The 115,343-nt window shown below is 56.0% G+C and carries 95 protein-coding genes, 1 tRNA gene and 1 pseudogene (2 of these 97 only partly in view); 57 read left to right on the top strand and 40 right to left on the bottom strand.

Going from position 1 to position 115,343, the window contains the following annotated elements:
- Both RVY89_RS16650 and ppa read right to left on the bottom strand, forming a co-directional pair.
- Positions 1 to 68, bottom strand: partial view of a hypothetical protein gene (locus RVY89_RS16650; protein ID WP_484825920.1) — the 5' end (the start) only. It extends 244 nt beyond the left edge of the window; the window shows 68 of its 312 coding nt (coding positions 1–68); it begins with the start codon at positions 66 to 68; its stop codon lies off the left edge, out of view.
- 222 nt (positions 69 to 290) lie between these two features.
- Positions 291 to 821, bottom strand: coding sequence for an inorganic diphosphatase (ppa, locus tag RVY89_RS16645; RefSeq protein ID WP_010427397.1), 531 nt, complete (start codon positions 819 to 821; stop codon positions 291 to 293).
- A gap of 309 nt (positions 822 to 1,130) precedes the next feature.
- Between ppa and ytfQ the strand changes: the two genes are divergently transcribed.
- The 5 genes from ytfQ (at position 1,131) to RVY89_RS16620 (ending at position 7,408) form a co-directional block, all read left to right on the top strand.
- Positions 1,131 to 2,087: a galactofuranose ABC transporter substrate-binding protein YtfQ gene (ytfQ, locus tag RVY89_RS16640; RefSeq protein ID WP_014882271.1), complete on the top strand. Its 957-nt coding sequence runs from the start codon at positions 1,131 to 1,133 to the stop codon at positions 2,085 to 2,087.
- Between the two features lie 129 nt (positions 2,088 to 2,216).
- Positions 2,217 to 3,719 (top strand): galactofuranose ABC transporter, ATP-binding protein YtfR, encoded by a 1,503-nt coding sequence (gene ytfR, locus RVY89_RS16635; RefSeq protein WP_484825919.1) that lies wholly within the window; start codon positions 2,217 to 2,219, stop codon positions 3,717 to 3,719.
- Between the two features lie 10 nt (positions 3,720 to 3,729).
- Entirely contained in the window at positions 3,730 to 4,755 is a 1,026-nt protein-coding gene (ytfT, locus tag RVY89_RS16630) for a galactofuranose ABC transporter, ATP-binding protein YtfT (protein WP_484825918.1), read from the top strand.
- Positions 4,742 to 5,743 carry a galactofuranose ABC transporter, permease protein YjfF gene (gene yjfF / locus RVY89_RS16625; protein ID WP_484825917.1) on the top strand — a complete coding sequence of 334 codons (1,002 nt, stop codon included), beginning with the start codon at positions 4,742 to 4,744 and terminating at the stop codon, positions 5,741 to 5,743. Before ytfT ends, yjfF begins: the two co-directional genes overlap by 14 nt.
- A gap of 93 nt (positions 5,744 to 5,836) precedes the next feature.
- Positions 5,837 to 7,408, top strand: a complete 1,572-nt coding sequence (locus RVY89_RS16620; protein WP_371899587.1) for a methyl-accepting chemotaxis protein — start codon at positions 5,837 to 5,839, stop codon at positions 7,406 to 7,408.
- On the opposite strand, the gene RVY89_RS16615 is transcribed toward RVY89_RS16620, so the two are convergent.
- A complete protein-coding gene (locus RVY89_RS16615; RefSeq protein WP_484825916.1) occupies positions 7,380 to 7,736 on the bottom strand; it encodes a helix-turn-helix domain-containing protein in 357 nt (118 codons plus the stop codon). The genes RVY89_RS16620 and RVY89_RS16615 overlap by 29 nt on opposite strands.
- Positions 7,737 to 7,886: 150 nt before the next feature.
- The gene (fbp, locus tag RVY89_RS16610; protein WP_023310178.1) at positions 7,887 to 8,885 is read right to left on the bottom strand and encodes a class 1 fructose-bisphosphatase; all 999 of its coding nucleotides are present in this window, start codon (positions 8,883 to 8,885) and stop codon (positions 7,887 to 7,889) included.
- 197 nt (positions 8,886 to 9,082) lie between these two features.
- On the opposite strand from fbp, the gene mpl reads away from it, so the two are divergent.
- Positions 9,083 to 10,462 carry a UDP-N-acetylmuramate:L-alanyl-gamma-D-glutamyl-meso-diaminopimelate ligase gene (gene mpl / locus RVY89_RS16605; protein ID WP_371899585.1) on the top strand — a complete coding sequence of 460 codons (1,380 nt, stop codon included), beginning with the start codon at positions 9,083 to 9,085 and terminating at the stop codon, positions 10,460 to 10,462.
- Positions 10,463 to 10,538: 76 nt separating this feature from the next.
- Here the strand turns inward: mpl and yjgA are convergent, their stop codons facing one another.
- Entirely contained in the window at positions 10,539 to 11,090 is a 552-nt protein-coding gene (gene yjgA / locus RVY89_RS16600) for a ribosome biogenesis factor YjgA (RefSeq protein WP_042713463.1), read from the bottom strand.
- A 95-nt stretch (positions 11,091 to 11,185) separates the two neighbouring features.
- Between yjgA and pmbA the strand changes: the two genes are divergently transcribed.
- The 12 genes from pmbA (at position 11,186) to RVY89_RS16540 (ending at position 21,955) form a co-directional block, all read left to right on the top strand.
- On the top strand, positions 11,186 to 12,538 hold the full coding sequence (gene pmbA / locus RVY89_RS16595; protein WP_045402321.1) for a metalloprotease PmbA: 1,353 nt from the start codon (positions 11,186 to 11,188) through the stop codon (positions 12,536 to 12,538).
- A gap of 41 nt (positions 12,539 to 12,579) precedes the next feature.
- Positions 12,580 to 12,966 carry a cytochrome b562 gene (gene cybC / locus RVY89_RS16590; RefSeq protein ID WP_023334302.1) on the top strand — a complete coding sequence of 129 codons (387 nt, stop codon included), beginning with the start codon at positions 12,580 to 12,582 and terminating at the stop codon, positions 12,964 to 12,966.
- A 315-nt stretch (positions 12,967 to 13,281) separates the two neighbouring features.
- A complete protein-coding gene (locus RVY89_RS16585) occupies positions 13,282 to 13,620 on the top strand; it encodes a glycine dehydrogenase (protein ID WP_025911967.1) in 339 nt (112 codons plus the stop codon).
- A 10-nt stretch (positions 13,621 to 13,630) separates the two neighbouring features.
- Complete coding sequence (locus tag RVY89_RS16580) at positions 13,631 to 13,993, top strand: SFCGS family glycine-rich protein (RefSeq protein WP_023293430.1); 363 nt, start codon at positions 13,631 to 13,633, stop codon at positions 13,991 to 13,993.
- A gap of 2 nt (positions 13,994 to 13,995) precedes the next feature.
- Entirely contained in the window at positions 13,996 to 14,295 is a 300-nt protein-coding gene (locus tag RVY89_RS16575; protein ID WP_006810338.1) for a DUF4312 family protein, read from the top strand.
- Between the two features lie 22 nt (positions 14,296 to 14,317).
- Positions 14,318 to 15,094 carry a DUF4311 domain-containing protein gene (locus RVY89_RS16570; RefSeq protein ID WP_024907277.1) on the top strand — a complete coding sequence of 259 codons (777 nt, stop codon included), beginning with the start codon at positions 14,318 to 14,320 and terminating at the stop codon, positions 15,092 to 15,094.
- Positions 15,095 to 15,107: 13 nt separating this feature from the next.
- The gene (locus RVY89_RS16565) at positions 15,108 to 15,749 is read left to right on the top strand and encodes a DUF4310 family protein (RefSeq protein ID WP_024907276.1); all 642 of its coding nucleotides are present in this window, start codon (positions 15,108 to 15,110) and stop codon (positions 15,747 to 15,749) included.
- 42 nt (positions 15,750 to 15,791) lie between these two features.
- A complete protein-coding gene (locus tag RVY89_RS16560) occupies positions 15,792 to 16,925 on the top strand; it encodes an amidohydrolase/deacetylase family metallohydrolase (RefSeq protein ID WP_484825915.1) in 1,134 nt (377 codons plus the stop codon).
- Positions 16,909 to 18,027, top strand: a complete 1,119-nt coding sequence (locus RVY89_RS16555) for a DgaE family pyridoxal phosphate-dependent ammonia lyase (protein ID WP_484825914.1) — start codon at positions 16,909 to 16,911, stop codon at positions 18,025 to 18,027. The genes RVY89_RS16560 and RVY89_RS16555 overlap by 17 nt, the downstream gene beginning before the upstream one ends.
- Positions 18,024 to 18,764: a 2-dehydro-3-deoxy-phosphogluconate aldolase gene (dagF, locus tag RVY89_RS16550; RefSeq protein WP_484825913.1), complete on the top strand. Its 741-nt coding sequence runs from the start codon at positions 18,024 to 18,026 to the stop codon at positions 18,762 to 18,764. Before RVY89_RS16555 ends, dagF begins: the two co-directional genes overlap by 4 nt.
- A gap of 124 nt (positions 18,765 to 18,888) precedes the next feature.
- Positions 18,889 to 20,025 (top strand): lactonase family protein, encoded by a 1,137-nt coding sequence (locus RVY89_RS16545; protein ID WP_484825912.1) that lies wholly within the window; start codon positions 18,889 to 18,891, stop codon positions 20,023 to 20,025.
- A gap of 19 nt (positions 20,026 to 20,044) precedes the next feature.
- On the top strand, positions 20,045 to 21,955 hold the full coding sequence (locus RVY89_RS16540; protein WP_484825911.1) for a BglG family transcription antiterminator: 1,911 nt from the start codon (positions 20,045 to 20,047) through the stop codon (positions 21,953 to 21,955).
- A 32-nt stretch (positions 21,956 to 21,987) separates the two neighbouring features.
- On the opposite strand, the gene nrdG is transcribed toward RVY89_RS16540, so the two are convergent.
- From nrdG to RVY89_RS16515, 5 genes are all read right to left on the bottom strand, one after another.
- On the bottom strand, positions 21,988 to 22,452 hold the full coding sequence (gene nrdG / locus RVY89_RS16535) for an anaerobic ribonucleoside-triphosphate reductase-activating protein (RefSeq protein WP_484825910.1): 465 nt from the start codon (positions 22,450 to 22,452) through the stop codon (positions 21,988 to 21,990).
- Positions 22,453 to 22,556: 104 nt separating this feature from the next.
- The gene (nrdD, locus tag RVY89_RS16530) at positions 22,557 to 24,695 is read right to left on the bottom strand and encodes an anaerobic ribonucleoside-triphosphate reductase (RefSeq protein WP_484825909.1); all 2,139 of its coding nucleotides are present in this window, start codon (positions 24,693 to 24,695) and stop codon (positions 22,557 to 22,559) included.
- A gap of 371 nt (positions 24,696 to 25,066) precedes the next feature.
- The gene (locus tag RVY89_RS16525) at positions 25,067 to 25,639 is read right to left on the bottom strand and encodes a PTS sugar transporter subunit IIA (RefSeq protein ID WP_484825908.1); all 573 of its coding nucleotides are present in this window, start codon (positions 25,637 to 25,639) and stop codon (positions 25,067 to 25,069) included.
- Between the two features lies 1 nt (position 25,640).
- Positions 25,641 to 28,238: a glycoside hydrolase family 38 N-terminal domain-containing protein gene (locus tag RVY89_RS16520; protein ID WP_484825907.1), complete on the bottom strand. Its 2,598-nt coding sequence runs from the start codon at positions 28,236 to 28,238 to the stop codon at positions 25,641 to 25,643.
- A gap of 10 nt (positions 28,239 to 28,248) precedes the next feature.
- Positions 28,249 to 29,652, bottom strand: a complete 1,404-nt coding sequence (locus RVY89_RS16515; RefSeq protein ID WP_484825906.1) for a PTS fructose transporter subunit IIC — start codon at positions 29,650 to 29,652, stop codon at positions 28,249 to 28,251.
- 179 nt (positions 29,653 to 29,831) lie between these two features.
- On the opposite strand from RVY89_RS16515, the gene RVY89_RS16510 reads away from it, so the two are divergent.
- A complete protein-coding gene (locus RVY89_RS16510) occupies positions 29,832 to 30,491 on the top strand; it encodes a MurR/RpiR family transcriptional regulator (protein WP_484825905.1) in 660 nt (219 codons plus the stop codon).
- 8 nt (positions 30,492 to 30,499) lie between these two features.
- Here RVY89_RS16510 and RVY89_RS16505 read toward each other — a convergent pair whose 3' ends face one another.
- From RVY89_RS16505 to treR, 4 genes are all read right to left on the bottom strand, one after another.
- Entirely contained in the window at positions 30,500 to 31,246 is a 747-nt protein-coding gene (locus RVY89_RS16505) for an oligogalacturonate-specific porin KdgM family protein (protein WP_484825904.1), read from the bottom strand.
- A gap of 135 nt (positions 31,247 to 31,381) precedes the next feature.
- Positions 31,382 to 33,037, bottom strand: coding sequence for an alpha,alpha-phosphotrehalase (gene treC, locus RVY89_RS16500; RefSeq protein ID WP_484825903.1), 1,656 nt, complete (start codon positions 33,035 to 33,037; stop codon positions 31,382 to 31,384).
- Positions 33,038 to 33,088: 51 nt separating this feature from the next.
- Positions 33,089 to 34,507, bottom strand: a complete 1,419-nt coding sequence (treB, locus tag RVY89_RS16495; protein WP_484827947.1) for a PTS trehalose transporter subunit IIBC — start codon at positions 34,505 to 34,507, stop codon at positions 33,089 to 33,091.
- Between the two features lie 128 nt (positions 34,508 to 34,635).
- Entirely contained in the window at positions 34,636 to 35,583 is a 948-nt protein-coding gene (gene treR / locus RVY89_RS16490; RefSeq protein WP_032651468.1) for a trehalose operon repressor TreR, read from the bottom strand.
- 391 nt (positions 35,584 to 35,974) lie between these two features.
- On the opposite strand from treR, the gene mgtA reads away from it, so the two are divergent.
- Positions 35,975 to 38,683 (top strand): magnesium-translocating P-type ATPase, encoded by a 2,709-nt coding sequence (gene mgtA, locus RVY89_RS16485; RefSeq protein ID WP_484825902.1) that lies wholly within the window; start codon positions 35,975 to 35,977, stop codon positions 38,681 to 38,683.
- 199 nt (positions 38,684 to 38,882) lie between these two features.
- Positions 38,883 to 41,267 carry a beta-N-acetylhexosaminidase gene (locus tag RVY89_RS16480; protein WP_484825901.1) on the top strand — a complete coding sequence of 795 codons (2,385 nt, stop codon included), beginning with the start codon at positions 38,883 to 38,885 and terminating at the stop codon, positions 41,265 to 41,267.
- 51 nt (positions 41,268 to 41,318) lie between these two features.
- On the opposite strand, the gene ridA is transcribed toward RVY89_RS16480, so the two are convergent.
- From ridA to RVY89_RS16460, 4 genes are all read right to left on the bottom strand, one after another.
- Positions 41,319 to 41,705, bottom strand: a complete 387-nt coding sequence (gene ridA, locus RVY89_RS16475) for a 2-iminobutanoate/2-iminopropanoate deaminase (RefSeq protein WP_008501391.1) — start codon at positions 41,703 to 41,705, stop codon at positions 41,319 to 41,321.
- A gap of 73 nt (positions 41,706 to 41,778) precedes the next feature.
- Positions 41,779 to 42,240: an aspartate carbamoyltransferase regulatory subunit gene (pyrI, locus tag RVY89_RS16470; RefSeq protein WP_368543572.1), complete on the bottom strand. Its 462-nt coding sequence runs from the start codon at positions 42,238 to 42,240 to the stop codon at positions 41,779 to 41,781.
- A gap of 12 nt (positions 42,241 to 42,252) precedes the next feature.
- Positions 42,253 to 43,185, bottom strand: coding sequence for an aspartate carbamoyltransferase (pyrB, locus tag RVY89_RS16465; protein ID WP_032651472.1), 933 nt, complete (start codon positions 43,183 to 43,185; stop codon positions 42,253 to 42,255).
- A 34-nt stretch (positions 43,186 to 43,219) separates the two neighbouring features.
- Positions 43,220 to 43,324, bottom strand: a complete 105-nt coding sequence (locus tag RVY89_RS16460) for a pyrBI operon leader peptide (RefSeq protein WP_022646880.1) — start codon at positions 43,322 to 43,324, stop codon at positions 43,220 to 43,222.
- Between RVY89_RS16460 and RVY89_RS16455 the strand changes: the two are divergent.
- Positions 43,304 to 43,421, top strand: a pseudogene (locus RVY89_RS16455) (hypothetical protein). The gene RVY89_RS16460 and the pseudogene RVY89_RS16455 sit on opposite strands and share 21 nt — an antisense overlap.
- A 3-nt stretch (positions 43,422 to 43,424) precedes the next feature.
- Here RVY89_RS16455 and RVY89_RS16450 read toward each other — a convergent pair.
- From RVY89_RS16450 to arcA, 5 genes are all read right to left on the bottom strand, one after another.
- A complete protein-coding gene (locus RVY89_RS16450; RefSeq protein WP_025912003.1) occupies positions 43,425 to 43,904 on the bottom strand; it encodes an arginine repressor in 480 nt (159 codons plus the stop codon).
- A gap of 80 nt (positions 43,905 to 43,984) precedes the next feature.
- Positions 43,985 to 45,388, bottom strand: coding sequence for a YfcC family protein (locus tag RVY89_RS16445; protein ID WP_484825900.1), 1,404 nt, complete (start codon positions 45,386 to 45,388; stop codon positions 43,985 to 43,987).
- A 46-nt stretch (positions 45,389 to 45,434) separates the two neighbouring features.
- Positions 45,435 to 46,439, bottom strand: coding sequence for an ornithine carbamoyltransferase (argF, locus tag RVY89_RS16440; RefSeq protein ID WP_219280501.1), 1,005 nt, complete (start codon positions 46,437 to 46,439; stop codon positions 45,435 to 45,437).
- Positions 46,440 to 46,465: 26 nt separating this feature from the next.
- Positions 46,466 to 47,377 carry a carbamate kinase gene (gene arcC / locus RVY89_RS16435; RefSeq protein WP_484825899.1) on the bottom strand — a complete coding sequence of 304 codons (912 nt, stop codon included), beginning with the start codon at positions 47,375 to 47,377 and terminating at the stop codon, positions 46,466 to 46,468.
- A gap of 10 nt (positions 47,378 to 47,387) precedes the next feature.
- Positions 47,388 to 48,608 (bottom strand): arginine deiminase, encoded by a 1,221-nt coding sequence (arcA, locus tag RVY89_RS16430; protein WP_029739276.1) that lies wholly within the window; start codon positions 48,606 to 48,608, stop codon positions 47,388 to 47,390.
- Positions 48,609 to 49,283: 675 nt separating this feature from the next.
- On the opposite strand from arcA, the gene RVY89_RS16425 reads away from it, so the two are divergent.
- From RVY89_RS16425 to RVY89_RS16405, 5 genes are all read left to right on the top strand, one after another.
- The gene (locus RVY89_RS16425; RefSeq protein ID WP_484825898.1) at positions 49,284 to 49,739 is read left to right on the top strand and encodes a YhcH/YjgK/YiaL family protein; all 456 of its coding nucleotides are present in this window, start codon (positions 49,284 to 49,286) and stop codon (positions 49,737 to 49,739) included.
- A 234-nt stretch (positions 49,740 to 49,973) separates the two neighbouring features.
- On the top strand, positions 49,974 to 50,882 hold the full coding sequence (gene yagE, locus RVY89_RS16420) for a 2-keto-3-deoxygluconate aldolase (RefSeq protein ID WP_484825897.1): 909 nt from the start codon (positions 49,974 to 49,976) through the stop codon (positions 50,880 to 50,882).
- 14 nt (positions 50,883 to 50,896) lie between these two features.
- Positions 50,897 to 52,864: a xylonate dehydratase YagF gene (yagF, locus tag RVY89_RS16415; protein WP_484825896.1), complete on the top strand. Its 1,968-nt coding sequence runs from the start codon at positions 50,897 to 50,899 to the stop codon at positions 52,862 to 52,864.
- A gap of 226 nt (positions 52,865 to 53,090) precedes the next feature.
- On the top strand, positions 53,091 to 54,473 hold the full coding sequence (locus RVY89_RS16410; protein WP_049120387.1) for an MFS transporter: 1,383 nt from the start codon (positions 53,091 to 53,093) through the stop codon (positions 54,471 to 54,473).
- Between the two features lie 11 nt (positions 54,474 to 54,484).
- On the top strand, positions 54,485 to 56,095 hold the full coding sequence (locus tag RVY89_RS16405) for a glycoside hydrolase family 43 protein (RefSeq protein ID WP_484825895.1): 1,611 nt from the start codon (positions 54,485 to 54,487) through the stop codon (positions 56,093 to 56,095).
- Between the two features lie 4 nt (positions 56,096 to 56,099).
- Here the strand turns inward: RVY89_RS16405 and xynR are convergent, their stop codons facing one another.
- The 3 genes from xynR to argL form a co-directional block, all read right to left on the bottom strand.
- On the bottom strand, positions 56,100 to 56,858 hold the full coding sequence (gene xynR, locus RVY89_RS16400; protein ID WP_484825894.1) for a DNA-binding transcriptional repressor XynR: 759 nt from the start codon (positions 56,856 to 56,858) through the stop codon (positions 56,100 to 56,102).
- 137 nt (positions 56,859 to 56,995) lie between these two features.
- Positions 56,996 to 58,000, bottom strand: coding sequence for an ornithine carbamoyltransferase (gene argF, locus RVY89_RS16395; RefSeq protein ID WP_010427327.1), 1,005 nt, complete (start codon positions 57,998 to 58,000; stop codon positions 56,996 to 56,998).
- The gene (gene argL, locus RVY89_RS16390) at positions 57,970 to 58,065 is read right to left on the bottom strand and encodes a putative translational regulatory protein ArgL (protein WP_213014347.1); all 96 of its coding nucleotides are present in this window, start codon (positions 58,063 to 58,065) and stop codon (positions 57,970 to 57,972) included. Before argL ends, argF (RVY89_RS16395) begins: the two co-directional genes overlap by 31 nt.
- Positions 58,066 to 58,164: 99 nt before the next feature.
- Here argL and rraB point away from each other — a divergent pair, with 99 nt between their 5' ends.
- From rraB to RVY89_RS16370, 4 genes are all read left to right on the top strand, one after another.
- Positions 58,165 to 58,590, top strand: coding sequence for a ribonuclease E inhibitor RraB (gene rraB / locus RVY89_RS16385; protein WP_025759886.1), 426 nt, complete (start codon positions 58,165 to 58,167; stop codon positions 58,588 to 58,590).
- A 46-nt stretch (positions 58,591 to 58,636) separates the two neighbouring features.
- Complete coding sequence (miaE, locus tag RVY89_RS16380) at positions 58,637 to 59,395, top strand: tRNA isopentenyl-2-thiomethyl-A-37 hydroxylase MiaE (protein ID WP_484825893.1); 759 nt, start codon at positions 58,637 to 58,639, stop codon at positions 59,393 to 59,395.
- Between the two features lie 30 nt (positions 59,396 to 59,425).
- Positions 59,426 to 60,148, top strand: a complete 723-nt coding sequence (locus RVY89_RS16375) for a topoisomerase II (protein ID WP_484825892.1) — start codon at positions 59,426 to 59,428, stop codon at positions 60,146 to 60,148.
- A gap of 106 nt (positions 60,149 to 60,254) precedes the next feature.
- Positions 60,255 to 60,339 (top strand) — tRNA-Leu (locus RVY89_RS16370).
- Positions 60,340 to 60,553: 214 nt separating this feature from the next.
- On the opposite strand, the gene RVY89_RS16365 is transcribed toward RVY89_RS16370, so the two are convergent.
- Positions 60,554 to 60,955 carry a hypothetical protein gene (locus tag RVY89_RS16365; RefSeq protein ID WP_131775249.1) on the bottom strand — a complete coding sequence of 134 codons (402 nt, stop codon included), beginning with the start codon at positions 60,953 to 60,955 and terminating at the stop codon, positions 60,554 to 60,556.
- Positions 60,956 to 61,171: 216 nt separating this feature from the next.
- Between RVY89_RS16365 and RVY89_RS16360 the strand changes: the two genes are divergently transcribed.
- The 9 genes from RVY89_RS16360 (at position 61,172) to brxL (ending at position 80,008) form a co-directional block, all read left to right on the top strand.
- Positions 61,172 to 61,789 carry a DUF1819 family protein gene (locus RVY89_RS16360; protein WP_058675378.1) on the top strand — a complete coding sequence of 206 codons (618 nt, stop codon included), beginning with the start codon at positions 61,172 to 61,174 and terminating at the stop codon, positions 61,787 to 61,789.
- The gene (locus RVY89_RS16355; protein WP_058675377.1) at positions 61,786 to 62,388 is read left to right on the top strand and encodes a DUF1788 domain-containing protein; all 603 of its coding nucleotides are present in this window, start codon (positions 61,786 to 61,788) and stop codon (positions 62,386 to 62,388) included. The genes RVY89_RS16360 and RVY89_RS16355 overlap by 4 nt, the downstream gene beginning before the upstream one ends.
- Positions 62,389 to 62,400: 12 nt before the next feature.
- The gene (gene brxC, locus RVY89_RS16350) at positions 62,401 to 66,015 is read left to right on the top strand and encodes a BREX system P-loop protein BrxC (protein ID WP_248241159.1); all 3,615 of its coding nucleotides are present in this window, start codon (positions 62,401 to 62,403) and stop codon (positions 66,013 to 66,015) included.
- 49 nt (positions 66,016 to 66,064) lie between these two features.
- Positions 66,065 to 69,727: a BREX-1 system adenine-specific DNA-methyltransferase PglX gene (gene pglX, locus RVY89_RS16345; protein ID WP_484825891.1), complete on the top strand. Its 3,663-nt coding sequence runs from the start codon at positions 66,065 to 66,067 to the stop codon at positions 69,725 to 69,727.
- A 110-nt stretch (positions 69,728 to 69,837) separates the two neighbouring features.
- Entirely contained in the window at positions 69,838 to 73,449 is a 3,612-nt protein-coding gene (gene pglX, locus RVY89_RS16340) for a BREX-1 system adenine-specific DNA-methyltransferase PglX (protein WP_484825890.1), read from the top strand.
- Positions 73,449 to 74,489, top strand: a complete 1,041-nt coding sequence (locus RVY89_RS16335) for an AAA family ATPase (protein ID WP_100165589.1) — start codon at positions 73,449 to 73,451, stop codon at positions 74,487 to 74,489. The genes pglX (RVY89_RS16340) and RVY89_RS16335 overlap by 1 nt, the downstream gene beginning before the upstream one ends.
- Positions 74,489 to 75,322, top strand: a complete 834-nt coding sequence (locus RVY89_RS16330; protein WP_100165588.1) for a DUF4435 domain-containing protein — start codon at positions 74,489 to 74,491, stop codon at positions 75,320 to 75,322. The genes RVY89_RS16335 and RVY89_RS16330 overlap by 1 nt, the downstream gene beginning before the upstream one ends.
- A gap of 2 nt (positions 75,323 to 75,324) precedes the next feature.
- Positions 75,325 to 77,922: a BREX-1 system phosphatase PglZ type A gene (pglZ, locus tag RVY89_RS16325; RefSeq protein WP_484825889.1), complete on the top strand. Its 2,598-nt coding sequence runs from the start codon at positions 75,325 to 75,327 to the stop codon at positions 77,920 to 77,922.
- Positions 77,923 to 77,932: 10 nt separating this feature from the next.
- Positions 77,933 to 80,008: a protease Lon-related BREX system protein BrxL gene (brxL, locus tag RVY89_RS16320; protein WP_079814453.1), complete on the top strand. Its 2,076-nt coding sequence runs from the start codon at positions 77,933 to 77,935 to the stop codon at positions 80,006 to 80,008.
- Between the two features lie 135 nt (positions 80,009 to 80,143).
- On the opposite strand, the gene mcrC is transcribed toward brxL, so the two are convergent.
- Positions 80,144 to 81,190 carry a 5-methylcytosine-specific restriction endonuclease system specificity protein McrC gene (gene mcrC / locus RVY89_RS16315; RefSeq protein WP_420289468.1) on the bottom strand — a complete coding sequence of 349 codons (1,047 nt, stop codon included), beginning with the start codon at positions 81,188 to 81,190 and terminating at the stop codon, positions 80,144 to 80,146.
- On the bottom strand, positions 81,190 to 82,584 hold the full coding sequence (locus RVY89_RS16310) for an MrcB family domain-containing protein (protein ID WP_484825888.1): 1,395 nt from the start codon (positions 82,582 to 82,584) through the stop codon (positions 81,190 to 81,192). The genes mcrC and RVY89_RS16310 overlap by 1 nt, the downstream gene beginning before the upstream one ends.
- Positions 82,585 to 82,818: 234 nt before the next feature.
- Between RVY89_RS16310 and RVY89_RS16305 the strand changes: the two genes are divergently transcribed.
- Positions 82,819 to 86,337 (top strand): AAA domain-containing protein, encoded by a 3,519-nt coding sequence (locus RVY89_RS16305; RefSeq protein ID WP_484825887.1) that lies wholly within the window; start codon positions 82,819 to 82,821, stop codon positions 86,335 to 86,337.
- Positions 86,338 to 86,407: 70 nt separating this feature from the next.
- On the opposite strand, the gene RVY89_RS16300 is transcribed toward RVY89_RS16305, so the two are convergent.
- Complete coding sequence (locus RVY89_RS16300) at positions 86,408 to 87,358, bottom strand: HNH endonuclease (RefSeq protein ID WP_484825886.1); 951 nt, start codon at positions 87,356 to 87,358, stop codon at positions 86,408 to 86,410.
- A gap of 301 nt (positions 87,359 to 87,659) precedes the next feature.
- On the opposite strand from RVY89_RS16300, the gene RVY89_RS16295 reads away from it, so the two are divergent.
- A complete protein-coding gene (locus tag RVY89_RS16295) occupies positions 87,660 to 88,115 on the top strand; it encodes a SymE family type I addiction module toxin (RefSeq protein WP_484825885.1) in 456 nt (151 codons plus the stop codon).
- Positions 88,116 to 88,158: 43 nt separating this feature from the next.
- Here the strand turns inward: RVY89_RS16295 and trpS are convergent, their stop codons facing one another.
- Positions 88,159 to 89,160, bottom strand: coding sequence for a tryptophan--tRNA ligase (trpS, locus tag RVY89_RS16290; RefSeq protein ID WP_484825884.1), 1,002 nt, complete (start codon positions 89,158 to 89,160; stop codon positions 88,159 to 88,161).
- A 199-nt stretch (positions 89,161 to 89,359) separates the two neighbouring features.
- Here trpS and fosA point away from each other — a divergent pair, with 199 nt between their 5' ends.
- Positions 89,360 to 89,785, top strand: coding sequence for a FosA/FosA2 family fosfomycin resistance glutathione transferase (gene fosA / locus RVY89_RS16285; RefSeq protein WP_367071696.1), 426 nt, complete (start codon positions 89,360 to 89,362; stop codon positions 89,783 to 89,785).
- On the opposite strand, the gene RVY89_RS16280 is transcribed toward fosA, so the two are convergent.
- Entirely contained in the window at positions 89,771 to 90,778 is a 1,008-nt protein-coding gene (locus RVY89_RS16280) for a LacI family DNA-binding transcriptional regulator (protein WP_484825883.1), read from the bottom strand. The genes fosA and RVY89_RS16280 overlap by 15 nt on opposite strands.
- Positions 90,779 to 90,963: 185 nt before the next feature.
- Between RVY89_RS16280 and RVY89_RS16275 the strand changes: the two genes are divergently transcribed.
- Positions 90,964 to 92,052, top strand: a complete 1,089-nt coding sequence (locus RVY89_RS16275; RefSeq protein ID WP_484825882.1) for a cellulase family glycosylhydrolase — start codon at positions 90,964 to 90,966, stop codon at positions 92,050 to 92,052.
- 50 nt (positions 92,053 to 92,102) lie between these two features.
- Positions 92,103 to 93,497 (top strand): MFS transporter, encoded by a 1,395-nt coding sequence (locus tag RVY89_RS16270; protein WP_063944590.1) that lies wholly within the window; start codon positions 92,103 to 92,105, stop codon positions 93,495 to 93,497.
- A gap of 39 nt (positions 93,498 to 93,536) precedes the next feature.
- Here RVY89_RS16270 and RVY89_RS16265 read toward each other — a convergent pair whose 3' ends face one another.
- Genes RVY89_RS16265 through RVY89_RS16250 form a run of 4 tightly spaced genes read right to left on the bottom strand, consistent with a single transcriptional unit; the run spans position 93,537 to position 98,289 of the window.
- The gene (locus RVY89_RS16265; protein WP_484825881.1) at positions 93,537 to 94,358 is read right to left on the bottom strand and encodes an alpha/beta fold hydrolase; all 822 of its coding nucleotides are present in this window, start codon (positions 94,356 to 94,358) and stop codon (positions 93,537 to 93,539) included.
- A 36-nt stretch (positions 94,359 to 94,394) separates the two neighbouring features.
- Complete coding sequence (locus tag RVY89_RS16260) at positions 94,395 to 96,014, bottom strand: MFS transporter (protein WP_484825880.1); 1,620 nt, start codon at positions 96,012 to 96,014, stop codon at positions 94,395 to 94,397.
- On the bottom strand, positions 96,011 to 96,418 hold the full coding sequence (locus tag RVY89_RS16255) for a DoxX family protein (protein ID WP_484825879.1): 408 nt from the start codon (positions 96,416 to 96,418) through the stop codon (positions 96,011 to 96,013). Before RVY89_RS16255 ends, RVY89_RS16260 begins: the two co-directional genes overlap by 4 nt.
- Positions 96,418 to 98,289, bottom strand: a complete 1,872-nt coding sequence (locus tag RVY89_RS16250) for an amidohydrolase (protein WP_484825878.1) — start codon at positions 98,287 to 98,289, stop codon at positions 96,418 to 96,420. Before RVY89_RS16250 ends, RVY89_RS16255 begins: the two co-directional genes overlap by 1 nt.
- Before the next feature lie 219 nt (positions 98,290 to 98,508).
- On the opposite strand from RVY89_RS16250, the gene RVY89_RS16245 reads away from it, so the two are divergent.
- The 5 genes from RVY89_RS16245 to RVY89_RS16225 all read left to right on the top strand — a co-directional run bounded on the left by RVY89_RS16245 (position 98,509) and on the right by RVY89_RS16225 (position 105,731).
- Positions 98,509 to 99,195 carry a hydrolase gene (locus tag RVY89_RS16245; RefSeq protein ID WP_008501349.1) on the top strand — a complete coding sequence of 229 codons (687 nt, stop codon included), beginning with the start codon at positions 98,509 to 98,511 and terminating at the stop codon, positions 99,193 to 99,195.
- A gap of 61 nt (positions 99,196 to 99,256) precedes the next feature.
- Positions 99,257 to 99,478: a DUF1427 family protein gene (locus RVY89_RS16240; RefSeq protein WP_024909508.1), complete on the top strand. Its 222-nt coding sequence runs from the start codon at positions 99,257 to 99,259 to the stop codon at positions 99,476 to 99,478.
- Entirely contained in the window at positions 99,475 to 99,738 is a 264-nt protein-coding gene (locus RVY89_RS16235; protein ID WP_484825877.1) for a XapX domain-containing protein, read from the top strand. The genes RVY89_RS16240 and RVY89_RS16235 overlap by 4 nt, the downstream gene beginning before the upstream one ends.
- Positions 99,739 to 99,758: 20 nt before the next feature.
- A complete protein-coding gene (locus tag RVY89_RS16230; protein ID WP_008501346.1) occupies positions 99,759 to 100,139 on the top strand; it encodes a response regulator transcription factor in 381 nt (126 codons plus the stop codon).
- Between the two features lie 9 nt (positions 100,140 to 100,148).
- Entirely contained in the window at positions 100,149 to 105,731 is a 5,583-nt protein-coding gene (locus tag RVY89_RS16225) for an ATP-binding sensor histidine kinase (RefSeq protein ID WP_484825876.1), read from the top strand.
- A 3-nt stretch (positions 105,732 to 105,734) separates the two neighbouring features.
- Here RVY89_RS16225 and RVY89_RS16220 read toward each other — a convergent pair whose 3' ends face one another.
- Complete coding sequence (locus RVY89_RS16220; protein ID WP_484825875.1) at positions 105,735 to 106,352, bottom strand: response regulator transcription factor; 618 nt, start codon at positions 106,350 to 106,352, stop codon at positions 105,735 to 105,737.
- A gap of 298 nt (positions 106,353 to 106,650) precedes the next feature.
- Here RVY89_RS16220 and RVY89_RS16215 point away from each other — a divergent pair, with 298 nt between their 5' ends.
- Both RVY89_RS16215 and RVY89_RS16210 read left to right on the top strand, forming a co-directional pair.
- Positions 106,651 to 107,253 (top strand): ATP-dependent Clp protease proteolytic subunit, encoded by a 603-nt coding sequence (locus RVY89_RS16215; RefSeq protein ID WP_024909504.1) that lies wholly within the window; start codon positions 106,651 to 106,653, stop codon positions 107,251 to 107,253.
- Positions 107,254 to 107,388: 135 nt separating this feature from the next.
- Positions 107,389 to 108,510, top strand: a complete 1,122-nt coding sequence (locus RVY89_RS16210; RefSeq protein ID WP_484825874.1) for a ribosomal protein uL16 3-hydroxylase — start codon at positions 107,389 to 107,391, stop codon at positions 108,508 to 108,510.
- A 61-nt stretch (positions 108,511 to 108,571) separates the two neighbouring features.
- Here the strand turns inward: RVY89_RS16210 and RVY89_RS16205 are convergent, their stop codons facing one another.
- Positions 108,572 to 109,990: an aminotransferase-like domain-containing protein gene (locus RVY89_RS16205; RefSeq protein WP_484825873.1), complete on the bottom strand. Its 1,419-nt coding sequence runs from the start codon at positions 109,988 to 109,990 to the stop codon at positions 108,572 to 108,574.
- A 176-nt stretch (positions 109,991 to 110,166) separates the two neighbouring features.
- Between RVY89_RS16205 and RVY89_RS16200 the strand changes: the two genes are divergently transcribed.
- Complete coding sequence (locus tag RVY89_RS16200; protein ID WP_063154866.1) at positions 110,167 to 110,328, top strand: DUF1127 domain-containing protein; 162 nt, start codon at positions 110,167 to 110,169, stop codon at positions 110,326 to 110,328.
- Between the two features lie 40 nt (positions 110,329 to 110,368).
- On the opposite strand, the gene pdxR is transcribed toward RVY89_RS16200, so the two are convergent.
- Positions 110,369 to 111,757: a MocR-like pyridoxine biosynthesis transcription factor PdxR gene (gene pdxR, locus RVY89_RS16195; RefSeq protein WP_484825872.1), complete on the bottom strand. Its 1,389-nt coding sequence runs from the start codon at positions 111,755 to 111,757 to the stop codon at positions 110,369 to 110,371.
- A 101-nt stretch (positions 111,758 to 111,858) separates the two neighbouring features.
- Here pdxR and RVY89_RS16190 point away from each other — a divergent pair, with 101 nt between their 5' ends.
- A complete protein-coding gene (locus RVY89_RS16190; RefSeq protein WP_023310248.1) occupies positions 111,859 to 112,338 on the top strand; it encodes a carboxymuconolactone decarboxylase family protein in 480 nt (159 codons plus the stop codon).
- Here RVY89_RS16190 and RVY89_RS16185 read toward each other — a convergent pair.
- Positions 112,325 to 113,227, bottom strand: a complete 903-nt coding sequence (locus RVY89_RS16185) for a LysR family transcriptional regulator (protein WP_484825871.1) — start codon at positions 113,225 to 113,227, stop codon at positions 112,325 to 112,327. The genes RVY89_RS16190 and RVY89_RS16185 overlap by 14 nt on opposite strands.
- 100 nt (positions 113,228 to 113,327) lie before the next feature.
- On the opposite strand from RVY89_RS16185, the gene RVY89_RS16180 reads away from it, so the two are divergent.
- From RVY89_RS16180 to RVY89_RS16170, 3 genes are all read left to right on the top strand, one after another.
- Positions 113,328 to 114,743 carry an aldehyde dehydrogenase family protein gene (locus RVY89_RS16180; RefSeq protein ID WP_484825870.1) on the top strand — a complete coding sequence of 472 codons (1,416 nt, stop codon included), beginning with the start codon at positions 113,328 to 113,330 and terminating at the stop codon, positions 114,741 to 114,743.
- A 152-nt stretch (positions 114,744 to 114,895) separates the two neighbouring features.
- Complete coding sequence (locus RVY89_RS16175) at positions 114,896 to 115,219, top strand: antibiotic biosynthesis monooxygenase family protein (protein WP_484825869.1); 324 nt, start codon at positions 114,896 to 114,898, stop codon at positions 115,217 to 115,219.
- Positions 115,212 to 115,343, top strand: partial view of an amino acid-binding protein gene (locus RVY89_RS16170; RefSeq protein ID WP_484825868.1) — the beginning only. It continues 246 nt past the right edge of the window; the window shows 132 of its 378 coding nt (coding positions 1–132); its start codon is at positions 115,212 to 115,214; the stop codon falls past the right edge of the window. The genes RVY89_RS16175 and RVY89_RS16170 overlap by 8 nt, the downstream gene beginning before the upstream one ends.

The raw sequence follows: 115,343 nt of genomic DNA, 5'->3' as shown, positions 1-115,343 counted from the left end.
GAATATAGCCTTTCAATAATAAAGTAAATTCCAGTTGGGCGGGCAACATCAATGTTAATGGATGACATATGAATCCTGTAATGAATGTGGATTAATGCTCATCATGACAGTATGTGATTAATTGCCAGCCTATTCAACCACTCCCACCATAAATGAGAGGGTGCTTTTGTTGTATCAACATGAAAGCCAATGAGAATGGGATTTATCTTAAAAGTCGGTGTATGCTGCTTTTAACAAAGATATAAAAAAAGCCCCAGTATGCGGGGCTTTCATTAATCGGCCAGTAAGAATTACTTCTTAGCAGCGCGTTCGAAAGAGGCGATGATTTCTGCTTTCGCCGCTTCTGCGTTGTCCCAGCCGTCAACTTTAACCCACTTGCCTTTTTCGAGGTCTTTGTAATGCTCGAAGAAGTGAGTGATCTGCGCTTTCAGCAGCTCTGGCAGGTCGTTCACATCTTTGATGTGATCGTATTCTTTGCTCAGCTTGGTGTGCGGTACCGCAACCAGCTTCGCATCTTCACCGGATTCGTCGGTCATTTTCAGCACGCCAACTGGACGGCAGCGAATGACGGAGCCTGGCTCCAGCGGGTATGGCGTTGGGACCAGCACGTCAACCGGGTCACCGTCCAGAGACAGGGTGTGGTTGATGTAACCGTAGTTGCATGGGTAGAACATCGCGGTAGACATGAAACGGTCTACGAACAGGGCGCCGCTCTCTTTGTCCACTTCGTATTTGATCGGATCTGCGTTAGCCGGGATTTCGATAACTACGTAGATGTCTTCTGGCAGTTCTTTACCCGCTGGGACGTTGAGTAAGCTCATGTCGGTGTCCTTTAAAATGGATGGTAAACAAGTGGCAGGTATTATAGCCAACTCGCGCTGAATGTCTCCGCCTGTTTTCGCCTTCTCTCCACGTTCTTCCCACTTTTCAGACCGTTTCCATGACAGAAAAATCCATAAACTCAGCCGCATTTTTCATGGAGAAATGAAAGCGATTACAAACTTGTGATTAACGTTTTATTCACTTTTCTGAAGTGTGATGTAACGCAATTCGTTACATATTTCATGGGCTATAGTCATTCCGCAGAACATCTTTTAACCAACAATAACTCACCCTACGAGGACGTTCATATGTGGAAGCGCTTACTCCTGGTCACAGCAGTTTCGGCAGCCATGTCGTCTATGGCGATGGCCGCTCCCTTAACCGTAGGTTTTTCGCAGGTCGGCTCTGAATCTGGCTGGCGAGCGGCAGAAACCAACGTGGCGAAAAGCGAAGCTCAGAAACGCGGCATTACCCTGAAAATCGCCGATGGTCAGCAAAAACAAGAGAATCAGATCAAAGCCGTGCGCTCCTTTATCGCCCAGGGCGTGGATGCCATCTTTATTGCACCCGTCGTGGCGACCGGCTGGGAACCCGTCCTGAAGGAAGCGAAAGACGCTGAGATCCCGGTCTTCCTGCTCGACCGTTCCATCGACGTCAAAGACAAATCTCTCTATATGACCACCGTCACCGCCAACAACGTGCTGGAAGGGCAATTGATTGGCGACTGGCTGGTGAAACAGGTCGACGGCAAGCCGTGTAACGTCGTTGAGCTGCAGGGCACCGTTGGGGCGAGCGTGGCCATCGACCGTAAAAAAGGCTTTGCTGAAGCCATCGCGAAAGCGCCAAACATCAAGATTATCCGCTCTCAGTCCGGCGACTTTACCCGTAGTAAAGGTAAAGAGGTCATGGAGAGCTTTATTAAGGCTGAAAATAACGGCAAGAACATCTGTATGGTTTATGCCCACAACGATGACATGGTGATCGGTGCGATTCAGGCAATTAAAGAAGCGGGCCTGAAGCCGGGCAAAGATATCCTCACCGGCTCTATCGACGGCGTGCCTGACATCTACAAAGCGATGATCGACGGCGAAGCCAACGCCAGCGTGGAGCTGACGCCAAACATGGCGGGTCCGGCATTCGACGCGCTGGAGAAATTCAAGAAAGACGGCACGATGCCGGAGAAAGTGACGGTCACCAAATCCACGCTCTACCTGCCTGACACGGCGAAAGAAGAGTTAGAGAAGAAGAAAAATATGGGCTACTAAGCACGCCCCTCACCCCAGCCCTCTCCCCGGAGGGGAGAGGGAGAAAGGCAGGGCGGAGTTGGATATTAACAATTGGCACGATCAATCCCCTCTCCCTTCCGGGGAGAGGGTCAGGGTGAGGGGGAAACCATGACCACTGAACAACACCAGGAAATCCTCCGCACAGAGGGCTTGAGCAAATTCTTCCCCGGCGTAAAGGCGCTGGATAACGTTGATTTCAGCCTGCGGCGTGGGGAGATCATGGCGCTGCTGGGCGAGAACGGCGCGGGAAAATCGACGCTGATTAAAACCCTGACCGGCGTTTATCACGCCGACCACGGCACCATCTGGCTGGAAGGCAACGCCATTTCGCCAAAAAACACCGCCCATGCCCAGCAGCTGGGGATCGGGACGGTCTATCAGGAAGTGAACCTGCTGCCGAATATGTCGGTGGCGGATAACCTGTTTATTGGCCGTGAGCCTCGGCGCTTTGGCCTGCTGCGGCGCAAAGAGATGGAGGCGCGGGCGACAAAGCTGATGGAATCGTACGGCTTCTCCCTCGACGTCCGCGAGCCGCTGAACCGCTTTTCCGTAGCGATGCAGCAGATTGTCGCCATTTGTCGCGCGATCGATCTCTCCGCGAAGGTTCTCATCCTCGACGAACCCACCGCCAGCCTCGATACCCAGGAAGTGGAGATGCTCTTTACCCTGATGCGCCAGCTGCGCGATCAGGGCGTCAGCCTGATCTTCGTTACCCACTTCCTCGATCAGGTGTATGAGGTAAGCGATCGCATTACGGTGCTGCGCAACGGCAGCTTTGTCGGCTGCCGCGAAACCCGCGAGCTGCCGCAGATCGAGCTGGTCAAAATGATGCTGGGTCGCGAGCTGGAAACCAACGCCCTCCAGCGTGCAGGGCGCACGCTGCTGAGCGAGAAACCGGTCGCTGCGTTCAGCGATTACGGCAAGAAAGGGGTGATCTCGCCGTTTAACCTCGAGGTACGCCCGGGCGAAATTGTCGGGCTGGCGGGCCTGCTAGGCTCCGGTCGAACCGAGACCGCCGAGGTGATCTTCGGGATCAAACCGGCGGACAGCGGCAGCGCGCTGATCAAGGGCAAACCGCAAACCCTGCGATCGCCGCATCAGGCGTCGTGTCTGGGCGTCGGCTTCTGCCCGGAAGACCGGAAAACGGACGGCATCATTGCTGCCGCCTCGGTGCGGGAAAATATCATTCTGGCGCTGCAGGCGCAGCGCGGGTGGCTGCGTCCCATTCCGCGTAAAGAACAAAACGCCATTGCCGAGCGCTTTATCCGCCAGCTCGGCATTCGTACCCCGAGCGCGGAACAGCCCATTGAATTTCTCTCCGGCGGTAACCAGCAGAAGGTGCTACTGTCGCGCTGGCTGCTGACCAAACCGCAGTTCCTGATCCTCGACGAACCAACGCGCGGCATTGATGTAGGTGCGCACGCCGAAATTATCCGGCTTATCGAAACCCTGTGTGCGGACGGTCTGGCGCTGCTGGTCATTTCGTCAGAGCTGGAAGAGCTGGTGGGCTATGCCGATCGCGTCATCATCATGCGCGATCGCAAACAGGTGGCAGAGATCCCGCTGGATAAGCTGTCCGTTCCGGCGATCATGAATGCCATCGCGGCATAAGGAGTGAATCGTGATGCCCCGTTCGCTTTCGCAAACCGGTGAGTCAAAGCGCCGCTTCAGCTGGCCAACCGGCACGCCGCAAATCGCGGCGCTGCTGGTGGTACTGCTGGTGGATAGCCTGGTCGCGCCGCATTTCTTCCAGATTATCGTGCAGGATGGCCGCCTGTTTGGCAGCCCGATTGATATTTTAAACCGCGCCGCGCCCGTAGCGCTGCTGGCCATCGGGATGACGCTGGTGATTGCCACCGGCGGGATTGACCTCTCCGTCGGCGCGGTGATGGCTATCGCCGGGGCCACGGCCGCCTCCATGACCGTGGCCGGGCATAGCCTGCCGGTGGTACTGCTGGCGGCCTTAGGCACCGGCGTGCTGGCCGGATTATGGAACGGCATTCTGGTGGCGGTGCTGAAAATCCAGCCCTTTGTCGCCACCCTTATCTTAATGGTGGCCGGGCGCGGCGTCGCGCAGCTGATTACCTCCGGCCAGATTGTTACCTTCAACTCACCGAGCCTGGCGTGGCTCGGTAGCGGCAACCTTCTGTTCTTCCCAACGCCGGTGATTATTGCCCTGGTGACGTTAGTGGTGTTCTGGCTCTTTACCCGCAAAACGGCGCTGGGCATGTTCATTGAGGCCGTCGGGATCAACATCCGCGCCGCGCGTAACGCTGGCGTCAACACCCGGCTGATGGTGATGCTGACCTACGTGCTGAGCGGCGTTTGCGCCGCCATTGCCGGGGTCATCGTTGCGGCGGATATTCGCGGAGCCGACGCCAACAACGCGGGACTCTGGCTGGAGCTGGACGCCATCCTGGCGGTGGTCATCGGCGGTGGATCGCTAATGGGCGGGCGCTTTAACCTGCTGCTCTCGGTGATAGGCGCGCTGATCATTCAGGGCATGAACACCGGGATCCTGCTTTCGGGATTCCAGCCGGAACTCAATCAGGTGGTGAAAGCGGTGGTCGTGCTCTGCGTGCTGATCGTCCAGTCGCCGCGCTTTGTCAGCATCATTAAGGGGATCCGTGGCCATGATAAAACGTAATTTGCCGTTGATGATCACGCTGGGCGTGTTTGTGCTGGGGTATCTCTACTGCCTCACCCAGTTTCCCGGTTTCGCCTCCACGCGAGTGATCTGCAATATACTGACCGATAACGCTTTTTTAGGCATTATCGCCGTCGGAATGACCTTTGTGATCCTCTCCGGCGGGATCGATCTCTCCGTCGGCTCGGTGATCGCGTTTACGGGCGTGTTCCTCGCGAAGGCGATCGGCTTCTGGGGGATCTCTCCGCTGGTGGCGTTTCCGCTGGTGCTGGTGATGGGCTGTGCGTTTGGCGCCTTTATGGGGCTGCTGATCGACGCGTTAAAAATTCCGGCGTTTATCATTACCCTCGCGGGAATGTTCTTCCTCCGTGGGGTGAGCTATCTGGTGTCGGAAGAGTCGATCCCGATTAACCATCCGGTGTACGACACGCTCTCCAGCCTGGCGTGGAAAATTCCCGGCGGCGGTCGTCTGAGCGCGATGGGGCTGCTGATGCTGGGGGTGGTGGTGATTGGCATCTTTCTCGCCCATCGTACCCGGTTTGGTAATCAGGTTTACGCCATCGGCGGTAACGCCACGTCGGCAAACCTGATGGGGATCTCCACCCGCAGCACCACCATCCGCATCTATATGCTCTCGACAGGCCTGGCGACGCTGGCGGGTATCGTCTTCTCGGTGTATACCCAGGCGGGCTATGCCCTTGCAGGCGTGGGCGTAGAGCTGGATGCGATTGCTTCTGTGGTTATCGGCGGCACGCTGCTCAGCGGCGGGGTGGGTACGGTGCTGGGGACGCTGTTCGGCGTGGCGATACAGGGGCTGATACAAACCTATATCAACTTTGACGGTACGCTCAGCTCGTGGTGGACAAAGATCGCCATCGGCATTCTGCTGTTTATTTTTATTGCCCTGCAGCGTGGTCTGACGGTGCTGTGGGAGAACCGTCAAAACTCGCCTGTTACCCGCGTAAACACATCGGTAACAGAGCGATAACACGCTGAATTTGCTTAAAGTCTAAACATTTTCCGGTAGCGGCCGATACTCTTTTTTTATGCCCAGAAATATCTCGCTACCGGAAATAATATCATGCTTAAAACGCTATCGATTCGTACCGGCTTGCTCTCTTTACTGGCCGTTATGACCCTTCTGCTGCTGATTGTCAGCGGCATTGGCATTTATGCCCTCACACAGAGTTCTTCTTCGCTGCAGCGCATTAATCACCTTCAGGGTGAGCAGATGGTGCAGCTTAATTCAGGCTATACGCTGATCCTGCGCGCGCGCAATGAGGCGGGCCAGGCGGTCCGCATGATGGAAATCGGCATGCTGGACGATGCGGCCAGGGCGGTAAAAAACATCAATCAGGAAGTTGCCCTGGCTCAGAAAACGCTGAAAGGCGTGATCGACGGCGGCGTGGCTGACGAGCAGGGGCAACAGCTGCTCGACAAAGTGTCAGCCAGCCTGGCGACGTATAACCAGCAGGGGATCAACCCGATGCTGAAAACCCTCAATGACCAGAGCGCCGACGGGTATTACGATCTGCTGGAGAAGACGCTGATCCCGGTGGCGAAACAGTTTGATAACGATATGCAGGCGTTTCAGAAATGGAGCGAAGCGCGTGGTCAGGCGGAAGTGAGCGCCGTGCAGGCGAGCAAAACCCGCGTCCTGATCCTGATTATCGTCGCCGCGCTGCTGACGGCGGGCATTATCGTACTCGCCTGGCTGGTGCTGCGCCATATGCTGCTCAAGCCGCTCTCGGCCTCCATTGCTCAACTGGAGAACGTGGCGGCCGGGGATTTAACCCACACGCCTAATGCCCCCGCGAGCCAGGAGTTTAATCGACTTAACGCGGTGATAGAGGAGATGCGACAGTCGCTGATGAACTCGGTTGTGCGGGTACGCGATGCCAGCGCGCAGATTGACACCGGCAGCCGCGAGCTGACGCTGGGAAACCGCGATCTTGCCGAGCGTACGGAATCCACCGCCACGTCGCTTGAGCAGACGGCGGCCAGCATGGAACAGATCACCGCGACGGTGAAGCTCAATGCCGATAACGCCGAGCAGGCGCACCAGCTGGCGAAGTCGGTGTCCGACACGGCCGATCACGGCAGCGAAATGGTTTGCTACGTGATTGAAAAAATGCGCGATATCTCCGGCAGCTCGGCGCGCATCGCCGACATCCTGAGCGTGATCGACGGCATTGCCTTCCAGACCAATATTCTGGCACTAAACGCCTCCGTGGAAGCGGCGCGCGCGGGCGAGCAGGGGCGCGGGTTTGCCGTCGTTGCGGGCGAGGTGCGAAACCTTGCTAGCCGCAGCGCCGACGCGGCGAAAGAGATCCGCTCGCTTATCAGTGATTCGCAAACCCACGTTAACGAGGGCAGCGAGCTGGCCCAGCAGGCTGGCGAAACGATGGATGAGATCGCAACAGAAGTGCTGCGCATGACCAAACTGATGCGAGAGATTGCGACCGCGTCTCAGGAGCAGAGCCGCGGCATTGAGCAGGTGAATATTGCGGTGAATCAAATGGACGAAACCGCCCAGCAGAATGCGGCACTGGTGCAGCAATCCTCCGCCGCGACCCGCTCCCTTGAGGAGCAGTCGCGTCAGCTGATGGAAGCCATGTCATCATTCAAAGTGACGACTCAGACCGCTGCATAATATTACCCAGCCCCGGTACGTTCTGTGCCGGGGTATTATTTTTCCCGGAATTAACTTCCGCAATATTATCGTGAATTTCACCCATTAATATTTCCAGTGAGCTGGTTAAGGCTAACGCTTTTTCCGTCGGTTCAAGATATAAACCTTTACGGAAAAATAACGGCTCATCAAACAGTTGGTTAAAACGCTTTAAGGCCAGACTCACCGCCGGACGTGACATATCAAGACGCAAAGAGGCTTTTGCCATGCTGCCGCAGCGGACGATTTCAATAAATACAGGGATAAGATTTAAATCAATGCCGGTATTAGCACGGGAATAATTTTTCATTGCGATTCTGCTCCACGAAATATCTGTCAAACTGTTATGGAAATAATGCAGGAGCAGTGGTGAATATTAAAGCATGTTTTTTATAAACACTTATACGGTAAAATATATAAATGACCAGGGGAGCGAGAACGGCCCCCCTGTAGAGAGGTATTACGCGTCCGGATACTCACGGATAAAACGTTCAACGTCTTCAACCATGTGGTTGTTGCCGACGAAGAATGAACGACGCTGGTGAAGGCTTTCCGGCACGATGTCCAGAATACGCTCTTTACCGTCGCTCGCCTTGCCGCCCGCCTGTTCGGCCAGGAACGCCATCGGGTTGCACTCGTACAGCAGACGCAGTTTTCCGTCCGGGTGGCTGGCGGTGCTTGGGTAGAGGTAGATACCGCCTTTCAGCAGGTTACGGTGGAAATCCGCCACCAGAGAGCCAATATAGCGGGACGTGTACGGGCGCTGGGTCGCTTTATCTTCTTCCTGGCAGAATTTAATGTACTTCTTCACGCCGTTCGGGAATCGGATGTAGTTGCCTTCGTTGATGGAGTAGGTATTGCCCTTCTCAGGGAAGCGCATGCGTTCCTGGCTCAGACAGAAAACGCCCAGTGAAGGATCGTACGTAAAGGCGTGAACCCCGCATCCGGTGGTATACACCAGCATGGTGGAGGAGCCATAAACGACGTAACCGGCAGCAACCTGGTTAATGCCCGGCTGCAGGAAATCTTCTTCGGTTACCGGCGTGCCAACGGGCGTGACGCGGCGGTAGATGGAGAAAATGGTACCGACAGAAACGTTAACGTCGATGTTGGAGGAGCCGTCGAGCGGATCCATCAGAACAACGTATTTAGCGTGTTCACACCCTTCGAAAACAACAATTTCATCTTCTTCTTCAGAGGCGATACCCGCAACGATGTCGCGCGCGCGCAGTGCAGCTTTCAATTTTTCATTTGCGAACAGATCGAGCTTCTGTTGAACCTCGCCCTGAACGTTCTCGGCACCGCTGGCACCCAGGATATCGACCAGACCGGCCTTGTTGATATCACGGTGGATGATCTTAGCGCCCAGCTTTATTGCCGACAGCAAAGCAGTGAGTTCACCGGTAGCATGAGAGAACTCGTGCTGCTTTTCGACAATAAATTCACCTAACGTTTTCATAACACTTTCCCTGCATCTTTGTGAGTAGAGCGATTGTATGTTCACTAAAACGACTAAAGCCCAACAATCTTAACAAATATTCAAATAGTAGCGCAGAGGTGAATCGCGCCAGCAGGATACGGATTTTCCTGAAATGCGTTTCACACCCGCTGACATGTGAGTAAAATGTGCGCCACATTGAAGAAGGATAGTGACGTATGCGCATTCATATATTGGGGATTTGTGGCACTTTCATGGGCGGACTGGCAATGCTGGCGCGCTCGCTGGGCCATGAAGTGACAGGTTCGGACGCCAATGTGTATCCGCCAATGAGCACACTTCTGGAGAAACAGGGCATCGCATTAATTCAGGGCTACGATGCCAGCCAGCTGGATCCCGAACCGGACCTGGTGATCATTGGTAACGCCATGACCCGCGGCAATCCGTGCGTCGAGGCGGTACTGGAACGCAATATTCCGTTCATGTCCGGCCCGCAGTGGCTGCATGATTTCGTCCTGCGCGACCGCTGGGTGGTTGCCGTTGCCGGCACCCATGGCAAAACCACCACCGCCGGAATGGCAACCTGGATCCTCGAAGCCTGCGGCTATAAGCCGGGCTTCGTGATTGGCGGCGTTCCGGGCAACTTCGACGTCTCTGCGCGTCTCGGTGACAGCCCGTTCTTTGTGATCGAAGCCGACGAATACGACTGTGCGTTCTTCGACAAGCGTTCTAAGTTCGTGCATTACTGCCCGCGCACGCTGATTCTCAACAACCTTGAGTTCGACCACGCGGATATCTTTGACGACCTGAAAGCGATCCAGAAACAGTTCCACCACCTGGTGCGCATTGTTCCGGGCCAGGGCCGTATCATCCTGCCGGAAAACGACATCAACCTGAAACAGACGATGGCGATGGGCTGCTGGAGCGAGCAGGAGCTGGTAGGCGAGCAGGGGCACTGGCAGGCGAAGAAACTCAACGCCGATGCCTCCGAGTGGGAAGTGCTGCTCGACGGTGAAAAAGTGGGTGAGGTGAAGTGGGGCCTGGTGGGCGAGCACAACATGCACAACGGCCTGATGGCTATTGCTGCGGCGCGTCACGTGGGCGTTCTGCCTGCGGATGCGGCCAATGCGCTGGGCTCGTTTATCAATGCCCGTCGCCGTCTGGAACTGCGCGGTGAAGCCCACGGCGTTACCGTGTATGACGATTTCGCGCACCACCCAACGGCCATTCTGGCGACGCTTGCCGCCCTGCGTGGCAAAGTCGGCGGTACCGCGCGCATACTGGCGGTGCTGGAACCGCGCTCGAACACCATGAAGATGGGCATCTGCAAAGACGATCTCGCGCCGTCATTAGGACGCGCCGATGAGGTCTTCCTGCTGCAGCCGCAGCATATTCCGTGGCAGGTGGCGGAAGTGGCCGATGCCTGCATTCAGCCAGCACACTGGAGTGCTGATGTGGATGCGCTCGCGGATATGGTGGTGAAAGCGGCTCAGCCTGGCGACCACATTCTGGTGATGAGCAACGGCGGGTTCGGTGGGATCCATCAGAAGCTGCTTGACGGTCTGGCGAAGAAAGCGGAAGCGGCCGCCGACGCGTAAAAAAAAGCCCGGTGGCGCTAGCGCTTACCGGGCCTACGTTCTTTTTCCCTCGCCCCTTCGGGGTGAGGGGAACAGATTACTCGTCGTTCTCAGACAGCTCGCGCAGATACTGGAAAATCAAGCGCGCAGACTTCGGCGGCTTATTCCCTTCTTTCTCTTTCTTCGCGTTGCGGATCAAGGAACGCAGCTGCTGGCGGTCGGCATCCGGCCACAGGTTCAGCACTTCCGGTACGGCATCATCACCCTGTTCAATCAGGCGATCGCGGATCTGCTCAAGCTTATGGAAAAACGCAACCTGCTGGTTGTGGCGGTTTTTCAGCTTGTCCAGCGCCTGGCGGATCGGATCGACATCGCGCTGACGCAGCATTTTCCCGATAAGCTGAAGCTGGCGACGACGGCCTTCTTTTTTGATTTTCTGTGCCAGTTCAATGGCATCACGCAGATCCTGGTCGAGCGGGATCTTGTCCAGCGCGTTTTTACCCAGTTCTACCATTTCCGCGCCAAGCTGTTTTAACTCTTCGGCGTCACGTTTAATTTCACTTTTACTGACCCAGATGATCTCATCATCTTCGTCTTCGATGTCATCACCGGGAACGTCGTCGAGCCAGTCTTCGGGCTGCTTAGTCATGTCAGGCTCCTTAAAAAAAGAGGCTAATGTTACCAGTTAAGACGCGCACTGAAAAACGGTTCTCTGTTAGACTTCAGATAACTCTCTCTTACAGTATGGCATTTGCGATGAAAGTAACCTCACAAGTTGAAGCGCAGCGTAAGATTCTTGAAGAAGCCGTCTCCACCGCGCTGATGCTTGCTTCAGAAAAATCAGATGGCGCCGAAGTGGCGGTCAGCAAAACCACCGGCATCAGCGTGAGTACCCGCTATGGCGAAGTGGAGAATGTCGAATTCAACAGCGATGGCGCGCTTGGGATCACGGTGTATCACCAGAATCGCAAAGGCAGCGCTTCATCCACCGATCTCAGCCCGGATGCCATTGCCCGTACGGTGCAGGCGGCGCTGGATATCGCCCGTTATACCTCTCCGGATCCTTACGCAGGCGTGGCGGATAAAGACCTGCTGGCGTTTGATGCGCCGGATCTCGATCTTTTCCACCCGGCGGAAGTGAGCCCGGACGAAGCGATCGAGCTGGCCGCACGCGCCGAGCAGGCTTCCCTGCAGGCCGACAAGCGCATCACCAATACCGAAGGCGGCAGCTTCAACAGCCATTATGGCATCAAAGTTTTCGGCAACAGCCACGGCATGCTGCAGGGCTACTGCTCAACCCGTCATTCGCTCTCCAGCTGCGTGATCGCCGAAGAGAACGGTGACATGGAGCGTGACTACGCCTACACCATTGGCCGCGCGCTGGGGGATTTGCAGTCACCTGAGTGGGTGGGTAAAGAGTGTGCCGAACGCACGCTGTCTCGCCTGTCGCCGCGCAAGCTCTCCACCATGAAGGCACCGGTCATTTTTGCCAACGAAGTGGCGACCGGTCTGTTTGGTCATCTGGTGGGCGCTATCGCGGGCGGCTCCGTTTACCGTAAGTCGACCTTCCTGCTCGACTCGCTGGGCAAGCAGATACTGCCGGAATGGCTCACCATTGAAGAACATCCGCACCTGCTGAAAGGGCTGGCCTCCACGCCGTTCGACAGCGAAGGCGTGCGCACCGAACGTCGCGATATCATCAAAGACGGTATTCTGACCCAGTGGCTGCTGACCAACTACTCCGCGCGCAAGCTGGGGCTGAAAAGCACCGGACACGCTGGCGGCATCCACAACTGGCGCATTGCCGGGCAGGGCCTGAACTTTGAGCAGATGCTGAAAGAGATGGGCACCGGTCTGGTCGTAACGGAGCTGATGGGTCAGGGCGTAAGCGGCATCACCGGAGACTACTCTCGCGGCGCGGCGGGCTTCTGGGTGGAAAACGGCGAAATCCAGTATCCGGTAAGCGAGATTACGATTGCCGGCAACCTGAAGGACATGTGGCGCAATATCGTTACGGTCGGTAACGATATTGAAACACGTAGCAATATACAGTGTGGTTCTGTACTTCTGCCGGAAATGAAAATCGCCGGCCAGTAATACCCGTAAAGGCGTTTTAATAATAAAAAAGGAAGTGAGCAATGCGTAAACACCTGTTAGCGATCGTCGCAGCTTCAACGCTGGTTCTTGGATCTTCTGCGTTTGCTGCCGATCTTGAAGACGACATGGGCATCCTCGGTCAAAACCTGAAGGTGGTGCAGAAGACGGACAATGCGGCTGAAATGAAAGACGCGCTGACCAAAATGCGTGAAGCGGCGCTGGACGCACAAAAAGCGACGCCTCCAAAGCTGGAAAGCAAAGCGGCAGACAGCGCAGAGATGAAAGACTACCGTCACGGTTTTGACGTGCTGGTCGGCCAGATCGACGGCGCGCTGAAGCTGGCTAACGAAGGCAAAGTGAAGGAAGCCCAGGCGGCTGCCGAGCAGTTTGTGACGACGCGTAACACGTATCACCAGAAATACCGTTAACCGATCGCACATCTGACAAACAACCAGCGGGGGCCAGTGGCCCCCGTTTTTTTACGCGGTAATAAGTAAACCCTATCGCTATCACATTTTTGCGTCACCACGCCTGAACGTTTTCGTTTCCCCGACGCGCGTTTTGCCGCTGGAATACGTGATATTCATCACGCAAATACCGCTAATAATCCAGATTCACCGTATTTATGTGGCACAGATCACTGCTGCGGCTCGCCTTTCCACTTCGAAGTGGAAAACAACTCGCTACAAACAATTCCCCCCCAACGTTAGTTTTATTCCAGAGCCATTAACGGGGTAAGACCAGTGATTAACGGAGCGGTAATGAACGACGTTGGGGAACAGGCGGAGCAAACAGAACAGCTCGCGAACACCATGCTGCAGCAGGTTTATGCCCTGCTGGCCCGGAACAACATCATCCCCAATGCGGTACAGGAGCAGATGCTCACCTCCCACGTGCGCGCCATGGCGCACCGGTCCGTGACCGGCGAGCCGCTGCCGGAGGTTGAAGCAGAGCTGTTTGACGAAATTTCACCGGATTCAATGCGGCTCGCCCGTGAAGTGGTCGCGCAGTTTGGCAATCTTCCTGATGAAGAAGCCTGGCTGCTCTCCGTTCACTTTGAAGTCGCGAAAGACAACCTTTAAGGAGCAACACATGGAACAGATTACAGTCGTGATTGGCGATCGCCTGGGCAAAGGTCAGAAAGTGGCTGCCGGTGTGGAAAAAGCAGGTGGGCGCGCGGTTGTCGTGCCGGGCATGGCGGCGGACATGAAGCTCGGCGACGTGATGAAAGCGGAAAACGCCACCTTCGGCATCTCCTTCTGCGGCAGCGGCGGCGCGGGTGCCATTACCGCCCAGACCAAGTATGGCTACAAGGCCAAATACGGCATGCGTTCCGTGGAAGAGGGCGTGACCGCCATCAACGAAGGCTGCAACGTGCTGGGCTTTGGCTTTATGGATAAAGAAGAGCTGGGCGAGCGTCTGGTACAGGCGTGGCAGAAGAAATACGGCGCATAAGCATGAAAGAACAGTTCACAACCACGGTGAGAGTGAAGGGGAAGGGCGACGCCAAAGCGCGCGCCTTTGCCGACGCGCTCAACCACGTTCAGGCCGCGGTGATGAAAGCCTCACCGCATATCTTACTGCGTATTGAGCCACAGGATGTGCAGGTCGTTCAGGCGCAAGAAGCGGTGCGTAAAGAAGCGTTTCTGTTCTTCTTTCTGCGCCGGGAAAGACGCACCTACAGCGTGGAGCTGGATGTGACCGTCAACGTGACAGCCATCAATCTTGACCAGGTGGATTTCGTCACGCAACGCTGATTATTCATAAAAGGGCAGACTGATGTTCTTAATTATATTAATAAAATCGCTCATCATTGGCGGCCTGGTTGGCGTCGGTGTCGGAGCCGGGGCTGCACGCATGTTTCATGCGCCTACCACTCAGGGTATGGGCGCGTTTCGTACGTTGGGGGAACTGAACTCCTGTGAAGGGGATCCGGCGTCCCACTTCTCCTTTGGGTTAGGTTTCTTCTTTAACGCCTGGGCCTCTTCCGTGGCCGCAGGTGCCTTCACACAGGACGTCGACCACCGCATCATCCCGAACTGGGGTGCTGCTGCACTGATGATCAAAAACCGTAACGTCGGCGAAACGCTGCACGACCCGCGCAAAATGGCGATTGCCTGCGGCCTGATCGGCATGATTGTCGTGACTTTCCTTAACCTTACCGCCTCCTCCGTGCCGGCTGCCCTTCAGGTCACCGCCGTGAAGGTGCTGGTGCCTGCGGCGAACCTGCTGGTGAACACCGTGATGCCGGTAATCTTCTGGCTGGCGGCCATCGACGCGGGTAAAAAATCGGGCTTCTGGGCCACCATTTTTGGCGGCGCGGCGCAGCTGATCATGGGCAACGCCGTACCGGGCCTGGTGCTGGGGATCCTGATCGGTAAAGGCGTGGAAGAGAGCGGCTGGAACCACGTCACCAAAGTGATGATGGCGGCGATCGTCCTGCTCTTCGTGCTGAGCGGCTTCTTCCGCGGCTTCGACATGAAGATGATCGAATCCTTCCATCTGACCGTGCCGAACTGGCTCGACATGATCCACAACTCGCTCAGCGGTAAATAACAGGAGCCTCTAAATGGAACAGAATAAAGGTTTTTGGTATGCCGACTGGTCGTTCCCGATCTTCGTTGGCCTGCTCTCCTCCGGCGTCTTCGCCGGGACGCACATGTACTACCTCTACGGCATCGGCGCGTTTAACGAAGTGGCCTTCGTGGCGATGCTGAAGGCGGGGATTGATACCGGCGTTTACGGCGCGGTGGCGGCGTTTGGCGCGAGCTTCCTGTTCGCCCGTATTATCGAAGGGTCGCTGGTGGGTATTCTCGACATCGGCGGTGCGATCCAGACCGGCGTGGGCCTCGGCGTTCCGGCGCTGCTGCTGGGCGCGGGCATCATGTTCCCGGTGACCAACTTTATTGCCTCGCTGATCACCGGCCTGGTGATTGGCCTGGCGATTGGCTACGTCATCATCCTGGCGCGTAAGTTCACCATCAACCAGAGCAACTCTACCTACGGCGCAGACGTGATGATGGGCGCGGGTAACGCCTCCGGCCGCTTCCTCGGGCCGTTGATTATCCTCAGCGCCATGACCGCTTCCATTCCAATCGGCGTCGGTTCCCTGCTGGGTGCGCTGGTGTTCTACATCTGGCAGAAGCCGATCACCGGTGGCGCCATTCTCGGCGCAATGCTGTTGGGCTGGCTGTTCCCGGTCGCCCTTTAATACCCGCGGGCGCTCAGGCGCCCGCCTTATCAGGAGATCCTCATGTTTGATTTACTCCTGCGCCGTGCGCGCCTTGCCGACGATACCCTGACCGATATCGCCATTCAGTACGGGAAGATCGCGGCGCTGGGCGACATTGACGCCCCTGCGCATAAAACGGTTGAGCTGAACGGCGACGTGTTCGTCAGCGCAGGCTGGATTGACTCCCACGTTCACTGCTACCCGAACTCCCCGATTTACCACGACGAGCCGGACAGCGTGGGCATTGCCACCGGCGTCACCTCCGTGGTGGACGCGGGCAGTACCGGCGCCGACGACGTGGACGATTTCTACGAAATCACCCGCAGGGCCTCCACTGAGGTCTTTGCCCTGCTGAACATCTCCCGCGTGGGGCTGATCGCCCAAAACGAACTGGCCAATATGGCGAATATTGACGCCGACGCGGTGAAGCAGGCGGTGAAGCGCCACCCTGATTTTATCGTCGGCCTGAAGGCGCGCATGAGCAGCAGCGTGGTCGGTGAAAACGGCATCACGCCGCTGGAGCGCGCGAAAGCGATTCAGAAAGAGAACGGCGATCTGCCGCTGATGGTGCACATTGGCAACAACCCGCCGAACCTCGACGAAATTGCCGAGCTGCTGAGCTCCGGCGACATTATCACCCACTGCTATAACGGCAAGCCTAACCGGATTCTGACGCCCTCGGGCGAGCTGCGCGCCTCCATTTCCTCCGCCCTGAAGCGCGGCGTGCGCCTGGACGTCGGTCACGGTACGGCGAGCTTTAGCTTTGAGGTGGCAAAACGCGCCATCGCGATGGGCATTTTGCCGCACACCATCAGCTCGGATATCTACTGCCGCAACCGCATCAACGGCCCGGTGGGCTCGCTGGCAAGCGTGATGTCGAAGTTTCTCGCCATCGGCATGTCGCTGCCGCAGGTGATTGACTGCGTGACCGCGAACGCCGCCGACGGCCTGCGCCTGACGCGTAAAGGCCGCATCCAGCCGGGTCTCGACGCCGATCTGACGCTATTCACCCTCAAACGTCAGCCGACGGTGCTGACGGATGCCGAAAACGACAGCCTGCAGGCTGAACACATTCTGGTGCCGCTTGCCGCGATCCGCGCGGGCAAGGGCTACATGACCGAACAAGGGAGCACGGAACATGCCTTCGATTTATGAGAAGTACAACTTAAAGCAGGTTATCAACACCTCTGGCCGCATGACGGCGCTGGGCGTCTCCACCCCGCGCCCGGAGGTGGTGCAGGCGGCGATGGACGGCATGAATCACTATTTCGAGATGAAGGATCTGGTTAACAAAACCGGGGAATACATCGCGAAGCTGCTGGACGTGGAAGGCGCGACGGTGGTTTCCTGCGCGTCGGCGGGCATTGCCCAGTCCGTGGCGGCCGTGCTGGTCAAAGACAGCGACTGGCTGCTGGAAAACCTGCACGTGACCCCGATTGAGAACAACGAAATCGTCCTGCCGAAAGGCCACAACGTGAACTTTGGCGCGCCGGTGGGCACCATGGTGGCCCTGGGCGGCGGCAGGCTGGTGGAGGCGGGCTACGCCAACGAATGTTCCGCCGATCAGCTGGCGGCGGCAATCACGCCTCGCACGGCGGCGATCCTCTACATCAAATCTCACCACTGCGTGCAGAAAAGCATGCTCAGCGTCGAGCAGGCGGCGGTTGTCGCGCGCAAGCACGATCTCCCGCTGATCGTCGATGCGGCGGCAGAAGAAGATCTGCACGCGTACTATCGATCCGGTGCCGATCTGGTGATCTACAGCGGCGCGAAGGCGATCGAAGGGCCAACCAGCGGGCTGGTGATCGGCAAAACCCAGTACGTTGAGTGGGTGAAACGTCAGACCGCGGGCATTGGCCGTGCGATGAAAGTGGGTAAAGAAGGCATTCTTGGCCTGACCTGCGCCATCGAACACTACCTGACCGCGACCAAAGAGAGCGGCGCCGAGATGGTGGCGAAAATGACGCCGTTTATCGAGGCGCTCAATACCCTGAACGGCGTGACCGCGCGCGTGGTCTGGGACAGCGCCGGTCGCGATATCGCCCGCACCGAGATTAAGTTCGACGAAGCCACGACCGGCGTCGGCACGGGCGATCTGGTGGCGAAGCTCAAGCAGGGCGAATACGCCATTTACTTCCGTGGCTACAAGGCCAACGAAGGGATTATCGAAGCGGACGTGCGCAGCGTGAATGCTGACCAGCTGAATATCGTGTACCGCCGCATTAGCGAAGTATTAGGACAGGAGAAAAACGCATGAAACTGACCCCCAACTTTTATCGTGACCGCGTCTGTCTGAACGTGCTGGCAGGATCGAAAGCCAACGCCAGCGCCATTTACGAGGCGGCGGAAGGTCACGTGCTGGTGGGCGTGCTCTCCAAAAATTACCCTGACGTGACGAGCGCCGTTGCCGATATGCGCGAGTACGCGGCGCTGATTGATAACGCGCTCTCCGTAGGCCTCGGCGCGGGGGATCCGAACCAGTCGGCGATGGTGAGCGAGATCTCCCGTCAGGTGCAGCCTCAGCACGTTAACCAGGTCTTTACCGGCGTCGCCACCAGCCGCGCGCTGCTGGGGCAGAACGACTCCGTGGTCAACGGTCTGGTCTCCCCGACCGGCACCGTCGGGATGGTCAAAATCTCCACCGGCCCGCTGAGCAGCAACGCGCCTGACGGCATCGTACCGGTTGAAACCGCGATTGCCCTGCTGAAAGATTTCGGCGGCAGCTCTATCAAATACTTCCCGATGGGCGGCCTGAAGTGCCGTGACGAGTACAACGCGGTGGCGGAAGCCTGCGCGCGTCACGACTTCTGGCTGGAGCCGACCGGAGGTATCGATCTGGAAAACTATGAGGAGATCCTGCAGATCGCCCTCGACGCGGGCGTGAGCAAAATCATCCCGCATATCTACAGCTCAATTATCGACAAAGCCAGCGGCGATACGCGTCCGGAAGATGTGCGTACGCTGCTGGCGATGACGAAAAAGCTGGTTAAATAGCAAAAACAATACCCCTCACCCCAGCCCTCTCCCCAAAGGGGAGAGGGTGTAATCGTACCCTCTCCCCTTTGGGGAGAGGGTTAGGGTGAGGGGAAACAAACCGCACACACCTGAAGGAGCCACCATGCACACCCGTACCCTGCTTGTTGCTTCACTCTCAATGTTCGCTACCACCGCCATCGCCCAGACGCAATACGCCTGGGTGGGTACCTATAATCCGAACGGTGAAGGGCTGTACCGTTTTACTGTTAACCCGCAAACCGGCACGCTTAACGATAAAACGCTGGTGAGCAAACTGCCGAATGCGGCGCAGTTGACCCTTTCACAAGACGGCAAAACGCTGTATCTGGCAAGCGAAGTGGAGCAGGGCGTGGTGCAGGCGCTACGCGTCGGCGATAACGGTGAGCTGAGCGAGCTCAATCAGGTGGCCTCCGGCGGTGCCGGGCCGGTGTATCTCTCTCTGACGCCGAACGGCAAGCATCTGCTGGTGGCGAACTATGTCAGCGGCTCAATTGCCGTTTTACCCGTCAACGCAGACGGCAGCCTGGGTGAAGCCACGGATAAACATCAGGATCAAGGCGAACCGGGCGCGGCGAAGCCGGCAGCCGCTGCGGAGGGCAGTTTCGCGATCAGCGATCATAACGGCCCGCATGCGCACATGATCGCCGCCGATCCGAGCGGAAAATACGTGTTTTCCACCGATCTGGGGCTGGATCGCATCTATCAGTACCGTTTTGACGATCGAACAGGGAAGCTGACGCCGAACGATCCGCCGTTTATCAGCGCCTCCTCGAAAGGCGCCGGGCCGCGCCACTTTGTCTTTACGCCAAAAGGCGATGCCCTGTGGCTGATTAACGAAGAGGCGTCTACGCTCACCCATTATACCGTGAGCGCCAACGGCACCCTGAAAGAGGGCAAGACGCTTTCTGCCCTGCCGGAAGGTTACAAAGGCACCAGCTTTGCTGCCGGGCTCGCATTAAGCGCCGACGGTAAACAGCTGTATGTGGCTAACCGTTTGCATAACAGCATCGGGCACTTTACCGTAACAGCGGAGGGCACGCTGACGCATCAGGATGACGTGTGGACGCGTGGTGATTACCCGCGCACCCTGACGCTCGATAAGCAGGGACGCTGGCTGTACGTCATGAACCAGCGCAGCGACAACATTACCCGTTTCCGCGTGGCGCAGGACGGCAAGCTTAGCTTTGAACCGGACTATACCCCGGTCGGCAGCCCATCTCAGATGGTCATTTCACCTTAAGCTGTTAGAGGACAACGACGTGCGATTTCCGAACCAACGTTTAGCGCAACTTTTCGATCTGTTGCAAAACGAGACGCTGCCGCAGGACGAGCTGGCGCAGCGTCTGTCGGTCTCCACGCGAACCGTCCGTGCCGATATCACCGCCCTGAACGCGCTACTGGCAAGCCACGGCGCGCAGTTTATATTGAGCCGGGGCAACGGCTATCAGCTCAAAATTGATGATGCCCAGCGCTACCAGCAGCTTCAGGCATCCCACCCGCGCGCGCTGCGCATTCCCCGGACCGGTCTGGAGCGCGTGCATTATCTGGTGGTGCGTTTTCTGACCTCGGCATTTTCTCTCAAGCTCGAAGATCTGGCAGACGAGTGGTTTGTCAGCCGCGCCACGCTGCAAAGCGACATGGCGGAGGTGCGCGAATGGTTCCATCGTTACAACCTGACGCTGGAAACCCGTCCGCGCCACGGGATGAAGCTGTTTGGCAGCGAGATGTCGACCCGCGCGTGCCTGACCGATCTGCTCTGGGAGCTGGCGCAGCAGGACAGCCTGAACCCGCTGGTGACAGACGTGGCGCTAAATGCGGGCGTGGCGGAGCAGATGGTACCCGTGCTGCACGACGCCCTGACGCGTCACCACATTCGCCTGACCGATGAAGGCGAGCTTTTCCTGCGCCTGTACTGCGCGGTGTCGGTACGTCGCATCAGCGAAGGTTACCCGCTGCCGGAATTCCATGCCGAAGACGTGGAAGAGAACGTGCGCGAGGCGGCGAAGGATATCGCGGTGACCATCCAGCAGCTGGCGGGCAAAACGCTTTCGCCGTCGGAGGAGAGCTGGCTGTGCGTCCACATCGCCGCACGTCAGATCCAGGAGATCGCCCCGAGCGCGATTAATGCCGATGACGATGAAGCGCTGGTCAACTACATCCTGCGCTACATCAATACCCACTATAACTACAACCTGCTTAGCGACGCACAGCTGCACGCGGATCTGCTTACGCATATTAAAACCATGATCACCCGCGTGCGGTATCAAATCATGATCCCCAATCCGCTGCTGGATAACATCAAGCAGCACTACCCGATGGCGTGGGACATGACGCTGGCCGCGGTGTCGAGCTGGGGCAAATACACGCCGTATGTGATCAGCGAAAACGAGATTGGTTTCCTGGTGCTGCATATTGGCGTCGGGCTGGAGCGTCACTACAACATCGGCTACCAGCGTCAGCCGCGCGTGCTGCTGGTATGCGACGCCGGTAACGCGATGGTCCGCATGATTGAAGCAGTGCTGCAGCGTAAATACCCGCAGATTGAGGTGACGCGCACGCTCACCCTGCGCGAGTACGAGCTGGCGGAAACGATTGGTGAAGACTTCGTGATTTCCACCGCCCGCGTCAGCGAAAAGTCGAAACCGGTGGTGACGATCGCCCCGTTTCCTACCGACTATCAGTTAGAACAGATTGGCAAACTGGTGCTGGTGGACCGCACCCGCCCGTGGATGCTGGATAAATACTTCGACGCGGCCCATTTCCGCATTATCGACAAGCCGATCGATCAGCAGACGCTGTTCCGCGAGCTGTGCGTACAGCTTGAAGAAGAGGGATTTGTCGGCGCGGAGTTCCTGGATTCGGTCATCGAACGTGAAGCTATCGTCAGCACCATGCTCGGTGACGGCATCGCGCTGCCGCACTCCCTCGGCCTTTTAGCGCAGAAAACGGTGGTCTACACCGTGCTCGCCCCGCACGGCGTTCAGTGGGGAGACGAAACCGCGCACGTCATCTTCCTGCTCGCCATCAGCAAAAGCGAATACGAAGAGGCAATGGCGATTTACGACATCTTCGTCACTTTCCTGCGTGAACGAGCGATGTCGCGGCTCTGTAGCTGCGAGGATTTTGCCGGGTTTAAGGCGGTGGCGATGGAGAGTTTGAGTCGTTTTTGAGATAAGGGCGGATGGATAACATCCGCCTTTGATCAACGTAAATGATGCACAACCTGGTTGCTGCTGCCGCGCCAGATGAGCGCCGGGTCTTTTAAATCCTGCACGAACTTGCCGTCGACCAGCACGTTAATCAGATTCACCACTTCCATCTGTTGCGCGTTCAGCTCATCCAGCCTGTAACCTGTCCAAATCCAGATATCTTTTCCCGGACACTCTGCCCGAATGCGCTTCACCAGCTTCAGGATATCCGACACGTTTTGCGGGTGCAGGGGGTCGCCGCCGGAGAGGGAAATCCCCTGACGGTGAATGCGCGTGTCGTTCAGGTCGTTGATGATCTTGTCTTCCATCTCGGCGGTAAACGGCATGCCGGAATTGAGGCGCCAGGTGCTTTTGTTGTAGCAGCCGGGGCATTCGTGCACGCACCCGGAGACGAACAGGGTGCAGCGGGTGCCGGGACCGTTAACGATGTCGACGGGGTAGTACTGGTGATAGTTCATCGCGAATAACCACGCCGGGTGGCGCTGCGCTTACCCGGCCTACAAAGAGAGCGGTCCGTAGGCCCGGTAAGCGCAGCGCCACCGGGCATTAACGCGGCAGTGGATTACCCGATCTGCCCATTCCCCAAATGCTTCACGCGGCGCTTCACCTCTTCCTGCTTGCCGGCGTTAAACGGACGCGCGTCCGGGCTGCCGAGATAGCCGCACACGCGACGGGTCACGGAGACGCGAGCCGCATCGTGGTTGCCGCATTTCGGGCAGGTAAAGCCTTTGCTCGTACACTCAAACTCACCGGTAAAGCCGCACTCGTAGCACTCGTCGATTGGCGTGTTGGTCCCGTAATACGGCACGTGCTGATAGCTATAATCCCACACGTCTTCCAGCGCCCTCAGGTTGTGCTGAATGTTCGGGTACTCGCCGTAGCAGATGAACCCGCCGCTGGCGATCGGCGGATACGCCGCTTCGAAGTCGATCTTGTCGTACGGGTTCACCTTTTTCTCCACGTCGAGGTGGAAGCTGTTGGTGTAATACCCTTTGTCGGTTACGCCTTCCACAATCCCGAACTCAGCGGTGTCCAGACGGCAGAAGCGGTCGCACAGGTTCTCGCTTGGGGTACTGTAGAGGCTAAAGCCGTAGCCGGTTTCCTCTTTCCACTGGTCAACCGCATCGCGCAGGCGCTGAACGATGGCGATGCCTTTCTCACGCAGGGCCTCGCTGTCGTACATATGCGTGTCGCCAAACAGCGCGTTGATGGTTTCGTGAATGCCGATATAGCCCAGCGAAATCGACGCGCGACCGTTTTTGAAGATCTCAGACACGTCATCGTCCGCCTTCAGGCGCACGCCGCATGCCCCTTCCATATAGAGGATCGGCGCCACTCGGGCTTTGACCCCTTCAAGACGCGCAATACGGGTCATCAGCGCTTTGCGCGCCAGCTGCAGACGCTCATCCAGCAGTTTCCAGAATTCGGCTTCATTGCCTTTCGCCTCCAGCGCGATGCGCGGCAGGTTAAGGCTGATGACGCCCAGGTTGTTACGTCCGTCGTGGATCTGCTCGCCGTTTTCATCTTCGTAGACGCCGAGGAAGCTGCGGCAGCCCATTGGCGTTTTAAACGAGCCGGTCACTTTCACAACCTGGTCGTAGTTCAGGATGTCCGGGTACATGCGTTTGCTCGCGCACTCCAGCGCCAGCTGTTTGATGTCGTAGTTCGGATCGCCAAACTTGTGGTTCAGGCCGTCGCGAATCGCGAACACCAGTTTTGGGAACACCGCGGTTTTGCGATTTTTACCGAGGCCAGAAATGCGGTTGCGCAGGATGGACTGCTGAATCAGGCGCGATTCCCAGCTGGTGCCCAGGCCAAAACCGAAGGTCACAAACGGCGTCTGGCCGTTGGCGGTGTGCAGCGTGTTCACCTCATATTCCAGCGACTGGAAGGCGTCGTAGCACTCCTTCTCGGTGCGGGAATGGGCGTAGCCGTCAGCGTCCGGGATCTGCCACTCTTCTGCCGTTTTTCGGTGCTTTTTGAAGCTTGCCGTGACGAACGGAGCCAGCACTTCATCAATACGGTTAATGGTGGTGCCGCCATAAATGTGGCTGGCGACCTGGGCGATAATCTGCGCCGTGACCGCGGTGGCCGTGGAGATCGACTTAGGCGGTTCAATCTCGGCGTTGCCCATTTTAAAACCGTGGGTCAGCATGCCTTTCAGGTCGATTAGCATGCAGTTGAACATCGGGAAGAACGGCGAATAGTCGAGATCGTGGTAGTGAATTTCGCCGCGCTCGTGCGCCGATACCACGTCGCGCGGCAGCAGATGCTGGCGGGCATAGTGTTTGGCAACGATACCGGCCAGCAGATCGCGCTGGGTAGGGATCACTTTACTGTCTTTGTTGGCGTTTTCATTGAGCAGGGCGGAGTTGGTCTGCTCTACCAGACCACGGATCTCCTGGTTAAGACGACCGCGCTTCTCACGCTGCACGTCACGATCGTGACGGTACTCAATGTAGGCGCGCGCCAGCTGCTTGTATGGCCCCGCCATCAGCTGGTTTTCAACCGCGGTCTGGATCTCATTGATATCGACCTGGCTGCGTTCGTTCATCTGGCTGCTAACGACTTCTGCGACGGTGGCGCAGTAATCTGCGTCATCGACTCCCGCTGCTTTAGCTGCACGCAGAATGGCTTCCTGGATGCGCTCTGATTTAAACGGCACTTTACAGCCATCACGTTTCATCACATGCGGTGTCATGATCACTCCATTTTTTTGAAAACAGGTTATCCACAGAGGGGGAGAAGTCTTCTCCGGGCGTATTCCCCGCCAGGCCAAAGACTTCCCGCGTTCCCAGCTCGTGTTATCCACAATTCCGGCCAGCGTAAGCGCCGTCTTGTTGTTGGAATAGTAGACGATAAATACAAGATGTTGGGTTGGCGTGCATTTTAAGTGCTACATATAGTGATTTGCATCAAACATGTTTGCGATTTATTTGATGCAGAACAAAGTAAAAAAACGAGAGTACAAACCACGGGCACTTCAGCGATTGTAAAGGCATGAGAGAAAAATCTGATTAATTTTTTAACAAAAACAAGCGCTCAGCACGGGGTATGCCGAGCGCTATTCGTTTAACTCACCCCGCCGGCCCAACTCAATCCTGCCTGCAGAAAGGCTGCGGTAGCGATACTGCCTAGTATGAGCGGAATGAGGAAGGTATTTTCGGAAGCCTTATCCTCGTTCGGCAGCTCTTCCGTATTCAGTGCGGACATTACCTCTTCCCGTGTGCGCGCCGCCAGAAGCTGCTCACGCACCCGGTCTTCCGTTAATAAAGAGGTCAGCGTCGTCAGCAATTGCATATGGGTACTGCCTGCTTCCGCTGGTGGAATGGCGAGCAGAAAGACCATTCTCACCTCTTCATCACCTTCCAGACCTGGCCAGCGTATCGGGTCGTCGAAGAGCGCCAGACAAAACGCGGCCTGCTGCACCGTCAGGGATTTTCCGTGTGGGACAGCGAGCGCCTCACCCAGCGCGGTAGGACCTTCACTTTCGCGTTGTAATACGCTCTGGATAAACGTCTCTTGATCGCTGATGATTTTTCGCTTTGCGAGCGACTCGGTAAGCCAGCGTATCAGCGCTTCAGGCGTACGGTATGGCAGGTTGATAAAAACCAGATCGGGATGCGTCAATGCAAGCAAGTTCATATTAAGCCTCAATTAAAAAATCGCAGGTCGCGGAGGGGAGGATCGCCGTTACCGGTTGTACGGGCTCTTCCAGATAGTTGATCTGACGAAGCCCCGCCAGACTTGCCGGGACTGGAACGGGCTTCTTGCCGGCGTTAAATACGCGGACGACCGTACCTTGCGACTGCTGTGCATGGGGCAGGGCAGAGAGAATGAGTGGCTCCGGCAGGCTCAATAATGAGAATTCTGCCGGAAGCCTTCGCTCGGGCAGACGCAACGAAAAGCGCTCAAGACGGTGATCGAGCGTGTGCAGCGTCTGACGTTGATAGGTGAAGGGCTGTCCGGCCGTCTGATTTTCCAGTTGGCGAAGCGTAAGATGCCCGGCGTTGTCGGCCAGCGCGACGGTGAATGAAAAGCACAGCGGTTTCAGCAGTTGGGCATCGGGGGTCTCAACCACCGTATTATTAATGCCGGACGCCCGGCCCGGTCGCCATTGGAGATCGCTGCGTCCCAGCACGCCCGTTGATTTAAACAAGGTCAGGGCGATCGCCGCTGATTCACTGCCGATAACTTGAAATTCCTTCATACCGCGGCTGTTCACTACCAGCGCTTTGCCCGCTTCCGCGACAGCAATAATGCCCTCGGTGGTTTCGATATCCACGGGCATCTCGCGATAGCGCTCCTGCCACTTTTCACCGGCACACCCTGCGTCGCGCTGAATTATCGCGAAAGGCTGTGAGGCGATCGCGTGACGGGTATGAATATCGCTGCCGATCAGTAAACGAAGTCGGTGATCGCAGTGGCTGTTTTCCAGAGAAGCCTCGACATACAGGTTCGGATCGTCATGGCGTAATTCGCAGACAAAACGAATGGATAACGGCGTTCGGGCCGCATCCTGACGGCTGGCGAGATCCTGCGGAAGAAGCATTGTGGCTTTGAAGGTCAGCTTTTCGACAAGCGGCGTTTTCACGCCGCTGAGGAGCGTAAAATGCGAACAGCACGTCGGCGTGTCGCCCGCAAGCGGTGAAAAATCGTAGCTGTCGCCCGCGTCCGCACAATCTTCGAGAGTAAAGAAAGAGGGGATGCGTCTGCCGCTGCGTTTGTCTTCCAGGATAAGCGATCCGGCGTCAAGCGTCAGTCGATAATGCGCATTCTCTATCTCGCTGCTCTTTGTCTGTTCAGGCTCCCGTAGAGGCGCACGGTTATCTTCAACATTAACGCTGAGATAGCCGACTGGTGGCAGAAGCGGTGTCTTTACCGCCACGCGCCAGCGGTAATAAGGGGGAAGGGGTGTCTCACGCTCGCCTTCGGCGGTAAGAGAGATCGCCGTTCCGCCGGGCAGAATGTCCCTTTTCAGAACGTCGAAGGGGATGGGCTGCCCCTGATACGTCAGGGCGATATTATCAGCCCGGCTATACAGGGTGGTTATCACCACGCGCTGTGTTGGGATGGCCAGCGGGTTGAAAATCAGCAGGTCGCTTTCCCGAGCGCAGGCGGCGGACAGGGTTTTCACCACCAGATTCCACAGGCTGTGGCACAGCTGTTCGGTTTGCTCCAGCCGATGCAGTACGTCGCGGTTTGTGGCATCGCTATTACAACCGCCGATGGAGTCGTGGGCATGGCTTCGCAACAGCTTTTTCCAGAGCGTATCGACGAGTGAGAGATTGACCGGGATCCCCTGATGACGCGCCATTGCGATTGTCGGCTCCAGCTGCCGCAGGATGAACTGCTCAACCTCATCATTTTTCTTTTTGATGTCGTAGCGCACGGAGCCGATCGTTTTATGGATGCGGGTGTAGCGCGGCGATTTCAGCTCCCCTTCCCAGCGTTCAAACTGCTCACGCTGCGCACGCAGAATGTCGACGTAGCGCTCCAGCGAGCTGATGACGTAGCGGTCCTGATCCGGGGCGTTTGCGCTGGCGACCTGCAGGATTTTCGGCAATGCCGGGTCGATGCTGACCTGATCGCCGCCGCAGGGCAGGAGCAGGTCGTTGATACCGGCGCGTGAACGCAGAAGATTCACCATCGGGTAGATTTTGCCCTGCAGATGGCTCGCTTCGGAATCCATGTTTTTGGCCGCACCATAACCAAACGCCATCGTGCAGGCGATAACGGTCGCCCCTGACGGTGCGCGCCAGAGGAACTGGCTGCTTTTAGCTTGTTTATCGTGATCGATACCGCGCCAGAAGACGATGTTGTCGATATTGCAGCCCTGCAAAATCGTGGGCATCTGCGCATTGTGGCCGAAGGTATCGGGAAGGTACCCGACCTGCATGGCGTGCCCCAGCTTCCGGGCGGCGAAGATGCCGTACTTAAGATTGCGGATAATGGATTCGCCATGCACGTTGTAAGTGTCCGTCTGGGTATACCATGGTCCCACAAAGACCCTTTTTTCTCTGACCAGCGTTTCCAGCCTGACGCGATAATCGGGATTGATGGCGAGAAAGTCCTCCACTACCGCCATCTGTCCGTCAAGGTGATAGCAGCTGTAAGCTGGATCCTGCTCCAGCGTGTCGATGACCTCCGCAAAGTTATATGACGCCAGCACCATGCTGTCCTGATGGGTGAAATACCACTCCTGATCCCAGTGCGTGTGGGCAATGACGTGGATCTGATTCATGACGCTCCCCTTATCTGGCGTTCTTTGGGCTGACATAAAGCACGCCCAGGGCGCAAATCAGTGCGCCAACAAAGACGCTCGCCAGATAGCCCACCACATTAGTTGCCAGCGGCCAGCCCCAGATTGCCGGCAGAGGCAGCGTCTGCTTCACGTCGAGTGCAATGGCGACCAGCGCGCCGGCAACGGCACCGGTCATGAACACCGGGATCAGGCGTGGGTTTTTCAGGATAAACGGGATGGCGCCTTCGGAGATCCCAATCACGCCCAGCAGCAACGAGGTACTCCCGACGGTTTTCTCTTCCCGGCTAAAGACATTCGGTAATCCAAAGCGGCCGTTGAGGAACGCGGCAAAGCCGACGCCAATAGAGGGGATCACAATAGAGAGTTCGCGGGCGGTTAAATCAAACGTTTCGCTCATGCCGTTCAGGCCGAGCGCGACCGAGCCTGCCGCCTTGTTGACCGGGCCGCCCAGGTCGAACGCGGTGCCTGCGGCGATCATCGCGGAATAGAATCCGCGCCCGGTGTCACCAGCCGAAGTAAAAAAGACCACCATCAGCTGATTAAGCGAGCCAAAAATCGGATTAATTAGATATTCCATGACCATCACCAGCGTAATGCCGGCGATCAGCGGGACGACCAGCATGGTCTTGATGGTGGTGAGCTGCTGGCGGACGTGAATGGAGTCATTTAGCCAGCGCACCAGATAGCCTACGAAAAAGCCGATGCCTATGGCGCCGAAAAAGCCGGACGGCATAAAGCCTTCGATATCAAAGAAGCGCTTGTAGACGTCGTCTGACATGATGCCGCCGATAAGTCCGGGGATCAGCGCCGGTTTACCGGCAATGGAAAATGCCAGGTACATGGCGAAAACCGGATACATGAACTTAATGGTCATAAAGCCGATTTTATCCAGCACGCTGAACGGCGAGTGGTCGATATTTATAAACTGTCCGGTAATTTTAGCCGTTGCCATCATCAGCCCGCCCATAACCACCACCGGCAGCATATAGCTGATGGCCGCCATAATATGGCCAATAAAGACCTGGTAAGCCGAACGCGGGAGATCGTCTTCTTCTGCTACGGAAGTGGAGGTGACGTTTTTTTCCATGGCCAGCGCCTGACGCAGATAGCGATCGGTATGCTTGATCAGCTCTTGTGTACGAGTCTGAAGATGGGGAATGTTTTCAAAACGCTCGGCATCCTGAATGGGGACGTCGGTTGCCAGAATAATGGCCGTGGCGGAAGCGATATCTTGCTTCGTTAAGCGGTTTTTAACACCGTCGCTGCCCTGCGTTTCGACTTTTACCTCAATATTGTGTTCTTTAGCCCATGCAATAATTTTATTCGCCGCCATAAAGGTATGTGCAATGCCTGTCGGGCAGGCCGTTACCGCGACAACTTTTTGTTTAGTCATTGTCATAATTCCCTGGATGTGAAAACAGGAGAAGTATAAAGAGAACCTAAAGCAGTTTTTAACGTTTGCTAATACTAATTACGTATCGTGATACGTGTAAATGCAATGTGTGAAGCGCCTTCCAGAGACTATTTTTCTGCTGTGCTAATATCATGCCGGGATTAAACAGGGCGTAATTTATGAATTCATTTCAGGGAAGTGAACGTTTAATATTTGAATACATCCAGCATCATGCGGGTAATATTTCTAATATATCGGCAAAAGAGATTGCCCGTGACACCTTTACAACGACAACATCCGTTAATCGTGTGTGTAAAAAAATGGGGTATAAAAGTTATACCGAACTTCGGTATCGTTTTTTGCGCGATCATTTTAACCCCGCGCCAGCACCCCCCGACGCAGGGCCATGGGCGGACGAGATTGTAGCGGAGGTGTCAAGGCTGCTCACCCATTCCAGTCATATCTATCTGTACGCTCGAGGAGCCTCGCTCACCAGCCTCAACTACCTGTCGCGCTTTTTATCGCTGGCGAGCCTGCCGCACCTTATTTTGAATGACATGCACCAACTGACACGAGTATCGAAGGGGACACTGGTGCTGATCAGTAAATCCGGGGAGACGCAGTCGCTGATTGAAATGGCGCGTAACGCGCTGCGCAAAGGGTTAAAGATTATTGCGATTACCCGCGAAGGCTCGACGCTTGCTGCAATCTCAACGTTATGCTGGCCGTTACCGATCGATATTAACGCGGTATCGCTGTATCAGCGGGAAGGGCAGCTTGAACTGTTAAGCGCCGTGGACCGTATCGGCTGCAGACTGCTGCAGCACGATACGGTGTAGTCAGGCTGTCAGAGCTGCTTCACTATCCCCAGACGTACGGCATAGTCATTTTCATGATTGCCATCAGCAGTGATGTACGTTTTATCCAGAGAAACCAGCTCGACGTAAGGCGTCCAGCCCTCGTCGAGCTTGTAATTGAATGCGATAGTGTGCTCCCAGTAGGTGTCATCCCCGGTTCCCTGATCGACGTTATCCTGCCAGCGGAAGCGCGGATTGTAGGACATACCGAATTTGCCGATGTTATACGCGAACCAAATGTCGAACTGGTGTGACTCGCGGCGGGTATAGCCATTGCCGTCTAGTTTTCTGTCACTGTGTGCATCGTTTACGGTGTTATAACGGTAGCGGGCAGAAAGGTTTAGCCCATTATCGAATGCTTTCCAGCCCTGAATGAAAGGGCGGTAATGCGTGTTGCTGGTAGTGAAAACCGTCACCAAACCCGGCGCAACGGCGAAGCCATTTCCGAGATCGAAGCGCCAGCGCGTTTCGATCTCCTGTGCTGCCTCTGTTACCCCTTTGTCGTTGGGATTATATCTGTCATTATCACCAAAAAAGGTATCGTTGTGGTTTTGTGCAGCTTCAACGGAGAAGTAAAAACCGTTATTCGCCTGATGCATGACCTTAATACGTGAATCATTTACGTCTGAGCGCGTATTATGACCAAAACGAAGATCGACGGACGTATTTCCGCACCATCCCTGTGAGCTTAATAATAATGCGCTAATACACGTTGCTTTAATAATTGTCTTTTTCATAATATCCTGCCGAGGTTATTTGATTGGCAGGACTATTTTTATTTTGTGGACGTCGCGATGTAAAAGTTATCGTCGTACATTTAGCGTATCGCTAAACATAAAAAAGGAGATACAGCATGCTGTATCTCCTGACGTTTATTCCTGCACCCACCAGATGGCTTCAAACGGACGCAATTGCAGCGCATCGGGACGGGAGGGGGCTTCCTCATAGTTGCTGAGCGAGGCCCGCCACACTCCTGTCACCGGGTCTGGTTGCCACTGCTGGCGCTCGTGACTCAGGTTTGCCGCAACAATCAGCGTCTGCCCCTGCCAGTGACGGCGGTAACACCAAAGAGAAGGATGTTCCGGGAGGAGATCTTCATAATCCCCCCACGTCAGCATCGGCAGGGTTTTGCGCAGGCTAATCAGCGACTGGTAGGTATAGAAGACGGAATCCGCATCGTCGAGCGCCGAGCGGGCGTTCACGGTTTCGTAGTTATCGCAGACGCCAATCCACGGCTCGCCCTCGCTAAAGCCCGCATTGTGCGACGCGTCCCACTGCATTGGCGTGCGGCCATTATCGCGAGACTTACTCGCCAGAATCGCCAGTAATTCATCCGGATCGCGGCCGTTGGCGCGCAGTTCGGCGAACATATTCAGGCTTTCCACGTCGCGATAGTCGGTGATGCGGCTGAAGTGCGGGTTCGTCATCCCCAGCTCTTCGCCCTGATAGATATACGGCGTGCCCTGCATGCCGTGCAGCACCATGCCGAGCATCTTCGCGGCGTGAACGCGGTTTTCTCCTTCGTCACCGAAGCGCGACACGATGCGCGGCTGGTCGTGGTTACACCAGAACAGCGCGTTCCAGGCTTTGTTATGCATCCCCTGCTGCCAGTGGCGGAAGAGGGTTTTCAGCGCCACGAAGTCCGGCTTCGCCTTCGTCCACTTTTCGCCGCCGGGGTAGTCCACCTTCAGATGGTGGAAGTTAAAGGTCATCGATAGCTCGCTTCCGTCAAGCGACGCGTACTGCTGGCAATTCTCCAGCGAGGTCGAGGACATCTCGCCCACCGTCATCAGATTGCGCGGGGTGAAGACGTCGCGGCTCATTTCCTGCAGATATTCGTGTACGCGCGGCCCGTCTGTGTAGAAGCGACGGCCGTCGCCAATGTTGTCGTCCGGGAACTCCTGATCTTTCGAAATCAGGTTAATTACGTCAAGGCGCAAGCCGTCCACGCCGCGATCGGCCCAGAACTCGCACACCTTTTTCAGCTCGGCGCGCACTTCAGGGTTCTCCCAGTTGAGGTCCGCCTGCTCCGGGGCGAAAAGGTGCAGGTAATACTGCTCGCTCTCCGCGTGCCAGCGCCAGGCGTTGCCGCCAAACTTGGAGCGCCAGTTGTTGGGCAACTGCTCAGGCGTGCCGTCGCGCCAGATGTAGAACTGGCGGTACGGGCTCTCTTTGTTCAGCGATTCCCGGAACCAGGGGTGCTGGGTTGAGGTGTGGTTGAACACCATATCCAGCACGATGCGGATGCCGCGCTCGTGCGCCCGAGCAACCAGTTCGTCGAAATCATCCAGCGTGCCGTAGGCCGGGTCGATGGCGGTGTAATTCGCCACGTCGTAGCCGTTATCCACCTGCGGGGAGATATAAAACGGCGTCAGCCAGATGGCGTCGATGCCGAGGGTTTTCAGGTAGTCCAGGCGCTGCGTCACGCCGCGCAGATCGCCGGTACCGCTGCCGGTAGTGTCCTGGAAACTCTTGGGGTAAATCTGATAGATGACGCCGTTCTGCCACCAGTGAGGGAGAGTATTCATAGTGCGTTCCTGCAAATGCGAAGGGGCGCAACTGCGCCCCGAAAGAAGAAGTTAAACAATCTGCAGCGTGCCCTGACGGAACTTACGCTGGTAAACCACGGTGGTGAGCGCCATTGGGACGATAATCGCGATGGCCATAGCCAGGGCAAACACCTGCCAGTAAGCGGGCTGGATGGAGAGGATGCCCGGCAGGCCGCCGACGCCAATCCCGTTTGCCATTACGCCGTTCAGTCCGCACACCAGGCCTGCCAGACCGGAACCGATCATCGCGCAGAGCATCGGGAAGCGGTATTTCAGGTTGATACCGTACATCGCCGGTTCGGTGACGCCGAGGTAGGCGGAGATGGCCGCCGGAACGGAGATCTCGCGTTCGTTGTGCTTGCGGCTGACGATAATGATGCCGGTGACCGCCGACGCCTGTGCAATGTTAGACAGGGCGATAATCGGCCAGACCGGCGTGCCGCCGAGGCTCTGGATCATCTGCATATCAATCGCCAGCGTGGTCTGGTGCACGCCGGTGATCACCAGCGGGGCGTACAGGAAGCCAAACAGCGCGGCGCCAATCGGGGCGAAGCTGCCTGTCATCAGGTGACGCACCGCGAAGGCCACGCCGTCGCCAATCATGCGGCCAAACGGACCGATAAAGGCATGCGCCAGGAACACCGCCAGAATCAGCGAGCACACCGGCACCACCACCAGATAGAGGTAATCCGGCACGATGCGCTTCAGTCGGGTTTCAATAAAGCCCAGCGCCAGGCCCGCCAGCAGGGCCGGAATAACCTGCGCCTGATAGCCCACTTTGGCGATGGTAAACAGGCCGAAGTTCCACACCTCAGGCACCTGCTGACCAAGTAAGTAAGCATTCATTAACTGCGGAGAGACCAGCGTGACGCCGAGTACGATACCGAGGATCGGCGTACCGCCCATCTTGCGCACCGCGGACCAGCAGATCCCGACCGGCAGATAGAAGAAGATCGCTTCGCCAATCAGCCACAGGAAGTCGTAGATGCTTTGCAGCGCCGGGTACATCTGCGCCAGGGTTTTGCCGTCGCTCATCGGCACATCGCCGATGACGTTACGGAAGCCTAAAATTAAGCCTCCGCTGATCAGCGCCGGCAGCAGCGGGAAGAAGATCTCCGCGAAGTGGGAAATCAGCTGCTCGTGCCACTTCATATTCTGGCGCGCGGCCTTCTTCGCCTGCTCTTTATCGGCGGAGGAGTGCCCGGTTGTCGCCAGCAGAGCCTGATAGTAATCGCCCACTTCGGTACCAATAACGACCTGGAACTGTCCGGCGTTGGTGAAGCAGCCTTTAACCATGGAAAGTTCTTCAATGGCCTTCGGGTTGGCTTTGGCCGGATCGTTCAGCACGAAGCGCAGGCGGGTAATACAATGGCTGACGGTAGCGATGTTCTCGCGTCCGCCGACCAGGACGATCAGCCGATCGATATCTGCTTGTTTGACTTTACTCATCATGAAACCTCATGACAGATGGTGAGGGGGGTAATGACCTGAGCGCAAGCCTACTCCTTCAGCGTGACGGCGAAAATGGGAACGTTCCCGAAATCGGGCGAAGATCACAATAAACCGTCGAGTGGGGGTTAAGAAAGGTGGGCCGGAATAACGATCTGACGCGGCTCTGCGCGCCCGTTGATCTGCTCGATCAGCTGCGCGGCGGCCTGCCTGCCGGACTCGGCATAACCCGGGTCGACGGTAATAATTTCCGGGTGCAAAAACTTCATCAGCGGCGTGCTGCCGACGCTCGCCACCTGCAGGTTATCGATGCGCTGCTCCTGCAGATATTTGCTGGCACCCAGCGCAAGGGTATCCGTGGCGCACACCAGCGCGGTGGTCTGCGGCGTCAGGACGCTGGCGACCTGCTCGTAGCCCTGCTTCATGCCCAGACCCGGCAGGGAGGCCACGGCGGAGAGGTTGTGCTTTTTGCAAAAGGCCAGATAGGCCTCATGACGGCGCTTGCCGGTGGTGACGTCCGCGTGCGGGACTCCGAGGAAGCTGATGTGGCGATGGCCTTCGTCAAAAAGGCGCTGCATCAGGGTGATAATCGCGCCCTCGTCGTCATAGCAGACGGAGGCAAAACCGTGGGCATCGCGCGCCAGCAGCACCAGCGACGGCTGCCAGGGTTTCAGCATCTCGTCTTTGATGCCGGTAAAGCCGAACAGCACCACGCCGTCAATGTTGCGCCGCTGGAGCATACCCAGATGCTCTTCCACCAGCTGTGGCGAGAACTGGCTCTCCATCATGATCGGATCATATCCTTGCTCATAGAAGGCGGGCAGCATGGTCTGTACGGCGAGGTTTTCAGACAGAGAATCCAGACGCGAGACAATAATGGCGACGACTTTGTCACTCTGCCCGCGCATGGCGCGCGCGGAGCGGGAAGGGGAAAAGCCGTGCTGATTCATGACCGCCTCAACGCGCTCGCGGGTGCGTTCGCTGACGCCGCTTTCGTTGTTCAGCACGCGTGAGACGGTTGATTTCCCCACGCCGCTTAAACGCGCGATGTCTTTAATCGTAAGGCGGTTCTGCATGCTGTATTCCCTGTAACAACGACAAAATGGTCAATTGAGCCTAATGCTATAGCGCGATTTCGCTATGGGCAAAGTCTGGTTTACGTTCGGTTTATTTGCAGGGGGGTATAATACCGCCCGAATCGTCACAAAGGGTACGCTTAAATCCTTATACTGCGCGGCGACACCCTACTTTTTACTTACCGGAGGCTTCATGGATCCCGATCCCACACCTCTCCTGAACGGGAGAATGCGTTCTTTCCGGTAAGCCAGCCTGTTGCTGACTCACCGGTGATGTGAGGCAGCAACGTCCCAAACGTTCCTGCTTGAAAAATTGAGTGCCTCTCAGGTACGGCTTTGCCATGCCTGAAGGAAAAGCTGCGTCCGCGATTGCGGATGCGGAGGAATGACTATGTTTAAAAATATCACCCGGCAGCTGCAGGCCCTGCTGAGCCGCCACCTGCCACACCGTCTTGTTCAGCGCGACCCGCTGCCAAACGCCAAAAACATGGCGGGCACCGCGATCCCCGCCTCGCTGACCGAACGCTGCCTTAACGTGGCGGCGATGGATGAAAATGAAGTCTGGCGCGCCTTTGGCGGGCACCCGGAAGGGCTGAACGCGGCAGAAGTGGAAAAAATCCGCGCCGTGCATGGCGATAACCTCATTCCGGCGCAAAAGCCGTCTCCGTGGTGGGTGCATCTGTGGCTCTGCTACCGCAACCCGTTCAACCTGCTGCTGACCGTGCTCGGCCTCATCTCCTACGCGACGGAAGATCTGTTTGCCGCAGGGGTGATTGCCCTGATGGTGGGCATCTCCACGCTGCTGAACTTTATTCAGGAGGCCCGCTCCACCAAAGCGGCGGACGCCCTGAAGGCGATGGTCAGCAACACCGCGACCGTCTCGCGCGTGATCAACGATCTCGGCGAAAACGCCTGGGTGGAATTGCCTATCGACCAGCTGGTGCCGGGCGATCTGGTGAAGCTGGCCGCGGGGGACATGATCCCGGCGGATTTACGCATCATCCAGGCACGCGATCTCTTCGTCGCGCAGGCCTCCTTGACCGGGGAATCCCTGCCCGTTGAAAAGGTGGCGCGCAGCCGCGACCCGCAGCAGATGAACCCGCTCGAGTGTGACACCCTGTGCTTTATGGGCACCACGGTCGTCAGCGGCACCGCGCAGGCGATTGTCACCGCCACCGGGGGCAACACCTGGTTTGGTCAGCTTGCCGGGCGCGTCAGCGAGCAGGAGAGCGAGCCGAATGCCTTCCAGAAAGGAATTGGCCGCGTCAGCATGCTGCTGATCCGCTTTATGATGGTGATGACGCCGATCGTGCTGCTAATCAACGGCTACACCAAGGGCGACTGGTGGGAAGCGGCGCTGTTTGCGCTCTCCGTGGCCGTTGGCCTGACGCCGGAAATGCTGCCGATGATTGTCACCTCTACGCTGGCGCGCGGGGCGGTGAAGCTCTCTAAACAGAAGGTGATCGTCAAACACCTCGACGCCATTCAAAACTTTGGCGCGATGGACATTCTCTGCACCGATAAAACCGGCACCCTGACGCAGGATAAAATCGTGCTGGAGAACCACACCGATATCTCCGGCAAAACCAGCGAGCGCGTGCTGCACAGCGCGTGGCTGAATAGCCATTATCAGACCGGGCTGAAAAACCTGCTCGACGTCGCCGTGCTGGAAGGGGTGGATGAAGAGTCCGCCCGCACGCTCTCCGGCCGCTGGCAGAAGGTGGATGAGATCCCGTTCGACTTCGAGCGCCGCCGCATGTCGGTGGTGGTGAGCGAGCAGACGGAGGTGCATCAGCTGATCTGCAAAGGCGCGCTGCAGGAGATCCTCAACGTGTCCACGCAGGTGCGCTATAACGGCGACATCGTGCCGCTGGACGACACCATGCTGCGCCGCATCAAGCGCGTCACCGACAACCTGAACCGTCAGGGGTTGCGCGTGGTGGCGGTGGCGAGCAAGTTCCTGCCGGCGCGCGAGGGGGACTATCAGCGTATCGACGAATCCGATCTGATCCTTGAGGGTTACATCGCCTTCCTCGATCCGCCGAAAGAGACCACAGCACCGGCGCTAAAAGCGCTGAAGGCGAGCGGTATTACCGTGAAAATCCTCACCGGCGACAGCGAGCTGGTGGCGGCGAAAGTGTGCCATGAAGTGGGGCTGGACGCGGGCGACGTGGTGGTGGGTAGCGATATTGAACATCTCTCTGATGACGAGCTGGCGAAGCTTGCCCAGCGTACCACGCTGTTTGCCCGCCTGACGCCGATGCACAAAGAGCGCATCGTCACCCTGCTTAAGCGCGAAGGGCACGTGGTGGGCTTTATGGGCGACGGCATCAACGATGCGCCCGCCCTGCGTGCGGCGGATATCGGTATATCCGTGGACGGCGCGGTGGATATCGCCCGCGAAGCGGCGGATATTATTCTGCTGGAAAAGAGCCTGATGGTGCTGGAAGAGGGCGTAATCGAAGGACGCCGTACCTTTGCCAATATGCTCAAGTACATCAAGATGACCGCCAGCTCCAACTTCGGTAACGTCTTCAGCGTGCTGGTGGCGAGCGCTTTTCTGCCGTTCCTGCCGATGCTGCCGCTGCACCTGCTGATCCAGAACCTGATGTACGACGTGTCTCAGGTGGCTATCCCGTTTGATAACGTGGACGACGAGCAGATCCAGAAGCCGCAGCACTGGAACCCGGCAGATCTCGGGCGCTTCATGCTGTTCTTTGGCCCGATCAGCTCCATCTTCGACATTCTGACTTTCTGCCTGATGTGGTTTGTGTTCCACGCCAACACCCCGGAACACCAGACGCTGTTCCAGTCCGGCTGGTTCGTGGTCGGGCTGCTGTCGCAGACGCTGATTGTGCATATGATCCGCACGCGCCGCATTCCGTTCATCCAGAGCCGTGCCGCATGGCCGCTGATTGTGATGACGGGGATTGTGATGGCGCTCGGCATCGCGCTGCCGTTCTCACCGCTGGCGAGCTACCTGCAGCTGCAGGCGCTGCCGCTGAGCTACTTCCCGTGGCTGGTGGCGATCCTCGCGGGGTATATGGTGCTGACGCAGATGGTGAAAGGGTTCTATGCGCGTCGGTATGGGTGGCAGTAACGGCAAGCCCGGTGGCGCTGCGCTTACCGGGCCTACGATCCGAACGTAGGCCGGGTAAGGCGAAGCCGCCACCCGGCAATAGCTTTCCTCTCAAATTCAACAACCTGTGATCTCCGTCGGCGCATTCGCTTGACGACAAATTGAGCGCATGTTAACAGAATGTTTTGCCTTTATTTGGCCCGTCAGATAAGGAACATTCATGTTACGGTACAGTCTCTTAACCGCCGGGCTGATGCTCGGCGCCTCTGCCTTTGCCGCCCCGGCAGGGGATCTCCCTTTGATGCCCTGGCCTGCCAAGGTCGAACGCCCGACGACCCAGGGCGCACTGGTGCTCAGCAACAACGTATCCATTGGCGTCAGCGGGGACGATCTCGGTGACGCCGTCAACCGCCTGCGCCAGCGCATCGCCCTGCAAACCGGCTGGACGCTGCAGCCTCAGGCTGAAAAGCCAGACAAACCGACTATCCGCATCGCCATCGCTAAAAAGGTGAAGCCGCAGCCGCTGCCGGACAGCGATGAAAGCTATAAGCTCACGGTGGATGCCAACGGCGTCGATATCTCAGCAAATACCCGCTTCGGCGCGCTGCGCGCCATGGAAACCCTGCTCCAGCTGATGCAGAACGGCGCGGAAAACACCTCTCTGCCGTGGGTTACCATTGAAGATTCGCCGCGCTTCCCGTGGCGCGGGCTGCTGCTCGATTCGGCACGTCACTTTATCCCGCTGCCGGATATCAAACGTCAGATCGACGGCATGGCCGCGGCGAAGCTCAACGTTCTGCACTGGCACCTGACCGACGACCAGGGCTGGCGCTTCAGCTCGAAGCGCTATCCTAAGCTGACGCAGCTTGCCAGCGACGGGCTGTTCTACACGCCTGAACAGATGCGTGAGGTGGTGCGTTACGCTACCGAGCGCGGCATTCGCGTGGTGCCGGAAATCGACATGCCGGGCCACGCCTCGGCGATTGCCGTGGCCTATCCGGAGCTGATGAGCGCGCCGGGGCCGTACGCCATGGAGCGCCACTGGGGCGTGCTGAAGCCGGTTCTCGATCCCTCCAAAGACGCAACCTACGCGTTTGCCGACGCGATGGTCAGCGAACTGGCGGCGATCTTCCCCGATCCGTATCTGCACATCGGCGGAGATGAGGTGGACGACAGCCAGTGGAAAGCGAACCCGGCCATCCAGCAGTTTATGCGCGACAACAGGCTGGCCGACAGCCACGCGCTGCAGGCGTACTTCAACCGCAGGCTGGAAACGATCCTCGAAAAGCATCACCGCCAGATGGTGGGCTGGGACGAGATCTACCATCCTGACTTACCGAAAAGCATTCTGATCCAGTCCTGGCAAGGGCAGGACGCGCTGGGGCAGGTGGCGCAGAACGGCTACAAGGGCATTCTGTCGACCGGCTTTTATCTCGACCAGCCCCAGTCCACCGCCTATCACTACCGCAACGAGATCGTCCCGCAGGGGTTAAACGGCGTTGATGTGATAGCGGATACCGACAGCGCCCAGAGCTGGGCCTTTTCCATGCCGCGCCTGAAGGGCAAGCCGGTGGAGGGGAGCTTCACGCTGGTGAAAGGGGATGCCGGGTGGCGCGGGTTTATTGATTTTGCCGGGAAATCCCGCCGCGCGGTGCAGAACATCGAATGGCGCGATGACAGCCAGGCCACGTTTACCGTCGATACATGGATGGGCGAAACGCGCCCGGTGGTCACCGTCGATAACGATAAACTCTCCGGCTATTTCCTTGTCGGAAATACGCGCTACCCGATTAGCGGCACGCGTCTGGACGACGTGCCGAAAGGCGTTCCGCCCGTCGTGCCGGACGTGGCGAATCAGGCCAACCTGCTCGGCGGCGAAGCGGCGCTGTGGGCGGAAAACGTGGTGGCGCCGGTGCTGGATATCCGCCTGTGGCCGCGCACCTTTGCGGTGGCGGAGCGGCTGTGGTCCGCGCAGGACGTCAACGACGTCGACAACATGTACACCCGACTGCAGGCTATGGACAGCTGGTCGACGGTGTCGGTCGGGCTGCAGCAGCATACCCAGCAGCAGGTGCAGTTCACGCGCCTTGCCGGTAATGCCGACACCCTGCCGCTGCAGATCCTCGCTCAGGCGATTGAACCGGCTCAGTATTACACCCGCCAGCACCTGAAGTTCCAGGCCGGAAACTATCATCAGTTCGAGCCGCTCAACCGCTTCGCCGATGCGCTAAACGCCGAAAGCGCCACCGTGCGCCAGATGCACAAATGGGCGGACCGTCTGGTAAGCGATGCGGAAGACACGGAAAGCGCTGACGCCCTGCGCCACGTCTTTAACCGCTGGCAGAGCAATACCAGCGACGCGCTGGCCTTAAGCGAAAACAGCTATCAGCTGAAGGCGATGAAGCCGGTGATCCAGGAGGTGGATAAGCTCGCCTCCATTGGCCTTCGGCTGACGGATCTGGTGGCGCGTCAGGGCACGCTGGATGACAAGGAGATCGCCTCGATTCAGAGCGAGCTGGATAACGCGGCGAAGGTGCAGGACGAAGTGGTGATTGCTGCGGTTTATCCGCTGGAGACGCTTCTTCGCGCCACGCGAAATCAGTAGCGGGCCATAAAAAAAGGCAGCCCCAGGCTGCCTTATTGTCGACAAAGCGAATTAGCGACGAACGGCAATCGCTTCGATTTCAATTTTCACGTCTTTTGGCAGACGCGCCACTTCCACGCAGGAGCGCGCCGGGAAGGTGGCGTTGTGCTCGGTGAAGAACGCTTCGTAGGTGGCGTTCACGGTCGCGAAATCGTTCAGATCTTTCACGAACACGGTAGTTTTCACGATATCGCCCACTTTCAGGCCGGCAGATTCAACGATAGCCTGCACGTTTTCCAGCGACTGACGCGCCTGCGCCGCGACATCTTCCGGCACCGCACCGGTTTTTGGGTTTACGGGGATCTGACCTGAAGTGATGATCATGCTGCCCAGATCAACGCCCTGAACGTAAGGGCCGATAGCGGCTGGTGCATTTTCCGTCGCGAGTACTTTGCTCATGTTTTCTCCAGAATTACAGCGTTAAGAATGTTCCCGGCCATTATAACAGCCGGGATTTCATTACCAACCTCAATTAGTTGGCCAGCACCACATAATGAGAAAACTCTTTTTCACAGTATTTGCATTTGAGCGCGATGTCATCGGCGCGTTTTTTCACTGCAAAACTGGATGAAACCGGCTCAGCGTGGCTGATGCAGTTGCTGTTCGGGCAGACCAGCACGCTTTCAATACGATCCGGCAGGTTCGGGCGCGATTTCCCGACCACTTCGTACTCGTCGATGCGGTTGACGGTGGCGTCCGGCGCGTACAGCGACAGCTGGTTAACCTGCTCGTCGGTCAGGAAGGTGTTCTCGATTTTAATCAGATCCTTGCGGCCCATCTCGCCCGACGGCAGGTTCAGGCCGATGGTGATGCGCTGGTCGGTTTCGGTCAGTTTGAACAGCGTCAGCAGCTTAAAGCCCACCTGCGCAGGGATGTGGTCAATCACGGTGCCACGCTTGATGGCTTCAACCTGGAGTTTGTTATCGTGTGTCATTGTCATTTCCCCTTACAGAGCCAATTCGCGATTCAGAACCAGTGCCAGTAACGCCTGGCGGGCGAAGATACCGTTTCCGGCCTGCTGGAAGTACCAGGCGTGCGGCGTTTTGTCCACGTCTGTGGTGATCTCATCGATGCGCGGCAGCGGATGAAGCACCTTCATGTTGTCGCGTGCGCCTTCCAGGTCGCTGGCGCGCAGCACGAACTGCGCCTTCACGTTGGCGTATTCGGACGGGTCCAGACGCTCTTTCTGCACGCGGGTCATGTACAGAATATCCACGTGGCTCATCACCTCTTCGATGCTGGCATGCAGGCTCCACGCAATGCCTTTCTCATCCAGCATGTCGAGAATGTACTGCGGCATCGCCAGCGCGTCAGGCGCGATGAAGTAGAAGCGGTTGCCGTTAAATTTCGCCAGCGCCTGGGTCAGGGAGTGAACGGTGCGGCCGTATTTCAGGTCGCCAACCATGGCAATATTCAGGTTCTCAAGCTTGCCCTGGGTCTCCTGAATGGTGAACAGATCCAGCAGAGTCTGCGTCGGGTGCTGGTTGGCACCGTCACCGGCGTTCAGCACCGGAATGCCGCCGGAAAACTCGGTTGCCAGGCGCGCCGCGCCCTCCTGCGGATGACGCATCACAATCGCGTCGACGTAGGTGCTGATTACTGAAATGGTATCCGCCAGGGTCTCGCCTTTTTTACCCAGCGACGTGTTGCTGCTGTCCGAGAAGCCCACCACGCTCGCGCCCAGGCGGTGCATGGAGGTTTCAAAGGAGAGGCGGGTGCGGGTCGAGGCTTCAAAGAAGCAGCTCGCAATCACCTTGTGCTTCAGCAGCTCCGGTTGCGGATTGGCCTTCAGTTTTGCCGCGGTTTCCAGAACCAGTTCCAGCTCTTCGCGGCTGAGGTCGTTTATGGAAATGATGTGTTTTTGATAAAGCGGATTCATGTTTATCTCCTGACGCCGGGCAAAAAAAAGCCCCTCAAATGAGGGGCTCTGGGAATAGGTTTAGCAACGGGAAGAAAAACGGCAGGCCAGCGTCTGATTTCAGACGCGGTAAGACGTTATGTCGTACACGCTTGACCATGCTTCCTCCCGGCAAATTGTCGGGCATTATACGCAGCTCGCTTTTCGGATCAAGCGATTTAATGCACGCTTTACTCAATGCAAACGGTTCTTTATGAATATTAATGCGTTCTTAGTAAATAATTAATTTGCTTATGCACCAGCGCGGTGCGCTTCACGACCCGGGGAGCGACCCAGACGATACTGCTGCCGGCCACCACGCCTAATATTTCCGGAAGCTGATGATAATCCAGAATACGCGCCACCGCGCGGCCATATCCGGCGACGGTATGGACAAGGATAAACTCGCTATTATGCTCGACGCTCACCACCATTTCCGAAACGGTACGTGCAGCATCGGGGGCAGGGCGCAGCTGGGGATTCAACGAATAAATCTTTAGCCCTTTGGCATTTCGAATTTTTATGACTCCGAGCAACTTCAGCAATCGCGAAACGGTCGACTGGCTGATGCTGTCAAACCCTCTCTCCTGCAGGTCGCGGCGAATTTCTTCCTGCGAAAGATAACTCTTTTCGGCGATCAAACGCTGGCACACCGTGAGCTGCAGTTGTTCTTTGGGAGAGTACTCTTCGTAATCCATCATGTTTCCCATATCAGTTCCCGAAATAACCGGTGACACCGCACCGATCCGTAGGCCGGATAAGCGCAGCGCCATCCGGCAAATTACAACAACGCCCCCAGACTTAACGCCACCATAATCACTATCGTCAGGATCGCCAGCAGCGGCGCCACCCATTTCAGATAGCGCACGTAAGGTACCCGGGCGATAGCCAGCCCGCCCATCACGACGGCAGAGGTGGGAGTGACCAGGTTAACGATGCCGGAGGCCGACTGGTAAGCCGTAACCATCAGGTCGCGGTTGACGTTAGCGAAATCGGCAAGCGGTGCCATGATCGGCATCGTCAGAACGGCCAGGCCGGATGAAGAAGGCACAAGAAACGACAGAACGACCTCCAGCCAGTACATCACGTTGATAAACGCCACCGTGGACAACCCGCTGACCAGCCCTTCCGCGCTGTGCAAAATGGTGTGGGTAATCATGCCCTTATCCATGATGACTACGATACCGCGCGCGATGCCGATAATCAGCGCGACGCCCAGCAAATCTCGCGCGCCGTTGATAAACGTCGACGTCAACTCCTCTTCGCTCATGCGGGCGATCAGGCCGACGAGAATCGCGCTGGCGAGAAACACCGCCGAAATCTCCGCCATCCACCAGCCCAGCACCGCCACGCCGTAAATCATCACCGCGAAGGCGAGGGCAAAAATCACCAGGATGATTTTGCGCACCGGGGTAAATTCCAGCGACTGTTCGCCCTTGTCGCCGAGGAAATGGGCGCGGTTCTCTTCCTGTTTGTCTGCGACGATAGAGAGGGAAGGATCCTGGCGCACCTTGCGGGCATAGCGCATCACCCACGCCACGCAGATGATCCAGCCGATGATCAGCAGCGCTACGCGCAGGGCGATGCCGTTGGTAAAGGGGATCCCGGCGGCGTTGGCGGCGATGACCGTGGCAAACGGGTTAATGGTGGAGCCCAGCGTGCCGATCCCCGCGCCGAGCAGCACGGTGGAGGCGGCGACCACCGGATCGAACCGGGCAGCCAGCATCACCGGTACCAGCAGGGTGTAGAACGGCAGCGACTCTTCGGCCATGCCGTAAATGGTGCCGCCCGCGGCAAAGAGCGCCATCAGGATCGGGATCATCCACTCCTCGCGTCCGCGCAGCCGGGTGGTGACGCGCTCGATCCCGGCGTCAATCGCCCCGGTTTTGGTTACGATCCCGAGAAATCCTCCGATGATCAGAATAAACAGCGCCACGTCGATCGCCCCGGCCTGGCCGGAAACCGGATCGTACAGCCCGGCGATGGGCGCCATCAGGACGGAAACCAGCCCCTGCGGATGTGCCGCCACGTGCGCGTACGTTCCGGCAATCGGGACTTCTTTACCGAGGGTGTCGTTCATCGCCATCTGGTACTGACCGGCCGGAACGACCCAGCTCAGCGCCGCCACAACGGCAATCAGAAAAAAGAGAATGGTGTAAGCGGAGGGAAACTTAAACTTGCCCATGATGTTCTCCTTAAACCCGGCGCACCCGCGGCGCGCCGGGCGGTGATTAGTCGCCGAGTGTCGCCACCATGACCGCTTTAATGGTGTGCATGCGGTTCTCTGCTTCGTCGAAGACGATGGAGTTTGGTGATTCGAAGACCTCTTCCGTCACCTCCAGCCCCTTCAGCCCGTACGCCATCTCGATCTCGCGACCCACTTTGGTGTGCTCGTTGTGGAACGCCGGCAGGCAGTGCATGAACTTGACGTTCGGGTTGCCGGTGGCCTTCATCACCTGGGCGTTAATCTGATACGGCTTCATCAGGCTGACGCGCTCGGCCCAGGCTTCCTTCGGCTCGCCCATGGAGACCCACACGTCGGTGTAGAGGAAGTCGGTCCCCTGCACGCCTTCTTCCACGTCGTCGGTGAGGGTGATGCGCGCGCCCGTCTCTTTCGCGATGGCGCGGCACTGCTCAACCAGCCCCGCTTCCGGCCAGAAGGATTTCGGCGCGACGAGGCGGATATCCATCCCCATCTTGGCCGCGCCAACCATCAGCGAGTTGCCCATGTTGTTGCGCGCGTCCCCGAGGTAGGCAAAGCTCAGCTCCGGCAGGGTTTTGCCCGGGGAGTGCTCCAGCATGGTCATCAGGTCGGCGAGGATTTGGGTTGGGTGGAACTCGTCGGTCAGGCCGTTCCACACCGGCACGCCCGCGTACTCGCCCAGCTCTTCAACGATGGTCTGGCCGTAGCCGCGGTATTCGATGCCGTCGTACATGCGGCCCAGCACGCGGGCGGTGTCTTTCATCGACTCTTTATGACCGATCTGCGATCCGCTTGGGCCGAGATAGGTCACCTGCGCGCCCTGATCGAACGCGCCCACTTCGAAGGCGCAGCGGGTGCGGGTGGAGGTTTTTTCAAAGATCAGGGCGATGTTTTTCCCGACCAGGGTTTGCTTCTCGCGCCCGGCTTTTTTGGCGGCCTTCAGCTCAATGGCGAGGTCGATCAGGTACTGGATCTCCGCCGGGGTGTAGTCCAGCAGTTTCAGGAAGTTGCGGTTTTTCAGGTTGATGGTCATGGCTAAATCCTTTTTAAAATGAGTGTTCAGTTACGAATCAACGTGCCTTTCTCGCCCGCGAGGATCTCCGCGCCGTCGGCCAGCGCGCCGATCCCGGCAATGCCGTTACAGGCTTCAACGAACTCGCGGCAGGCGGCCACTTTCGGCCCCATCGATCCGGCGTCGAACTGCATGCCTCTGAGCAGCTCCGGCGTGACCTGTGCCAGCGGGCACTGGGTCGGCTTGCCCCAGTCGAGGTACACCGCGTCGGCATCGGTCAGGATCAGCAGGGCATCGGCCTCGATCTGGCGCGCCAGCAGGGCGGCGGAGAGGTCTTTGTCGATTACCGCCTCAATCCCGCGATAGCCGTTGGCGTTTTCCACCACCGGTACGCCGCCGCCGCCGTTGCAGATCACCAGGTGGTCGCGCTGAATAAGCGCCGTGATGGCGTCGCTCTCGACGATGCGCTTCGGCTGCGGTGACGGCACCACGCGGCGGAAGTACTTCCCGTCGGCCTTAAACACCCAGCCTTTCTCCGCCGCCAGCGTTTTTGCCTGGGCTTCGCTGTAGACCGGGCCGATGTACTTGGTCGGGTTGCTGAAGGCCGGGTCGGCGGCATCCACTTCTACCTGCGTGAGCAGGACGCTTACCTCGCGCTGTGGAAGATTGTTTTTCAGCGCCTGCTGGAGCATGTAGCCGATCATTCCCTGGCTTTCTGCGCCGAGAACGTCCAGCGGGTAGGGCGTGACTTTGTCGTAGGCGCTGTTCTGCAGCGCCAGCAGCCCGACCTGCGGGCCGTTGCCGTGTACCAGCACCACGCGCCACTGTTCTGTTAATCCGGCGATGGTGCGGGCGGCCTGCTCGATGTTCTGGCGCTGGATCTCCGCTTCCAGCGGCTCGCCGCGCTTGAGCAGCGCGTTGCCGCCGAGGGCCACAACCAGAGTGGGTTTTCGTTCCATGATGGCTCCTTTAAATTCCGTCGCGTTCCAGAGGGCAGCTCATGCAGCGCGCGCCGCCGCGGCCGCGTCCGAGCTCGTCGCCAGGGATGGGCAGCACGGTGATGCCCGCTTTGTCGTACTTCTCGTTGGTCCAGACGTTGCGCTCGTAGCCGATCACCACGCCGGGGCGAATGGTCAGCACGTTGTTGGCGTCGTTCCACTGCTCGCGCTCGGCCTCAAAGGCGTCGCCGCCGGTGGTGATCAGGCGCACCTGGTTAATGCCGAGCGCCTTCTCGATGGCGTGCAGCAGATCGGTTTCCTGCGTGCGCAGCAGGCCGCCGCGTCCGTCCGGGGTGAGCGTCCAGCACTGGGCGTCTTTGCGCACCACTTCCGGGTAGACGGAGAAGGTATCTACGTCGATGTGGGTCATCACGGTGTCGAGGTGCATGCAGGAGCGGTGTTTGGGCAGCTCAACGGCGATCACGCGCTCGGCCTGGCGGTGTTTGAACAGGCTGTTGGCGAGGAACTCCACGCCCTGCGGCGTCGTGCGTTCGGACATGCCGATCAGTACCGCCCCGCGGCCAATAACCAATACGTCGCCGCCTTCTAACGTGGCGTGGTCGTAATTAATATTCTCGTCACCGAAATACTTAATAAAATCGCCGTCGGCGAACGCCGGGTGCCAGCGATATATTGCCCGCAGGTTATTCGTTTCACGCTGACGGGCCGGTTTGGCCATTGGGTTAATAGATACGCCGTTATAGATCCAGCAGGAGGTATCGCGGGTAAATAAATGGTTCGGCAGCGGCTTCATAATAAAATCATTTGCCGTGTGGGTATCGACCACCATATTTTTAATGGCCGCCGGTATTTCACCGTAGGTTAATCCGCCGCTCAGCCTGCGTGCCAGTTCACGGTGTGGCATATCCGCCAGCCAGCCGCGCACGTCGCCGGCAAAGGTTGGGCCGAGGCGATAGTCGGAGATTTGCGTATCCAGCAGCCAGGCTTTCGCTTCTGCAATATCAAGGGTTTGTGTAAGAAGGTCGGTCAACAGCAGGACTTCCACACCCTGCTCGCGCAGCGTGTTTGCGAAGATGTCATGCTCCTCACCCGCCCGCTCAACCGAGAGCACGTCATCGAAAAGCAGCTCCTGACAATTCGATGGCGTTAAACGTTTCAGACTTAAATTTGGGCGGTGCAGCATAACGCTACGCAATTGACCAATTTCAGAACCGACGTAATGCTTTTCCATAATTATTCCTTTAACTGTTTTTCAGAATAAAAAGGGCATGCGCCATGTGATGTATTTAACTTCATGGCGGCTAAGCTCAATTGATTTCGTGATTCATACTAGGCAGTTAAATAATCCGTATTGTGATGTTGCTCACGCGAAAATGGATATTAAGGGGGTTGTTTTCATTTGCATGATTCGCATCAGATAATGATTAATTGGTTATTTAGAAGAGGTGAATAGCTAAGCATGATCCGCTGGCATTATTTGAAGTTGTTATTATTTTGTAGATTTTAACGTTTTGAAATATGCTGTTATGTGGATGATTTTAAACGATAAAAACCATGCATAAGAATGGCTATGCAATTAACGTAATTAACTATTTTTGACTTAAGAAGAATCAATAAATAATTATGGTTTTTTAGAGCAAATTATCAAAACAGTAAAGTGTGAGGCAGCAATGGGTTTTGTTAATAAGATAGAACGATCAAGAGGTTAGAACAGTCGTGTGTTAAGCGCGGATCGAGGTTATGCATAACCCCTGCATAAATGCCTGGGCAGGATTAACAGAGAATTAACACCTTTTCCGATAAACATGCCCTCGCGCAAACCTCTATGAAAAAGGACTGGTATGGCAGTCAGGTTTCTCGTATAAAAGGTAACAATGAAACATTGTTTTATATTGAGGGTTGAATCATGATTATCGGCAACATCCACCATCTGCAATCCTGGCTGCCTGACGATCTGCGCCAGGCGATTGAACACGTTAAAGCCCACGTCACCGACGCCACGCCGCTCGGCAAGCACGACATCAACGGCAACAGCCTGTTTTATCTGGTCTCCGAAGACACGACCCAGCCGTTCGCCGAGCGCCGCGCCGAGTATCACGCGCGCTATCTGGATATCCAGATCGTGATGAAGGGTCAGGAAGGGATGACCTTCAGCACCCTGCCGCCCGGCACGCCGGACACCGACTGGCTGGCGGACAAAGACATCGCGTTCCTGCCGGAAGGCGGGCAGGAGAAAACCGTGGTGCTGAGCGAAGGGGATTTTGTGGTGTTCTGGCCGGGCGAGGTGCATAAGCCGCTGTGCGCGGTAGGGGCACCTGCTAAGGTCAGGAAAGTGGTTGTTAAGATGCTTGTGGCAAGGTAAAAGCAAAAACGACAACAAGGTTGTCGTTTTTCAGTGTTTGCACCCTCTCCCTGTGGGAGAGGGCCGGGGTGAGGGCACCAGACCGCACCCACGCAATATGTGATCCAGCTTAAATTTCCCGCACTCCCTCTTCAACTCTCATTTACCTGCGCTTTTCCTGCGTCATAGTATGAACGTTAAATTAATGAACGCTGTTCTATAATGTAGAACAAAATGAGTCAGCAAGGAGATCTCATGCCGCAGTCCGCGTTGTTTACGGGAATCATTCCCCCTGTCTCCACCATCTTTACCGCCGATGGCCAGCTCGATAAGCACGGCACTGCCGCGCTGATCGACGATCTGATCGCGGCAGGCGTTGACGGCCTGTTCTTCCTGGGCAGCGGCGGCGAGTTCTCCCAGCTCAGCGCCGAAGAGCGTAAAACCATTGCCCAATTTGCGATCGATTGTGTCGATCGTCGCGTACCGGTGCTGATCGGCACCGGCGGCACCAACGCCCGGGAAACCATTGAGCTAAGCCAGCACGCCCAGCAGGCGGGCGCGGACGGCATCGTGGTGATTAACCCCTACTACTGGAAAGTATCGGAAGCGAATCTGATCCGCTATTTCGAGCAGGTGGCCGACAGCGTCACGCTGCCGGTGATGCTCTATAACTTCCCGGCGCTGACCGGGCAGGATCTGACCCCGGCGCTGGTGAAAACCCTGGCCGATTCGCGCAGCAACATCGTCGGCATCAAAGACACCATCGACTCCGTTGCCCACCTGCGCAGCATGATCCATACCGTCAAAGCCGCTCACCCGCACTTCACCGTGCTCTGTGGCTACGACGATCATCTGTTTAATACCCTGCTGCTCGGCGGCGACGGGGCGATTTCGGCGAGCGTAAACTTTGCTCCGCAGGTGTCGGTGAATCTTCTGAAAGCCTGGCGGGATAAAGACGTGGCGAAAGCGGCTGAGTATCATCAGACCCTGCTGCAAATCCCGCAGGTATATCAGCTGGATACGCCGTTTGTGAACGTCATTAAAGAGGCGATTGTGCTCTGCGGCCGCCCGATTTCTACGCACGTGCTGCCGCCCGCGTCACCGCTGGACGCGCCGCGCAAGGTGCAGCTGAAAACCCTGCTGCAACAGCTCAAGCTCTGCTGAGCCGGACGATAACCATGACAATCGAGAAGATTTTCACCCCTCAGGACGATGCGTTTTATGCGGTGATCACCCACGCGGCTGGGCCGCAGGGCGCGCTGCCGCTGACTCCGCAGATGCTGATGGAATCCCCCAGCGGCAATCTGTTCGGCATGACGCAGAACGCCGGGATGGGCTGGGACGCCAACAAGCTGACCGGGAAAGAGGTGCTGATTATCGGCACCCAGGGCGGCATCCGCGCCGGAGACGGACGCCCGGTCGCGCTGGGCTACCACACCGGCCACTGGGAGATCGGCATGCAGATGCAGGCGGCGGCGAAGGAGATTACCCGCAACGGTGGGATCCCGTTTGCGGCCTTCGTCAGCGATCCGTGCGACGGGCGTTCTCAGGGCACGCACGGCATGTTCGACTCCCTGCCGTATCGCAACGACGCGGCGATCGTGTTTCGCCGCCTGATCCGCTCCCTGCCGACGCGCCGGGCGGTGATCGGCGTGGCTACCTGTGATAAAGGGCTGCCCGCCACAATGATCGCCCTGGCTTCGATGCACGACCTGCCGACCATTCTGGTGCCGGGCGGGGCGACGCTGCCGCCGACCGTGGGAGAAGACGCGGGCAAGGTGCAGACTATCGGCGCGCGCTTTGCCAACCACGAGCTGTCATTGCAGGAGGCCGCCGAGCTGGGCTGTCGAGCCTGCGCGTCGCCGGGCGGCGGGTGTCAGTTCCTCGGCACGGCGGGCACCTCGCAGGTGGTCGCGGAGGCGCTGGGTCTGGCGCTGCCGCACTCCGCGCTGGCCCCGTCCGGACAGGCGGTGTGGCTTGAGATCGCCCGCCAGTCGGCACGGGCGGTCAGCGAGCTGGATAACCGCGGCATCACCACGCGCGATATCCTCACCGACAAAGCCATCGAAAACGCGATGGTGATCCACGCGGCGTTCGGCGGCTCGACGAATTTACTGCTGCACATTCCGGCCATCGCCCACGCGGCGGGCTGCACGATTCCGGACGTAGAGCACTGGACGCGCGTCAACCGTAAGGTGCCGCGCCTGGTGAGCGTGCTGCCCAACGGCCCGGACTATCATCCGACAGTGCGTGCTTTCCTGGCCGGCGGCGTGCCGGAGGTGATGCTCCACCTGCGCGATCTCGGCCTGCTGCATCTGGACGCCATGACCGTCACCGGCCAGACGGTGGGCGAAAACCTCGACTGGTGGCAGGCGTCCGAGCGACGTAAGCGCTTCCGCCAGTGCCTGCGCGCGCAGGACGGCGTGGATCCGGATGACGTGATCCTGCCGCCGGAGAAGGCAAAAGCGAGAGGGCTAACCTCGACGGTTTGCTTCCCGACGGGCAACATCGCGCCGGAAGGATCGGTGATTAAGGCCACGGCGATCGACCCGTCGGTCGTCGGTGAAGATGGCGTGTACCGCCACACCGGCCGGGCGAGGGTGTTTGTCTCGGAAGCGCAGGCAATCAAGGCCATCAAGCGGGAAGAAATTAAGCAGGGCGATATCATGGTGGTGATCGGCGGCGGGCCGTCCGGCACCGGCATGGAAGAGACCTACCAGCTCACCTCCGCGCTCAAACACATCTCATGGGGCAAGACGGTATCGTTAATCACCGATGCGCGCTTCTCGGGCGTGTCGACGGGCGCCTGCTTCGGCCACGTGTCGCCGGAGGCGCTGGCGGGCGGGCCGATTGGCAAGCTGCGCGACAACGACATCATCGAGATTGCCGTGGACCGTCTGACATTAACAGGCAGCGTGAACTTTATCGGCACGGCAGAAAACCCGCTGACGCCGGAAGAGGGGGCGCGCGAGCTGGCGGTCAGGCAGACGCACCCGGACCTGCACGCCCACGACTTTTTGCCGGACGACACCCGGCTGTGGGCGGCGCTGCAGTCGGTGAGCGGCGGCACCTGGAAAGGCTGTATTTATGACACCGATAAAATTATCGAGGTAATTAACGCCGGTAAAAAATCGCTCGGTATTTAATTATTTTTCACGCGATTGTCGTCTACGGAATATATTCCGTGGGCGGCTTTTGCTTGTCTGTGTTTTATCAATTTAAACAATAAGTTGTGATATATCGTTGGCGTCACAAAAGCAAAATAACGTAATTCAGAAATAAGATATGACCATTGCTGGTTAATTGAGCAGCTCATTACACTCCATTAACACGATGTTGTAATTCAGCACACTACATAAGGGTGTAATTCTGATGACGCAATTAACCATGAAAGACAAAATTGGCTATGGGCTGGGTGACACCGCCTGCGGTTTCGTCTGGCAGGCCACGATGTTTCTGCTGGCCTATTTCTACACCGACGTCTTCGGCCTGTCGGCGGGCATAATGGGCACGCTGTTTTTGGTCTCACGCGTGCTCGACGCCGTAACCGATCCGCTGATGGGGCTGCTGGTTGACCGCACCCGCACGCGGCACGGCCAGTTCCGCCCGTTCCTGCTGTGGGGCGCCATCCCGTTTGGCATCGTCTGCGTGCTGACCTTCTACACGCCGGACTTTTCCGCGCAGGGCAAAATCATCTACGCCTGCGTGACCTACATTCTCCTTACCCTGGTCTACACCTTCGTTAACGTGCCCTACTGCGCCATGCCCGGCGTCATCACCGCCGACCCGAAAGAGCGTCACGCCCTGCAGTCCTGGCGCTTCTTCCTGGCAGCGGCGGGATCGCTCGCCATCAGCGGCATCGCGCTGCCGCTGGTGAGCATCATCGGTAAGGGGAACGAGCAGGTGGGCTATTTCGGCGCCATGTGCGTGCTGGGCCTGACCGGCGTGGTGCTGCTCTACGTCTGCTTCTTCACCACCAAAGAGCGCTACACCTTTGAGGTGCAGCCGGGCTCTTCGGTGGCGAAAGATCTCAAGCTGCTGCTCGGCAACGGCCAGTGGCGCATCATGTGCGCGTTCAAGATGATGGCGACCTGTTCCAACGTGGTGCGCGGCGGGGCGACGCTCTACTTCGTCAAATACGTGATGGATCACCCGGAGATGGCGACCCAGTTTTTACTTTACGGCAGCCTTGCCACCATGTTTGGCTCGCTCTGCTCCTCCCGACTGCTGGGGCGCTTCGACCGCGTCACCGCCTTCAAGTGGATCATCGTTGCCTACTCGCTCATCAGCCTGCTGATTTTCGTCACCCCGGCGGAGCATATCGCCCTGATTTTCGCCCTCAACATCCTGTTCCTGTTCGTCTTTAACACCACCACGCCGCTGCAGTGGCTGATGGCCTCTGACGTGGTGGACTACGAGGAGAGCCGCAGCGGGCGCCGCCTCGACGGGCTGGTGTTCTCCACCTACCTGTTCAGCCTGAAGATTGGCCTGGCGATTGGCGGAGCGGTGGTGGGCTGGATCCTGGCGTACGTCAACTACTCCGCCAGCAGCAGCGTGCAGCCGGTTGAGGTGCTCACCACCATCAAAATTCTGTTCTGCGTGGTGCCGGTGGTGCTCTACGCGGGCATGTTCATCATGCTGTCGTTCTACAAGCTCACCGACGCCCGCGTGGAGGCCATCAGCCAGCAGCTGATCAAGCACCGCGCGGCGCAGGGCGAGGCCGTTCCCGACGCCGCGACAGCCGCATCCCATTAACCGGAGGCAATATGGAAATCACTAACCCGATACTCACCGGCTTCAACCCGGACCCGTCCCTGTGCCGTCAGGGCGAGGACTACTACATCGCCACCTCGACCTTTGAGTGGTTCCCCGGCGTGCGCATCTACCACTCCAGCGACCTGAAAAACTGGTCGCTGGTCAGCACGCCGCTGGACCGCGTGGCGATGCTGGACATGAAGGGCAACCCGGACTCCGGCGGCATCTGGGCGCCGTGCCTGAGCTACGCCGACGGCAGGTTCTGGCTGCTCTACACCGACGTGAAGATTGTCGACTCGCCGTGGAAAAATGGCCGCAACTTCCTCGTCACCGCGCCGTCCATTGAGGGGCCGTGGAGCGAGCCGATCCCGATGGGCAACGGCGGGTTCGATCCGTCCCTGTTCCACGACGACGATGGCCGCAAATATTACCTCTACCGCCCGTGGGGGCCGCGCCACCACAGCAACCCGCACAATACCATCGTGATGCAGGAATTTGACCCGCAGACCGGCACGCTCTCGCCCGAGCGCAAAACCCTGTTTACCGGCACGCCGCTCTGCTACACCGAGGGGGCGCACCTGTATCGCCACGCGGGATGGTACTACCTGATGGTGGCCGAAGGCGGCACCAGCTACGAGCACGCCGTCGTGGTGCTGCGTTCAAAAAACATCGACGGGCCGTACGAGCTGCACCCGGACGTGACGATGATGACCAGCTGGCACCTGCCGGAGAACCCGCTGCAGAAGAGCGGCCACGGCTCGCTGCTGCAGACCCACACGGGGGAGTGGTTCATGGCCTACCTCACCAGCCGCCCGCTACGCCTGCCAGGCGTGCCGCTGCTGGCCTCCGGCGGGCGCGGCTACTGTCCGCTGGGCCGCGAGACCGGCATCGCCCGCATGGAGTGGCGCGACGGCTGGCCGTATGTGGAAGGCGGTAAGCACGCGCAGCTGACCGTGAAAGGCCCGCAGGTGGTGGAACAGCCCGCAGCCGTTCAGGGCAGCTGGCGGGACGATTTCGACGCCAGTTTGCTCGACCCGGAACTGCAGACCCTTCGCATTCCCTTCGACGACACCCTCGGCTCGCTCACCGCGCGCCCGGGCTACTTACGGCTCTACGGCAATGACTCGCTCAACTCGACCTTTATCCAGTCGACCGTGGCGCGCCGCTGGCAACACTTTGCCTTCCGCTCAGAAACGCGGATGCAGTTCTCGCCGGTCCACTTCCAGCAGAGCGCGGGGCTGACCTGCTACTACAACAGCAAAAACTGGAGCTACTGCTTTGTTGACTACGAGGAGGGGCAGGGCAGAACGATTAAGGTGATCCAGCTCGACCACAACGTGCCGTCATGGCCGCTTCACGAGCAGCCGATTCGGGTGCCGGAACATGCGGAGAGCGTCTGGCTACGCGTGGACGTGGATACGCTGGTCTACCGCTACAGCTACTCGTTTGACGGCGAGACGTGGCACGCCGTGCCGGTCACGTATGAGGCGTGGAAGCTGTCGGACGACTACATCGGCGGGCGCGGCTTCTTCACCGGCGCGTTCGTGGGGCTGCACTGCGAGGACATCAGCGGCGACGGCTGCCACGCGGACTTCGACTACTTCACCTACGAGCCGGCATAACGGCTCAGGCCGGGTAGCCCAGCGCGCGTGACAGTGCGAGCCCGGCCTGCTGAAGCTGCTCGCGGAAATTAGCCAGCTCGGCGTCGTCCACGCGGGAGGTCAGCGTCGACAGGCTCAGGGCGGCAATCACGCGGGATTCGTGGTTCCACACCGGCACCGCCACGCAGCGCACGCCCTGCTCGTTCTCTTCGCGGTCCAGGGCGTAACCCTGCTCGCGGGTCTGCGTCAGGGCGGTCATTAACGCTTCGCGGGAGGCGAGGGTTGCGGGCGTAAAGGTGGTGTACTGATAGCCCTCCAGCAGGGCGTTCAGCTCGGCCTCGCCCAGCCAGGCAATCAACACCTTGCCGATGGCAGTGGCGTGAACCGGCAGGCGGCGGCCGATGCGTGAATAGGCGATGGCGGCCAGCTTGCCTTCAATCTTCTCGATATAGACCCCTTCACGCCCGTCCAGGATCCCCAGATGGGTGGTCTGCCCGGTCCGCTGGGACAGCTCCGTCAGCCAGCCTTTCGCCTTCTGACGAATATCGATGGAACCCACGACAAAATGACCGCGCTCGACCAGCTTCATGCCGAGGCGATATTTACCGTTCTCCGGGTTCTGATCGATATAGCCGTGAAGCTGCAGGGTTTTCAGCAGCGAGTGGAGGGTACTCTTGCTCAGCCCCATCAGTTTGCTGATGTCGGTGATCTTAAGCTCGGTGGCCTGCTCGTTGAACAGGTCGAGGATCTGCAACGCACGTTCAACAGACTGAATAATCGGCATAATGCTGGCATGTCCACGCTGGAATTAAGGCGAAAACGTACCTTTTTCGGGGTGAAAAATCAATGAAATGGAGCCGGTGTTCTCCCTCTCCCCGTGGGAGATGGGCGGGGGAGGGCACCAGACCGCAGAGGAGTCAATCATTCCCCAAGCGTCGCCACCATCACCGCTTTAATCGTATGCATCCGGTTTTCCGCCTGGTCGAACACGATGCTCGCCGCCGACTCAAACACCTCGTCCGTCACTTCCATCCCGCCGTGCAGATCGAACTCCTTCGCCATCTGCTTGCCGAGCGTGGTCTGGTCGTCATGGAACGCCGGCAGACAGTGCAGGAACTTCACGTCCGGGTTGCCTGTCAGCGCCATCATCTGCGCGTTCACCTGATACCCGCGCAGCAGCGCGATACGCTCCGCCCACTTCTCTTTGGCTTCGCCCATCGACACCCACACGTCGGTATAGATAAAGTCCGCGCCCTTCACGCCCGCGGCTACGTCTTCCGTCAGGGTAATTTTCCCACCGTGTTTTTCCGCCAGCGCGCTGCACTCCGCCACCAGGCTCTCTTCCGGCCAGCAGGCCTTCGGAGCCACCAGGCGCAGATCCAGCCCGGTCAGCGCCGCCGCTTCCAGCATTGAGTTGCCCATGTTGTTGCGCGCGTCGCCCGCGTAGACCAGCGTCATCTCGTTAAACGCCTTGCCCGGCAGGTGCTCCTGCATGGTCAGCAGGTCCGCCAGCAGCTGGGTCGGGTGGAACTCGTTGGTCAGCCCGTTCCACACCGGCACGCCCGCATACTGCGCCAGCGTTTCGACGACTTCCTGCCCGTGACCGCGATACTGAATGCCGTCGTACATCCGCCCGAGAACCCGTGCGGTGTCCTTAATTGACTCTTTATGCCCAATCTGGCTGCCGCTCGGCCCTAAATAGGTGACGCGCGCGCCCTGGTCAAATGCGGCAACTTCGAAAGAGCAACGGGTACGGGTCGAGTCTTTTTCGAAGATGAGCGCGATGTTTTTACCGGTAAGCTTCTGTACTTCCTTGCCATTTTTTTTATCGGCTTTGAGCTGTGCGGCAAGAGTCAGCAGAGAAGTGAACTGTGCAGGGGTAAAGTCGAGCAATTTCAGAAAGTGTTTCTTGTACAGATCAGACATTTTATCCTCACATGGCGAACGCCACTTATTGAATTAAAATTCACTTTATATGTGTAATTATTCATTTGCAACCCCGTTTCACAAATCTTTCCAACAAAGGTGGAGGCAAACCCGTCCGTGTGTGAAAATAGAAGTATCTGCCGCACTTTAAAGAGGATTGAGCCATGGCAAACCCGGAACACCTGGAAGAGCAACGCGAAGAGACGCGTCTGATTATTGAAGAGCTGCTGGAAGACGGTAGCGATCCGGACGCGCTGTACACCATCGAGCACCATTTCTCTGCGGATGATTTCGACGCGCTGGAAAAAATGGCCGTGGAAGCCTTCAAGCTGGGTTACGAAGTGACCGAGCCGGAAGAGCTGGAAGTGGAAGAGGGCGACACCGTCATCTGCTGCGACATCCTGAGCGAAGGCGCGCTGAAGGCGGAGCTTATCGACGCGCAGGTCGAACAGCTGATGAACCTGGCCGAGAAGTTTGATGTGGAATACGACGGCTGGGGAACCTACTTCGAAGATCCGAACGGTGAAGACGGCGAAGAAGGTGACGACGAAGATTACATCGACGAAGACGACGACGGCGTGCGTCACTAAGTGATTCAGGCGGTGGCACGCGCCACCGCTTTTTCAAGGCAGAACCATGGATTACCCGCAGATACTCGCCCCCGTACTCAACTTCCTCCAGTGCCCGACCCCGCAAGCATGGATTGATAAAGCCCGCGACCCGGCAAACCTGCCGCTGCTGCTCACCGACCACATGGTGTGCGAGCTCAAGGCCGCCCAGACCGCGCTGCTGCTGGTGCGTAAATACGTCGCCGACGAAAGCGGTGCCGACGCGCTGCTCGACTGGCTCAAACCCTACGAACAGTTCACCTTCCGCGACGGCCCGGAGCCGGACTTCATCGCCCTGCACAGGCAGATTGGCAAAAGCGTAATGCCCAAAACCGACGACCCGTGGGGCCAGGCGCTCATCGACAGCATGGTGCTGCTGATTAAAGAAGAGCTGCACCACTTCTGGCAGGTGCGCGAGGCGATGCTGGCCCGCGATATTCCATACGTCAAAATCACCGCCAGCCGCTACGCCAAAGGGATGCTGAAAGAAGTGCGCACCCACGAACCGCTGACGCTGATCGACAAGCTCATCTGCGGTGCCTACATCGAAGCCCGCTCCTGCGAACGCTTCGCCGCGCTGGCCCCGTACCTCGACGACGACCTGCAGAAGTTCTATCTCTCGCTGCTGCGCTCGGAAGCGCGCCACTATCAGGACTACCTGACGCTGGCCCAGCAGGTGAGCGACGAAGATATCTCACCGCGCATAAAGCTTTTTGGCGAAATTGAAGCCACACTTATCTCGACACCGGACAACGAGTTTCGCTTCCACAGCGGCGTGCCGGTGTAAACCGGCATAGCGAAAGGATAAGGATGCGAGATGAATAAAACGTGGACCCGTATTGTGATTGTCGTCGTCGCGGCCGCCGCCGTGGCGTTCTGGGTATTCTTCGATAAGCAGCGTGCCCCCGAACACCAGATTGATACCACCCTCAACGCGATGCCCGCCTGGCAGGTGATTAAGGAGCAGGAGCCCGCGCTGCATCAGCGCATCCTCGACCAGATGGCCGCCCTGCAAAAAGCGGGCGAGCCGGAGCAGCAGATTATCGACACCATCCAGCCGCAGATCCTGCATTTGCAGATGTCGCGCCTGCAAAACGCCCCGGACGCCAACGTGGTGAACTACATGACCATCAACATGGAGCAGACTGCCGCCATCCAGAAGGTGAGCGACGACGCCTGCTTCCGCTTCCTCTACCCGATGGTGAAGGGCGGCGTGAACCCGATGCGCATGCTGGATAAAGACCTGATGACGCGGCGCATGCAGGCCGACGCCGACATGATGCGTGCGGCCTACGGCAAAAACCGCCACACCGTGACCCCGGCCGAACGCGAGGCGGCTGTCGAGGACGTGCGGCCGATTATGAAGCAACTTGCCGATAAGTACGGCGAGGACATCCAGCTGCTGCAGATGCCGGAGAAGGCGGCGGGCAAAGAGAAGCTCTCCTGCGATATAGTGCAGGAGATGTGGGCGAAGGTGCTGGCGCTGCCGGAGCAGAAGGCGGCGAGGGTGATTCGGCTTGCGGTGTCTGAGCTGGAGTGACAAAGGGCGCTGGTTTTTTGGGCACTTAGCGCGGGTTTAGCGCGTCGTCGCTTGCATGGCGGCGCGCGACAGGTATAATCCACAACGTTTCCGCATCCCCTTCAGTGCCGAAGTGGCGAAATCGGTAGACGCAGTTGATTCAAAATCAACCGTAGAAATACGTGCCGGTTCGAGTCCGGCCTTCGGCACCAAAAGATGCAAATCAAAGTCGCTTAAGGGCGGCTTTTTTTGTGTCTATATTCATCTAAATTTACTCATCACCAAACGTAATAAAATCGAATTTATTGGTGATAAATAACAATCGATATTGCTTGAACATTCTGCATATAACTGGTTCTTTCCCTGCTGAGTTTGAAAAGCAGAATGTTAAACAGGACGCTTAACAATTCCCTGGCAATATTATCGTTACCACTTTCCCCTATGTGCATGAGCATGGTCCAGCTTGAGCGGCATAGCATCCGCGTGTCCAAAGCTACGGTTGAACGCTGCAAGATGGCAAGGTGTACAAAGATGCACTTTCCCATAGTTGCTGTCGGCATATGCCCTGATTGGGCTGATGTAGCTGTGGCATTCGGCACAGTAATGTTTTTCTGTAACGATTTTCCCCCTTCTGACCTTCAGGATCAGCGGACCGTGCTCACCGCTGACAAGATTATCATAATCGCTGGTTGCAATATTATAGCGGGTCGGTTTTCCATGCCGTTTAGCTGTAGCGTCCGTCTTTTCTTGGCGACTTCCTAGTGCCTTGAGGATTTTCTTCTGCGAGTAAGGTGACAAGACAAATCCCGGATTATTTACTTTCGACATTGTAGTTTACCTCTGGTTACGATCCATAAACTCACTCAATACGAGACTTTCGTGAAGGCATCAAACCGGAAATTACGCTCTAAATCTATGATCAGGATCAGTCGATAATCTGCATCAATAAATCACATCATTGTTCGGGTCTTAACCATGGCATATCACCTGCGGGCCGATTACAATCATTACTTGATTTTTTGCGAGCAGCATTCCGGATTTTTGATGACAAACACCATGAAAAAAAATGACAAACGCTGGATTGGCGATCTGCTGGGCGGTTCGTTGATGGTCCGAGAGAGCCGAACCATTGCTGAGCTGTTGCTATCTGAGCCAGATGAAACGACCTGGCAGCAGCAAATAATCAATGAAAATATTCTTCAGGCATCCTCCACCAGTACCGCAAATCGTTATGCCAGAACCTTAAGGCTGCGATTAATGACCCTGGATCGTGAGTGTTGGCAACTGATTGCTAATGGCAGTGAAAGCGAACGTCTGCAGATGCTGTTGGTTGCATTGATGATACAGTCGCCAGTTGTTGCGGAGTTTATTGCTGATGTCGTAAATCCGGCTCGCCAACAGTTTAAAGAAAAGCTTGGTTTAAATTGCTGGGGTGATTTTGTGGATGAGAATCTTCGTTTGCACCCGGAGCTGGCTGCATTCTCTGATTCATCTATCCAAAAAATGGGTAACAATCTGATTAAGGCGCTTGCAGAAGCAGGTTACCTGGATAGCCCACGCCGCCGGAACTTACAAAACGTTTTCCTTCTACCAGATGTTGCAACGGCCTTGCATCGTTTAAACAAAGCCGAATTGCTTCCTGTTCTGGAGGGTAAAGCATGAATGATCCGATCCTTGAATATCGTTTAAAACAGTTAGAAGAACGTATCGGCGACGACCGTTTTTTGAAAAACCAAGGCTCCGGCAACGAGATTGGCTTCTGGATCTTTGACTATCCGGCGAAGCAGGAGCTTCAGGTCCGCGAGTATTTACACTTTTTATTCAAAAAACTGGATAAAAAATATACCTATAAAACACTCAATATCTTCCAGGTTATCATCGATATGCTTGAAGAACGTAAGCTCTTTGACCGTATCTGCCAGCGAGAGCCTGAGCTTGGCCTTGAGACACTGAAAAAGCATCTGGCAGCCCCGCTGAGCCAAAAAAAAATCGCGGAATATATTGCGCGTACGGTCGATCTTCCGGCACAGCAATTTGTCATTCTGACGGGCCTCGGTAACGCCTGGCCATTGGTTCGCGGTCATGAGCTTATGAGCGCACTTCAGGACGTGATGGGGTTTACACCACTGCTGATGTTCTATCCTGGCACCTACAGTGGATATGATCTTTCTCCACTCTCAGGCATTAACTCGCGTAACTATTACCGCGCCTTCAGACTGGTACCAGAAACCGGACCTGCGGCGACTTTGACTCCTCGTTAAAAGACGACAGCAATGAACATAGAAAAAATTTTTGAGAAACCGCTAAAACGTAATATTAACGGCGTAGTTAAAGCCGAGCAGACCGACGACGAAAGCGCCTGGATAGAACTGGATGAGTACGTCATCACTCGGGAGCTCGATGGCCACCTGCGTCAGTTCTTTGAAGTCTATGCCCCAGCTACTGGACCCGGCAGATTACAGCTTGCCGATAAAATGGGCGTCTGGGTTTCAGGCTTCTTTGGGTCCGGTAAATCACACTTCATTAAGATCCTTTCCTATCTGCTGGCGAACCGCGAAGTTAGCCACAATGGCGTCACGCGTAATGCGCTCTCCTTCTTTGAAGAGAAAATTGATGATGCACTGCTGTTGGCCGATATTCGGAAATCGGTTCAGCATCCGACTGATGTCGTACTATTCAATATTGACTCACGCGCTAATGTCGAAGATGGCGTTGATGCCATTCTCAAAGTATTTCTGAAAGTCTTTAACGAACTGGCCGGTTATTGTGGGGACTTCCCGCATATTGCACACCTGGAACGTGAGCTCGATAAGCGTGGACAGTTTGATACCTTTAAAGCCGCTTTTGCGGACATCACCGGCTCTCGTTGGGAAGATGAGCGTGATGTTTATCTGATGATAAACGATCAGATGGCGCAGGCGCTGAGTGTTGCTACAGGCCAGAGTGAAGAGTCTTCTCGCCAGTGGATCGAGCAACTTGATAAGAACTTCCCTCTGGATATCAAAAATTTCTGTACGTGGGTTAAAGATTGGCTGGATAGTCAAGGCAACCGCAACATCCTGTTTATGGTCGATGAAGTAGGTCAATTCATTGGCAAAGATGGGCAGATGATGCTGAAGTTGCAAACCATCACAGAAGATCTGGGCGTTATTTGCGGTGGCCGCGCGTGGGTAATTGTTACATCCCAGGCAGACATTAATGCTGCAATCGGCGGTATGAGCAGTGGAGATGGTCGTGACTTCTCCAAGATCCAGGGGCGTTTCTCAACGCGTTTACAACTCTCCAGCTCGAATACTTCAGAAGTTATCCAGAAACGTCTGCTGGTGAAAACAGAAGCGGCAATACCGGCGCTGGAAGCTGTCTGGCAGGAAAAAGGCGATATTCTGCGCAACCAGTTGGCGTTTGACACGACAACCACGGCTACGCTGCGTGCCTACACCAACAGTCGCGAGTTCGTGGATAACTATCCGTTTGTACCGTGGCATTACCAGATACTGCAAAAGGTCTTTGAATCAATCCGAACCAAAGGGGCCGCAGGTAAGCAGCTGGCAATGGGGGAGCGTTCTCTGCTGGATGCCTTCCAGTCGGCAGCTGTACAAATCTCTGCAGAGGGTCTGGATAGTCTGGTCCCGTTCTGGCGCTTTTACTCCGCGATCGAAAGCTTCCTGGAACCTGCGGTTAGCCGCACTATCATTCAGGCCTGCCAGTCTCCGTCACTGACTGAATTTGACGGCAAACTGCTAAAGACGCTGTTCCTGATCCGCTACGTTGATGTGCTGAAAAGTACGCTAGACAATCTCGTCACGCTCTCTATTGAGCGTATTGATACTGACAAAGTGGAACTCCGTCGACAGATTGAAGCCAGCCTTAATCGTCTGCAGGCTGAGATGCTGATCTCGCGTATTGATGACAAATTCGTTTTCCTCACTAACGAAGAAAAAGAGATCGAAAATGAAATCCGTAATATTGATGTGGAATTCACCACCATCAATAAGCAACTCTCAACCATCATTTTCGAAGAGATCCTGAAGAACAAAAGATATCGCTATCCGGCCAATAAGCAGGATTTTGATATTAGTCGTTTTTGTAACGGACACCCACTAGATGGCGCAAATCTTAACGATCTGGTGGTTAAGGTGCTCACGCCACTGGACTCGAACTACGAGAGCTATAAGGGTGCGCATTCTAATAGTCTGCTGATGACGGACAGTAAAGATTGCATCTTAATTTGCCTGCCTGATGAGGCTCGTACCTGGCAAGACCTGACCATGTACGCACAGACCAAAGCCTTCCTTAGTAAGCAAAGCGGCCAGCGCCCGGAACAGGCAACACTGTTGGCTGAAAAAGGCCGTGAAAATGGCATGCGCGAAAAAACGCTGAAGGCGCAGATTGAAGGCTTGTTGGCTCAGGCTGATGTCTGGGCGTTGGGCGAGCGGTTGGATAAGAAATCCTCTTCGCCGTTAGCTATCGTAGATGCAGCCTGCGGTTACGTTATCGAGAACAGTTTCTCCAAACTAAAATTGCTGCGCCTGAGTACCGGAGACGTAAATCGTGAAACTCACGCGCTGTTGACAGTAGAAAATGATACCCAGCTCGACCTCGGTGATATGGAAGAATCCAACCCAGAGGCGATGCGTGAAGTGGACAACTGGATCAGTATGAGTATTGAGACTCATAAGCCAGTTTACCTGCGGGATATTCTTACCACTTTTGGCCGTCGCCCATTTGGCTGGCCGGAGGATGAGGTCAAATTGCTGGTGGCCCGTCTGGCACGCAGCGGTAAATACAGCTTCACTCTGCAAGGCAGTGAAATCGCACTGAAGCAGGCGTGGGATGCGTTTAATAATTCACGTCGTTACAGCGATTTGCGTCTGCATAAAGTTCGTCGCCATGACGAAGCGCAGTTGACTAAAGCTGCGCAGCTGATGGCTGAGATTGCCGGAGAACCGTTTAACGAGCGTGAAGAACAGCCTCTAGTCTCTCATATTCGCGAACTCTTTGGCCGCTGGAAGAGCGAACTGACCGTTTTTAAAACTCGTGCAGAGAATGGACAAAACCCTGGCCGTAAAGAGATAGAAGAAGGCCTGGTATTGCTGAACGGGATCCTCAACGAGAAAGAAGAATACGCGGTGATTGAAAAAATCACCGCAGCGGCTGACGATCTTAAAGATTTCTCGGAAGACTGGGACGATTTGGTCAGTTTCTACAAAAACCAGTACGCCACCTGGCAGCGCTTGAGTATGGCGTTGAATGGCAGTTTCAAAGCTAACCGTAACGCGCTGGATAAAGACGAAACGGCCCATAAGGCTTTGCAGGAGCTGGAAGGGATCTACAGTAAGGCACGACCTTACGGAGAGCTGCACCGGATTATCCCGCTGATTGAAACCGTTGAAACCATCAACCAGCGTCTGGTGGAAGAATACCGAAGCCATGCGCTGCTACAGATCGATGGTCATATCAATGAGCTGAAGCAAAGCATGCTGGAGATGCACGTCCCTGCTGACTTGCAGCACTCGCTTTTACACCCGATGCAGCAATCGCGTAAGAAAGTAGAGCAGAACGGTCTGATTCCGCAAATCATGGAAGAACAGGCTGAGGTTAGGGCGCTTCAATTTAAAGCGAACGAACGGCTGAACAGCTGGGTTGAGGAACAGCGTAAGAAAGTGCCTGACCCGAAAAAACCGCCTCAGCCAGGAATTATCGACCCCATCGATAAGCCTGAACCCAAACTGAAAAAGACCATCTACGTGAACACGCGTAAAACAATGGAACGAGCTGCGGGTGTGACAACGCTGGATAACGCCGAACAGGTAGACAAAGCCCTGGAGCAACTCCGTAAAACGCTCATGGATGCCATTAACGCAGGCGAACGCGTACAGCTTCAGTAATATTCCCCATTTTCAGGGCAGGCGTTGTCTGCCCTTTTCAGGACTTCACATGAATACGTCAAATATCAAAAAATACGCCCCAGTGGCACGTAAACAGTTCCGCGATGCGGTCATGCAAAAACTGACCACGCTGGGTATTGAGGCCGATAAAAAAGGCAACCTGCAAATTGCGCAAGCAACCGATCTTGGCGACCAGGTGCGTTATGGTCAGTTCTCGCTGGATAAATCACTGGCGTCACGTCGTGAGCGTCTGGTCAAACGTGCAGAAAATCAGGGTTACGAAGTGCTGGTTGAGCATATCGCTTACACCTGGTTTAACCGCTTCTGCGCCATACGCTATATGGAGCTGCATGGCTATCTTGAGCACGGTTTCCGTATGCTGTCTCACCCGACGCTGGAAGGTGGTTTTGAGGTTCTGGATCATGTGCCGGAAGTGGCTGAAGCTCTGGATCTGGACAAAGCGCGCCTGGTGGAGATGAAGCTGGCGGGCGATCGTGACGAAGAGCTGTACCGTGAACTATTGCTGGCCCAGTGCCATGCGCTGCACGGCGCGATGCCTTTCCTGTTCGAAGCAGTTAATGATGAAATTGAGCTAGTGCTGCCGGATAACCTGACTCGCACCGACTCCATTCTGCGTGGGCTGGTAGATATTACTCCTGAGGAAGACTGGGAGCAGGTCGAAGTGATTGGCTGGCTGTATCAGTTCTACATCTCCGATAAGAAAGACGATGTGATCGGCAAGGTGGTGAAGAGCGAAGATATTCCCGCCGCCACTCAGCTGTTTACCCCTAACTGGATTGTACAGTACCTGGTGCAGAACTCAGTGGGCCGCCAGTGGCTGCAAACCTACCCGGACTCGAGCCTGAAAGGCAAAATGCCGTACTACATTGAGCCAGCGGAGCAAACGCCGGAAGTGCGGGCACAGCTGGCAGCTATCACCCCATCCAGCATTGAGCCTGAAAGCATTAAAGTGCTGGATCCGGCCTGCGGCTCCGGGCATATCCTGACTGAAGCCTATAACGTACTGAAGGCCATTTACGAAGAGCGCGGCTATCGTACCCGTGATATTCCGCAGCTGATTCTGGAAAACAATATCTTCGGCCTCGATATCGACGACCGTGCCGCACAGCTATCTGGTTTTGCAATGCTGATGCTGGCCCGCCAGGATGATCGCCGCATTCTGAGTCCAGGCCGTGGCGTTCGTCTGAATATTGTTTCCCTGCAGGAAAGTAAGCTGGATATCACTGAGCTGTGGACCAGACTGAACTACCACCAGCAAGTGCAGCGCGGCAGCATGGGAGATATGTTTGCTGAAGGGACTGCACTGGTCAATACCGACAGCGCGGAATATAAGCTGCTGGTGCGCACGTTAGCACTGTTCACCAGCGCAAAAACGCTGGGCTCGCTGATTCAGGTACCGCAGGAAGATGAAACGGCGCTGAAGACGTTCTTGGATGGGTTGCGTCGTCTTGTTGAAGAAGGAGATATTCAGCAGAAAGAAGCAGCGGCGGAGCTGATCCCGCATATCCAGCAGGCATGGATCATGGCGCAGCGCTATGATGCTGTAGTAGCTAACCCTCCGTATATGGGGAGCAAATTTTATGCTCCTCAGTTAAAAGATTTTATCAATGAGTATTATTGCAATACAAAGAGCGATCTATATTCCGCTTTTATTGAGCAAAACCTAAGGTTAGCTAAAAAGAATAAATTCGTTGGGATGATTACTATACCAAACTGGATGTTCTTATCTTCATTTGAACTAGCTAGAGAAAAAATAATATCTGAATGCTCAATTGACTCATTAATCCATAATGGCAGAGGTATATGGGGCTCTGATTTTGGTAGTTGTTCATTTATTCTCTCAAAGAGAAGTGTTGTGAATGCAAAGGGGGTATTCAAAAAGCTATTCGAGAAGCAAGGTTCTGTAACTAGCCCTGAAGAACTTGAAAAACGTTTTTTTTCGAATAAAAAACACACAGCAAGTGCATTGGATTTTAAAAAAATCCCCGGTTCTCCTCTGGTTTTTTGGTTATCGACTCAGTACTTATCCAATTTTGTCCAAGGCTCGCCATTGGGTTCAATTGCAAAGCCAGTTGTAGGACTTCAAACTGGTGATAATGATTTATTTATTCGGTTTTGGCATGAAGTTAGTTTCGATAAAGTCGGGATGGGTTTTACTAATAGAGAATCAGCTAAAGAGTCGGGTTTAAGGTGGTTTCCTTATACAAAGGGCGGCGACTTCAGAAAATGGTATGGCAATAACTATTGGGTTGTAGACTGGCAGAATGATGGTGAAAGAATATGTCAACATCGAAGTGCGTACCCTAGAAACAAAGATAAATATTTTTCTAGTGGTCTTACTTATACGAATATTAGTATAAGTAGTTTTGCTGCTCGCTACACGGATGCTGGGTTTATTTTCGACCAAAAGGGCTCTATGTTTTTTGATAAGGTTGAGAATGGCATCCACTATGTTGGGTGCCTTTTGCATAGTGTCTGTGGTTCGTCTTTGCTGCAAGCTATGTGCCCAACTCTTGATTTCAATCCAGGTACTCTTATTAATCTTCCTGTCATTAATATCAATTATAAGAAAATTAATGACATTTTCAAAGACGCTGTAGATATTACTCGTAGTGACTGGAATAGCTATGAGCACTCGTGGGACTTCACCAGATTACCTCTTGCATATCCTTTTAATTATCAATCTTCATTAAGCTCAATTTATCAACAGCTTTGTGAAAAATGGCATGATAATGTATTAAAGATGAAATCTATTGAAGAACATAACAACCAAGTGTTCATTCATGCGTACGGTCTGCAAGAAGAGCTAAAACCAGAGGTATCGATTAATAGCATAACGCTTACCTGTAATCCTCATTATCGCTATAGTGGCAACAGATCAAATGACGAACTTGATAAGTTGCAGCAAAGCGAAAGCATAGCCGAATGCTTATCTTATTCTATTGGCTGTATGATGGGGCGTTACTCCCTCGATCGAGAAGGTCTCGTCTATGCTCACGAAGGCAACAAAGGTTTCGTGAAGCTAGTCGCCGAAGGTGCCTACAAAACCTTCCCTGCCGATGAAGACGGTATCCTGCCATTAATGGATTCTGACTGGTTCGATGACGATGTTACCTCCCGCGTTAAAGAGTTCGTTCGCACAGTCTGGGGCGAAGAACATTTACAAGAAAACCTCGATTTCATCGCCGAAAGCCTCTGCTTGTACGCAATCAAGCCGAAAAAAGGTGAGTCTTCACTCGATACCATCCGCCGCTATCTTTCCACCCAGTTCTGGAAAGACCATATGAAGATGTACAAAAAACGCCCGATTTACTGGCTGTTCAGTTCTGGTAAAGAGAAAGCGTTTGAGTGCCTGGTGTACCTGCACCGTTATAATGAAGGCACACTGTCGCGTATGCGTACCGAATACGTAGTTCCGCTGCTGGCGCGCTACCAGGGCAATATCGATTTGATTAACGATCAGCTTAAAAATGCTGAATCCGGTGCAGCCACTACGCGCCTGAAAAAAGAGCTGGATGGGTTGACCAAAAAATTCAACGAGCTGCGTAGCTTCGATGACCGCTTGCGCCATTATGCTGATAGACGTATCACTATTGATCTGGATGACGGCGTTAAGGTTAACTACGGCAAATTTGGCGATCTGCTGGCGGATGTGAAAGCCATTACCGGCAGTGCACCTGAAGAAATTTGAATTTAAATTAGTCAACAAGCCAGTTTTCCAATAGTTCTGGCTTTTAATCATTTTAAAATATGCCCGTTATTTGAACGTCAGCATGTTTTTTAAATTTATTGGGATTGAATATGAATACGTCCAACATCAAAAAATATGCCCCGGTGGCACGTAAACAGTTCCGCGATGCGGTCATGCAAAAACTGACTACGCTGGGCATTGAAGCCGATAAAAAAGGCAACCTGCAAATTGCACAAGCAACCGATCTTGGCGACCAGGTGCGTTATGGTCAGTTCTCGCTGGATAAATCACTGGCGTCACGCCGTGAGCGTCTGGTCAAGCGAGCAGAAAAGCAGGGCTACGACGTGCTGGTGGAGCACATCGCTTACACCTGGTTTAACCGCTTCTGCGCTATTCGCTATATGGAGCTGCACGGCTATCTTGAGCACGGTTTCCGTATGCTGTCTCACCCGACGCTGGAAGGTGGTTTTGAGGTGCTGGAGCATGTGCCGGAAGTGGCTGATGCTCTGGGTCTGGACAAATCACGCCTGGTGGAGATGAAGCTGGCGGGCGATCGCGATGAAGAGCTGTACCGTGAACTGTTGCTTGCGCAGTGCCATGCACTTCATGGCGCGATGCCTTTCCTGTTCGAAGCAGTTAATGATGAAATTGAGCTAGTGCTGCCGGATAACCTGACCCGCACCGACTCTATTCTGCGTGGGCTGGTGGACGAGAAAGCGATACCGAAAGTGGACTGGGACCAGATCGAAGTGATCGGCTGGCTGTATCAGTTCTACATCTCCGAGAAAAAAGACGATGTGATCGGTAAGGTGGTGAAGAGCGAAGATATTCCTGCTGCTACCCAGCTGTTTACTCCGAACTGGATTGTGCAGTACTTGGTGCAGAACTCGGTGGGTCGCCAGTGGCTGCAAACCTATCCGGACTCCAGCCTTAAAGGCAAAATGCCGTACTACATTGAGCCAGCAGCACAAATTCCGGAAGTGCAGGCACAGCTGGCAGCTATCACCCCATCCAGCATTGAACCCGAAAGTATTAAGGTGCTGGATCCTGCTTGCGGCTCCGGCCATATCCTGACTGAAGCTTATAACGTGCTGAAGGCCATTTACGAAGAGCGTGGCTACCGTACACGGGATATCCCGCAGCTGATACTGGAAAACAATATTTTCGGCCTGGACATCGATGACCGTGCCGCACAGCTCTCCGGTTTTGCGATGCTGATGCTGGCGCGTCAGGATGACCGGCGTATTCTGGGCCGTGATGTGCGTCTGAATATTGTATCCCTGCAGGAAAGTAAGCTGGATATCGCTGAGCTGTGGACCAAGCTTAACTTTCATCAGCAGTTGCAGCGCGGTGGTATGGGAGATATGTTTGCTGAAGGGCCGGCACTGGCTAACACCGATAGCGCAGAATATAAGCTACTGATGCGTACGCTGGCGTTGTTCACCCGTGCAAAAACGCTGGGGTCGTTAATTCAGGTGCCGCAGGAAGATGAAACGGCGTTAAAAGTGTTTCTGGATGGATTGTATCGTCTGGTGGTTGAAGGTGATATTCAGCAGAAAGAGGCGGCGGGAGAACTGATCCCGTATATCCAGCAGGCGTGGATCTTGGCGCAGCGTTATGATGCGGTGGTGGCAAACCCGCCGTATATGGGTGGGAAAGGAATGAACGGTGAACTAAAAGAGTTCGCTAAGAAACAATTCCCGGACAGTAAATCGGATTTGTTTGCGATGTTTATGCAGCATGCGTTTTCTTTGCTCAAAGAAAATGGTTTTAATGCACAAGTAAATATGCAGTCGTGGATGTTTTTATCGAGCTATGAAGAGCTTCGAGGCTGGCTTTTGGATAATAAAACATTTATCACTATGGCACATTTAGGTGCACGGGCATTTGGGCAGATCTCAGGCGAAGTTGTTCAAACTGCAGCATGGGTAATTAGTAACAACCAGAGTAAAATTTACCAGCCTGCATTTTTCTATTTAACTAATGGTAATGAAGCACAGAAAAAAAACGCCTTACTAAAACGTACTAATAGGTTTGATCATGTTTTTCAGCATGATTTTAAAAAAATACCCAGCTCACCAATTATCTATTGGTTAAAGGGTTTGGATAATTTCAAAAGAGAGAAACTGTCAGCTTATTTTGTCTCCGGAGGTAGAAATAAAACCCATAATAATGATAAGTTCGTGAGATATTTTTGGGAGGTTTCGCTAAGCGAAAAAAAATGGATTGGTTATGCTAATGGTGGTGAGTCTAGGAAATACAATGGAAATGATGAGTATGTCATTGACTGGAGCGATGAGGCAAAAGCAGTTTATGATTCACATGGTGGGCTTTCAAATAAAAAGTTCTGGGATCAAACAGGAATAACTTGGTCCCTTATTGGAACTAAGGGTTGTGCATTCCGGTTAAAACCCGATGAACTTCAATATAGTTCGGGTTCACCGGTTATTTTTTGTGAAGATGAAATCACAACCTACGTCACACTTGCTTTTTTAAATTCGGTTGTCGGTCAATACTATTTGACAGCGATTAGCCCAACAATAAATACAACTGTAAGCAATGTTCTTTCATTGCCAATGCCTACGCTAAGTCATGATGATAAAATTAATGTTGTATTAAACATAAAAAAATGCCTTGACGTCGCCAATAAAGATTGGAGTAACTCAGAGAATTCCCCATCCTTTGATAGTAATATTCTTGTTAAATTTGGTGGGAAGAACTCACTTATACGAGATGTATATTGCTCTCATATTGAGATAGCGAAGAATGAATTGCTTATCTATAATCAGTGTGAGAGAAAAATTGAAGAGGTCATGTGTGGCGATTATGATTTGAATTTAGATGATGAGGTGCAAGGGAATGGTTATGACACCACGCTAAATTTAAATTTAATGTATAGATATGGTAGTGATGATGATGAAAATAAACATAGATATCAGTCTGATGTAATATCTGAGTTGATATCATTTAATATTGGATGCCAAATAGGTCGCTACTCCTTAGATCGCGAAGGTTTAGTTTATGCTCACGAAGGCAATAAAGGTTTTTCTAACCTCGTAGATGAACGTGCCTACAAAAGCTTCCCTGCCGACGAAGACGGCATTCTGCCGCTGATGGATTCTGACTGGTTCGACGACGATGTCTCCGCCCGTGTAAAAGAATTCGTCCGCACTGTCTGGGGTGAAGAGCATCTGCAGGAAAACCTCGACTTCATAGCTGAAAGCCTCTGTTTGTACGCAATCAAGCCGAAAAAAGGCGAATCTTCGCTTGATACTATCCGCCGCTATCTTTCCACGCAGTTCTGGAAAGATCATATAAAAATGTACAAGAAACGCCCGATTTACTGGTTGTTCAGCTCCGGTAAAGAGAAAGCGTTTGAGTGCCTGGTGTACCTGCACCGTTATAATGAAGGCACATTGTCGCGTATGCGTACCGAATACGTAGTTCCGCTACTGGCGCGCTACCAGGGCAATATCGACCTGGTAAACGATCAGCTTAAGAGTGCTGAATCGGGAGCTGCTACCACGCGTCTGAAAAAAGAACTGGATGGGCTGACCAAAAAATTCAACGAGCTGCGTAGCTTCGATGACCGCTTGCGTCACTATGCTGATAGACGTATCACTATTGATCTGGATGACGGCGTTAAGGTTAACTACGGCAAGTTTGGCGATCTGCTGGCGGATGTAAAAGCCATTACAGGTAGCGCACCTGAGGAGATTTGATGAAAATAGCGGCGATTTATACGCAGAGTGTTGGCCCATTGGGCGATGCGAAAATTAGCTTCAAAAACGACTGGACGGGTGAGGTTGAGGAAAATATCCTCCTTACCGGCCCGAATGGCTGCGGTAAATCGACGCTGCTTCGCTCTATTGCGATGCTTTGGGGGGCTTTTGGGTTCTGGCTAGAGCAATCCAAGCCGCTTCCATCATCTCACGAATCCCGGAAATGGCTAGAACGATGGAACGGTGTCGCGATTGTTATAGATGACTTCACATCAACAACGCCATCTCGCTTGGGGCTATTTTTTGGCTCTGACGAATGGTCTGAGGAATTAATTGAATCCTATAAAGATGTTGAGTGGATTGGTGAAAGTCGTACTGGGCGTAAATTGACGCTAAGGATTTTTGAAGATGCCTGGTTCCAGAAATGGGGTCACTACTACCAGAAAATGGTGATCACCACTGAGAGAGTTTCATCCCCTAATGTCATTTATCTGGATGCTGAGGCACGCAGATGGCTTGCGCCTAAAAAGAATATTTCCTCACTTGCACAGGATGATCTTAGCCAGCGATGGCTGGCAACCTATACCCCTACCTCCGACTGGAAAGGGCAGCTTGAAGCCTCGCTGTTCAATATGAAAGCGACGCTCCCTGAGCTGTATCCAGAGATGATGAAAACGCTGAATCAGTTCTTCTCAGGCAAAGTCATTGAAGAAGATATTCAGCCAGGGCAGCGTCAGCAGGTCAAACTTGCTAACGGCGATACTCATACACTGGATGAACTGAGTTCCGGTGAGCATCAGGTCTTGATCATGCTCTTTATGGTTCAACGCTGGCTTCAGCCGGGTGGCGTTGTATTAATCGACGAGCCAGATCTACATCTTCATCCTTCTCTTGTTTCACCTCTACTTGGGACACTAGAAAACATCATCCAGAAAAAGCATGGCCAACTCATTTTAACTTCTCATGCTACTGATGTATGGCAGCGCTACGAAAGTCTGGGGCTGCGGTATCCTCTTTCTGTTGAAAAGGATGATGAGTAATGAAGGAGTTTGAGTGGCATATCAAGACCATCCTTGAGACAAAGATCACCGAAGGTAAACGAGCGCTAATCGTTGAAGGGAAAACCGATGAACTCGTTTTTACCCAGCTTTTAAAAAAAGTCGATCCCCAATGGGAAACCAACTGGGTTCTTGCCGAAGTCGGCGGGAAACGCAATGTGGTAGAAATTTTGTCAAAACAATCTGATTGGTTGGGCATTGTTGATCGCGATGAGTGGGATGATGCCCAGTTGAGCCAACGGCAACAACAATTGCCTAACCTGCTAGTTTTGCCCAGATTTTGCATTGAAAACTATCTTGTTGTCCCGAGTGAGCTTTTACATGGGCTGCCGCTCAAGCAAAGAACAAAACTCCCCCGTGAGAGTGAAGAAGCGATAGGGGCTATTGCTTCATCGATTACTGCAGCTTTAGACAGTTGGATTCAGTTTGGAGCTGCATGGGCTATTATCAACCCGCTTTGGGATGAACTGCGGTTGCTCGGATTTAACCGAGACCTCCTTGATCCTCAGCAGGTGATTACTGAGCAGGGGTTTCTGACACATTGCCAGCGTTGGTATGAACATCTGGATCCTGCGCTGCTGCTGCAAAGATACCAGAACAAACTGTCCGAAATTCGCCAGTTGTCTGTGGATGACCAGTTGCGCACCATTGTTCATGGCAAAAAATTTTATAAGGACGTTGTGACCCCTGTATTCATGCAATTACTTGCTATTCAGAAAGCCATTTCGGTGGATGTGTGGTTCAGGGAAATGCCAGTCCCAGCAGATCTGGCATTTGTCTGGCAACGCATGGATTTAACCCCAGAAGATAATTAATTATGCAATTTAAAGAACTGGAATCCGGGCTTCGTCAGAAGTTTACCGACAACCGTATCGTCTTCTGGCACGACCCAGAACAACGTTTCACTGATTCGCTCAATGAGTTGGATCTCGACAACGTTGTGCTGCTGGATATGCGCGGCATTTCTGTGCTAGCAACAAAAAAACGACTCGAAATCGACGAGCCTGAGCAGAAATTTTTACTCTATTTCACCAGTGAGGTTCCCGCTCTCGAGCAGGACTGGTTGCTGGATATTCGCCTCTATAGCACCGAATTCCACGCTGATTATGCAGCGATCACCCTAAATTCGCTAGGTATCCCGCAACTTGGTTTACGCGAACATATTCAACTTCGCAAAGCCTTCTTTACCGTCAAGCGAACTCAGATCCTGAAGGGATGGGTTACCGAGCGCGAAACGGAAAACTCTCTCGATAAGAAAATGCTTGCGGTGGTGGTCGGAGCCAGTACCTTTGAAACCAAAGAGATTCTGTTTGCTTTGGTTCAGCAATTTGTCGCGGCACGGCAGCAGGATGACTGCGCGCTGGAGAACACCTTCGCCGTACTGAAGAAACTTGGCCTGGATGAGGTACTCTGGGAGATTCTTCGTGTTGAGCTCGGGTACCAGTTTGAATCTCCTTCACTGGAAAACCTGCTGCTGAAACTGTTCTGTACCGATCTCTGGGCGCAGGGTGATGAAGCGCATCGTGACTGGTTGAGTAAAAATGTGCTGGCAACTGCGGCAGGACGAGCCTCTTCACTGGCCTTTATGGGGGCGTGGCGCAACGATCGTCGCTATAAAGCAGAATACGATTATTGTGCAGAGGATTTGCAACAAACACTGCAGCCAAAAGAGCACTACAACTACAGCTCACCGTACGCCCTGGCAAAATGTGAAACCTTCGAGGCCATTGAACAACTTATTATCCGTGGTCTGGTGACCCAGTTGCAGGAAGAGAGCACCACTCTGGACAGAGATGCGTTTAAAGCACTGGTATCTGAGCGCAGTGCTAAATACTGGAGCCAGACACGTCCAGAGTATCTTTCTATCTGGAATGCTATTCGTCAGGCGGAACGTTTGCTGAATTTGCGTAATCGCTACACTGACGGGTTTAATTTCCCCGATACAGGCGCGTTCTGGAAGGCCTACTGCGACGAAATTTATCGCTTCGATCAGACCTATCGTTTGTTTAATGAATATGCTGCACCGGTGCACAGCAAAGGGGCGATGATCCTGCATGAACTGGATAAATTCATTGAAGAGTTGTACAGCAACTGGTATCTGGCCGAGCTGAGTCGCGGCTGGAACAAACTGCTGGATGCGGAAAAACGTATGCAGGCATGGCAATTTACTGGCATACCACTGCAGCGCAATTTCTATAAAGAGAATGTTAAACGTCAGTTTGACACCTCTCAGGTGAAACGCGTTTTTGTCGTGATCTCGGATGCACTGCGCTATGAAGTGGCGGAAGAGCTGGGCAGGCATATTAACCATGAGAAGCACTTCAGCGCAGAGCTGCGCTCCCAGACCGGAGTGCTCCCAAGCTATACCCAACTGGGCATGGCTGCACTGTTACCTCATGAGTCGTTGAGCTATCTTCCTGATAATTCTGGTGTAGTCTACGCCGATGGGATGTCCACTTCCGGGTTTGAAAAACGAGCCGCTATTCTTGCGAAGGTGAATGGTGTAGCGCTGAAAGCAAAGGACTTGCAGAACGCCAATAATCAGGAAGTGAACGAACAAATCCGCAACGCTTCCGTGGTTTACATCTGGCACGACACTATAGATGCGATGGGTGATAAGGCGGCAACCGAAGATAAAACATTCGAGGCTTGCCGAAGCGCTATTACCGAGCTAAAAGATCTGGTCTCACGCTTACGTAGCCGATTTAATGCCAGCCGAATTTTTGTTACCGCCGATCACGGGTTCCTGTTCCAACAACAAGCGCTGGTGGAGCAGGATAAAACGAAGCTGGAAAGTAAAGCTAAAGACACGATTGAAGCGAATAAGCGTTTTATTGTGGGTCATCAACTGCCTGAAAGTGAATTTTGCTGGCACGGTAAACTGGCAGATACTGCAGGCGCAAGCGATGAGAGTGAATTCCTGTTGCCCAAAGGGGTACAGCGTTTCCACTTCGTAGGTGGTGCTCGTTTCGTTCATGGCGGAGCCATGCTGCAGGAGGTGTGTGTTCCTGTGTTGAAGATTCGCGCGCTTGAAAAGAAAGCGGCTGAGAAGCAACCCCAGCGGCAGCCCGTGTCCGTCGTTGCGCGGGATCAGGTGATTAAACTGGTTAACAGCATTGATAAAGTTGGTTTTATTCAGACTTCGGCAGTGAATGATCTAAATGAGCCGCGCACGCTGAATATCTTTATCGTCGATGAAAACAACCAGGTCGTCTCCGGCACGGAAACAGTATGCTTCGACAGTGATAACGAAGATATGGGTAAACGCACCCGCGATGTAACCATGAAACTCATGGGGACGGCATTCAATCGTAAAAACAAATATGTTCTGATCCTGGAGAATGCGGACAGCACAACAGAGTATGGTCGCTACCCGATCACGATCGACCTGGCATTTCAGGATGACTTCTTTTAAGTGAGGCGTTATGCAACAGCAGGATAACTCAGCCAGTAACATGGAAACGGCCTCTGTGTTGGCTCAGGACCTGGATTCATTGTTGAATCAGCACTTTCGCGGTCGCGTGGTGCGTAAGGACCTGACGAAGCAACTTAAAGAAGGGGCTAATGTTCCGGTTTACGTACTGGAATATCTACTCGGTATGTACTGTGCCTCCGATGACGATGAGGTTGTCGAGCAGGGGCTACAGTCGGTTAAACGTATTCTTTCTGATAACTACGTCCGCCCGGATGAAGCAGAAAAAGTGAAATCACTGATTCGCGAGCGTGGTTCTTACAAAATTATCGATAAGGTCACGGTAAAGTTAAATCAGAAGAAAGACGTTTACGAAGCCCAGCTATCTAACCTCGGCATTAAAGATGCCCTGGTGCCGTCTCAGATGGTGAAAGACAACGAGAAGCTGTTGACGGGTGGCATCTGGTGCATGATTACCGTGAACTACTTTTATGAAGAGGGGCAAAAAACGTCTCCTTTCTCGCTGTTCACACTGAAGCCGATCCAGATGCCAAATATGGATATGGACGAGGTATTTGAGGCCCGCAAGCAGTTTGATCGTGACCAGTGGATTGACGTGCTGTTACGTTCTGTCGGGATGGAGCCTGCGAATATTGAACAGCGTACCAAGTGGCATCTGATTACTCGCATGATTCCCTTTGTGGAAAACAACTATAACGTCTGTGAGCTTGGACCACGTGGTACCGGTAAGAGCCATGTTTATAAAGAATGCTCCCCTAACTCCCTGCTGGTATCTGGCGGGCAAACCACGGTAGCGAACTTGTTTTACAACATGGCCAGCCGGCAGATTGGTCTTGTGGGTATGTGGGACGTCGTCGCGTTTGATGAAGTGGCAGGGATCACTTTCAAAGACAAAGATGGCGTGCAGATCATGAAGGACTACATGGCGTCAGGTTCGTTCTCTCGTGGTCGTGACTCCATCGAAGGTAAAGCCTCCATGGTGTTTGTCGGCAACATTAATCAGAGCGTGGATACGTTGGTCAAAACCAGTCATCTGCTTGCACCGTTCCCGGATGCGATGATTGATACAGCCTTTTTTGACCGTTTCCATGCCTATATTCCTGGTTGGGAAATTCCAAAGATGCGTCCGGAATTTTTCACCAATCGCTATGGTTTGATCACGGATTACCTCGCTGAATACATGCGCGAAATGCGTAAACGTAGCTTCTCCGATGCAATTGATAAATTCTTCAAGCTGGGAAATAACCTCAATCAGCGTGACGTGATTGCCGTACGCCGCACGGTATCCGGGTTGTTGAAGCTTATGCACCCAGACGGCGCGTACGACAAAGAAGATGTACGTGTTTGCCTGACCTATGCATTGGAGGTCCGTCGTCGAGTTAAAGAGCAGCTTAAGAAACTCGGTGGCCTGGAGTTCTTTGATGTGAACTTCAGTTATATCGATAACGAGAGCCTGGAAGAGTTCTTCGTGAGCGTACCGGAGCAGGGCGGAAGTGAATTGATTCCTGCCGGTATGCCGAAACCTGGCGTAGTGCATCTGGTCACGCAGGCTGATTCAGGTATGACGGGCCTCTATCGTTTTGAAACGCAGATGACTGCCGGTAATGGCAAACATGCGGTATCAGGTTTAGGGTCGAATACAGCAGCGAAAGAAGCGATCCGCGTGGGTTTTGACTACTTCAAAGGTAACTTAGGTCGTATCAGTGCTGCGGCTAAATTCTCTGAACATGAATATCATCTTCATGTGGTGGAGCTGCACAGCACAGGACCGAGTACTACCACCAGTCTGGCCGCGTTAATCGCGTTCTGTTCCATATTGCTGGCAAAACCGGTTCAGGAACAAATGGTCGTATTGGGCGGCATGACATTGGGCGGCGTGACGAATCCCGTTCAGGATTTAGCTGCATGTCTGCAGGTAGCATTCGATAGCGGTGCTAAAAAGGTACTGCTCCCTATGGCGTCTGCTATGGATATTCCGACCGTACCGACTGAGTTATTTACCAAGTTCCAGGTAAGCTTTTATGCTGACCCTGTGGATGCGGTGTACAAGGCTCTTGGTGTAAATTAAATGCAATGATTACCAGTGATGTATGAGTTGTGTTACTGGTAATCTCATTTCCAAAAATAATAGTGCAACTTAATTTTAATATTATATTTTTAAGTTGAAGCTTAATATCCTGATGCTTAATTTAAGCATGGTTATTTATTCCAGAAACTCGGTAAAGATAGACAGTAAATCATGATGAATCAGTGTCCATTCTTGATCCAAGTTTATAGTACATAATCCGATATCGAAACCACTAACATTATAACGATGCTTTACAGCCTTCGTTACATGAGGATAGATCAACAACCCACTGATTTTTTGGGCTGGAGTCGATTTACAAGCCAATAAATAATTCATTAGCTGATATAGGTTAGACGAGTGAAACTTCGATGTTTCGTTACGGCTAGAAAATATACTCTTATAATATTTTGCATCAACGATTAAAGTTTTGTTATTACTTCTTATCGTTATGTCTGTTTCCATTCGTGGTAGAAAAGATAAACTTTTATCAGTGTCGCTATATGCATCCCATTTCAAATATGAGCGTTTTACGTTAGCGTTTTTTAATTCTCGCATACAAAAACAATATAAAAATTCCTGATAAAGAAGTGACATTTTGCGTTCGTCACGTTCAAAATCATAAAAACGATAACTACCATTGTTTTGATTACTTATCGAATTGTCTGCAATAAACTTGCATAAACTGATTGCGAATTTGTAATAACGACTACTAGCCCTAACTTTCACTTTATTGAAGTGAAGAGGAGTGAGGTTAATTTCTTTCACTTCTGGCATTCTTGCTCGGATAGAGCGCGATTCTTCTCGGATGGTTTTATTTAAATTTTCATTTTTGATTAATACAGTCAGAGAACTTTTAATGATTTTATTTGCAAGCGTATCCGGATTTAAATCATCAAAAGTACTGACTGTTTTTCCTTGTGTCATATGTAAACCGCGGAGTGTTTGAGGGAGATTCACCCGTCCTTTTACTCCTGTGATTAACTCTGTATTTGACTGATAATTCAGCTCGAATCCCCGACGACAAAGATAAAGAACACATTTATTTAAAGCATGCCCGAGTATATCTAGTAAGTTATTGGCCGGTTGCGCATCAAGGTTAACTATTTTAGCATCCTGTAAATGATTCCATGCATAAGTCAGCATATAATAGATGTTACGTATTGGAATCGCTGGCTTATTCATTATATGTCCTCAAGTAACAGATCGAGCCAGTTTTGTCTTTTACCAGGGTTATCAAACCAATACTCTTCAAGCAACGGCGCTATATCTGAAAAAACGATTGTTCTGAACCATTCAACATCTGGTTGATTGCCATCATCTAAACCATTGCAAAAATAGCTGTGCCCGATCCTGTAACCCTTCCCGAGTATTTCTGAGTCATTACTGATTTCGTTATTTAACTGCATCATTTTGAAACATAATGATTCGACAAATCCAGGCTTGGCTTTGTTATCCAGTAAAAAACTACGAAATTGCTCTGTTCCAAATCCGGGTTCAATATCAATAAATGAAAAGCGTCTGCGGAGAGCGTAGTCGACGACTGCCAGAGAACGATCTGCTGTATTCATTAAACCAATAATATAGACGTTAGCAGGTATATAAAATCGGTCACTGTAGTTTTCCGAGTAGGTAAGAGGTACTGCCCAGTTCGCATTACGCTTATCATGTTCAATAAGCATCATGACTTCGCCAAAAACCTTGCTTAAATTCGCTCGATTTATTTCATCAATGATAAAAACATGTTTTTTTTCTGGTTCTTTCAGGGCCTGCTGACAGAAACTATAAAAAATTCCATCCTTCCGTTGGAAGCCATCACCATTTGGGCGATAACCTTGTACGAAATCTTCATAACTATAAGATGGATGAAACTGGACCATACCAACTCTGTATGAATCCCTTTCTTCCATTAGCAGATAAGCCAGTCGGCGGGCTACGAAGGTCTTGCCTACTCCGGGGGGACCTTGCAGAATAACATTTTTCTTCACAACCAAACGTTTAATAATTGTTTCTATTGTTGGTTGAGGAATAAAGAGGTCATTCAATGCATCGTTTATATCATATGGTTTTTTGACCGTAGTTTTGGAGTGAGGATCTGGATGGGGCAATGTTTTGGAACTGGAGAATAATTTTTTATATACATTTATTGTTTGTTCTATTTCTTCATCAAATTTTGCGTAATCGATACCATTGGAAACTTTTTGTGAGAACGCATAGTAAGATTGACCATATTTCTTTGGGTATATCCCAAGGTTGGTATGTAAATACTCTCTAATGGTGACTGGTATATCAGAGTTAAAGTGCCATTGAAGTTGAGGTATCTTTGTATCACTTATCCCATAAGCAAGTATAAGTTCGTCATAATCTTTATAATAAAGTATGACAGGATAGATACCATGAGACACTTCTTGATCCTCAGCAAGAAATGCAATCCAAGGAACAGAACTGTAATTACCAAAGCCGAAACTTACCTTCACCTTAAGTCCATGAAGTGTTTCTGGGTAGTCTTTAGTTGATTGTGAGATTTTCTGATCGGCTTGTTCAACGAATTTTTCAAGCCAAGTCTGTACCGATTGCATCTCTTACTCCTTACGAGAAGTTCATAGTGCATTATGACGCCCACCCGGACGAATCGCTACTGTTAATCGTAACAGTTCGAACTCGTTCAATGAATATATTCTGTCTTTGAAATCAATTTCTTCGTGCATACCAAATAATTATTGCGATCGCGCTCGCTACGTGGACAATACTTAATCATGTGATGAATTAATATCAACGAAATCAATAATTTCATTTAAGTCACGGGATGGGGAATGGACAGTAATACTCAGGGATTCACTTCATACTGGCGTAATACCTTAGCTGATGCCGAGTCTGGAAAAGGGGCATTTGAGCGTAAAGATGAAGAGTCATTCACTCAATGGATGAATATCGATAAGGGGCGCTTGGATGAAGAGATCGTGCAATCGTTCTTCGTAGGTGAAAACGAGAAGGTTCAGACCGTAAAAGTGTTGTTACGGCCGCATGTATGGATCCACTTGTTAAAGCATGGCAAGGAGCGCATGGCTGGCGCACCAGGTATAGTTACGCCTTTGGTTACTTCTGCGCTGTTGAACCGCGAAGGCTTTCTGTTCCCTGCATCTCCTGCCACCATTCCCCGTGACCTGCTTGAACCACTCCCCAAAGGTACCTTTTCTATTGGTGAGATGGCGGAATATGACAAATATAAAACCTCCCATGATTCATTAACTTTTGGTCCTGGCGACGAGGATGAGCAGCGTGAGGAAACAGACGAACAACGGACTGAGCGACATGCTCGCTATAAGCTATTATGGCAAAAATACCTTAAAGAGGCAGATGAGCTTTTAAACAATGTGGCCGGGAAATGGCTCGAGTCACCAGAGCAATATGAGTCAGCTGGTTATGGCTTTATTATCAAAGCCAACCAGCCCGGCGGCGCCAGCATTCATATTTTGCCCATGTACGACCACCTGCTGTCGTGCAAAAAAGAGGTGCCATTGCTGGCGCGTTTTGCTTCAAAAGATAAATCTCCTGTTGAGCCGCTTCTTGCCAGTAATGCCATGTTCAGTGAGCGTCTGGGCCATTCTGGCGACAATTTCCCTCTGGCTACTGCACAGCGTGATGCCCTGAGCCATTATCTCACTCAACAGCCGGGCGATATTCTGGCCGTAAACGGTCCTCCGGGAACAGGAAAAACTACTCTTGTGCTCTCCATCATAGCTACAGAGTGGACGAGGGCGGCTTTAAACAAAACCGAACCACCGGTTGTCATTGCGACATCAACCAACAACCAGGCGGTTACCAACATTATTGAGGCCTTCGGAAAAGATTTTGCTACGGGCACCGGGCCTATGGCTGGGCGTTGGCTGCCTGATGTAACAAGCTTTGGGGCTTATTTCCCTTCTTCGCGCCGAAAAGCCGAGGCCGCAAAAAAATACCAGACAGAAGACTTTTTTAACCGCGTTGAATCCCTTGAATATGTAGAAGATGCCCGGCTCTTCTTCCTTGAAAAGGCAAGGTTGGCTTTTCCGACTCAGGAATGTCATTCACCTGAACACGTTGTGGATCTCTTACATCAGCGTTTAGTTGAACTCTCTGCAGAGCTTGAGCAAATCGAGCCTGCGTGGGACAACCTGAACGCAATCCGTCAGGAGCGGTGCGCCATCAGCGACGATCTCGAACAGTATATTCAGGCTAAGAGAACGTTACTGCTCAATAGCACAAATGAAATCTCGCTATTAACACAGGTCAAAAAACAATGGGAACAATATCGAGCTGGTGAGTCGATCATGTTCGCTCTCTTCTCCTGGCTTCCCGCCGTTCGTACTAAGCGTCACTATCAAATGAAGCTGTTTTTGGAGGCTACGTTTGGCGAAAGAATGACAGCATTCCAGGGGGGTCTACCTAATGGAATTGATGCCTTTATCGAAGGCCTGATTGTAAAAGCACTTAAAGAGCAGGCCGAGTACCAGCAGCAGATTGGTCTTGCCGAGGACATTTCTCAACGTGAAAGTGAGGCAGCCATACGCTGGCGCGAGATCACTCATTCGCTGGGAAGTCCAAGTGAATCGGAGCTGAGTCTGAATGAAGCCGATCAGCTCTCTGATACGTGGCTCCGTTTTCCTGCATTTCTGCTGGCGACGCATTACTGGGAAGGCCGGTGGTTAATGGATATGGCTGCCATTAAGGATCTTCAGGATGAAAAAAAACGTAACAGTATAAATTATGTTCAAGCCCGCTGGCAGCGCAGAATGAAACTTACCCCTTGTGTGGTGATGACCTGTTATATGTTGCCGCATCATATGAAGATTGGTATCCGGGATAAAAAATTGAAAAAGTATGCGGATAGCTATTTTTATAATTTAGCCGATCTGCTCATTGTCGATGAAGCAGGCCAAGTGCTCCCGGAAGTGGCTGCCGCCTCCTTTGCTCTGGCAAAAAAAGCGTTAGTTATTGGTGATACAGCGCAGATTGCGCCAATCTGGAATAGTAGCCCTACCATTGATATAGGGAATCTGTTAGAGGAGAAACTTCTTACCGGCGATACTCAGGAAGAGCTTCACGACGCTTATGCCGTAATAGGTGATTCAGGTAAAAGCGCGGCATCTGGAAGTGTCATGAAGATCGCCCAGTTTAATTCCCGCTATCATTACGACCCAAACTTTGCGCGTGGCATGTATTTGTACGAGCATCGTCGTTGCTTCGATAACATCATTGGCTTCTGTAATGAGTTGTGCTATGACGGCAAATTACTTCCCAAGCGGGGTATAGCAAAAGGCACGTTATATCCTGCAATGGGTTATTTGCACATAGATGGTAAATGTGTGCAGGCAAGCGGCGGAAGCCGCTACAACGTCTTTGAAGCTGAGACAGTAGCTGCATGGCTTGCGGCGCACAAACAAGATATTGAGCGTCATTACAATAAGCTGCTCCATGAAGTCGTCGGGATTGTGACCCCATTTTCTGCGCAGGTCAGCGCAATTGAATCGTCATTGCGTAAGGTGGATATCAACTGTAATGATGATAAAAACGGGCTGACAGTGGGGACGGTCCACTCCTTGCAGGGCGCGGAAAGGGAGATTGTGCTGTTTTCTTCTGTGTATTCGAAGCATGAGGATGGCGAATTTATAGACAACGACAGCAGCATACTGAACGTTGCCGTTTCACGTCCTAAAGATAGCTTCCTGGTCTTTGGCGACATGGACTTGTTTGAGATCCAACCCGGTTCTTCACCTCGGGGACTGCTGGCGAAATACCTGTTTGCTTGCACCGATAATGCGTTGCAGTTTGATTTTCAGGAGCGACAGGATTTAAATTCTTCGCAAACGCAGACCTCTATCCTGCACGGTGTGGAGCAACATGATGCGTTTCTGAATCAGACTTTTAACTCAATCAATCAGAGCATTACTATCGTTTCGCCGTGGCTTACCTGGGAAAAGTTGGAACAGACCGGTTTTCTTGCGTCGATGACGCAAGCGCGTGCGCGTGGTATTGATATCACTTTAGTAACGGACAAATCATCTAATACTGCAGATGTGGATTTTGAAAAGCGCAAAGAGAAAAATCAGCGTCTTAATGAGGCCGTGGAAAAGTTGACTGAAATGGGCATTACGACGAAGTTGGTCAACCGTGTTCACAGTAAGATTGTAATTGGCGATGAGGGACTACTCTGCGTCGGTTCCTTTAACTGGTTCAGCGCTGCGCGGGAGGAAAGATACCAGCGATATGACACATCCATGGTCTACCATGGCGATAGCTTAAGAGCTGAGATCAAAACGATTTATTCCAGCCTTGAGCAGCGGCAGTTATAAAATGATTTGAATTACCTGAGCACCCGTATAAACCATAGGGTGCTCAGGATATTTAATACGATCACATCAATTAACCCTTAAAAACATTTTGCCTATGCCATTGTAAATAGTTGTATGAAGGTTTCGGCAACGCAATGATCCTCTCGGGCAAACTCAGTTTGTCGCATGTTCCAAAATCAAGGTTATTGCTTATCAGAACGTCACCTTCATTAGCGAATGAAATCCAGCCAGAGTCAAATAAAGTATCAATATGAGCCGCCAGCATGAGACCGTTATGCGGATCTAATCTTTCTTTTGCAGTTTGGCATGCGGACCAGGGTTTGATATGACTCGCTCTGAGTAATGGGTGAAAGGTAATCCCGGTTACAGGGCAGGCAGGATAAAGTTTTAAGCACTCTGCCCGAAAAATACCCTGTCCGATTCTGGCCTGAATCAATGCTGTTCGGGTTGTTTCGTCTATCGTGAGATCCTGAGTGATAATATCAATGTCTGGTTGAACGAGAGCTATACGGTCGTTCGGGCTTTCATTTACCTCAAATGGATCAGGTGTTTCAAACCCTAGTTCCTTGAACAACGCAGAGTGAAATTCTATAGGTAAGTATTGTTCAACAACCTGTTTTGCCAGTGAATCTATCAAGGATTTCTGATTTTGTACCAGCGAAAAGGAAATAATATCAAAGCCACCGCGTACGTGGTTTTCTAAGACCGTCTGCAGCCTCGGTTCCTCAGGGCTTTTAAGTAAAGCAGGGTCTGTTCCTTCCAGTGCCCAGAAGCCGTCATGCTTTAACCGCCAGAATGGCATAACAACTTCATAGTTGCTGCGTTTTGGCCCGTAGCGTTTTAGCAAATCTCGTAGTTGAGCTTGTATTTCATCCTGAAACTGGAAAAGTCGCTCATGGCCTTTCTTGTACTGGGAAAGAACGTACAGAACAAGTAAGGGTTTATTCAACGCTGGTGCTTTGTTGTACCAGGCTGTTTTCATCCCGGCAATTTTTTGACTAAGAGATTTTGCGATGGTCATAGTTCGGTTACAGGAGCCAGTAGTTTTGCGATGATGCTCGCAAAACCCAGACCAATCAACCTGCAATCAACAAAAACATGACCTTACCGCAAAGAACTTTATTTCCTGAATCCCCCTCGCAAATTCCAAATTTCCCCCACCCAAAACCGCTGTATTTATACTCAGTCCTGTATAATGAGCACCAGAATTTACGCCAACCGGCTAAAGGAAGTATCAAAGAAATTTAAACGAGGAATTCGCGATATGAAGGTGCTGCAACACCCCCATACCGCTAACCACAACAACTACTGAGGAGTTGAAAATGGCTGCGACGAATTTTAAGCCAGAGTTTACCGTTTGCAAAACAGAATCAGACGCTTTCACCGGCATGGATGAAAACCGCGAGCTGGTACGCAAAAACAGCGCCCGCCGTCTGCACGGCAACCCGCCCAACGCGGCGCCCGTCCACCCTCGAGCGGAAACGCCGCAGGACAGTGCCGCCTGTTGCGAACTGTATGCACGCATAGACATGAAATACCTTCTCCTGGGCGGTGACTGGTTAACCCGGGCAGGCTTTATCAACGGCATGCCGGTAAAAATCCGCGCCATGAAAGACTGCATTGTGATTACGCCCCAGCATACAAGAGAATTATGGGGATGCCTGGAAGGTATGAGCGTGGTGAATATAAATAAGCAGAAAGTCGCGCAGTGGTTAAAAACATTTCCAGGAGCGTTGAACGACACCGGCGATATTCCGGTAATTAAGCGCAACGCCTGATAAATATCCCGGCCCTGCGCCGGGATTATTATTTATACCGCTTTTAAAACACCGGCACCCCCAACCCAACCTTCACCTCCCTCAACGTCGCCTGCGTCACCCCCTGCGCCCGTTCGGTTCCGCGCTTCAGCATCGCCATCAGCTCACCTTTATCCTGCATGTACATCGCCCTCCGCTCCCGCATTGGCCCAATCAGCTCCTGCAGGCACGCTTCTAGCTCGTTCTTGCACGCCCGGTCGCCCAGCCCGCCCGCCTGATAGTGCGCCTTCATCGCCGCCACTTTGTCCTTCTCCGGGTGAAACGCGTCGAGGTACGTAAACACCACGTTCCCCTCAATCTGCCCCGGGTCGCTCACCTTCAGGTGGTTCGGGTCGGTGTACATGGCGCTGACCGCACGGTGAATGGTCTCTTCGCTGGCTGAAAGGTGCAGCGTGTTGCCCAGCGATTTCGACATCTTGGCGCTGCCGTCGATGCCGGGCAGGCGGCTGGTGTCGCTCAGCATCGCCTTGCAGTGGCGCAGCACCGGGGCGGGCTGCAGGCTGTTTATCTTGTGCACAATCTCGTTGGTCTGCTCAATCATCGGCAGCTGGTCGTCGCCGACGGGCACGCACTCGGCCTTAAACGCGGTGATGTCCGCCGCCTGGCTGATGGGGTAGGCCATAAACCCGACCGGCAGCGAGCGGGCGAAGCCCTTTTGTGCAATCTCGTTTTTCACCGTCGGGTTACGCTCCACGCGGGCGACGGTGACGATGTTCATATACAGCATCGTCAGCTCGGCGAGGGCGTGCAGGGCGGACTGCAGGCAGATCGTGGTCAGGTTCGGGTCGATGCCCGCGGCGAGGTAGTCGGCCAGCACTTCGGGGATGTTGTCGCGAATTTTCTGCGGGTTGCTGCCGTTGTCGGTCAGCCCCTGAAGGTCAGCAATCAGCACAAACTGGCTGTGCGTCTGCTGCAGCGCCACGCGCTGGCGCAGCGATCCGACGTAGTGGCCAAGGTGCAGCGGGCCGGTTGGGCGGTCGCCGGTGAGGATGGTTTGCGTATTCATAAAGACTCCTTAACGTTGTTACGCCGAAAGGGGTCTTAGAAATGTGAAAGCCGCCTTTCGGCGGCTATCTGAAAATGGGGAAAACTACTCCGTGCCGCCTTTAAGAAGGCAGCCACCAGCGGTTTACGGTGAGCACGGCGTGGTTTATGTTCATCTCTTTACCGTATCACGTCCGGCGCGAAAAACAAAAGGGCACGTCATGCTGCAATCACTCAACCACCTGACCCTCGCGGTCAGCGACCTGCAAAAAAGCGTCACCTTCTGGCACGCGCTGCTGGGGCTGACGCTGCACGCCCGCTGGAATACCGGGGCCTATCTCACCTGCGGCGATCTGTGGGTCTGCCTGTCGTACGACGAGGCGCGCCGGTACGTGCCGCCGCAGGAGAGCGACTACACCCACTACGCGTTTACCGTCACGGAAGAAGATTTTGAACCGTTCTCGCAAAGGCTTGAGCAGGCGGGCGTCACCGTCTGGAAGCAGAACAAAAGCGAGGGGGCGTCGTTCTATTTTCTCGACCCGGACGGGCACAAGCTGGAGCTGCACGTGGGCAGCCTCGCCGCGCGGCTGGCGGCGTGTCGCGAGAAGCCCTATGCGGGCATGGTGTTTACCTCAGACGAGGCTTGAGGCGCGCACCTTCAGCCTGCCCGCCAGCGTCACGTGCGTGGCGGCATCTTCCTGATTGCACAGGTACTCCACCGCGAGGCGTCCCAGCTCGCTGTAGGGTAGCTGGATGCTGGTCAGCGGCGGGGTGAGCTGCTCGGAGATCTTCTGGTCGTCGTAGCCCGCCAGCAGCATGTCCTGCGGGATGCGCACGCCGTTCACCGCCAGCGCCTGATAGCAGCCAATCGCCAGCCAGTCGCTGGCGCAGAAGATGGCGTCCGGACGCTCGGCCAGCTCCAGCAGAGAGGTGGTGGCGGTAAAGGACTCGCTGAACTGCCAGTTGGTCTGGCGCACCAGACCGTCGTCGCACGCGAGTCCAGCCTGCTGCAGCGCCGCCTGGTAGCCCGCCAGACGCTGGCGGGAGGCCTCCATCCAGCTCTCGCCGGTGATGTGGGCGATGCGCGTGGCCCCGCAGGCGATGAGGTGTTTAGTGACCTGGAAGGCGTTGGCGTAGTCGTCCGGGATAAACGACGGCAGCAGCGGCGAGCCGGGGTCGCGCTGGTTGAGCAGCACCAGCGGGATGCGGGTGCAGTCCTGGAATGCCGTCATGTCCACCAGCGTGGTGATCGGGGAGGCGAGGATAATCCCGATGCAGTTGCGCTTCTCCAGCTGGCGGATGATGTTCAGCGCCAGCTCGATATCGTCGCCGTAGTCGTAGACGGTGAGCAGAGTCTCGTTGCGCCACGCCGCTTCCCGCGCCTGGCTGATAGCGTCGATAAACGGGTCGAAGCTCTGCAGTGAGCTGACCAGCAGGGCGATCTCTTCCTGGTTGCGCGGGGCGTGAACGGCAGGGAGGCGGTCGTAGCCGAGCTCGGTGGCGACGCAAATCACCCGCTGGCGAGTGTCGTCGCTGAGCTTGATGTTGCGGGACTGGTTCAGCACCAGCGATACCGTCGCCTGCGACACGCCCGCCGCCCGCGCAATATCGTTCATCGTCACTTTTGTTTTTCGCTTCATCCGTCCTCTCCCTTTCGCGACTTTGCATCATACCCTAACCGCACGCTTACGCGCCGTCGATCACGTTTCTCATTCATCGAAGCGTGAACTTTGTGAGGGGCATCGCTTTTCTTCGTGCGGCAAATTGCGCATTTATCCCGCAACTAATATTTATTAGCTAAATATTATCAGTAAGAGGACGCGTAATGAAAGAGCAGTGGAGCAGGGAGCAGGCACAGGCCTGGTATCAGCAGAAGGGCTGGCTGTGCGGGTTTAACTATCTGCCGTCGACGGCGGTGAACTGGACTGATATCTGGCAGGCAGAGACCTTCGACGCCGGGACGATTGACCGCGAGCTGGGCTGGGCGGCGGAGGCGGGCTACAACACCCTGCGCATCAACCTGCCGTTTATCGTCTGGGAGCACGACCGTGACGGGCTGATGGCGCGCATCGACCGGTTTTTGACGATTGCCGACGGTCACGGGTTCAGCACCATGCTGACCCTGATGGACGACTGCGGCTTCTCCGGCGACGAGCCGTATCTCGGCCCGCAAAAGCCGCCGGTGCCGGGCAAGCACAACAGTCAGGCGGCGGCGAGCCCGGGACGCGACAAGGTGTGCGATCCCGACTGCTGGGCAGACATTGAACGCTATATCCGCGACGTTGTGCGCCAGTTCCGCGAGGATAGGCGCGTGCTGTTGTGGGATCTCTACAACGAGCCGGGCAACCGCGGCATTTTCGCGACCGGCACGCAGGAGGTGCAGTACGACGCGAAGCTGGAGACCTGCGCCCATGCGCTGATGAAGCTCGCATTCCAGTGGGTGCGTGAAGAAGACCCTACCCAGCCGCTTACCGTCTGCGCGTGGCGTCTGCCGCCGGAAGAGGAGGGCGAGACGTTCTTCCAGCACCCGCTGGACCAGACCGCGCTGGCGCTCTCGGACGTGGTGAGCTTCCACGCCTACACCCACACCGGGCGCATGACGGCGATTATCCAGCAGCTGCAACAGCTTGGTCGCCCGCTGTTCTGCACCGAATGGCTGGCGCGCCACGTGGGCAGCACCATCGAAGAGCAGCTTCCACTGATGTACGCGGCGAAGGTCGCGCCGTACCAGTGGGGGCTGGTGCGCGGCAAAACCCAGACGTGGCTGCCGTGGCCGGTGGTGATGAAAGAGTCCACGGACTACTGCCGCCTCTGGTTCCACGACGTGTTTGAGGAGAACGGCATTCCGTTCTCGCGCCGTGAAATCGCCCTGATGCAGCAGCTGCGCAAGATCGCCCCGAAGGCTCAAGGCTAATAATATCGACCCGGCGGTCCACCGCCGGGCAACCAGGCAGGCATATAACAATGGCAACGACAATGAAAATACCGTCTCGCGAGCTGTGGTCTTATTTTGGTTATGGATTAGGTCAGTGCTTTAGCTTTGGTTTAGTGGGTTCGTTTATTAACTATTTTTACACCGACGTGCTGGGGATTTCGGCGCTGGCGGCGAGCACCATCTTCCTGATTGCCCGCGCGTGGGACGCGGTTCACGATCCGCTGTTTGCCAGCATCATGGACACCATTAACAGCCGGTTCGGCAAGTTTCGCCACTTTTTGCTGATCGCCCCGCTGCTGATCACCGGCGTCACGCTGCTGTCGTTCTATAAAATCGAAGCGGACATGACCACCAAAATTCTCTACGCCGGGGTGACCTACATCCTGTGGGGGACGCTGTACGCCATCTCCGATATCCCGTTCTGGTCGATGTCGTCAGTGATGACCAACGACTCCGGGCAGCGCACCCGCGCGGTGACGGCGGCGATGCTCGGGGTGAACGCCGGGATTGCCTGCGCCAACATCTTCTTCCCGAAGCTGGCGGCCTACTTCGCCCAGTACAGCAATGACAAAGGCTACTTTATGGCGGCGCTGGTGATGATGCTGGTGGGCCTGCCGCTGATGCTCAACGGCTTTATGCAGATCAAAGAGCGCGTGCCGCCGAGCCCGGAAAAGGTGACCATCCGCGACACCTTTCACAACCTGCGCCAGAACAAGCCGCTGTTTATCGTCCTGCTGTCGTTCTTCTTCTGCGTGTTTCACAACGTGGCGGGCGGGCTCTATATCTACTTCTTTATCAACAATCTGGGCGACGGCAGCCTGCAGATGGCGATTGGCGTGATGGGGATAGTCGCGGCGGTGCTGTGCCTGGTCGCCCCGATGCTGACGCGCCGGATGCAGAAGCGGAAGCTGTTTATGATCCTCTGCGGGCTGGACGTGGCGGTGCGCGTGGTGATGTGGTTTGTTGGCTATCAGCAGGTGACGATGCTATTCATTCTGCTCGGCCTGAGCACGCTGTTCGTGATGATGACCAACATCCTCACCTCGTCGATGATTGCCGACACTATCGAGTACGCGGAGTACCACACCCACAAGCGCTGCGCAGCCATCACCTTCTCCGGGCAGACCTTCACCGGCAAGATGTCGGTGGCGGTAGGCGGCGGGTTAATCGGCGTGTTTCTGACGATGATCGGCTACGTGCCGCAGGCGCAAATTCAGAGCGAGAGCGTGCTGTCGGGGCTGTTCTTCGGGATCTGCCTGCTGCCGGCGATAGGCTCGCTGATCCGCATGGGCTTTATGTCGCGCTTTACCTTTACCGAGGAGAAGCACGCGGAGATTTGTCGGCTGCTGGCGGAGCGCAACGCGTCTGCGAAAGCGCCGGGTGACGGCTGCGCCTTACCCGGCCTACAGGACCAGCCCTTGTAGGCCTGATAAGCGAAGCGCCATCAGGCTTCGCTTAATGACTTACAGCGACTTCACAAACGCCAGCAGATCTTCGTTGAGCTGGTCCTGGTGGGTCAGCGCGAAGCCGTGCGGCGCGTTGTCGTACACCTTCAGCGTGGCGTTTTTAATCATCTCTGCCGCCAGCTTGCCGGTGCTTTCAAACGGCACGATCTGGTCGTTGCTGCCGTGAATCACCAGCGTCGGCACGTCGATTTTCGCCATATCCGGGCGGAAGTCGGTTTCGCCGAAGGCGGTCACGCAGTCGATGGTGCCCTTCAGGGACGCCAGCAGGGCGATGTTCAGCGTCTGGGTCAGGGCACCGGCAGAGACGGTTTGCCCGGCGTTGATGCCGTAGAACGGGGTGGCGAAGTCGCTGATGAACTGGGCGCGATCTTTACGCAGTCCGTCGCGAATGCCGTCGAATACGCTCTGATCCACACCCTGCGGGAAGGTGTCGGATTTGCCGAAGATCGGCGTGACCGCGCCCAGCAGCGCCAGACCAGCCACGCGAGCGCTGCCGTAGTTGTTGATGTAGCGGGTCACGTCGCCGCCGCCCATGGAGAAGCCCACCAGCGTCACGTCGCGCAGGTCCAGGGTGGTGATCAGGTCGTTGATGTCGGACGCAAAGGTGTCGTAGTCGTAACCGTTCCACGGCTGATCCGAGCGGCCAAAACCGCGGCGGTCAAAGGCGATGGCGCGGAAGCCGCGCTCGGCCAGGTAGTTCAGCTGGCTGTCCCACATGTCGCCGTCCAGCGGCCAGCCGTGGCTGAAGAGAACCGGTTTGCCCGCGCCGCCTTCTTTGTAGTAAATCTGCGTGCCGTCTTTTGCCTTAAACGTTGCCATAGTGTGTTCCTGTGCAGGTGATGGTTATGGTTATGGTTATACCGGCGCGACCAGATAACGAATTGCCGGTGATGTTGTGCCCTGATGAAAAGCCAGAACGCGGCTCTGCAGCAGGAGGTCATTCATGGTGTGGCGCTCCTGCTGGCGCAGATGCTCAATCCACGAGCCCATCAGGAAGGTCTCAATAAACAGGCCGGGACGCTCAATGTCCTCGTAAACCGCCCAGCTCATCGCCCCGGCGCGGCGGCGCACCCGGCGCAGCTCGTGTACCGCCTCCAGGAAGGCTTTTGCGTTGTGCGGGTCGATGATGTACTCGTGCGAGACCAGCACCGGGCCGCGCTCGTTCGGCAGGTCGATCTCCACGCCGTCCAGCGGCTGGCCGCTCAGGTCGAGGTTTAATTCCGGGTCTTTCTCCAGCTTCCAGCGCAATACGGTGGCGCTTGCCAGCACCATCCCCAGCGTGGCGACAACCAGCGCGGTCGGGGTGCCGAACCGGGAGGCAATCTGCCCCCAGATGGCGCTGCCCGTGGTCATCGAGCCGAAGAACACCGTCAGGTAGACCGCGAGCGCGCGGGCCTTCACCCAGCGGGCGGCGCTGCGCTGCGCGCCGAGGTTCAGCGTCGAGAGCACCGCAATCCACGCGAAGCCGGTGAAGAACTCAAACAGGTTGAGCAGCCAGACGTGGCGCACAAACGCCAGCGCAAGCATGGTGAGGGCAAAGACCAAGCTGGCTGCCACCATCAGGCGGTCGGCGTTCAGCCGCTGGCGCAGGCGCGGCAGCAGAATGGCCCCGGCAATCGCCCCCAGGCCAATGCACGCCAGCATCACGCCGTAGCCCGCCGGGCCCAGGCCCAGCTCGCGGCGCACCACCAGCGGCAGCAGCGCCCAGCCCGCACTGCCGAAAACGAAGAACGCCACGGTACGCACCAGCACGTTGCGCAGCACCGGGGCGGCGTGGACGTAGCGGATGCCGGTACGCACCGCAGAGAAGAAGTGCTCCGGCGGCAGACGCTGAATGGACGGGGCCGGACGCCAGCGCCACAGCACCCACGCCACGCCAACCACGGACAGCGCGTTCAGGGCAAACACCATCCACGGCCCGGCGAGCGACAGCAGGAAACCGCCCAGCGCGGGGCCAATTGCCCGGCTGATGTTCACCCCGAGCGAGTTCAGCGCCACGGCGGCGCCCAGCTCCGGCTTGCTCACCAGATCGGGCACCACGGCCTGGAACGGCGGCGAGCTCATCGCCGCCCCCACGCTCAGCAGAAACGTCGCCACCAGCAGCACGGTGGGGGTGACGTGTCCGGTGAAGGAGAGCGCCGTCAGCCCGGCGGCGGCGATGAACACCCACAGCTGGGAGAAGAGCAGGTATTTACGCCGGTCGACGATGTCCGCCATCACCCCGGACGGCAGGGCAAAGAGGAACATCGGTAGGCTGCTGGCCGCCTGCACCAGCGCGATATCCAGAGGATCGGCGCTCAGGGTCAGCATGCTCCAGTTGATACCGACGTCGCTCATCCATGAGCCGACGTTAGAGACCACCGTGGCGATCCACAGCATGCGGAACACCGGCTGGCTCAGCGGCTGCCAGGGTGAAACCGTCGATGCGGGCGTCGTCTCGACGTGTGCGTCGCGAACGTCGTTAACCTGGGTCATGCGAACCTCTCCGTCGCCTTACGCTGCAGCCGCCACTGGCCCGGCCCGGTGAGGGCGAGAGTGGTGAAGATAATCAGCAGCAGCCAGCCAAACTGCCCTTCGGCAATCGACCAGTTCGGGTGGACCGCCAGCATCGCCACCAGCAGCACGGCGATAATCGGCAGGCACGCCAGGCGGGTGTAGACGCCCGCAATTATCAACAGCGGGCAAATCACCTCGGCGACAATCGCCGGGATCAGGCTTGCCCAGGGCCCGAAGCCGAACGGATCTTCAATGCGCGTCAGCTCTTCGCTGAAGTGCAGCACCTTCGGCAGGCCGTGCACGTAGAGCAGCAGCAGGCTGCCGGTCAGGCGCAGGAAGAACAGCCCCAGGTCGAGCCGGGGCGGCATAGTGGTGTTTTTCATCAGAATGCAAAGCAGCTGCAGCCCAGCGCCCCCCAGAAAGCGTTATCGTCGGACACCGGCATCTCTGACGTGCGGGCGAAATCGTGCTGGTGGCTGTGAACCCCGCACGGGCCGCTGCAGTGATGAACAGCGTTCATGCCGACGCGGGCGGCCTGCGGCGGCGCGCTGCGGTAGTGGCCAGGCACCTTGACCACCGGGGACCACTCGGGCAGGACCGGTATGGCCGGCGGCGCGAGCGGGCCAAAGCTGCCCGCGGCGTAGACGATGTCGCCGTTGACCACCGTGAGAACGGACTCGATGCCCTTGATCTCCTCTTCCGGCACGCGGAAGTAGTCTTTGCTCAGCACCGCCAGGTCGGCGAGCTGGCCGACCTTAATCTGCCCCTTCTGGTTCTGCTCGCTGGAGAACCACGCGCTGCCCTGGGTCCAGAGCATCAGGGCGGTATCGCGATCCAGACGGGCGCTGTGATCGTACATCTGCATCCCGCCGACGGTGCGGCCGGAGACCAGCCAGTAGAGCGCGGTCCACGGGTTGTAGCTCGCCACGCGGGTGGCGTCCGTTCCCAGGCCAACCGGCACGCCGGTCTCGAGCATTTTCGCCACCGGCGGCGTGTGGCGGGTAGCTTCGATGCCGTAGCGTTCGGCAAAGTACTCGCCCTGGAAGGCCATGCGGTGCTGGACGGCAATGCCGCCGCCGAGCGCTTTGATGCGGTCGATGTTGGCCTGGGTAACGGTTTCCGCGTGGTCGAAGAACCAGTGCAGGCCGTTGAACGGAATGTCGCGGTTTACCTTCTCGAACACGTCCAGCATGCGGCTGATGGATTCGTTATAGGTAGCGTGCAGGCGGAACGGCCAGCGGTGCTCCACCAGATGGCGCACCACGCGCTCCAGCTCGTCCTCCATGCCCGGCGCGAGGTCAGGGCGCGGCTCGAGGAAATCTTCAAAATCGGCGGCGGAGAAGACCAGCATCTCGCCCGCGCCGTTGTGGCGGAAGAAGTCGCTGCCCTGGCCCGGCGTGAGCATGTCGGTCCATTTTTCGAAGTCTTCCAGCTCGTGGCCAGGGCGCTGGGTAAAGAGGTTGTAGGCGATGCGGATGGTCATCTGCTTTTTCTCGTGCAGCTCGGCGATCACCTCGTAATCTTCCGGGTAGTTCTGGAAGCCGCCGCCCGCGTCGATGGCGCTGGTCAGCCCCAGACGGTTCAGCTCGCGCATGAACTGGCGGGTGGAGTTAACCTGCTGCTCCAGCGGCAGCTTCGGCCCTTTCGCCAGCGTGGCGTAGAGGATCATGGCGTTCGGACGGGCAATCAGCATCCCGGTCGGGTTGCCGTTGGCGTCGCGCTGGATCTCCCCGCCCGGCGGGTTTGGCGTGTCTTTGGTGTAACCGACCACCTTCAGCGCGGCGCGGTTGAGCAGGGCGCGGTCGTACAGGTGCAGGATGAAGACCGGTGTGTCCGGCGCGGCGTCGTTAATTTCGTCCAGCGTCGGCATGCGGCGCTCGGCAAACTGGAACTCGGTCCAGCCGCCGACTACGCGCACCCACTGCGGCGACGGGGTGCGCAGCGCCTGCTCTTTCAGCATCCGCAGGGCGTCGGCCAGGGACGGTACGCCTTCCCAGCGCAGCTCGAGGTTGTAGTTCAGCCCGCCGCGAATCAGGTGCAGGTGCGAGTCGTTCAGGCCGGGGATGGCGGTGTGGCCTTTTAAGTCGACCACTTTGGTGCCGTCGCCGTGGTGCTGCATCACCTCGGCGACGGTACCCACTTCCAGAAATTTTCCGTCGCGCACGGCAACGGCTTCCGCGACAGGATTCTCGCGATCGACGGTGTGAAACTGGCCGTTAACCAGAATGAGATCGGCTTTACCCGGGGTAACCATAAACTGCTCCTGACTGAGAGGGGAATGGTCAGGATTATGGGAACCGGTTTCGGCAAAGATCCAGTTATACAATAGGATAGGTATACCAAAGTATAACTATACCTAAGGTTAACTATACGAAGAGATAATTACGCGCGGAGAGGGAAAGCCGCAGGATGAGGGTGACTTTATCGCCGCGGCGCTCGCGGTGATTTCTACCCTTAACCACTGGAAAATGCTATGACCTCTTCAAAGCTCGAAGTGTTAACCCCTGCGAACTGTCAGATCATCTTTATCGATCACCAGCCACAGATGGCGTTTGGCGTGCAGTCGATTGACCGCCAGGTGCTGAAAAACAACACCGTGGCGCTGGCGAAAGCGGCTAAGGTGTTCAACATCCCGACCATCATCACCACCGTAGAGACCGAAAGCTTCTCCGGCAATACCTATCCTGAACTGCTGGACGTGTTCCCGGGCCAGGACATTCTGGAGCGTACCTCCATGAACTCCTGGGACGACCAGAAGGTGCGCGACGCGCTGAAGGCCAACGGCAAGAAGAAGGTCGTGGTGGCCGGCCTGTGGACCGAAGTGTGCAATAACAGCTTTGCCCTGTGCGCGATGCTGGAAGGCGACTACGAAATTTATATGGTGGCGGACGCGTCCGGCGGCACCTCCAAAGAAGCCCACGACTACGCGATGCAGCGCATGATCCAGGCGGGCGTGATCCCGGTGACCTGGCAGCAGGTGATGCTGGAGTGGCAGCGCGACTGGGCGCGTAAAGAGACCTACACCGCAGTGATGGACATCGTGCGCGAGCACTCCGGCGCGTACGGCATGGGCGTGGATTACGCCTACACCATGGTGCACAAAGCGCCGTCTCGCCAGAAGAGCGAGCACCGCACCTTAGCGCCGGTCCCGGCTCGCTAAGTCCCGTCGGCGGGCTGGTCCCTCATCCGGCTCGCCGCTGCCTCTTTCTCTGGAGTTCACGATGAGTACTGGGCTGATATCCCTTGCGGCAGGCGTGTTGATTGGCCTGATGTATGCCGTGCTGAAGGTGCGCTCCCCCGCGCCGCCCGCGCTGGCGCTGATTGGCCTGCTGGGGATGCTGGCGGGTGAACAGGCGACGCGTCATCTCTTATCCCGCGACGGCGCCCCTCCTCCTCAGGTGACCGTTCCGCAGGCGGCATCGCAGACGGGAGCGTCATCATGAAAGCATGGATAATTTCGCTGGTGTGCGGCGTGGTTGCTGGGGTAATTTACGCTCTGCTCGACGTCCATTCCCCGGCACCGCCGGTTGTCGCCCTGCTTGGCCTGTTCGGCATGCTGGTGGGCGAACAGCTTATCCCGGTGGGACGACGTTTACTGAGTCGCGAACCGCTCACCCTCGCCTGGTTTCGTCACGAATGCGTACCGAAAATCAGCGGCACGGAGCCCCCCGCGCCCGCGAAGGACCCTCGCGACGTTAAATGACTGGTTAGAGGAATAACAGCATGACGCTGCCGTGGCGCATTGCCATCATTGATGACGAACGTTCCGTCCGCAGCGGGTTGAGTAATCTCCTGGAGTCGGAAGGCTATTCAACCGACACGTTTGATTCGGCAGAGGTATTTCTGAGCCATCCGCTTGCCCTGTCCGGCGCGGCGCTGGTGATCACCGATATCAAGCTCCGGGGCATGAGCGGCCTTGAGCTGTTTGACAAGCTGCGGCTGCTGGCCGTACCGCCTCCGCCCGTGCTCTTTATCTCCGGTCATGCTGATGAAAATATGCAGCGGTACGCTCTCGGTCTGGGCGCCGCTGCTTTTTTGCGTAAGCCGATTAACATCGATATTCTGCTGGATCATATTCAGCGGGAGCTGGCCCGCCGACAATAAGGATCGCGGATGAACGAACACGAGCAGCCTGCATTCTGGCCCGCCCAGGGGAACCTTCACCAGGGGCGGGTTTTTGTCCTTAAAGAGGATGTGATTTTTACCGTGCTGGCGCAGGAGGGCGGAATCGCCTGGATGCACGCGCGACATCCTCATTCCGGCGGCTCGTTCATTATCGCCACCGCGGTCAGCGACGAAGAGGAAGAGCGGGCCACCCGGCTGCTGAAAAACGAGTTTGCGCTGCGTGACGCGCTGCAGGACAGCTGGGCCATTCGCGCCGTCGCGTCCACCCAGTACCGGGGACGCTTCGCGCTGGTGTACGCCCCGTTTTCGTTTGAGCTGCTGGCGCGGCGCGCGGGCAGGGCGATCTCGGGGATCGCGCGCTTTATCGAGCTGGCGATCCAGATCTGCGTTCCTCTGCGCCAGATGCATCTGCAAAACCTGATCCACGGCGATATCAAGCCCGGCAATATTTTTGTTCATCACGATGCCACCTGCCGTCTGGGCAGCTTCGGCCTTTCATGCAGCCTCTCCGGCGCCTTCGCGCAGACCCGGCTTGCCGTTTCAGGCGGCACGCCGGCGTATATGTCCCCGGAGCACACCTCCCGCACCCAGCGTCCCGTCGATGGCCGCAGCGATCTCTACAGCCTTGGCGTGGTGCTGTATGAACTGCTGACCGGACGCCTGCCGTTTGAACTGGGGGAGGACGATCGGACCAACTGGGCGCACTACCATATTGCCTCGGCGCCGCTGGCCCCGGATGCGATACGCCCGGACGTGCCGGGAATGCTGTCGACCATCATCCTCAAGCTGCTGGAAAAGCATCCCGATAACCGCTACCAGACGGTTGACGGGCTGATTGCCGACCTCCGCCGCTGCCAGGCGACGTTGACCGGTGAGGGCGAGATCGTCGCCTTTACCCCCGGCCAGCAGGACCGCACCCCGGCCATTCTTCTGGCGGACTCGCTGTTCGCGACGCATCCGCAGGCGAATGACGTCATTGCCGCGTTTGAGCGGGTGGGGCAGAACCGCGTGCCGGAGCTGGTGGCCATCGGCGGGCCGTCGGGGATCGGCAAATCCTCCATCATTGCGACGGCGTTAAAAACGCTCCAGCAGCGTACGGTGCTGATGGCGGTGGGTAAAGTGGATCAGTTTTCACCGTCATTGCCCTACGGCGTATTAAGCTCCGCATTCCGCCCCCTGACGCTGCACCTGCTGGGCCTGCCGGCAGACGAGGTGGCGAAGTGGAAAATCCGCCTATCTCGCGCCCTGGAAGGACACGAGGCGCTGGCCGTCAGCCTCGTGCCCGAGCTGGGCCTGCTGCTTGAGCGCAAGCCGCGCTTCCCGGCGGATACGTTTTCCATTGATGCCCGGGCGCGCTTCAGCCATATGGTGCTGGCGCTGGTGAAAACCTTTGCCTCGCAGGGCTGCCCGCTGGTGCTGGTGCTCGACGATCTCCAGTGGAGCGACGCCGCCAGCCTGCATACGCTCAACTATCTGCTGATGAACTGCGGCGCGATCCCGCTGCTGGTGGTGGTTGCTCACCGCGATATCGGTTCATTGTCCGAACCCACACTGCAACAGCAGCTGGCGAGCCTGCCGGAGGCGGCACAGCATGCGAGCGAAATTGTTCCGCAGGCGCTGTCTGTCAAAGCCGTGTCCCGCTGGCTGGGGACGGTATTTCGCACCCGCAGCACGGCGACGACCGACCTTGCCACGCTGATCCATGAAAAGACCGGGGGAAACCCGCTCTTTGTACACGAATTTTTCCGCCGCATCGTCGATGACGGGCTGGTGGTGCACAACAAATATCAGGACAAGTGGCACTACGATCTGCAGGCGATCCGCGCCCGGCACTACACCGAAAACGTCGTCACCCTGGTGCTGGAGAAGCTGGAAGAGTTGCCCGACGAGACGCGTCGCCTGCTGGGCAGCCTTGCCTGCCTCGGCGGCACGGGCGAAATGGAGATGATCTGCCGCGTTGTCGGTATATCGATGGCGGAAATGCGCTACGCGCTGCATCCGGCGGTCATGGCGCAGCTGATCGTGCTGACGGAAAAAGCGTACTCCTTCACCCACGACAGGGTGCAGGAGGCCGCCTTTGCGCTGCTGGATCGGCATGAGAAAAGCCATCTTCATCTGACCACCGCCAGCCTGCTGGCCGACGCCGCGCGGCAGGCGGCGGGGAACGAGCTGCTGTTCCGCGCCGTACATCACGTCACTGCCGCGCTGGACAGCATCCAGCCCGCCCCGCAGCGCCAGATGTTCCGCGAGCTAAGCCTGCTGGCCGCGCGACGCGCGAAACGCTCGGGGGATTATCTTTCGGCGCTGAGCTATATCCAGACAGCCCGAGCGCTGGGCAACGCCGGGACGGTGTCAGACTTTATGCTTGATATCGAAGAGGCGGGCTGCGAGTTTGCGCTGGGGCACCTGGAGCGCACCCGCGAGCTGTGTGACGCGATCCTCGGGTGTCCCGGCGGTCTGACCGAAAAGGCGCTGGCGGCCAACCTGCTGGTGGAGGTGTACATTCGCCAGTCGGACAGCCGTCTGGCGCTGGAAGCGGCGCTCTGCTGGCTGGGAGTATTTGGTATTCAGATCGGCCGCTATCCGGAAGATGCCGACTGTGACGAGGCCTGGGAACACTTCTGTAACCGTGCGGGCGACGCGCCGCAAACCCTGTTTGCCCCGCTCTCGCGGATGGATAACCCGGAAACCGAAGCGGTGATGAACCTGCTCTACAGCGCCAGCATTTGCGCCAGCTTCATCTGTCCGCGCCTGCACTTTTTGCTGCTTTGCCGCATGATGCACCTGACCCTCGACCACGGCATTACCGGCGCCTCCACCACGGCGATGGCCTGGTTTGGCGTGCTGATGGGCCACCGCTACGCCGAGTATCGCCTCGGGTTCCGGTACGGCACCCTGGCCCGCGAGCTGGTCAATCGCCACGGCTACGACGCGTTCGAAGCCAAAACCCTGCTGCCGCTCGACCAGCTCAGCGTCTGGACCCAGCCTTTATCGTTTACCATCGAGTGCGCGAAGGCCTGCTTTACCTCGGCGGTGACTCACGGGGATATGACGATGGCCTGCTTTGCGGCCTGCCACCAGGTCATTAATTTTCTCTCCCGGGGCGATCACCTGGACGGGGTGCTGACCAGCATCGATCGCGGCCTGGCGTTTGTGCGTAAAACCCACTTCCAGGACGTTGAAACCATTTTGATGGTCCAGCGCGGCTACGTTGAGTTCCTGCGCACGCCGGTTATCGGCACCTGGACCGCGTCGCAGGTGCTGCCGGAGGCGCTGCTGCCCGCGTCGCCGGAGCAGGCGCCGGAGCAGACCTCCACCATGCTGTTCTGGTACTGGCTCTACCGCGGCATGGCCCACTTTACCTGCGGCGAGTATGCCGACGCGCAGGCGGATCTGGAGATGGCGGGGTGGTACGCGTGGTCTGCACCCGGGCACATCCATCTGCTGGATTACCATCTCTACAGCGCGCTGGCGCTCTCCCGGCAGCTGACGCCGGAGACCTTCTCGGCGAACCACCGCCGCAGCATTCACGCCCACTACGACAAAATCGCCCTCTGGGCGCGCATTAATCCCGGCACGTTCGCGGATAAAGAGGCGCTGATCTACGCCGAAATCGTGCGTCTGGACGGGATGAACAGCATCGCGCTTGAGCAGTATGAGAAGGCGGTCCGGCTCTCCCGCGAGGGCGGGTTTAATCCGATTAACGCCCTGGCTCATGAGCTGGCGGGCCGCTTTGCGCTGGCCTGCGGCTACCCAACCGCCTCGGACGCACACTTTCGCGGCGCAATTGCCGCCTGGGGCCGGGCGGGCGCGCAGGCAAAGGTGTGCCAGCTGGAGCAGGATTTCCCGCATCTGCTGGCCTCCGGACAGGCGAGCGCCTATGACACGGTGGCTTTCGCCCAGAACGAGACCATCCGCGATCTGCAGAGCGTCATTAAAGCCTCCCGCGCGCTGTCGGAAGAGATCAATCTCGAGCGCTTAATCGAAAACCTGATGACGATCCTCCTCGAACGCGCCGGGGCGCAGCGCGGCCTGCTGCTTCGCGTCAGCGATAACCTGATCCCGGAGATCGAGGCCAGCGCCTGGACCAGCACCGAAGGCGTGCGGGTGCGGATCCTGAAAGACGTGCCGACGGCGACCGACATGCCCCTGTCGGTGCTGGCGGCGGTGATCCGCACCGGGCAGGAGATCCGCACCGGTAGGCCGGAGGAGTTTCACCCCTTCAGCCAGGATCCCTATCTGGTGACCTCTGGGGCGGCCGTCATGTGCGTCCCGATGTTCAAACAGGCGCGGCTGGTGGGCGTGCTTTACCTCGAAAACCGCCTGATGCCGGAGGTTTTCACCGCCGAGCATTCTCGCGTGGTGAGCCTGCTGGGCGCGCAGGCGGCGGTCTCTCTGGAAACGGCGCGGCTGTACGCCGAGCTGCTGGGGGAGAACATCCAGCGCCGTCGGGTGGAAAAAGAGCTGCGCGCCAGCCAGACCTCGCTGATGCTGGGCGAGCAGATCAGCCACACCGGCAGCTGGCGCTGGGAGCTGGAGCAGGATCTGATGTTCGTCTCGGAGGAGTACGCCCGCATCCTCGGCCTGTCCGAACAGCAAAAAACGATCTCCATGGCGGAGTTTTTGACCTTCGTTCATGAAGACGACTACGCCCGCATCAGCGCCATCGTCACGCAGAGCGTGCGCGAAGGGCTCTCCATGCGCGCGGAGTTTCGGATTAAGCGTACCGACGGTTCAACGCGCTATATCCTCGGGATTGGCGATCCGGTAGGCGTGGGCAGCGAGGTGAACGAGTACTACGGCATCATCACCGACATCACCAGCCAGCGCGCCGCGGAGGATGCCATGCGGGTCGCGCAGGCGGATCTGGCGAGGGTGTCCCGCGCCACCACCGTCGGGCAGCTGACCTCCTCCATCGCCCATGAGATCAACCAGCCGCTGATGTCGATCGTCTCTAACGCCGGAGCGAGCCTGCGCTGGCTCAGCCGGGAGCCGGCGCGGCTGGATAAAGTGCGGGAAGGGCTGGAAGAGATCGCCGCGGAAGGCGCGCGGGCGGGGGAGATCATTCGCAGCATCCAGTCCCTGACGCGCAAGCAGGATCCCACCTTCTCGCGCATCGATCTGCACTATCTGATCCACCATATCATCGCGCTTTCCCGTAGCGAGCTGGAGCAGCGACACATTAGCGTTGATTACCTGTTGAAGGCGCAGGACAGCTTTATCACCGGCGATAGCGTGCAGATCCAGCAGGTGCTGCTTAACCTGGTGATGAACGCCGTCGAGGCGATGGCCGAGGTTAAGGATCGCGCCTGCACCATCACCCTGAGCACCAGCAACGCGGACGGGAAAGCGATCGTTGAGATCGCCGATACCGGAAGCGGCATTGAGCCCGAGCGGCTGGAGCAGATTTTCGACTCGTTCTATTCCACCAAAGCGCAGGGAATGGGGATGGGGCTGACCATCAGCGCCAGCATCATTGAGCGCCACTGCGGAAAGCTGAGCGCGCGCCGCCGGGAGCCTTACGGCACGGTGTTTGCCTTTGCGCTGCCGCTGGCGGCGCAGGAAGGGTAAACGTTACTCCGCAGGCTGGCTTTTGGTCAGGCGCTCAACGGCCCTGACCAGCTCTGCCACGGAGCGCACCTGCATTTTCTCCATTACGCGGCGGCGATGTACTTTCACCGTGATCTCGCTGACGCCCAGCTCGGCGGCAATTTGCTTGTTCAGCATGCCGCTTATCGCCAGCGTGAGCACCTCGTGTTCGCGCGGGGTAAGGGAGAGATGGCGCTGCTTAAGGGCGTAGTGCTCTTTATTGCGCTCGGCGTTGTTTTCCGCCAGCTGCAGCGCGGACTCAATGGCGTCGATAAGCGCGGTGGATTCGACGGGCTTGGTAAGAAATTCGTAAGCGCCGCCTTTTATGGCGCGCACCGACATCGGGATGGTGCCGTGGCCGGTGAGAAAGATAATCGGGATTTCGCGCCCGCTGTCCTTGAGGGCATCTGCAACCTCAAAACCCGAGATGGTGGGCATCTGCATATCCAGGACGACGCACGAGGGGAGCTCTTCAAAGCGGTGCTGAAGAAACGCTTCTGCCGATGAAAAGCCGATGGCGTTTAGGTCCGCCGAATCCAGCAGCCCGATCACGGACTGTCTGACTGCGTCATCGTCATCAACCACATACACAATGTGTTCCATTCACCGCCCCGGTGCTGTTTTACATGTCGAGGATGCAAACAGCCCCAGGAGTGTCGTAAGGGACTGTTTATGCTGACTTTCATCTTAACACATTAATTATAATTATCATTTAACAATATGATAATCATATGAAGTATAGCGAGCCGGGGCGGAGGCGGTGAAGGACCGAAACGCCGTTATCCGGTTGCCGTCCGGGTCCGCGATCGCCGCTTTGTGGATTGCGATCTGTCCGTGAGGACTTTGATCGGTAAAACAGGCTACACTCTGGTTTTGAGCGCGACAAGCTGAGGAAATAACAATGCACTACACACTGAAAGAAAGCGACAAGGAAAAGGCGGAAGGGTCAAACGGCGCGGGCGCTCTGCAGCAAAAACTGCTGGAGTCTCGTTCGATTGTGATCTCCGGTGAGATCAACCAGGAGCTGGCGCAGAAAGTGATCACCCAAATGATCCTGCTGCAAAGCGTCAGCAACGATCCGATCAAGCTGTACATCAACAGCCAGGGCGGCCACGTGGAAGCGGGCGACACCATCCACGACTTCATCAAATTCATTCGCCCGGAAGTGCACGTGATCGGCACCGGCTGGGTGGCGAGCGCCGGGATCACCATCTTCCTGGCCGCGAAAAAAGAGCACCGCTACTCGCTGCCAAATACCCGCTTTATGATCCACCAGCCGCTGGGCGGCGTGCGCGGTCAGGCGACGGATATTGAGATCGAAGCGCGCGAGATCATCCGCATGCTGGATCGCGTGAACAAGCTGATCGCCGACGCCACCGGACAGCCGCTGGAAAAAGTGAAAAAAGACACCGACCGCAACTTCTGGATGTCCCCGGCGGAAGCGCTGGACTACGGTATCGTGGGTAAACTGATTACCCACTATGACGAGCTGAAGCTGGATTAAGTTTTCGCGGCGTGTTTGTGTCGGGTGGCGGCTTCGCCTTACCCGACCTACGCGCCCTCGTTTGACCCATGACAAGTTCCCACTCTGCCTTCTTGCCTATAATCGCGCCTGTTTCCCTTCTCACTGGTGCTACCCATGGCGTATCAACTGAACCTGAACTGGCCGGAATTTCTTGAGAAATACTGGCAAAAGCAACCCGTTGTGCTGAAAAATGCCTTCCCGAATTTTGTCGACCCGATTACCCCGGACGAGCTGGCGGGGCTGGCGATGGAGCCGGAAGTCGATAGCCGCCTGGTCAGCCATTTCAACGGCAAATGGCAGGCCAGCAATGGTCCGTTCGAGCACTTTGACGATCTGGGCGAAACCGGCTGGTCGCTGCTGGCGCAGGCGGTGAACCACTGGCATATGCCCGCGGCGGAGCTGGTGCGTCCGTTCCGCGTTCTGCCGGACTGGCGTCTGGACGATCTGATGATCTCCTTCTCCGTGCCGGGCGGCGGCGTGGGTCCGCATATCGATCAGTACGACGTGTTTATCATTCAGGGGATGGGCAGCCGCCGCTGGCGCGTGGGTGACAAGCTGCCGATGCGTCAGTTCTGCCCGCATCCGGCGCTGCTGCATGTGGATCCGTTCGAGCCGATCATCGACGAAGATCTGGCTCCGGGCGATATTCTCTACATTCCGCCTGGATTCCCGCACGACGGTTTTACCCATGAAACGGCGCTTAACTACTCCGTCGGCTTTCGCGGGCCGAACGGCCGCGATCTGATCAGCAGCTTCGCCGATTATGCGCTGGAAAACGATCTGGGCGGCGAGCACTATAGCGATCCGGATCTGACCTGCCGAGAGCACCCGGGCCGCGTGGAGCAGTACGAGCTCGATCGCATTCGTCAGATGATGTTCGACATGATTAGCAAGCCGGATGATTTCACAAAATGGTTCGGCAGCTTTGTCTCCACTCCGCGCCACGAGCTGGATATCGCCGCCGCCGAGCCGCCGTACGCGCCGGAAGAGGTGCTGGACGCGCTGCAGGGCGGCGAAACGCTGTCTCGCCTGAGCGGCCTGCGCGTGCTGAACATCAACGGCAGCTTCTTCATTAACAGCGAACAGCTGGAGACGGTAGACGCGAAGGCGGCGGATGCGCTGTGCCGCTACACCGAACTCGGCCAGGCCGAGCTGGGCGATGCGCTGAAAAACCCGGCGTTTGTTGAAGAGCTCACCGGGCTGATTAACCAGGGATACTGGTACTTCGACGAGTAGTGCTGCACGTTTTTCTCCCTCTCCCTGTGGGAGAGGGGCGGGGTGAGGGCATCAGGCCGCACTAGCCCTCCTCCATCGCAATCACAATCGCTTCGCCCAGCTTCTTCAGCGCCTCGCGATTTTTGTCCGTCGGCGGCAGCGCCACGTTGATCCGCAGGCAGTTGCGGTACTTCCCGGAGGCGGAAAACAGCGACCCGGCCGCGGCCTGGATCTTCAGCCGACACAGCTGCTTGCTGACGCACACCATATCGACCTTCTCCGGGAGCTCAATCCACAGCAGGAAGCTGCCCTGCGGGCGCGTGACGCAAATCTCTGCCGGAAAATATTGCCGCACCCAGCAGGTGTAGGTTTCCATATTCTGCTGATAAATCTGGCGCATACGGCGCACGTGGCGATGGTAATGACCGTCGCGAATAAACGCCGCCACCGCCATCTGCGTGCCCGGCACGTTAAACCCGCCCGCGGCGTATTTCATGTGCATCACCCGGTCGTAGTAGCGTCCCGGCACAATCCAGCCGACGCGCAGGCCCGGCGCCACGGTTTTGGTAAACGAGCTGCAGAGGATCACGCGGCCGTCGATATCCATTGAATGAATGGTGCGCGGGCGCGGATACTCCGCCGCCAGCTCGCCGTAAATATCATCCTCGACAATCACGATATCGTGCCGCTGGGCGAGGGCCAGCACCTGCTTTTTCCGCGCCTCCGGCATGATAAACCCGAGCGGGTTATTGCAGTTGGGCACCAGGATCACCGCCTTGATTGGCCACTGCTCCATTGCCAGCTCTAACGCTTCGATGCTGATCCCGGTTTCAGAGTCGGTGGGAATTTCAATCGCCTTGATGTCAAACCCGCGCAGCATCTGCATGGTGCCGTGAAATGACGGCGATTCCACCGCCACGATATCCCCCGGTTTACACACCGAGAGCAGGGCGATAGAAAGCGCGCCGTGGCAGCCGTTAGTGATCACAATGTCGCTTGCCGAGACGGTAGAGCCGCCGTCGAGCATCAGGCGCGCGATCTGCTCGCGCAGCTCCAGACGCCCGTCAAGCACGTCATAGCTCAGCATCTCGCCAGGGTTATGCTGCGCGATACGGCTCATCTCGCGCCACAGGGGCTTCAGGCTCGGCTGGTTAATGTCCGGCGAACCGCCGCCAAAGGAGATCATCTCTTTGTCGGCGCGGGCGTCCAGCAGCATCATCACCTCATCCCACTGGGTGACGTCCACGGGGCGCTGCACCGGGCGCGTCATCGCCGGGACGGGCGGCTGGGCCTTGCGCGGTGAGACAAAATAGCCGGAGCGCGGCTGAGGCGTGATCAGCTGGAGGTTTTCGAGGATCTGGTAGGCCTGCTGTATGGTGCTGATGCTCACGCCGTGCTCCTGACTCAGCGTGCGCACCGACGGCAGACGTTCGCCGCTGCGATACAGCCCTTGCTCAATGCGTTCAGCCAGAAGATTGGCCAGATGTTGGTAGCGTGTCATACTGTATCCTTTGTTTTCACCATACAGATTATAAAACCAGTACAGATTGCGGCGAAAATTGCCATGCAGATACTGTTTTAGCGGATCTGTATGTTAAACAAAAGTTGTTTTTGCATCTGTATTGCATGGGTGGATTTCCGGGATGATAACCCCACTGACACAGTGAGGAGAGCATCATGGAATTCTACGAGAATCGTTCAAAACGTCCGTTTATTGTGTTCGTCTGGATCGCGAAAACGCTGCGTAACTGGTATCGCATCAACCGCACCCGCCGCATCCTGAGCCAGATGAGCGACGAGCAGCTCAAGGACGTTGGGCTATCCCGCAATGATATTTAAACCGTAGGCCGGGTAAGGCGAAGCCGCCACCCGGCGATGTTCAGCTCAACAGCGCAAGGGTCTGCCGCTTCGGCCTTTCCAGCAACTCCACCGCCTCTTCATACGACCGCACGTTGTTATAGCCCATCACCAGCCCGTAGCGTTTGCCCGACCCGCGATACCACTCCGAGAGCGCATTGACCTGCAGCTGCTGTTCCTGCCAGCAGCGCGCAACTTCCCGGTCACGGCTTCCTTTTGTCAGGAACGCCACGATATGCATCCCGCCGTCGTTTTGCTCGGTGAAAAACAGATCGCCATACACCTCGCGCAGGGCGGCAATCATCCAGTCGCGGCGGGACTGATACAGCGCGCGCATCTTTTTCAGGTGACGGAAAAAATGCCCTTCGTTGAGAAACGCGGTGAGGATCTTTTGCGTCAGCACCGGCTGGCCGCTGGTGGTAATGTCCGCGCAGTCGGTAAAGGATCCGACGGTGCTGGCGGGCATCACCACGTAGCCCATGCGCAGCGACGGCATGATGGTTTTACTGAAGGTGCCCATAAAAATCACCCGGTCGTGCTGGTCGAGGCTTTTCAGCGACGGCAGCACCTTGCGGGTGTAGTGAAACTCCCCGTCGTAATCGTCTTCGATGATCCACGCCTCGTTCTGGCTGGCCCAGTCGAGAAGTTGCTGCTTGCGCGGCAGGGAGAGCGTGACCGCCAGCGGGCTCTGGTGCGACGGGGTGACGATGGCAAAACGGGCGTCGCGATGGTGACGCAGCAGGTAGTCCGTATCAATGCCGCAGCGATCGACCGGCACGGTGTGCAGGCGCGGCACGATCCGCTTGAGCAGCTGCTGGCCCATAAAATAGCCCGGATCTTCAAACAATACCTTGTCGCTGCGGCTGGCGAGGGTGTCGAGGATCAGCCGCAGGCTGCCGCTGTAGCCGCTGGTGATCAGCACCTGTTCGGCGGTGCAGGATAGCCCGCGCGAAATATTGAGGTAGCTGGCGATGGCCTGGCGCAGCGGATACCAGCCCAGAACGGGCGGGTTGAGCATCTCCTCCTGACGCATGGCGCGCGTCGCCTGGCCTGCCAGCAGCAGCCACTTTTTGTACGGAAAGCTGTCGAGGGCGGGGATGCCGGGGCGCAGAAACCCCGCCCGCTCGCGCTGGCTGATGAGAGATGCCGGAAGCGCGCCGGTGGGCTGCTCCGCAGGGGCATTCTTATACGGCAACAGTAAGTCCGGGTTGACCCGCGTGCCGCGCGCGCCCTGGCTCACCAGATACCCTTCACCCGTCAGAATGGCATACGCCGTTTCGACGGTTTTACGCGCCACCTTCAGCTCTTCCGCCAGCACGCGGATGGCAGGCACCCTGTCGCCCGGCTTTAGCACGCCGCGCGTGATGTTGTCGCGATAGCGGGAATAAATCTCGTGATAGCCCGGCTTCATGTCCTACCTCGTTTCACGATTTTTGTATCTTTTTACTATGTCATGAACGGCGTAGATTTGTCTCATCGCATGATACATGCCGCACAAAAAGAGGAAAGACAATGAGCACTCGCGTTAACCACCATAAAGTTACACCTGCCCTCGCCAACGCGCTGTCTGCCCTGAGCATGGAGGTGGCAAAAACCTCCATCGACCCGGCGCTGAAGCACCTGATCGACATTCGCGTGTCGCAGCTGAACGGCTGCACCTTCTGCCTGGATATGCACTCGAAAGAGGCCAAAATCGCCGGCGAGCGCGAGCTGCGCCTGTACCATCTGGCGGCCTGGCGCGAGTCCCCGCTTTTCAGCGCCCGCGAGAAAGCCGCGCTGGCGTTCACCGAAGCGCTGACCCAGATTGGCGTTCACGGTGTCAGCGATGCGCTGTACCGCAGCGTGGCGGAGCACTTCTCGGACGTGGAGATTTCAGAGCTAAACTTCGCCATCGTGGCGATCAACGCCTGGAACCGTCTGGGGATCACTTCCCGCATGGCACCCGGCGCGCTGGACGCGGCTTACGGGCTGAATAAGGCTAACCTGGAATAATCCCGCGCTCGCGGATCATCGCCACCAGCGCCCGCAGTCCCGGCGGGACGTGGCGGTGGCCTGGGTAGTACAGGCGCAGCCCGGCAAAGGGCTGCGTCCAGTCGTTTAAGACGCTCACCAGCTCTCCATTCTTAAGTTCTTCCCGAATATAGAGTTCCGGTAAAAATCCCACCCCTAATCCCGCTTTCACGGCGCGGATCGAGGCAAAAAGATCGGATGTTGCAAAGCGCGGCGGCACGGCAAGCGCGTACGTTTCACCCCGACGCGCCAGCTCCCAGCGGTAGATCCCGCCGTGGGCCATACGCATGCCGATCCCCTGATGCGAAAGCAGATCGTCCGGCGTCTGCGGAATGCCGTGACGTGCAAAATAGTCCGGCGTGGCGGTGACGAGCTGGCGGATTTCACCGGTCAGCGGCACGGCGATCATGTCCTGCGGAACGGACTCTTCGAGACGGATCCCCGCATCATATCCTTCCGCGACGATGTCGATCATTCGCGCTTCGCTTACCGTTTCCACGCGCATTTTCGGGTAGCGGATCATGTAGTCGATCAGCAGCTGATCCAGAAACAGGGTGCCGATATGATTCGGCACGTTCAGCCGCAGCGTTCCGGCAGGTTCCCCGGTTTCGCTGTGGATCGCCTCGCTGGCGAGACGGATCTCCTGCAGGGCGGGGCCGATACGCGCCACGTAGCGCTGTCCGGCGTCGGTGAGCGCCACGCTGCGGGTGGTGCGGTTGAAAAGTCGCGTCTCAAGGCGGCTCTCCAGCCCGGCGATGGCGTTGCTGACCGCCGTGGCGGACATCCCCAGCTCATGCGCCGCGCCGCGAAAACTGCCGCGCCGCACCACAGCCATCACCACTTCCAGCTCTGTCAGACCTGAACGATGCATAGATTATCCTGAAAATCGAAACAACCCTTGCAGCATAGCGTGGATTATCGCAACGGAGAAGCCGTGACAGACTGGTCTCACACAGCCTGAGGAGGTTTATATGCACACCATCGAACAGATCTTTATTAACGGCGAATTTGTTACCCCGCACGGCACCGAACGGTTTGATTTATACAACCCGGCGACGGCGCAGGTCATCGGCCAGGTGCGCCTGGCGGATGAGGTTGACGCAGAACGCGCTATCGCGGCGGCGAAAGCGGCGTTTCCGGCGTGGTCGCAGACCACAAAGCAGGAGCGCATCGCCGCGCTGAAGCGCATGCACGCCGCCGTGGCCGCCCGTCAAGACGCGCTGCTGGATGCCATTGTCGAGGAGTACGGCGCGCCCGCCTCGCGCTCGGCATGGATGGCAAGCTATCCGGCAGAGGTGATTGCGCAGGCCATCGAGGCGCTGGAGGCGTTTGAGTTTGTCACTCCCGCAGGTGCCGCAACGGTGCAGATGACGCCGCTTGGCGTGGCCGGGCTGATTACGCCGTGGAACAGCGATGCCGGGTTTATCTGCGGCAAACTGGCGGCCGCGCTCGCCGCGGGCTGCACGGCGGTGATCAAGCCGAGCGAAATGAGCGCCCTGCAAACGCAGATTGTCACCGAAGCGTTGCGCGATGCTGAATTACCGCAAGGGGTATTTAATATCGTCACCGGACGCGGCGAGACGGTCGGCGAAACGATGAGCCGCCATCCGGACGTGGCAAAAATCTCGTTCACCGGTTCCACGAATACCGGCAAGGCGATCCTGCGCAACGCGGCGGAAAGCTTTAAGCGCGTGACGCTGGAGTTGGGCGGTAAATCGCCGACGATCCTGCTGGATGATGTGGATCTCGCTCAGGCGATCCCGCTGGTAATTCAGGCCGGGTTTATGAACAGCGGACAGGCGTGCGTGGCCGGGACGCGCATTCTTGTGCCTTACTCGCGCAAGGCGGAGATCGAAACCGCGCTGGCGCAGGCCGTGGCGGCGGTGAAATCCGGCGACCCGCGCAACAGTGCGACAGACGTCGGCCCGATGGTCAGCGAGAAGCAGTGGCTGCGGGTGCAGGGCTATATCCGTAAAGGCCTCGAAGAGGGGGCACGCCTGCTGGCGGGCGGTGAAGGGCGACCGGAAGGCACGCAGGACGGCTGGTTTGTGCGCCCGACGCTGTTTGCCGACGTGAACAACCGGATGACGGTTGCCCGTGACGAGATTTTCGGCCCGGTGCTGTGCGCGATCCCCTATCGTGACGAGGCGGAGGCGATCGCCATTGCCAACGACACCGACTACGGACTGAGCGCGATGGTGCTGGGCAGCGATGTGGACCGCGCGCGACGCGTGGCGCAGCAGATTGTTTCCGGTCGCGTGCTGGTGAACACCCTGGCCCATGAACCGAAAGCGCCGTTCGGCGGCTTCAAGCACTCCGGTTTGGGGCGCGAGATGGGCGAGTGGGGAATTCGGGCGTTTATGGAGCCGAGGTCGATTGTGGGCTAAAACCCGCCCGGTGGCGCTGCGCTTACCGGGCCTACATGAGCTCGTAGGCCGGATAAGCGCAGCGCCATCCGGCGCAACACTTCGCTTCTTGCCGAAGCATTGTGCTTTTCCATCCTGCATTCTCTCCCCAACATCACAACGGAGAGAAAACCATGATCGCAGTCCTTTTCGAAGCTAAAGCCGCGCCTGCCCATCAGGCGCGCTACCTGCAGCTGGCCGCCGAACTCAAGCCTTTGCTGGCCGACATCGACGGCTTTATTGATATCGAACGTTTTCAGAGCCTGACCACCGACGGCAAAATTCTTTCGCTTTCCTGGTGGCGGGATGAAGAGGCCGTCCGCCGCTGGAAGCACAACGTCTTTCATCAGGCGGCGCAGGCTGAAGGGCGGGAGTCGATTTTTGCGTACTACCGTATTCGGGTGGCGCAGGTCGTGCGGGAATATACTTCTGAAACCGGAGGGCATGCCGATGTATGACGTTCATGTGATTTTTAGAGACAGGCCCGGCGAGCTGGCGAGCTTTGGACAGCTGCTGGGCCGCAATGGCGTGGGGTTGGAGGGCGGTGGCGTATTTGGTACAGATGCCCATTTCCTGGTGGAA

This window comes from Enterobacter sp. 3U4 (genome assembly GCF_057224565.1).
Note: the sequence above shows the minus strand (reverse complement) of the source record. Positions and strands in the feature narration are given on the sequence as shown.

What these genes read in the sequence shown, in the direction of transcription:
- RVY89_RS16615 (WP_484825916.1), bottom strand. Translation starts at nt 7,736, where the DNA reads ATGAAAAATTATTCCCGTGCTAATACCGGCATTGATTTAAATCTTATC.
- RVY89_RS16410 (WP_049120387.1), top strand. Translation starts at nt 53,091, where the DNA reads ATGACGCAATTAACCATGAAAGACAAAATTGGCTATGGGCTGGGTGAC.
- RVY89_RS16375 (WP_484825892.1), top strand. Translation starts at nt 59,426, where the DNA reads ATGAATAAAACGTGGACCCGTATTGTGATTGTCGTCGTCGCGGCCGCC.
- RVY89_RS16220 (WP_484825875.1), bottom strand. Translation starts at nt 106,352, where the DNA reads ATGGAACACATTGTGTATGTGGTTGATGACGATGACGCAGTCAGACAG.
- RVY89_RS16265 (WP_484825881.1), bottom strand. Translation starts at nt 94,358, where the DNA reads ATGGCAACGTTTAAGGCAAAAGACGGCACGCAGATTTACTACAAAGAA.
- RVY89_RS16225 (WP_484825876.1), top strand. Translation starts at nt 100,149, where the DNA reads ATGAACGAACACGAGCAGCCTGCATTCTGGCCCGCCCAGGGGAACCTT.
- RVY89_RS16185 (WP_484825871.1), bottom strand. Translation starts at nt 113,227, where the DNA reads ATGCATCGTTCAGGTCTGACAGAGCTGGAAGTGGTGATGGCTGTGGTG.
- RVY89_RS16295 (WP_484825885.1), top strand. Translation starts at nt 87,660, where the DNA reads ATGGCTGCGACGAATTTTAAGCCAGAGTTTACCGTTTGCAAAACAGAA.
- pglZ (WP_484825889.1), top strand. Translation starts at nt 75,325, where the DNA reads ATGCAATTTAAAGAACTGGAATCCGGGCTTCGTCAGAAGTTTACCGAC.
- RVY89_RS16255 (WP_484825879.1), bottom strand. Translation starts at nt 96,418, where the DNA reads ATGAAAAACACCACTATGCCGCCCCGGCTCGACCTGGGGCTGTTCTTC.
- fbp (WP_023310178.1), bottom strand. Translation starts at nt 8,885, where the DNA reads ATGAAAACGTTAGGTGAATTTATTGTCGAAAAGCAGCACGAGTTCTCT.
- RVY89_RS16565 (WP_024907276.1), top strand. Translation starts at nt 15,108, where the DNA reads ATGGAACAGAATAAAGGTTTTTGGTATGCCGACTGGTCGTTCCCGATC.
- RVY89_RS16480 (WP_484825901.1), top strand. Translation starts at nt 38,883, where the DNA reads ATGTTACGGTACAGTCTCTTAACCGCCGGGCTGATGCTCGGCGCCTCT.
- RVY89_RS16190 (WP_023310248.1), top strand. Translation starts at nt 111,859, where the DNA reads ATGAGCACTCGCGTTAACCACCATAAAGTTACACCTGCCCTCGCCAAC.
- brxL (WP_079814453.1), top strand. Translation starts at nt 77,933, where the DNA reads ATGCAACAGCAGGATAACTCAGCCAGTAACATGGAAACGGCCTCTGTG.
- RVY89_RS16570 (WP_024907277.1), top strand. Translation starts at nt 14,318, where the DNA reads ATGTTCTTAATTATATTAATAAAATCGCTCATCATTGGCGGCCTGGTT.
- ppa (WP_010427397.1), bottom strand. Translation starts at nt 821, where the DNA reads ATGAGCTTACTCAACGTCCCAGCGGGTAAAGAACTGCCAGAAGACATC.
- mgtA (WP_484825902.1), top strand. Translation starts at nt 35,975, where the DNA reads ATGTTTAAAAATATCACCCGGCAGCTGCAGGCCCTGCTGAGCCGCCAC.
- RVY89_RS16445 (WP_484825900.1), bottom strand. Translation starts at nt 45,388, where the DNA reads ATGGGCAAGTTTAAGTTTCCCTCCGCTTACACCATTCTCTTTTTTCTG.
- arcC (WP_484825899.1), bottom strand. Translation starts at nt 47,377, where the DNA reads ATGGAACGAAAACCCACTCTGGTTGTGGCCCTCGGCGGCAACGCGCTG.
- fosA (WP_367071696.1), top strand. Translation starts at nt 89,360, where the DNA reads ATGCTGCAATCACTCAACCACCTGACCCTCGCGGTCAGCGACCTGCAA.
- nrdD (WP_484825909.1), bottom strand. Translation starts at nt 24,695, where the DNA reads ATGACACCGCATGTGATGAAACGTGATGGCTGTAAAGTGCCGTTTAAA.
- RVY89_RS16575 (WP_006810338.1), top strand. Translation starts at nt 13,996, where the DNA reads ATGAAAGAACAGTTCACAACCACGGTGAGAGTGAAGGGGAAGGGCGAC.
- RVY89_RS16275 (WP_484825882.1), top strand. Translation starts at nt 90,964, where the DNA reads ATGAAAGAGCAGTGGAGCAGGGAGCAGGCACAGGCCTGGTATCAGCAG.
- yjfF (WP_484825917.1), top strand. Translation starts at nt 4,742, where the DNA reads ATGATAAAACGTAATTTGCCGTTGATGATCACGCTGGGCGTGTTTGTG.
- nrdG (WP_484825910.1), bottom strand. Translation starts at nt 22,452, where the DNA reads ATGAACTATCACCAGTACTACCCCGTCGACATCGTTAACGGTCCCGGC.
- RVY89_RS16200 (WP_063154866.1), top strand. Translation starts at nt 110,167, where the DNA reads ATGGAATTCTACGAGAATCGTTCAAAACGTCCGTTTATTGTGTTCGTC.
- treC (WP_484825903.1), bottom strand. Translation starts at nt 33,037, where the DNA reads ATGAATACTCTCCCTCACTGGTGGCAGAACGGCGTCATCTATCAGATT.
- argF (WP_010427327.1), bottom strand. Translation starts at nt 58,000, where the DNA reads ATGTCTGATCTGTACAAGAAACACTTTCTGAAATTGCTCGACTTTACC.
- RVY89_RS16300 (WP_484825886.1), bottom strand. Translation starts at nt 87,358, where the DNA reads ATGACCATCGCAAAATCTCTTAGTCAAAAAATTGCCGGGATGAAAACA.
- trpS (WP_484825884.1), bottom strand. Translation starts at nt 89,160, where the DNA reads ATGAATACGCAAACCATCCTCACCGGCGACCGCCCAACCGGCCCGCTG.
- RVY89_RS16620 (WP_371899587.1), top strand. Translation starts at nt 5,837, where the DNA reads ATGCTTAAAACGCTATCGATTCGTACCGGCTTGCTCTCTTTACTGGCC.
- RVY89_RS16425 (WP_484825898.1), top strand. Translation starts at nt 49,284, where the DNA reads ATGATTATCGGCAACATCCACCATCTGCAATCCTGGCTGCCTGACGAT.
- RVY89_RS16310 (WP_484825888.1), bottom strand. Translation starts at nt 82,584, where the DNA reads ATGCAATCGGTACAGACTTGGCTTGAAAAATTCGTTGAACAAGCCGAT.
- RVY89_RS16545 (WP_484825912.1), top strand. Translation starts at nt 18,889, where the DNA reads ATGCACACCCGTACCCTGCTTGTTGCTTCACTCTCAATGTTCGCTACC.
- ytfR (WP_484825919.1), top strand. Translation starts at nt 2,217, where the DNA reads ATGACCACTGAACAACACCAGGAAATCCTCCGCACAGAGGGCTTGAGC.
- yagF (WP_484825896.1), top strand. Translation starts at nt 50,897, where the DNA reads ATGACAATCGAGAAGATTTTCACCCCTCAGGACGATGCGTTTTATGCG.
- RVY89_RS16580 (WP_023293430.1), top strand. Translation starts at nt 13,631, where the DNA reads ATGGAACAGATTACAGTCGTGATTGGCGATCGCCTGGGCAAAGGTCAG.
- RVY89_RS16250 (WP_484825878.1), bottom strand. Translation starts at nt 98,289, where the DNA reads ATGGTTACCCCGGGTAAAGCCGATCTCATTCTGGTTAACGGCCAGTTT.
- ridA (WP_008501391.1), bottom strand. Translation starts at nt 41,705, where the DNA reads ATGAGCAAAGTACTCGCGACGGAAAATGCACCAGCCGCTATCGGCCCT.
- RVY89_RS16235 (WP_484825877.1), top strand. Translation starts at nt 99,475, where the DNA reads ATGAAAGCATGGATAATTTCGCTGGTGTGCGGCGTGGTTGCTGGGGTA.
- RVY89_RS16405 (WP_484825895.1), top strand. Translation starts at nt 54,485, where the DNA reads ATGGAAATCACTAACCCGATACTCACCGGCTTCAACCCGGACCCGTCC.
- RVY89_RS16230 (WP_008501346.1), top strand. Translation starts at nt 99,759, where the DNA reads ATGACGCTGCCGTGGCGCATTGCCATCATTGATGACGAACGTTCCGTC.
- pyrI (WP_368543572.1), bottom strand. Translation starts at nt 42,240, where the DNA reads ATGACACACGATAACAAACTCCAGGTTGAAGCCATCAAGCGTGGCACC.
- RVY89_RS16335 (WP_100165589.1), top strand. Translation starts at nt 73,449, where the DNA reads ATGAAAATAGCGGCGATTTATACGCAGAGTGTTGGCCCATTGGGCGAT.
- mcrC (WP_420289468.1), bottom strand. Translation starts at nt 81,190, where the DNA reads ATGAATAAGCCAGCGATTCCAATACGTAACATCTATTATATGCTGACT.
- pglX (WP_484825891.1), top strand. Translation starts at nt 66,065, where the DNA reads ATGAATACGTCAAATATCAAAAAATACGCCCCAGTGGCACGTAAACAG.
- RVY89_RS16365 (WP_131775249.1), bottom strand. Translation starts at nt 60,955, where the DNA reads ATGTCGAAAGTAAATAATCCGGGATTTGTCTTGTCACCTTACTCGCAG.
- argF (WP_219280501.1), bottom strand. Translation starts at nt 46,439, where the DNA reads ATGACCATCAACCTGAAAAACCGCAACTTCCTGAAACTGCTGGACTAC.
- RVY89_RS16460 (WP_022646880.1), bottom strand. Translation starts at nt 43,324, where the DNA reads ATGGTCAAGCGTGTACGACATAACGTCTTACCGCGTCTGAAATCAGAC.
- RVY89_RS16450 (WP_025912003.1), bottom strand. Translation starts at nt 43,904, where the DNA reads ATGATGGATTACGAAGAGTACTCTCCCAAAGAACAACTGCAGCTCACG.
- RVY89_RS16175 (WP_484825869.1), top strand. Translation starts at nt 114,896, where the DNA reads ATGATCGCAGTCCTTTTCGAAGCTAAAGCCGCGCCTGCCCATCAGGCG.
- RVY89_RS16560 (WP_484825915.1), top strand. Translation starts at nt 15,792, where the DNA reads ATGTTTGATTTACTCCTGCGCCGTGCGCGCCTTGCCGACGATACCCTG.
- RVY89_RS16245 (WP_008501349.1), top strand. Translation starts at nt 98,509, where the DNA reads ATGACCTCTTCAAAGCTCGAAGTGTTAACCCCTGCGAACTGTCAGATC.
- RVY89_RS16240 (WP_024909508.1), top strand. Translation starts at nt 99,257, where the DNA reads ATGAGTACTGGGCTGATATCCCTTGCGGCAGGCGTGTTGATTGGCCTG.
- arcA (WP_029739276.1), bottom strand. Translation starts at nt 48,608, where the DNA reads ATGGAAAAGCATTACGTCGGTTCTGAAATTGGTCAATTGCGTAGCGTT.
- pyrB (WP_032651472.1), bottom strand. Translation starts at nt 43,185, where the DNA reads ATGAATCCGCTTTATCAAAAACACATCATTTCCATAAACGACCTCAGC.
- RVY89_RS16180 (WP_484825870.1), top strand. Translation starts at nt 113,328, where the DNA reads ATGCACACCATCGAACAGATCTTTATTAACGGCGAATTTGTTACCCCG.
- xynR (WP_484825894.1), bottom strand. Translation starts at nt 56,858, where the DNA reads ATGCCGATTATTCAGTCTGTTGAACGTGCGTTGCAGATCCTCGACCTG.
- rraB (WP_025759886.1), top strand. Translation starts at nt 58,165, where the DNA reads ATGGCAAACCCGGAACACCTGGAAGAGCAACGCGAAGAGACGCGTCTG.
- yjgA (WP_042713463.1), bottom strand. Translation starts at nt 11,090, where the DNA reads ATGACTAAGCAGCCCGAAGACTGGCTCGACGACGTTCCCGGTGATGAC.
- pglX (WP_484825890.1), top strand. Translation starts at nt 69,838, where the DNA reads ATGAATACGTCCAACATCAAAAAATATGCCCCGGTGGCACGTAAACAG.
- argL (WP_213014347.1), bottom strand. Translation starts at nt 58,065, where the DNA reads ATGAATAATTACACATATAAAGTGAATTTTAATTCAATAAGTGGCGTT.
- mpl (WP_371899585.1), top strand. Translation starts at nt 9,083, where the DNA reads ATGCGCATTCATATATTGGGGATTTGTGGCACTTTCATGGGCGGACTG.
- RVY89_RS16205 (WP_484825873.1), bottom strand. Translation starts at nt 109,990, where the DNA reads ATGACACGCTACCAACATCTGGCCAATCTTCTGGCTGAACGCATTGAG.
- yagE (WP_484825897.1), top strand. Translation starts at nt 49,974, where the DNA reads ATGCCGCAGTCCGCGTTGTTTACGGGAATCATTCCCCCTGTCTCCACC.
- RVY89_RS16280 (WP_484825883.1), bottom strand. Translation starts at nt 90,778, where the DNA reads ATGAAGCGAAAAACAAAAGTGACGATGAACGATATTGCGCGGGCGGCG.
- RVY89_RS16360 (WP_058675378.1), top strand. Translation starts at nt 61,172, where the DNA reads ATGACAAACACCATGAAAAAAAATGACAAACGCTGGATTGGCGATCTG.
- RVY89_RS16270 (WP_063944590.1), top strand. Translation starts at nt 92,103, where the DNA reads ATGGCAACGACAATGAAAATACCGTCTCGCGAGCTGTGGTCTTATTTT.
- RVY89_RS16510 (WP_484825905.1), top strand. Translation starts at nt 29,832, where the DNA reads ATGAATTCATTTCAGGGAAGTGAACGTTTAATATTTGAATACATCCAG.
- RVY89_RS16525 (WP_484825908.1), bottom strand. Translation starts at nt 25,639, where the DNA reads ATGAACTTGCTTGCATTGACGCATCCCGATCTGGTTTTTATCAACCTG.
- RVY89_RS16355 (WP_058675377.1), top strand. Translation starts at nt 61,786, where the DNA reads ATGAATGATCCGATCCTTGAATATCGTTTAAAACAGTTAGAAGAACGT.
- cybC (WP_023334302.1), top strand. Translation starts at nt 12,580, where the DNA reads ATGCGTAAACACCTGTTAGCGATCGTCGCAGCTTCAACGCTGGTTCTT.
- RVY89_RS16555 (WP_484825914.1), top strand. Translation starts at nt 16,909, where the DNA reads ATGCCTTCGATTTATGAGAAGTACAACTTAAAGCAGGTTATCAACACC.
- ytfQ (WP_014882271.1), top strand. Translation starts at nt 1,131, where the DNA reads ATGTGGAAGCGCTTACTCCTGGTCACAGCAGTTTCGGCAGCCATGTCG.
- RVY89_RS16305 (WP_484825887.1), top strand. Translation starts at nt 82,819, where the DNA reads ATGGACAGTAATACTCAGGGATTCACTTCATACTGGCGTAATACCTTA.
- treR (WP_032651468.1), bottom strand. Translation starts at nt 35,583, where the DNA reads ATGCAGAACCGCCTTACGATTAAAGACATCGCGCGTTTAAGCGGCGTG.
- RVY89_RS16260 (WP_484825880.1), bottom strand. Translation starts at nt 96,014, where the DNA reads ATGACCCAGGTTAACGACGTTCGCGACGCACACGTCGAGACGACGCCC.
- RVY89_RS16515 (WP_484825906.1), bottom strand. Translation starts at nt 29,652, where the DNA reads ATGACTAAACAAAAAGTTGTCGCGGTAACGGCCTGCCCGACAGGCATT.
- RVY89_RS16215 (WP_024909504.1), top strand. Translation starts at nt 106,651, where the DNA reads ATGCACTACACACTGAAAGAAAGCGACAAGGAAAAGGCGGAAGGGTCA.
- treB (WP_484827947.1), bottom strand. Translation starts at nt 34,507, where the DNA reads ATGAGTAAAGTCAAACAAGCAGATATCGATCGGCTGATCGTCCTGGTC.
- dagF (WP_484825913.1), top strand. Translation starts at nt 18,024, where the DNA reads ATGAAACTGACCCCCAACTTTTATCGTGACCGCGTCTGTCTGAACGTG.
- miaE (WP_484825893.1), top strand. Translation starts at nt 58,637, where the DNA reads ATGGATTACCCGCAGATACTCGCCCCCGTACTCAACTTCCTCCAGTGC.
- RVY89_RS16505 (WP_484825904.1), bottom strand. Translation starts at nt 31,246, where the DNA reads ATGAAAAAGACAATTATTAAAGCAACGTGTATTAGCGCATTATTATTA.
- brxC (WP_248241159.1), top strand. Translation starts at nt 62,401, where the DNA reads ATGAACATAGAAAAAATTTTTGAGAAACCGCTAAAACGTAATATTAAC.
- RVY89_RS16520 (WP_484825907.1), bottom strand. Translation starts at nt 28,238, where the DNA reads ATGAATCAGATCCACGTCATTGCCCACACGCACTGGGATCAGGAGTGG.
- RVY89_RS16210 (WP_484825874.1), top strand. Translation starts at nt 107,389, where the DNA reads ATGGCGTATCAACTGAACCTGAACTGGCCGGAATTTCTTGAGAAATAC.
- pdxR (WP_484825872.1), bottom strand. Translation starts at nt 111,757, where the DNA reads ATGAAGCCGGGCTATCACGAGATTTATTCCCGCTATCGCGACAACATC.
- pmbA (WP_045402321.1), top strand. Translation starts at nt 11,186, where the DNA reads ATGGCATTTGCGATGAAAGTAACCTCACAAGTTGAAGCGCAGCGTAAG.
- RVY89_RS16330 (WP_100165588.1), top strand. Translation starts at nt 74,489, where the DNA reads ATGAAGGAGTTTGAGTGGCATATCAAGACCATCCTTGAGACAAAGATC.